Origin of the sequence: Pseudomonas sp. YuFO8, from assembly GCF_035065025.1 — a bacterium.
Taxonomy (GTDB): Bacteria; Pseudomonadota; Gammaproteobacteria; order Pseudomonadales; family Pseudomonadaceae; genus Aquipseudomonas; species Aquipseudomonas putida_AE.
Genome location: NZ_JAXDEQ010000001.1, coordinates 228655 through 342389, shown reverse-complemented (window position 1 = coordinate 342389; position 113735 = coordinate 228655). Strand labels below are relative to the sequence as shown.

Here is a 113735-nt window from a genome sequence, read left to right as displayed (position 1 = left end):
TCGGGGTGCTTTTTTTATGCCCGCAATTCACCCCCAAAAACACCACAACCCCACTGTAGGAGCGAGCTTGCTCGCGAAGGTCGTCAACGATAACGCGTGAATTCTGGATGAACGCGGCGCCTGTGGTTTTTTCGCGAGCAAGCTCGCTCCTACAAGGGGAATGCGGTGATGCTTAAATTGCGGGCACAAAAAAAGCACCCCGAAGGGTGCTTTTTTAACTCGTTACCAGCAGATCATTGACCCTGCTGATTCTCCGACAGAACCAACTTGCCTTCCTTATCCACAGGAATCTGATTCCCCGGATCACGATCCATCCGCACCTTGCCTTCCTTGCCATCCAGCGAATAACGCACGTCGTAACCCACGACCTTGTCACTGATGTCATTCACCGTATTACAACGGGTCTGGGTCGTGGTGTAGGTGTCACGCTCCTGCATGCCCTCCTGGACCTTGTTACCGGCATAACCACCACCGACAGCGCCTGCAACCGTGGCAATCTTCTTGCCGGTGCCGCCGCCGATCTGGTTACCCAACAGACCGCCCGCCAGTGCACCTACCACGGTACCGGCGATCTGGTGTTGATCTTTCACCGGCGCCTGCCGGGTCACAGCTACATCCTTGCACACTTCACGTGGAGTCTTGATTTGTGTCTTGACCGGCTCAACGGCGAGTACTTGCGCGTACTCGGGACCGTTATCTTTAACCAGGCTGTAGGTGGCCACAGCGCCTCCGGCAGTTACACCGACAGCACCCAATACCGCACCAACCAGCATCGACTTGTTCACATGAACCTCCTGACCATCACATGCGGCACTTGTCCGCGCTTCTCCCAGCCTTGGAGCATAAAAAAAGGCGCGAGTTCAACTCGCGCCTTTTTTGGACTACATCGCTGAAGGAAATGCCCTTCAAGGACGGTCGTCGATTTCCTTCTCGGTGTTGGCAGCAGGAATCAGGTCCTCGGAACTCAGGTTCAGCCAGATCAGCACCACGTTGGCGATGTAGATCGACGAATAAGTACCCGCCAGCACCCCGATGAACAGGGCGATGGAGAAGCCGAACAGGTTGTCGCCACCGAAGAACAACAGGGCCGCGATCGCCAGCAAGGTGGAGATCGAAGTGGCCATGGTGCGCAGCAGGGTTTGCGTGGTCGAGATGTTGATGTTCTCGATCAGGCTGGCCTTGCGCAGTACCCGGAAGTTCTCACGAACCCGGTCGAATACCACGATGGTGTCGTTGAGCGAGTAACCGATGATCGCCAGTACCGCCGCCAGCACCGTCAGGTCGAAGGTGATCTGGAAGAACGACAGGATACCGATGGTCACGATCACGTCGTGGATCAGGGACACGATCGCACCGACCGCGAACTTCCACTGGAAGCGGAAAGCCAGGTAGATCAGGATGCCGCCCAGCGCCATCAGCATGCCGAGGCCGCCCTGGTCGCGCAGCTCTTCACCTACCTGCGGGCCGACGAACTCGACGCGCTTAACGGTTGCCGGGTTTTCGCCGCCTACCTTCTGCAAGGCCTCGGCCACCTGGTGACCCAGTTGCGGGTCTTCGCCAGGCATGCGCACCAGCAGATCGGTGGTGGCACCGAAGTTCTGCACGATGGCTTCGTGATAACCCGATTTGACCAGTTGCTCACGCACCTGGGTGACGTCGGCCGGACGCTCGTAGGTCAGCTCGATGAGCGTACCGCCGGTGAAGTCCAGGCCCCAGTTCATGCCCTTGGTGGCGACACTGAACAGTGCCAGCACGGTAAGGAACAATGTGACGCCGAACGCAAAGTTGCGGACGCCCATGAAGTTGATTGTACGTAACATGGCAGCCCCTTAAATCCACAACTTCTTGAAGTCACGTCCGCCGAAGATCAGGTTGACCATCGCGCGGGTCACCATGATGGCCGTGAACATCGAGGTAAAGATCCCGAGGGACATGGTCACTGCGAAGCCCTTGACCGGGCCGGTGCCCATGGCAAAGAGAATCCCGCCGACCAGCAAAGTAGTCAGGTTGGCGTCGAGAATCGCGGTGAATGCCCGGCCGAAGCCTTCGTTGATTGCACGCTGCACGGTCATGCCCGCGGCAATCTCTTCACGAATACGCGAGAAGATCAGCACGTTGGCGTCGACCGCCATACCCATGGTCAACACGATACCGGCGATACCCGGCAGGGTCAGCGTTGCCCCCAGCAGCGACATCAGGGCCAGCAGCATCACCATGTTCACCGCCAGTGCGACGGTGGCGATGATGCCGAAGAAGCGGTAGATGGCGATGATGAACAGCGAGACGAACAGCATGCCCCACAGCGATGCATCGATACCCTTGGTGATGTTGTCCGCACCCAGGCTCGGGCCGATGGTGCGCTCTTCAGCGAAGTACATCGGAGCGGCCAGGCCACCGGCACGCAGCAGCAGCGCCAGTTCGGACGACTCGCCCTGGCCATTCAGGCCGGTGATACGGAACTGCGCACCCAGCGGCGACTGGATGGTCGCCAGGCTGATGATCTTCTTCTCTTCTTTAAACGTCTGAACCGCTACGTCTTTCTCGACGCCATCAACCACTTGCTTGGTGTAAGTGGTGACCGGACGCTGCTCGATGAAGATCACCGCCATGCTGCGACCGACGTTCGAACGGGTCGCGCGGCTCATCAGCTCGCCACCATGGCCATCCAGGCGGATGTTCACTTCTGGCGTGCCGTGCTCGCCGAAACCAGCCTTGGCGTCAGTTACCTGGTCACCGGTGATGATCAGGCCACGCTCGATCTGTGCTGGCGGACGGTTGCCTTCACGGAACTCAAAGGATTCGGAAGTGGCTTTCGAAGCGCCAGGCTCAGCCGCCAGACGGAACTCGAGGTTGGCCGTCTTGCCGAGGATACGCTTGGCTTCCGCGGTGTCCTGCACGCCCGGCAGCTCAACCACGATGCGATTGGCGCCCTGACGCTGGACGATCGGTTCGGCAACACCCAGCTCGTTGACGCGGTTACGTACCGTGGTCAAGTTCTGCTTGATGGAGTATTCGCGGATTTCCGCCAGCTTGGCCGGGGTCATCGCCAGACGCAGCACCGGTTGACCGTTGAGGTCGGCCGGAACAATGTCGAAATCGTTGAAGTTCTTGCGGATCAGGCTGCGGGCCTGTTCACGGCTGTCTTCATCGGAGAAGCCCAGCTGGATGGCACCATTGAGTTGCGGCAGGCTGCGATAGCGCAGTTTCTCTTTACGCAACAGGCTCTTCACATCGCCTTCGTACACTTTCAAGCGTGCGTCGAGGGCCTTGTCCATGTCCACTTCGAGCAGGAAGTGCACACCACCGGACAAGTCCAGACCCAGCTTCATCGGATGCGCGCCCAGGCTGCGCAGCCATTGCGGGGTGGTTTGCGCCAGGTTCAGTGCAACGACGTAGTCATCACCCAAAGCCTTGCGCACGACGTCTTTGGCCGGCAGCTGGTCTTCAGCCTTGGTCAGGCGAATCAAGCCGCCCTTGCCGTTGGCAGCCAGGGTGGCAGCCTTGACGTTGATCCCGGATTCCTTGAGCGCTGCGCTCACGCGATCCAGATCAGCCTGATTGACCTGCAGCGCAGTGCTTGCGCCGCTGACCTGAATGGCCGGGTCATCAGGATATAGATTGGGAGCGGAATAAATCAGACCGATCGCCAGCACCGCCAGGATCAGAATGTATTTCCACAGAGGGTATTTGTTCAGCATCACGCCGCCCGCTTATGACGCGGGGCGCCTTGCGCGCCCCGTCGATTGAGTAGAAGTTGAAACTTAGATCGCTTTGAGCGTGCCTTTTGGCAGCGTGGCGGCGATGGCGCCTTTCTGGAACTTCATTTCGACGGTGTCGGAAACTTCCAGAACCACGAAATCGTCAGCCACTTTGGTGATCTTGCCAGCGATGCCGCCGGTGGTCACAACTTCGTCACCTTTTTGCAGGCTGCTCAGCAGGTTCTTCTGCTCTTTGGCGCGCTTGGCCTGTGGACGCCAGATCATCAGGTAGAAGATGACCAGGAAGCCGACCAGGAAAATCCACTCAAAACCGCCACCCATTGGGCTGGCAGCAGCAGGTGCAGCAGCGTCAGCCATGGCATTAGAGATAAAAAAGCTCATTTAGCACTCCAGTTGCAAATGTTGAATCTTGGGGTCAGAAAACTCAGTCCAAAGGCGGCACGGGTAGCCCGCGTTTGGCGTAGAAGGCATCGACAAAGGCGGCCAATGTACCCTGTTGAATAGCCTCGCGCAAACCAGCCATAAGCACTTGATAATGACGCAAGTTATGGATGGTATTGAGCATGCTTCCCAGCATTTCGCCGCACTTGTCCAGGTGATGCAGGTAAGCGCGGGAGAAGTTCTGGCAGGTATAGCAATCGCAGGTCGGATCGAGCGGCGAATCATCATGGCGATGGAACGCGTTTCGGATCTTCAGCACGCCGGTATCGATGAACAGATGCCCATTGCGGGCATTACGGGTTGGCATCACGCAATCGAACATGTCCACACCGCGGCGCACACCCTCCACGAGATCTTCCGGTTTGCCAACGCCCATAAGGTAACGAGGTTTGTCAGCCGGCATCATGCCCGGCAGGTAATCCAGCACCTTGATCATCTCGTGCTTGGGCTCGCCCACCGACAGACCGCCGATGGCCAGGCCGTCGAAGCCGATCTTGTCCAGGCCTTCCAGGGAGCGCATGCGCAGGTCCTGGTGCATGCCGCCCTGGACGATACCGAACAGCGCCGCCGTGTTCTCGCCATGGGCGTTTTTCGAGCGCTGGGCCCAACGCAGGGACAATTCCATGGAAATACGGGCGACGTCTTCATCAGCCGGGTACGGCGTGCATTCGTCGAAAATCATCACGATGTCCGAGCCCAGGTCACGCTGGACCTGCATCGACTCTTCCGGGCCCATGAACACCTTGGCGCCGTCGACCGGGGAAGCGAAGGTCACGCCCTCCTCCTTGATCTTGCGCATGGCCCCCAGGCTGAACACCTGAAAACCGCCGGAGTCGGTCAGGATCGGGCCTTTCCACTGCATGAAATCGTGCAGGTCGCCGTGCTTCTTGATCACTTCCGTACCCGGGCGCAGCCACAGGTGGAAGGTGTTGCCCAGAATAATTTCAGCGCCGGTCGCCTCGATATCCCGTGGCAGCATGCCCTTGACCGTGCCGTACGTGCCCACCGGCATGAAGGCCGGGGTCTCGACGGTACCGCGCGGGAAGGTCAAACGACCGCGACGAGCCTTGCCATCAGTGGCCAGCAGCTCGAAAGACATACGACAGGTGCGACTCATACAGTTTCCTCTGGGCCCGATTCTTTAGGGGCAGTCGGCGCAGGATTACGTGTGATGAACATCGCATCACCGTAACTGAAAAAGCGGTAACCGTTGTCGACCGCGGCCTTGTAGGCAGCCATGGTCTCGGGATAACCGGCGAACGCCGAAACCAGCATCAACAGCGTGGATTCAGGCAAATGAAAGTTGGTGACCAAGGCATCGACCACATGAAACGGCCGGCCCGGGAAAATGAAAATGTCGGTGTCGCCACTGAATGGCTTGAGCACGCCATCGCGCGCAGCACTTTCCAGGGACCGCACACTCGTGGTGCCCACGGCCACCACACGACCACCGCGAGCGCGGCACGCAGCCACTGCATCCACCACATCCTGGCCGACTTCCAGCCATTCACTGTGCATGTGGTGGTCTTCGAGCTTCTCCACGCGCACCGGCTGGAAAGTGCCGGCGCCAACGTGCAGGGTCACGAACGCGGTCTCGACGCCCTTGGCGGCAATCGCCTCCATCAGCACCTGATCGAAATGCAGCCCCGCCGTCGGCGCCGCCACCGCGCCCAGACGCTGGGCGTACACGGTCTGGTAACGCTCGCGGTCCGAGCCCTCGTCCGGGCGGTCTATATAAGGAGGCAGCGGCATGTGCCCGACGCGATCGAGCAGCGGCAACACCTCCTCGGCAAAGCCCAGCTCGAACAACGCGTCATGACGCGCCAGCATCTCGGCCTCGCCACCGCCGTCGATCAGGATCTTCGACCCCGGCTTGGGCGACTTGCTGGAGCGCACATGGGCCAGCACGCGATGACTGTCGAGCACCCGCTCCACCAGGATTTCCAGCTTGCCGCCGGAAGCCTTCTGGCCAAACAGTCGTGCCGGAATCACCCGGGTATTGTTGAACACCATCAAGTCGCCGGGACGCAAATGCTCCAGCAAATCAGTGAATTGACGGTGTGCCAGGGCGCCGCTGACCCCATCCAGGGTCAACAGGCGACTGTTGCGACGCTCGGCCAAAGGGTGGCGAGCGATCAGCGAATCAGGGAGCTCGAAAGTAAAGTCAGCAACGCGCATGATGGGGTTCGTCTAGCAGGGCCGGGAAGTCTAGCGGAATTATCAAAAATTCTCCATGTACCTGATTGACCAGCGGTTATCTCATCTCTATACTCCGCGGCCATTGCCCTGATGGCGGAATTGGTAGACGCGGCGGATTCAAAATCCGTTTTCGAAAGGAGTGGGAGTTCGAGTCTCCCTCGGGGCACCAAAATTAAGAAAGGTCTTGCTTAGCAAGGCCTTTTTTTTCGCCCGCGATAAAGCCTCTGACACCCCACACACCCTGTGGGAGCCAGCCTGCTGGCGATGCTTTCGCCCCTTGCCCTTCCACGCCACCCGCACCGCCGGAACATTTCACAAGGATTCCCCCCATGGAATTACACCTGGAAACCGTCGCCCTCTTCTCCCTCAAGCTGGTTTACGAATCGGAAGATTCAAGCCCGATTTTGCGTGACGATCTGGTCATGGGTGATTACCAGCGGGATGTGTTTGAGCTGCTGGTGCGGCGAGGGGATGTTGAGGGGATTCAGGTGAAGGTGGGGGAGTGTGTGGGGTTGGCGTTGGAGGCGGTTGGGGGTGTGGATAAGCCGTTGGGGCGGGAGTTGGGGAGGTTGGCAGGTGAATTTGGCAGCATTCAGACGATGGAGCAGCTTGATGCCCCCCTCATCGAGCTCAAGGATTATCTGAAAGACATTCAATGAATGAAGGCGCACGACCTAAAAAGCGGGAAGCGACAGATAGCTGGGCCGGCGCTGGTCGCCACGTCTTCCAATAATGATCCTGCCCCCTTTCCCCCGGATCGAACTTCTCTCTGCACATCGCGGGAGGACCTTGCAATTTAACGCTATCGAAACAAAAAAGCCGACAACAGTCGGCTTTTTTAGCTAAATCACTTAAACGAATTCCCTAGCCATCGACAGGTTATTCCTTATTAGTAGCCGAGCTAGGCAGCTCCGCAGCAACATCACGAAAAGCGAGTAGCGCCGCTTCTAAGTGATCAATTATTTCAAGCTGCAATACATCTGGCGCAGGTAAATTATCATAGCTATCCAACGACTCATCCTTTAACCAGAATAAGTCCAAACTGGTTTTTTCACGAACAATAAGATCCTCATAGCTGTAATATCGAAAACGATCAGTTTCAGTTCGATCGCCACGATTATCTGGCCTGAAGCAATTTACAAAGTCGCGAAGATCTAAAAACTTTAACGGCCTAGTCTTAAGCGTAAAATGCTGATTTGTCCGTAGGTCATAAAACCAAATTCCCTTAGTTTGCGTATTGCCATCGTTAGGCTTAGCGTCAAAAAACACCACATTCGCCTTTACACCATTCGCATAGAAAATCCCTGTAGGCAAGCGCAATATAGTATGCACATCACACGTTTCCAGAAGCTGCTTCCTGATTTTTTCACCAGCCCCTCCTTCATATAAAACGTTATCGGGCAATACTACTGCGGCTTTTCCGTCGACCTTTAGCAAGGAAACTATATGCTGCAAAAAATTTAACTGTTTGTTAGCTGTAGTTTCCCAAAAATCGGGACGCTCATACATTAAAGCATTTTTATCCTCATCACCTTCTTCATTGGTGATAGTCATACTGCTTTTTTTCCCAAAAGGTGGATTAGCCAAAACATAATCAACACGCATTTTTGGTTCAGAAATTAACGCATCTGAACGATCAACGGATGGCTCGCCTACGAGCTCCCCTATATCATGTAGAAATAGATTCATTAGACACAATCGTCGTGTATTGGGAACTATTTCATTACCATGAAAAGTTTCCTCGCGCGATAGGGAACTATCTTGCAAACACGCTGATTCAAAAGTCCAGGTTTTGCACCCCAAAATGCCGAATTAAAGTCCCCATCCATTCCTACAAGCAAATCACCCGAGCGCACGACAAAATTTTCATCGTATTCTCCAGTATAAAATGTGGATGTACTTCCCAGCATAATGTCGCGAATACGTATTAAAGGAAATCCGGTTGTCGTACTAAATAAACTCGAACTAAAAGGAGCACCATTCAATACAAACGCAACCTTCGACAAAGAAACCCTCTGCCAGGAGCGATGTTTAGCTAACAGCCCCGTCTTATCGCTGGCAATTATCTCTGAAATACTCATAGTAAATGCCATTAAGCAACCAACCTCTCTTCACTTTTATTCGATAGGGGCTTCAAATAATTATCGAGCTTGCCCCCCACACCGTACAGCCTTTCGGAAAAATCGTTATGAAACATTTCAAAAAAATTGGGCAACGCTGCGACTAAAAAAACTAACCGCGCATTAGATCTTCTGGTAAGTCGTTGCGATCTAGTTTCAAAACTCATTTTTTTAATCGCACCTATTTAACGGACCAATACCTACTTGATTACATTTAGTATTGATGCCCATTACTCCAGCACCACGAGAAACTTGGTAACCAACGCCACTGGTTCGATTTCTCGCATATTTCTGTTTAGTTTTACTAAGCCATAACCTGCCATCATTCTGAGCGTACGGGAAAGGTTTGGCACCTTACGACCAGTAATCTCAGCAAGCTCCGTCAACGACCTAGGACGATGATGTTGGATGGTTCGTAACAAAGCGCGATTATCATCAGACAGCACAGCGGCAAGTGAAGCCATCGAGCTGAACCAAACGGTAGGCAGATCACGCTCATCATGCTCATTTTGAGTACGAGTCGGTTCACCTGGCCGGCGGACGCCAGCGATGCATCGATTCATCGAAGTCACTCAGAACGCCTAAAATATGGAGAATTGTATCAGTGCCTCATAAGCATCGTCGAGACGATCACCGCGATGTGTCAGCTTCAAACAAAGGGGATGGACCACATTACTTCACAACGTTGATTTAGAACCGTTTCATTCCAAGGTTGCGAGAAAATGGTCTGCACGATACCCTCCCACCGTCGCTGCCAATTCAGCGACCGGGTGTGGTAACCCGAGTTATTCAAGGCGCTACAGCGCCCCAATCACGTCATCAGGCGCTTTTTTTATGCCTGCGGCGTGAGTTATGGCGGCTGTGCGTGGGACGCCCTCGGGCGTGCCGGTTTCCTTGATACCCGGTTTACCACCCTGCGCACAGCTGTCACCCATTCGTGTGGTAACGAACGTGGCAGCTCCTCATATCAAGGAGTTGGATAATGCGCAGTATCAATCCGTTTGAAATTTGGCTTTCCCCTCTACGCAATTCCCAATCGCGTGACGCCCTCCCCCATTGCCTCTCCATCCTCGGAGGTGGCCAATGACTGAACAAACTGAACTCAAAACCATCGGCCTGACGCCCGCGATCTACTGCGCGGATCAAGCGCTGTTTCATGTCACTCGCGGCGTTCCTCTTGGCGATGCGTTGTCCATGGCCTCCGACTTTCTGTTCCTGGCCAAGACACTCACTGAAGATGCCGCTTATGCCAGGGACACTGATCGTCATGCCTGGGCTGCGCATTATCTGACTTCGATGAGCAAGGCGTTGGTGGATGATGCGGTGAAGGTGCTTACTCGGGATCGGACTTGTTCGCCGGTATCCAAGCGGGCGGGGGCGAAGGCTGAGGGTTAGTGGTTGAGGCCTGTGGGGTGTGGGTGGTTTGGGATGGTGTTGGTTGATTCGGCATTTGTGTTGGATGGGCTGGCGCTTTCGCGGGCAAGCCCGCTCCCACAGGGGTTGTGGTGGGCTGACGGGCATTGTTTGGCCCCTTTGGGTGAGTGGGCTGTGATTGCGATGCACCATCAGCATTGATGGTCGCTGAGCAGGCACGTTTGCGAGCAGGCTGGCGCAGGGGTGTATCTGTCTGGTGGGTAATAGCCCGAGTTTTTCGGAGTTAGTACCGAAGTCAGTTAGATCCCGAACAGTTTTCGAGGAAAGCCAGTTTCATCTGGAAACCCCATCGCTTTGAAAGTGCAGCCGGGCATAGCAGGCTTGCGATCGATCAGATCCGCAACGTCGTTGATCCAGGTCGAAGCGGGGGCGATCTTCTGTAGTAGAAACCATGTGACCGCAATTAACCCGTACAGCCGCTTCAGCGCATGCTGATCCAGCCCCAATACCTGGAAATACGGCTCCAAGGGGACCGATAACGGGTTACCCGAAGCCTGATTCCAGATGCGGGTATGGTGAGCACAGCGGTTGCGCAAATGGCTGATCTGCTGCATCCACCGGCTGAGCATCTTGGCGTTGTTCAAACCGAGGCGTGCGAGTATTAGATTCTGATATTTGCTGGTGAGCAGCTCGAAGAACTCCGAAAGATCCCCGAAGTCCCAAGCTTCCACGGCGACCCAAACAGGAATGGACTTACCGGCTCGCAAGTGCCACTGAATGCAGTCTTCCTTGCTCCGCGCAATATGCGACTGCTGTTTCAGACTCCACTCTGTCCACTTGTTCCGCGCTTTACCACGGCTGTCCGTGTATGGCTGGGTCCATTTGTACAGAATGAATTTCACATTGGTGTAGGCCATCGGGTCGTGATACCCAACCTCGTGAGCCGTTATGGTCTTGAGGTGGACCTCCAGGCGCTCGACCGCATCCAGCATGAGCATTCGCAATCGTTTATCGAACTGGTAAAGGTCTACGATCGCATCGAAAGAGGTGGCCGCTTGGAAAGTGTCCAGACGAAGAGGCTTGCCCGCGACCGGGCAGACTTCTTGCTGAAGGCCGTTCATTTTGAATTCCCGCGCCGGGTACCAGAATCCGCTGAGGCGGTAATACCCTAGCTGCGCGAGTTTGCGTTCTGCACGTGACGGGTCATCGATTTGCACCCCCCTGCTGGTCAGGAGCGCAACCATGTCAGGATACGTAAGGAAAGGCTTCGGAGGGGCTGGATTAGGCAACGTCCATGTTCCATAAACAAGAAGGCCCGAACGTAATGCCGGACTGAGCCAGCACCAGAGGATCGGGCGCGATTGGGATCCATGCTGCCGTAGCCTAATGACTATGTCAATGTCGACATCACATTAAACGCGGCAAACGTCAGGGTTCATTCGTGATTCGGCGGTTTGTTACAGGTTATATCCACCTCTTACAGCGGCCTGAACAGAGCACTGCGGTTGTTGTCAGGCCATTGCGAAAAAGCAGGGGGCTGCTGATTGTTTGAAGGCGATGATTGAGGCGCTGTTTGATGATGCTATGAAGTGCTGACGCGGGCTCGGACTTCTGCGTCGACCTCCAAGCGGGGGCATTCAACAAGGAAAGTGGATACCTTGCGTTATTCGCGAGCAAGCTCGCTCCTACAAAGGACAGCGTAGTGGATCAACGCATCTGCTCCCTGAAAATACCTACGGTTCTGATACTTCTTCTCCCCTGCAATGCTTGCTATATATCAGCCATCGACAAGCCCTCCGGGCATTAGGCCAGTGCGTGAACGCCCCGTGCACCACTCATCTAGACTTAATGGATAGTCGTAGGCAGAACCGAGCACGTCGCTTTGGTGCAGGTCGATCAATAGCGGCGTGGCAAGCTGCCCTTTATGCCCAGTAGAGGTGCGGCGAAGACCGTGCCGGGCACAACAAGATGCCCGCTCAGGGTGCCCTGGCCTACGGCCTGAAATTGCCACGATGCCGTGACGTGGTGTGAGTGCCGCAGCCGACACTTTCGGACGACCGACAACCATCTGGTTTGTCCGTGACCGTGAGGATTGCTGAATGCCTGATGTTGAGTTGCACTTGTCTTTGGTCAACAGCCTGCTGGAGCGCCACAAGGGCTCTGCGGGTGCGCTGTTGCCCATTCTTCATGATATTCAGGAGCGCATTGGGTACATCCCCGATGCCGCCGTCCCCGAGATTGCCCATGCGCTGAACCAGAGTCAGGCCGAGGTTCGTGGGGTGATCAGTTTTTACCACGATTTCCGTACCGCGCCGCCCGCGCGACATATCCTGCGGCTGTGCCGGGCCGAGTCGTGCAAGAGTCGTGGTGCCGAGCAGTTGGCTGCGCAGTTGCGCGAGCGTCTGCAACTGGATGATCACGGCAGCAGCGCCGATGGCAGCATCAGTTTGCGGCCGGTGTATTGCCTGGGCGCTTGCGCCTGTTCGCCGGCGCTGGAGCTGGATGGCCGGGTGCATGCGCGGCTGAGTGCCGAGCGGCTGGATGCATTGCTCGATGCTTGCCGGGAGGACGCATAATGCCCGCTTTCTATGTGTCTCGTGATTCGGTAGCCCGTGCCGTGGGTGCCGAAGAGGTTGTGGAGGCCCTTATCATCCATGGCCGGGGGCGCGTCGTGCCGCTGGTGATAAACCGCACCAGCTCGCGTGGCCTGTACTGGCTGGAACCATTGCTGGAAGTGGACACGCCGCAAGGTCGTTTCGGCTTCGGCCCACTGACTGCTGACGATGTACCGTCAGTGCTCGAAGCCCTGAAAGGCGAGCCGTCTGCTCATCCTTTGGCCCTGGGTCTGGTGGAAGAGTTGCCCTATCTGAAGACTCAACAACGCCTGCTGTTTGCCCGCGCCGGCATCACACAGCCGCTGTACATCGACGATTACCTGGATCATGGCGGTTTCGAGGGTTTGAAAAGAGCCGTCATCCTCGGTGGCGAACGGACTGCGACTGAAGTGTTCGACTCAGGCCTGCGTGGCCGTGGCGGCGCGGCCTTCCCCGCCGGGATCAAATGGCGCACGGTGCGCGCGACCGAAGCGGCGCAAAAGTACATTGTGTGCAACGCCGACGAAGGCGACTCCGGCACCTTTGCCGATCGCATGCTGATGGAAGGCGACCCCTTCCTGCTGATCGAAGGCATGGCCATTGCCGGCCTGTGCGTCGGCGCCACCTACGGCTACATCTATGTGCGCTCGGAATATCCGGATGCCGTGGCCATCCTGCGCAACGCGCTGGAGATTGCCCGGAAGAATGGTTACCTCGGCGCCAATGTCGGCGGCAGCGGTCAGGCCTTCGATATGGAAGTGCGGGTCGGTGCCGGTGCCTACATCTGCGGTGAAGAAACCGCGCTGCTGGACTCTCTTGAAGGCAAGCGCGGCATCGTCCGCGCCAAGCCGCCGATCCCCGCCTTGAAGGGCCTGTTCGGCCAGCCGACTCTTGTGCACAACGTGCTGACACTCGCTTCGGTACCGCTGATTCTGGCCAAGGGCGCGCAGTTTTATCGCGATTACGGCATGGGCCGTTCCCTAGGCACCATGCCCTTCCAGTTGGCGGGCAATGTGCGTCGCGGCGGGCTGGTGGAGCGGGCCTTTGGCCTGACCCTGCGCGAACTGGTGGAAGACTACGGCGGAGGCACCGCCAGTGGCAGGCCGCTGAAGGCTGCGCAGGTGGGTGGCCCGCTCGGCGCCTGGGTGCCGCCGTCGCAATTCGATACGCCGCTGGATTACGAGGCCTTTGCCGGCATCGGCGCGATGCTCGGTCACGGCGGTGTGGTGGTGGCGGACGACACGCTGGACATGGCTCACATGGCGCGCTTCGCCATGGAGTTCTGCGCCGAGGAGTCCTGTGGCAAATGCACGCCGTGCCGCATCGGCTCGACCCGGGGCGTGGAGGTGATCGACCGCTTGCTGGCCGCGCAAGACCCGAGCGGTCGCGATGAGCAAGTGATCATCCTCAAGGACCTGTGCGACACCCTGCAATACGGTTCGCTGTGTGCGTTGGGCGGCATGGTGTCCTTTCCGGTCGCCAGCGCCCTCAAGCACTTCCCCGCCGACTTCGGCTTGTTGCCCTCGGAGGCCGATCAATGATCACTCTCTTCGACCCGAACACCGACATTGACCTGGGTACTCCTGCCCGCGACAGCCAGGTGCAGGTCACCCTGAACATCGACGGCCGCAGCATCAGCGTGCCAGAAGGCACTTCGGTGATGCGTGCCGCCGCGCTGCTCGGCACCACCATTCCCAAACTCTGTGCCACCGACAGCCTGGAAGCCTTCGGTTCCTGCCGCATGTGCCTGGTGGAGATCGACGGCATGCGCGGTTATCCGGCGTCCTGCACCACGCCGGTTACTGAAGGCATGAGCGTGCACACCCAGACGCCCAAGCTTGCGACCCTGCGGCGCAATGTCATGGAGTTGTACATCTCCGATCACCCGCTGGACTGCCTGACCTGCTCGGCCAACGGCAACTGCGAGCTGCAAACCGTGGCCGGTCAGGTCGGCCTTCGGGAGGTGCGTTACGGCTATGAAGGCGACAACCATCTGGCCGATGTGAAGGACACTTCCAACCCCTACTTCGACTACGACCCGAGCAAGTGCATCGTCTGCAACCGCTGTGTGCGCGCTTGCGAGGAAACCCAAGGCACCTTTGCCCTGACCATTACCGGGCGCGGTTTTGAATCCCGGGTGGCGGCTGCGGGTGGGGATAACTTCCTCGATTCGGAATGCGTGTCCTGCGGCGCCTGTGTGCAGGCCTGCCCTACTGCGACGCTGATGGAAAAAAGCGTGGTCGAACTGGGCCAGCCCGAGCGCAGTGTGATCACCACCTGCGCCTATTGCGGCGTGGGTTGCTCGTTCCGCGCCGAGATGAAAGGCGACCAGCTGGTGCGCATGGTTCCGGACAAGAACGGCCAGGCCAACCATGGCCACTCCTGCGTCAAGGGGCGCTTTGCCTGGGGCTACGCCACCCACCCGGATCGAATCACCAAACCGATGATCCGTAAGCACATCAACGACCCTTGGCAGGAAGTGAGCTGGGATGAGGCGGTGACCTACGCCGCCAGCGAATTCCGCCGGTTGCAGCAGAAATATGGTCGCGATTCCATTGGCGGCATCACCTCCAGCCGCTGCACCAACGAAGAAACTTACCTGGTGCAAAAACTGGTGCGCGCCGCGTTCGGCAACAACAACGTCGACACCTGTGCGCGGGTCTGCCACTCGCCCACCGGCTATGGTTTGAAACAGACCCTGGGCGAGTCAGCCGGCACCCAGAGCTTCGACTCGGTGATGCAGGCCGACGTGATCCTGGTGATGGGCGCCAACCCCAGCGACGCGCACCCGGTGTTCGCTTCCCAGCTCAAGCGCCGCTTGCGGGAAGGTGCGCGGCTGATCGTCATCGATCCACGCCGCATCGATCTGGTGGATTCGGTGCACGCCCGCGCTGAATATCACCTGGCGCTGCGCCCCGGCACCAACGTCGCCATGCTCAACGCCCTGGCCCATGTGATCGTCACCGAAGGGCTGCTCAACCAGGCCTTTATCGACGCCCGTTGCGAGGGCGGCGATTTCGCCAACTGGAGTGAGTTTGTCAGCCGGCCGGAAAACTCGCCGGAAGTGCTTGGCGCGATCTGCGGCGTGCCCGCTGCCGACATTCGTGCCGCCGCGCGCCTGTATGCCACTGGCGGCAATGCGGCGATTTACTATGGCCTGGGTGTCACCGAGCACAGCCAAGGCAGCACCGCCGTCATGGGCATCGCCAACCTGGCCATGGCCACCGGCAACATCGGCCGCGAAGGCGTGGGCGTGAACCCGCTGCGGGGGCAGAACAACGTTCAGGGTTCCTGTGACATGGGGTCGTTTCCGCACGAGTTGCCAGGCTACCGGCACATCTCCAACGAGGTGGTGCGGGCGCAGTTCGAACAGGCGTGGAACGTCACCCTGCAACCCGACCCGGGCCTGCGTATTCCCAACATGTTCGAGTCGGCCCTGGCCGGCAGTTTCAAGGGCCTGTATTGCCAGGGCGAGGACATCGCCCAGAGCGATCCGAATACCCAGCACGTCACTGCGGCGCTGTCGGCCATGGAGTGCGTGGTGGTACAGGATATTTTCCTCAACGAAACCGCCAAGTTCGCCCATGTATTTTTGCCGGGCAGTTCGTTCCTGGAGAAGGACGGTACTTTTACCAACGCCGAGCGGCGTATCTCCCGGGTGCGCAAGGTCATGGACCCTCTGGGCGGCAAGGCTGACTGGGAAGGTACGGTGGCGCTGGCCAACGCCCTGGGTTATCCGATGAACTACAAACACCCATCGGAAATCATGGATGAAATCGCCAGCCTGACGCCGACCTTTACCAACGTCAGCTACGCCGAACTCGATCGCCACGGCAGCCTGCAATGGCCGTGCAACGCCGCGGCACCGGATGGCACGCCGACCATGCACATCGAGGAATTCGTGCGCGGCAAGGGGCGTTTCATGCTCACCGGCTATGTGCCGACCGAGGAGAAGGTCAACACCCGTTATCCGCTGCTGCTGACCACCGGGCGCATCCTCAGTCAGTACAACGTCGGCGCGCAAACCCGGCGTACAGAGAACGTCGCCTGGCATGACGAGGACCGCCTGGAAATCCACCCAACCGACGCCGAAAGCCGAGGCATCAACGAAAATGACTGGGTCGGCATCGGCAGCCGTGCCGGGCAGACCGTGCTGCGCGCGCGGATCACTGAACGGGTCGCGCCGGGCGTGGTGTACACCACCTTCCACTTCCCTGAATCAGGCGCCAACGTGATCACCACCGACAACTCCGACTGGGCCACCAACTGTCCGGAGTACAAGGTCACGGCGGTGGAAGTCAGCCGCGTGTATCACCCTTCGGAGTGGCAAAAGCGCTTCCAGGAGTTCAGCGAAGAACAGGACCGCTTGCTCAAGGATCGCCGCCACGCCCGTGGTGATAAGGCGGAGGTGCGCCGATGAGCACGGAAAACCTGATCAAGATGGCCAACCAGATCGCCCAGTACTTCGCCAGCCAACCGGACCAGCAACAGGCGGTGCTCAGCGTGCGCAATCACTTGCAGATGTTCTGGGCGCCGAGCATGCGCAAGGAATTGCTGGCCTGGCAGACGGAGCATCAGGGGGCGGATTTACATCCGTTGGTGCAAGAGGCGGTGAGTGGCGCAGGTTGGTAGCGACTGGAAAAACGCTATCCCAGTAGGAGCCGGCTTGCTGGCGATCGCGGTTCGTCAGGCGACATGTGTGTCGTCTGGATGTCCGCCATCGCCAGCAAGCCGGCTCCTACAGGGTTATGTATCAATTTTGAATGCGGCTTTCACTTTTCAGGTAGAGCGACAACTCATGTTGCCGCTGACAGCCAAGCAACAGCCAAAGCAGAACCCTGGCTTTACGCGGACATAGAAATCCCGCCATCGATGCACCCTTGCGAATCAGATCCATCTCACCGCCATTAAAACCATAGCTGGCTTGCGCAGTAGAGCCGGAACCGGTGCGGGTCGCGATGATGACCGGGATTCTTTCGGCGATGTGCTCAATCACCGTCGCCCAGCTCTGCGAGACATGTCCGGCGCCGAAACCGGCGATCACCAGCCCGTCATAACCAAGCGCAAGGATGTTTTCCAGAAGCAGCGTGTCAGCCGAGAGGGTTGCCTCCCACATCGCAACCTTCTGCGTTGTCTGGTGCGGCAGGGGCAAAACCCTACGCTGAACCGGCGCGCGCAGGTAGTGAACGCGGTCTTCCATTATCAGGCCTGCAGGCCCCACGACCGGAGAGGTAAACGCCTGCAACGCCATCGAATCAGTTTTACGCACGCTGCTCGCTTGATGAATCTCCCCGTTCATCACCACCTGAACACCACGCTTTCGGCTGGTCCCGGCCAGGGCGACGTGACATGCATCCAGCAGATTCGCCGGTCCCTCGGCCCCTGGCTGTGCTGCCGAGCGCATCGCACCGGTCAGCACCAGTGGTGCGTCGTGGGGCCAAAGGTAATCGAAAAACGTTGCCGTTTCTTCGAGTGTGTCGGTGCCTTGGGTCAACACGACACCCACGGCGCCTTGCTTGATTTGAAGTTGCGCCCACGACAATACAGTCAGTAAAAATCCGAAATCCAATGAAGCGCTGGGCAGCAGTCCAAGGGTTTCAACGGTCACCCGGGCAAACGTCGCCAAATGCGGTACGGACGCCAGTTGAGTCTCGCCGCTGACGGTCGGGATAACGCCTTCGCCGGCATTCCTGGCTTGCATGCTCACCGTGCCGCCGAGTGCCGCGATGGCGAGTTTGGGCAGTTCCATGTGATACCTCATGTGTTCGGAAAGAGAGGTGGCTGTACCCGGTTCAGGATGGGGTACAGCCCAAAGGTCGGTGGCATTTACCCCGCGATAAGGACGCCGATCAGCGGCACGATCAGCAACGTGCTGATGGCCATGGACAGGACATTGCCGATGTAGGCATGCATGTCGGCCGGCAAACGCTTGGCAATCGCACAGGCCAGGGGCGGTGCGATCAATGCCCCCAGCAATGCACTCGAACCGATCACCAGCCAACTGCCGCCATGGGTCAGAATCGCCGCGGGCACCACCGACACCAGAGGCACGTAAGTGGGGTACCAGCCGCGCAACATCCATTGCCGACGCCAGATCACCACCCCGATGGCCGAGGTCAGCGCCTGTGCAGCGATGATGTGCAGCAGCAGACCTGAACCGTACGCCGGGCTCATCGGGTTCATGCTGTAGGCGAGCAATACCCCGAGTAACAAGCCGAGGCTGGCCAGTTCATTGCCGAAGAACGGTGCTTCGGAAAAGTCAGCCAGGACCCGGCGCAGGCTCCAGACAACCCCGTAGTCTGGCGCCTTGGTGACGGGCGCGGGAGGCTTGGCGGGTGGTGTCGCGGATTGATCGGACGTCATCAGGCTGGGCCGGTAGCGGCACAGCAGAAAGGCCACGACACTGGCGACCGCCATGCCCAGGACATTGCCGATCACCGCCGGCAATCCCAACGGGTTACACAGGTAATTGACGATCAGCAGGCACATGGGCGTGACGAGTACGGCGCCCATGATCGCGCCGTTGATCGTGACCTTCCAGCCACCGCCAAACATCAGCACCATCGCCGCTGGCAGCGAAACGAACGCGGCAAATGTCGGTTGCCAGCTGGTGGCGGTCACCGTCCAACCCCACAGCACGTTACTCAGCAGCAGCCCGAGCAGCGAACTGGTGATCAGCCACGGCCATAGCCCGGTGCCATAAGAAATGCTGAAGCCTTGCCAGGATCTCCCCGTTCGATTCGCCCAGTAGGCGAGATAGGCCCCCGCCAACAGTCCGATCGATGCGAACTCGTGTTTGTAGAACGCCACCTCGCTGATGTCGCCGAGCAGCCAACGTAACCAGGCACTCGGCTGGGGAAGGCTCGACACCATGTCGCTGTAACTCGGCCAATGGGCGGACCAGAACGAACGATTGGTGAATGAAAGCCAGACAATCAGCAGTGTCGCGCCGATCATCAGCACGATGACCGCCACATCAAAAGACGATCTGGGGGCAAGCCGGTTTTTATCGGTTGTGGTTTCCATGGGTCAGGTCCCCCTTATCAACGTGGGAGACATGGGTGCTGGGTGTAGCCGAGCATTTGATCGTAGAGATCGGCTCGACGATCACGATGCAGATCGTTCAGGTTGTTCCAGATGAGGGCGCTGCGGGAGCTGGTCAGGTCGATATCGGCAAACAGGATTTCCTGCTGGTCTGCCGATGCTACGGCGCCAATCGGCCAGCCATTGGTCCCGGCAATCAGCGAGCATCCGAGGTAGCGGGCACCTCGCTCCTCACCAATCCGGCTGGCAGCGGCGATAAACACATTGTTGACGTGTGCCGCCGTCATCGTCAGGTACGACGCCATGCACTTGCCGGCCTCATCGAACAGCGGCGGAGGCGTCCAGACCCAGTTATTGACGCTGCAAATGATGTCGGCGCCTTGCTGACTCAGGATGCGCGGTACCTCCGGGAACCAGATGTCCCAGCAAATCAACATCCCGATGCGGCCAATAGGCGTATCAAAAACCGGAAAACCAAGATCGCCCGGTGTGAACCAGAGTTTCTCCAGATTCCACAAATGGGCTTTTCGATACTTGCCGATGAAACCGTCAGGGCCAACAAGTATTGAGGTGTTGAAGAGCCGCATGCCGTCGCGCTCGGCCAGGCCGGCCACGATGTAGACGCTGTGTTTGGAGGCAAAGTCGATCCAGAGTTGCGCGCTTGGCCCGCCGGGTATCAACTGCGCATGTTCAAAAGCATCCTGCCGATTGCTGAAGAAATAACCGGTGCTGCATAGCTCAGGCAGCACAATAAGGTTCGCAACGCCGGTGACCGCCTCCAGCGCCAGTTCCAGGCTACGACACAGGTTTGCATCGCAATTTTCGATGCCGACTTGTGGATCGAATTGCACGACTGCTACACGCACAGGGCTTGTTGGCTCGCTCATTTCGGGTGACCTCTTTTTATTGTTTTTCACGCTGTTTCAGTGCGTGTTTATGAGAGTCGAAATGCCAGTGGGTGTAAGTCAGATGCTTCCTTGAGTGCTGTAGTCTTTGTCCGAAGATGTATGTTCGAAAAAGTAAAAAGGGCCTGCATTTGCAGACCCTTTTTGTGGGACGTAATGGTAGCGACTGGAGAAACGCAATTCCTGTAGGAGCCGGCTTGCTGGCGATCGCGGTTCGTCAGGCGACATCTGTGTCGACTGTACGTCCGCGATCGTCGGAACTCCGCCCGCAGCAAGCCGGCTCCTACAGGGTGCGCACCTCGTTATTTTTGGTGCGTGCCCTGTTCAGCTCAAAGCAGATGCTGAGAAATCAGTTTGGAAATTGCCACCATCGACGTCCTGCCGGTGAATTCGAACTTCACCCTCCCCAACGACGAAAAATAAATCTCCAGTTCGGAATCCAGATCAAACGTCCCCGACGTTTCCACCGAATACGCCACGATGTTTTTGTACGGCAACGAGGTGAAGTCTTTTTTGCTGCCGGTGATGCCCTGCACGTTCACCGCGATGATGCGTTTGTTGGTGAAGACCACGCCGTCGCGCATGGATTTGTACGAGTCGATGACCTGTTCCCCGTCGAGCAAAAGGTCGACTACCCGTTCGGCGTATTCGTCGTTCTGCTTGAGCTTGAAGAATCCCTTGTTGTTGAAATCAATCATTTACCGCTCCTGTCTGGGGCTCGAGTTGCTTGCGGTATTTGTCGTTGATGGCGTACGCCGGGGATTGCGCGGTCAGCAGGATAACCAGCGCTGGCAGGATGATTCTGTTCATGTTTACCCTCTTCTTCGCGAATGCCTGCATATAGCATGAATGACTCACTTTAGCCTGCGCACGCATTTGAGTCTGTCAGTACACAAGGGCAGCAGCGCCCACCTGCGTTATCATCGCTGCCCTGTTTCCCCAAGAGCCCTGCCCCCGGATGTCCGATACTCTGCCATTGCCTGAAGACCCTCAATCGCTGCCACCGGTGCTGGCGGGCCCGCTGTTGCGGCGCCTGGAACCGACGCGGCTGGTGCTGTGGCTGGTGGGTTCGCGGGCGCTGGATTTGACGCTGCGCTTGCAGGGCGTGGGCGATATTCGCCTCGATGCCGGGCAATGCACGGTCGTTGCGGTGGGTACCCATGCGTTTGTGCACCTGATCGATGTGGCGCTGGACGCTGCCCTGCCCTGCGATGAGGTGATCGAGTACGACCTGTTGATCGATGACGGCACGGGCATCGCCACCTGGGCGCCGCATCTGTTGTACGGCGATGCGGCTGCGCCGAACTTCGTCCTGCATGCGCGCATCGAGCAGTTGCTGCACGGTTCCTGCCGCAAACCCCATCACCCGGCGGCCGACGGCCTGCTGTGCGTCGATCAGCTGTTGGCGCAAGAGCACCTGGCCAGCGAGCGTCCGGCGCTGCTGATGATGAGCGGCGATCAGGTCTATGCCGACGATGTCGCCGGGCCGACCCTGCGGGCGATCCATGCCTTGATCGAACGGCTGGGGCTTTTCGGTGAGCATCTGGCTGGCGCCATCGTCAGCGACAGCGCCGAGCTGTACGGGCACGCCGCCTGTTATTACCACCGCGCGGATCTGCTGCCGGCGCTGCAAAGCAACGAAACCCTGCGCGAGCGGTTTTTCGGGGGTGCGCGCAAGCCGATTTTCACCAGCAGCAGTGCCGACAACCACCTGGTGACCTTCGCCGAAGTCATGGCCATGTACCTGCTGGTCTGGTCGCCGACGCCCTGGACCTTGATCGCGCCAAAACCGCCGAAACTGATCAAGGAACGCCGCGAGCGTTATGCCCTGGAGCAGACGCGCATCGACGCGTTCAAGGCTGGCCTGGACAAGGTCGCGCGAGCGCTGGCACACGTGCCGACGCTGATGATCTTCGATGACCACGACATCACCGACGACTGGAATCTTTCCGCGCAATGGGAGGAAACGGCCTACGGCCATCCGTTTTCCCGGCGCATCATCGGCAATGCGCTGCTGGCCTACATGCTGTGCCAGGGCTGGGGCAACAACCCGGATGCGTTCGTTGAAGTGCTGGAAAAAACCCGTTCACTCAGCGCCACCGGCGATGACCATTACCTGGACAGCGATGTCCAGGACGCGCTGATCGATGAGCTGCTGCGCTTCCAGCACTGGCACTACGTGCTGCCCACCACGCCGGCCATGGTGGTGCTCGATACCCGCACGCGGCGCTGGCGCAGCGAGATGAACCTCAAGCAACCGTCGGGCCTGCTGGACTGGGAAGCCCTCAGCGAACTGCAGCAGGAACTGCTCGATCACCCTTCGGCGATCATCGTTTCGCCGGCGCCGATCTTCGGCGTCAAGCTGATCGAAACCGTGCAACGGGTGTTCAGCTGGCTGGGTTATCCACTGCTGGTGGACGCCGAGAACTGGATGGCCCATCGCGGCGCGGCCCAGGTGATCCTGAACATTTTCCGCCACTCGCGCACGCCGGGTAACTACGTGGTGCTGTCCGGCGATGTGCATTATTCCTTCGTCTACGAAGTGCTGATCCGCCACCGCAAGGCCGGCCCGCGCATCTGGCAGATCACCAGCAGCGGCATCAAGAACGAGTTCCCGCCGGCCCTGCTGGAGTGGTTCGACCGCCTCAATCGCTGGCTGTATTCCCCGCGTTCGCCGCTGAACTGGCTGACCAAGCGTCGGCGCATGCGCATCGTGCCTCACGTTCCAGAGCATGCTGAAGCAGGTGAACGGCTGTGGAATTCAGCGGGGATCGGCCAGGTGTACTTCAATGAACAAGGGCAGCCACGGGATATTTTCCAGCACAACGCCAATGGCTCGCCGAAGACGCGGATGGTGGCGCCTGAAGGTGATATCTGAAGGGCTGGACTGAGAACCTGTGGGAGCGGGCTTGCTCGCGAATGCGGTCTACCAGTCCCTATTGGGGTGTCTGTCAGACCGCATTCGCGAGCAAGCCCGCTCCCACAGTTTGATCGGTGTCGCTCATGGATTTAACCCGAACCCTGATCATCGGCAACTCCGGCTCCGGCAAGAGCTGGCTGGCGCAGCGGCTGGCTGAGCGTTTGCAGGTGCCCTGGACCGATCTCGACCGCGTTCACTGGCTGTCCGACGAACACAGCATCGCCCGTCCCCGCGCCGAAGCCTTGGCCATGGCGCGAATCGCGGCCGAGCAGGAGCGCTGGGTGATCGAAGGCGTGTATGGCTGGATCGCCAGCGAACTCCTGCCCCGCACGACTGGGCTGATCTGGTTGAGCATTGCCGACGAGGTATGCGTCGCCAATATTCGTCAGCGTGAAGTCAATGACGATGAACGTCTGATCGCGTTGCTGGAGTGGGCGGGCAGTTATCGTCAGCGTGACGGTTCCAGCGGATACACGGCCCATCAGCGGCTATTCGACGGGTTTACCGGTTGCAGAATTCAATTGATGGACCGGACTGAAATCGCAGATTTCGCCTTTATCAGATAAGGACTACAGCGTTCTCGGAAACGTCCCGAGGAGCTTTCGGCGATACTCGGAAGACACGTTGATGCGCTCATTGCGCAATGACCATTCGGAGATATCGCCTTGTCGACCTGTACTCATTTCTGTACAGTCCTTGCATCGAGCGAGGATTTCACCATGCACACCATCAATTACACCACCGCACGCGCGCACTTGGCCGAGACCATGGATCGCGTCAATGAAGACCGCACCCCGCTGCTGGTCACGCGCCAGAAAGGCGAGCCGGTGGTGATGATGTCGCTAGCCGAATACAACGCCCTCGAAGAGACCGCCTACCTGCTCCGCTCCCCCGCCAATGCCGAACGCTTGATCAAATCGATCGGCAACCTGCGCGCCGGGAAAACCAAGTCACGGCAACTCATTGAAGAATGAACATCGAGTTCACTCCTGAAGCTTGGGATGACTACCTGTGGTTTCAGCAAAACGACAAGGCGGGACTCAAGCGCATCAACCTGCTGATCAAAGCCATCCAGCGTGAACCTTTCGAGGGCCTCGGAAAACCGGAACCGCTCAAACACAATTTAAGCGGCTTCTGGTCGCGCCGGATCACGGCTGAACATCGCTTGGTCTACACCATCGAAGACGGTGAGTTACGCGTTGTGATGTGCAGATACCACTACTGAACTCACCCCCCTGACAATCATCTCCACCTCCCGCTCATCAATCGTCAAAGGCGGCAACAAGCGAATGGTCTGCCCCCGCGTCACGTTGATCAGCAACGCATGATCCCGCGCGGCGATCAGGCTCAGGTCGCGGATCGGTTGCTTGAGTTCGATGCCGATCATCAGGCCCTGGCCGCGGATGGCCAGGACGTTTGGATTGTCGGCCAATTCCATGCGCAACCTGGCCAACAGGCGTTCGCCCTGGCGCCGGGCGTTTTCCAGCAGGCCTTGTTCCTCGATGATGTCCAGCACCGTACAACCGACCCGACAGGCCAACGGGTTGCCGCCGAACGTGCTGCCGTGGCTGCCGGGGGTGAAGAGTTCGGCGGCTTTGCCACGGGCCAGGCAGGCGCCGATGGGCACGCCGTTGCCCAGGCCTTTGGCCAGGGTCATGACGTCCGGGACGATGCCTTCGTGCTGGAACGCGAACCACTGCCCGGTACGGCCGATGCCGGTCTGGATTTCGTCGAGCATCAACAACCAGGCGCGCTGGTTGCACAGTTCGCGCACGGCTTTCAGGTAACCGGGTGGCGCCAGTTGCACGCCGCCTTCGCCCTGGATCGGCTCCATCAGGATCGCCACGATGCGCGAGCCGTGTTCCTGCTGCACCTTGTCCAGCGCCTTGAGGTCGCCGAAGGGCACCTTGACGAAATCCCCCGGCAACTTGTTGAAGCCCAGGCGCACCGCCGGGCCATCGCTGGCGGACAGGGTGCCGAGGGTGCGGCCATGGAAAGCGTTGTGCATGACCACCACCAAGGGTTGCTCGATGCCTTTGCTCCAGCCATGCAGCCGGGCGATTTTCAATGCCGTTTCATTGGCCTCGGCACCGGAGTTGTTGAAGAACGCCCGGTCCATGCCGGCCAGCCCGGTCAGCTTGCGCGCCAGCTGTTGCTGCCAGTCGATGCTGTAGAGGTTGGAGGTATGCAGCAAAAGGCCGGCCTGTTCGCTGATGGCCGCGACGATTTTCGGGTGCGAGTGGCCGACGTTGGTCACCGCCACCCCGGCCACCGCGTCCAGGTACTCACGACCGGCCTGGTCCCACAGGCGCGTGCCCAGGCCCTTGTTGAAACTCAGGGCCAAGGGTTGGTAAGTGCTCATCAGGCAGGCGGCGGTCATGGCATCAGGCTCCATCAAGGGTCGGTGTTTTTGCAGTATGGTTAGCCACCTGAGCTGGATAAATACTGCAATACTTCAATCATTTCAAAGTCGAGCTTGATAATGGACCTGTTCCAGGCAATGACCGTGTACGTCAAGGTGGTGGAATCCGGCAGCATGACCGGCGCCGCTGCGCAGTGCAAAATGTCCACCACCATGGTCGGCAATCACCTCAAGGCCCTCGAGCAGCGCCTCGGTGTGCGCTTGCTCAACCGCACGACCCGGCGCCAGCGGCTGACCGAATTCGGCACCGCGTATTACCAGCGCTGCCTCGAAGTGTTGGGGCTGGTGGCAGACTCTGAACGCCTGGCCGAGCAAGCGGTCGATGAGCCCAGTGGCACCCTGCGCATCTCGGCGCCCCTGACCTTCGGCACGGAAAAACTGGCGCCGGCCCTGAGCGAATTTGCCCTGCTCTACCCGCGGGTAAAACTCGACGTGATGCTCACCAACCGCCGCCCGGACATGCTCGAACACGGCCTGGACGTGGCCTTTCGCCTGGGTGCCTTGGAGTCGACCACCCTGATTGCCCGCCCGCTCATCAACTACACCCTGACCATGTGCGCCTCCCCGGCGTACGTGGCCCGGCGCGGCGCGCCGCTGAAACCGGAAGACCTGCGCCACCACGACTGCCTGTCGTTCGCTTATCCGGCCGGGGATGACTGGCACTCGGTGGAAAAGGAATGGCGCCTGGCCGGCCCCGAAGGTGAAGTCTCGGTGGCGGTCAGCGGCCCGATGCTGATCAACAGCTCGGCCGGGCTGCATCAGGCCGCGCGCACCGGCATGGGCATCGTGATGTTGCCCGATGTCCTGGTCGAGCGGGACATCCAGGACGGCAAGCTGCTGGGCTTGATGCCCGGCTTCACCCCGCCGAGCCGGCCGATGAACCTGATGTATGCCCAGGACCGCTACCGCCTGCCGAAATTGCGACGCTTCGTCGACTTCGCCCTGCAGATGTGGGGCAAGCACTAGCAGGTCCACCGGGCCTTGAACTACTCTCCCTGACTAGGCAGGACATTTGCTATCAGGCAGGCGTCAGGGAGAGCAGCGATGGGAGAGGCATCGAGTATCGAGCCCTTGAAGTTCAATGTCTCTGACATGAACGAAGGCATGCTGCACACCATCATGGAGTTGGTCAGCGACGGCATCTGGGACTGGAATGCCAACACCGGCTTCGTCTACCGCAACAGCCGCTGGTACGAAATGCTCGGCTACACGCCACACTCCCTGGACAACAACGCATTGACCTGGGAAAACATCATCCACCCCGATGATTTCCCGCAGGTCATGGCCCTGTTCGATGACTACCTGAAACAGCACACGCCGGTGTATCAGGCCGAGTACCGCTGCCGCGCCCACGACGGCAGTTATATCTGGATCGAAGACCGCGGCCACGTCCTGGCCCGCAATGCCGACGGTTCGGTGGCGCGGATGGTCGGCGCCCACCGCAGCATCGAAGACAGGAAACGCCTGCTCGAAGCGCTCGAACGGCGCAATCTGTCCCTTGAAGCCATCGTCGAAGAACGCACCCGTGAGCTGTCCAGGGTCAATCAGCAACTGCAGGTACAACTCGAAGAAAACCGCAAGCTGGCGCAAACCGATGCCCTGACGTCGATCGCCAATCGCTATCGCCTGGAACAGACCCTGCCCCAGGAATGTGAGCGGGCCCAGCGCTTTCGACAGCCGCTGTCGTTGATCGCCATGGACATCGACGACTTCAAGACCATCAACGATCACTACGGCCATGCCCTGGGCGACGCCGCCTTGGTGCAGGTGGTCGAACGTGTGCTGCGCTTTGTGCGTGACGGTGACCTGCTGGCCCGTTGGGGCGGCGACGAATTCATCGTGATCCTGCCCGACACCCCGCTGGCCGAGGCCATAACCCTGGCCGAAAAAATCCGCGAGGGCCTGGCGGACTTGCCCGCCGTAGGCGACTTTCGGGTGACCATGAGTTTCGGCGTGGTCCAGCGCTTTGAGGAAGAGCAAAAGACCGGCCTGATGGCCAGGGCCGATCAGGCACTGTATCGGTCGAAAATCGCCGGCAAGAATGTGATCAGCGGATAACCGCCGTCACATCCCCGCCTTCACCAGCACCGGTTTGTCCTGGTAACGATCCGGGTACAGCTGCTTGAGCTGCGCCACCTTCGGCAAGTCGTTGATCACGATGTAGGGATAGGTCGGGTGCTCGGTCAAAAAATCCTGGTGTTCCTCTTCCGCCGGGTAAAAACCGTTGAAGCTTTCCAGCTTGGTCACGATCGGCTTGTCGAACGCACGCGCGGCGTCGAGCTGGGCGATGTAGGCCTGGGCGACCCGTTGCTGTTCGCCGCTCTTGGTAAAAATCGCCGAACGATACTGGGTGCCGGTGTCCGGACCCTGGCGGTTGAGTTCGGTGGGGTTGTGCGCCACGGAAAAGTAGATCTGCAGCAAGGTGCCGTAGCTGACCTGGCTCGGGTCGAAGGTCACTTCCACCGATTCCGCATGCCCGGTATCGCCACCGCTGACGCGGTCGTACTGGGCGGTATTGGCTGCACCACCGGCGTAACCGGACACGGCATTTTTTACGCCTTTGACATGCTGGAACACCCCTTGGACGCCCCAGAAGCAGCCCCCGGCGAATACCGCGGTTTCGCTGCGGGCCTGGGTGGTTTCGTCGATGGCCGGTGGCGGCAGCAGTACCCCTTCTTCAGCCCCACCGAGGGAAAACGCCGAGCATTGGCCGATGATGCCGGCAGCGGCCAGCCCCAACAGGGTACGGCGCCAGGTGAACAGGCTTTTCATGTCACAGACTCCAGAAGGATGCAGATAAATTCAGACGGTGCCGGGCTCGAACTTCAGCGCCAGGCCGTTCATGCAGTAGCGCAGGCCGGTGGGTTTCGGCCCGTCGTCGAAGACATGGCCCAGATGCCCGCCGCAACGCCGGCAGTGCACCTCTTCGCGCAGCACCCCGTAGGAACGGTCCTGGCGGGTGGCCACGGCCTTGTCCAGCGGCGCCCAGAAACTCGGCCAGCCGGTGTGGCTGTCGAACTTGGTCGCCGAGGAGAACAGCGGCAATTGGCAACCGGCACAGGCGAACGTGCCGTCGCGGTGCTCGTTGTTCAGTGGGCTGCTGTAGGCGCGTTCGGTGCCTTCTTCGCGGAGGATTTCGTACTGTTCGTCGCTGAGGATGGCGTGCCATTCGCTGTCGCTGTGGGTCACTTCGAAGGCCTCGGCGGCGCTGGCATCGCTGATCAAGGCCGTGCCTGTGGAAAACTTCGGCAACAGGCCGATTGCCAGGGCTGCCACCCCCAGCCCGCCGCTCGTTAGCAGAAATTGCCGTCGTGAAAACATGCTCGCCTCCAGAAATCCAGGGGTGTTTCATGGAACACAGCCTAGGCTTTGGGTGATCGCCAAATCCTCACGGGAAGTTAAACAATTCGTGATAACTCGGGCGCCGAAAAAACCGCACAATGGGCCCTTGACGGACTTCACTGACTTGACTGATTTAACTGTAGGAGCTGCCGCAGGCTGCGATCCTTTGATCTTGATCTTTAAAAACAAGATCAAAAGATCGCAGCCTTCGGCAGCTCCTACAGTGAGTGGCATTACGCACCCTGCGCAGAAGGATTGAGCTGGATGGAACAGACCAAACGCATCCTCGTGGTCGAGGATGACCTGCATATCGCCGACCTCATCTGCCTGCACCTGCGGGACGAGCAGTTCGAGGTGGTGCACAGCGCCGATGGCACTGAAGGCATGCGCCTGCTGCAACAGGGCAACTGGGATGCGCTGATCCTCGACCTGATGCTGCCCGGTGTCGACGGCCTGGAAATCTGCCGGCGCGCCCGCGCCATGGCCCGCTATACACCGATCATCATCACCAGTGCGCGCTCCAGCGAAGTGCACCGGATTCTCGGCCTGGAACTGGGTGCCGACGACTACCTGGCCAAGCCGTTTTCCATGCTCGAACTGGTGGCCCGGGTCAAGGCGTTGCTGCGTCGGGTGGAGGCCATGGCGCGCAACCTGAAGATGGACGCCGGCAGCCTGCTCATCGACGGCCTGGCCATCGACCCGATCACCCGCGAAGTGGCCCTCGACGGCCGGCGCCTGGACCTCACGCCCCGGGAGTTCGACCTGCTGTACTTTTTCGCCCGCCAGCCGGGCAAGGTATTTTCGCGCATGGACCTGCTCAATGCCGTGTGGGGCTACAGCCACGAAGGCTACGAGCACACCGTCAACACCCACATCAATCGCCTGCGCGCCAAGATCGAGGCCGACCCGGCGCAACCGGTACGCATCCTCACGGTCTGGGGTCGCGGTTACAAATTCGCCACCGGTGAGGAGCCGCAGCCATGAGGCTGACCCTGACGCAGCGCCTGTCCCTGGTGTTCGCCGTGCTGCTGCTGGTGTGCTGCGGCACCTCGGCGTGGCTGCAGGTGCGTTCCAACCAGATGCATGAACAGGAAGTGGTGCAAGGCTTGTCCCGGGACCTGGCGCAGCACATCGCCAGTGACACGGTGCTGATGGACACCCAGGGCCTGATGCCCAATGCCGTGCGCGATCTGTTCAGCAAGCTGATGCAGGTCAACCCCAGCGTCGAGGTTTACCTGCTGGACACCGAGGGCAAGATCGTCGGCAGCGCCGCGCCCGAAGGCCGGATCCGCCGTGAGCGCGTCGACCTGGCGCCGATCCAGCGCCTGCTGCGGGGCGATGCCTTGCCGATTGCCGGTGATGACCCGCGCAGTGTCGATGGGCGCAAGGTGTTCAGCGCCGCACCGTTGAAGGTCGACGGCAAGCCGGTCGGTTATCTCTACGTGGTGCTGTTGGGTGAAGACCACGATCGCCTGGCCGAGCGCGGCGCCACCAGTGCGGCGCTCAATACCGCCCTGCTGTCCATCGGCCTGGTCGCGCTGCTGTGCCTGATTGCCGGCCTCACTGCGTTTGCGTTGATCACCCGACCCTTGCGCCGTCTCACCGACACCGTCAGCCAGTTCGACATCGACGGCGTCCCGGTCTCGCCGGCCCTGCCCGTCACTGTGGACAAAACCGCCAGCCATGACGAGATCGCCATACTCGACGCCACGTTCCGGCAGATGCAGGCGCGCCTGGGCGAACAATGGCGCTCCCTGACCCGCCAGGACCAGGAGCGCCGCGAACTGGTGGCGAACATCTCCCACGACCTGCGCACGCCGCTGGCGTCGCTGCATGGCTACCTGGAAACCCTGTCGCTCAAGGACGCCACGCTGTCACCCGACGACCGTCGTCGCTATCTCGGCATCGCCCTGGATCAAAGTCGCAAGGTTGGCGGTCTGGCGCAGTCGCTGCTTGAGCTGGTGCGGCTGGAGCATGGCTTCGTGCAGCCGGTGCTGGAGCGGTTTTCCCTGACCGACCTGGCCCAGGACATCTTCCAGAAATTCGAATTGACCGCCGAGGCGCGCCAGGTCGAATTGAAGGCCACGTTCGCCCCCAACGTGTCTGCGGCCTGTGCGGACCTGGGATTGATCGAGCGGGTGTTGACCAACCTGTTCGACAACGCCTTGCGCCATACGCCGCCAGGGGGCGAGATTGAACTGGGGTTGCGTCCGCAGGGGTCGTTCATTGAAGTGACGGTCAGCGATACCGGGCCGGGTATTGCTCCGGAGTTGCGCGAAGGGCTGTTTTTGCGGCCGTTCAATATCGGTGGGGCACGGCGTGATGGTGGGTTGGGGTTGCGGATTGTGCATCGCATCCTGCAATTGCATGGGCTTGAGATTCAGTTGGTCGACAGGCCGGGGCGTGGGGCGACGTTTCGGTTTTCATTGCCGATCGATGATCAGACCGCGGCGGCACTGGCGGTGCGATCCATGAACCTGAATACACCGGGGCAGGCCTGACAGACTGTGGTGACTGCATCGCCAGCAGGCTGGCTCCCACAGTGTTTTGGGTCGGCCACAGATTTAGCGTACACCCAATTCCCCTGTAGGAGCCGGCTTGCCGGCGAAGGCGCCCGAAAGACAGGGGCAATGTTCAAGGACGCCTTCGCTGGCAAGCCAGCTCCTACAGGGTGTGTGTGTCGTGATTTTGTCCGTTGGCCTGTTGGGCCGTGACAACGCCGCCCCGGTCCAATAGATTAGGCGGCCTGAAAAGCCCTCGGGCTTTCTCGCCCCTATTCAAGTTCAAAGAAGTAGTGAAATTTCAATGTCAGATTCCAACACCGCTGAATCCGTAGTCACCCTGTCGTCCAAAGCGGAATACGAAAACTCCATCAATCTTTCACAGCACGTATCCCAGGCCAAGACCATCAGCGAGATGGTCCTGGACGCGTTTCAATCCACCCGCGAAAGCGAGCAGATCCGCGAGCTGCGCGCCGCGATCCGCCAGGCCCACGACAGCTTCGACGACGACAAGGCCTACGAATTGATGGGTCAGCTCAAGCAGCTCAAGGACGACGAGGCCGCCGACATCGCCGCCCTCGAAGACCTGAGCAGCAAGTTCCCGATCAGCCGCATCCTGTCCAGCTTCAAGGACGATCCGGCGTTCCAGGAAATCGTCTACGGCCTGGCCCTCAAGGTGCTGAACCAGACCCACCAGGCCATCAGCAACCCGAGCGGCGGCAAGAGCAAGGCCGCCAAGGCGAAAAAAGAAGTCGAAGTGTTCACCATCAGCAAGGACGGCATCAGCGTCACCTTGCCGCTGCGCACCCCGCGCTCGCGCCTGAGCGTCGACCGTGAAGCCCTGGAATTCCTCGGTTTCACCTTCGTCGGCGAAGGCGACGAGGCCGAGCTGCAAAGCGAGACGTTCCTGGACAACCAGGGCGCCGAACAAGCGGTCAACCGCAAGAACATCATCACCGCCCTGCAACAGCAGACCGCCTTCGACGGCTACAGCATCGCCGCCCAGTAACACCCGCCAGCGCTTCACCAGAGCCCCGCCACCGTGCGGGGCTTTTTATTGCCCGCGATTCCAGCGAAACCGCGTTTAGTGTTCCAGTATCAAGGCCAGAAAAACACTTCCCTTCACCCATCTGCACCACGGGTCCGCCTGCAGGGAGCGTCAACTCACTTTCCAGCCCAGACCTCAGTGGTGCGACTGCTGAGGTCATCATGAACACGCTTCCCTTGTACCGCCAGTTGGCCAACCACTACCTGGACGCGATCCGCAGCGGCACCCTGAAAACCGGCGAGCGCCTGCCGTCGATTCGCCTGATGATGGAAAAACACGCCGTCAGCCTGTCCACCGCCGTGCAGGTCTGCCGCGAGCTCGAGGACTATGGCGTACTGGAAGCCCGACCGCGCTCGGGCAATTACATCCGCCAGCCCGACACGCCGGGCAAAGCCGTCGCGATCAGCCTGCCGCCGCCACTGGATACGGGCGTCTATGTCGGCATCCATGAGCAAGTGTCAGCGGTGCTCAAGGCCAGCCAGCGCGCGACGGTCAAGGTCAACTTCGCCAGTGCCTACTGCGCTCCGCCGCTCTATCCGCTGAAGGTCTTGCAGGACAACATGATCAAGGCCTTGCGCCAGGACCAGCATCTGCTCGATACCAGCAGTTCGACCAGCGGCCACAGTGACCTGCGCAACGTCCTGGCCCGGCGGATGCTGACCGCCAAGACTCACCTGAGCGCCGAACGCATCGTGATCACCCACGGCGCCACCGAGGCGATCAACCTGGCCTTGCGCGCCGTAACCCGCCCCGGCGATACCGTGGCCGTGGAGTCGCCGACCTTCTACGGCCTGTTGCAGATTCTCGAAAGCCTCAACCTGCGGGTGCTGGAAGTCCCGGCCTCGACCCCTGCGGGGATTCACCTGCCGGCCCTGGAACAGCTGCTGCAAGGGCCGCAGCCGATCAAGGCGCTGATCGTAATGCCCAACCTGCACAATCCACTGGGCAGCATCATGCCCGACGCTCACAAGGCGCGGCTGGTGAAACTCTGTGCCGAGCACGATACGGTGCTGATCGAGGACGATACCTACGGCGACCTGGTGGACACCGAGCAACCGCTGTCCACCCTCAAGCACTGGGACCGCACCGACAGCGTGATCTATTGCGCTTCGCTTAACAAAACCCTGGCCCCGGGCCTGCGCCTGGGCTGGATCAGCGCCGGCAAATGGCACGACCGCGTGGAAATGCTCAAGCACACCCAGACCCGTGGCTGCGAGAAGTTGTCGCAGCTGGCGGTCAGTGCGTTCATGGCCACGCCTTCCTATGAACGCTACCTGCGGCGCCTGCGCAAAACCCTGACCCAGCAGCGCCAGCAGATGAGCGCGGCGATATTGCGCTACTTTCCCGAGGGCACACGGGTGACCAATCCCCGGGGTGGGACGTTGCTGTGGGTAGAGTTGCCTGCGCAGTATTCGTCCATGATGCTTTTTCATGACGCGTTGAACGTTGGCATCCAGATTTCACCTGGGGATATCTTTTCCAACACCCGGCGTTTCCATCACTTTATGCGCATAGGTTGCGGAGCGCCGTATTCGCCAAGGATTGATGAGGCGCTGCAAACCCTGGCCCGCCTCCTCAAAAACCAGGGCTAAACACATCCCCCTGTAGGAGCTGGCTTGCCAGCGAAAGCGTCAGCACATCCAGCATCGAGGTGCCTGACACCCCGCCTTCGCTGGCAAGCCAGCTCCTACAGGTTTGCGGTGTGTCAGCACATCCAGCATTGATGTGCCTGACACACCGCCTTCGCTGGCAAGCCAGCTCCTACAGGGGTTGCGTGTTATTGGGGGTTTTGGTGTAGGCAGATGATATGCGGGTCATCATTCCAATGCGGGAAGCGCTCGGCGATCAGCGGGTCGTGGCCGGGGATGACGTGGTCTTCGCTGTCGGCCAGGCGATTGATCTCGCTGAACGCCTCAAGGCTTTGCGCCAGGTCATCGATGATTGGAAACGGGCTGCGCTGGCGAATATTGACCCACAGGTGCGCCGCGTCCGACGCCAGCACGATCCAGCCCCGCTCGGTGTGCACCCGCACCACCTGGCTACCCGGTGTGTGTCCGCCCACCGCGTGCAGCGTCACGCCGAGCAGCACCTCCACCGTGCCGTTGTGCAAACGCATGCGCCCCTCGAACAGCGGCGGCAGCGCCGACATCACGTCCTCCACCTCGTAGGTCTTGTTCACGGTGTGATGGGCCATCTTCGGCCCGGTGCAGAAGCGCAGTTCCGCTTCCTGCAGATGCACCGTGGCCTTGGGAAACAACCCCAGGTTGCCGGCATGATCCCAGTGCAGGTGCGTGAGGATCAGGTGCTCGACCTGCGCCGGATCGATGTCCAGTTGCCGCAGGGAATCCTCCGGCAGGCGATACATCTGACGGTTGCGGCGGTCCGCCGTGGCCGGTTGAAAACAGGTGTCGACCACAATCACCTGATGCTCGTTGCGAATCACCCAGAAGTAGTAATCCAGGGGCATCGGCGCATTGGGGTCGCCGCAGCAGGCATCGTAGAGAAAGTTCTCCCGGGCGGTGCGCTGCGCGTTGGCGCCGACCCGGATGGCGAACACTTCGTACAGGGGAACGGACATGATCACCTCCGGGTTCAGGCGGCTGCGGTGGCTTTGAGGGTCGGACGGAAATCGAAATCGATCTGCTCGCTGATGCCCAGGTCCTGCGCCAGCTTATGCAGGCCACTGTAGTCGCGCATGATCGTGGCGTTTTTGTTGCTCTCGCGAGTGTCGGCGATGATCGACCCGGCATCCGTGACCCCAAGCTGCGTGAGGATCGCCTCCCACATCGAGTAGTCCTGGGCGATGAATGCACTCAGCGCCACCGAAAGGTGACGGGCGAAAAACTCCCGCTGTTCGGGCTGCATGTTGGCGTACATCACCTTGGCGACTTCGGCCAGCACCTTGCTGTGGGCGTATTCGTCGCGGTTGTGCAGTTCGGCCACGCGGCGGTTCTGCGGCTGGATGGTCTGGTCGTCCGCCAGCAGGTCGAGGTAGGCATTGACGCTGATCTCGGCCACCACCGCGAAGGTGATCGCCGCCAGGTCGCGCTGCCATTGTTCGGGCAGTTCCTCACGCAGGGCCTTGAGGCGCAGGTAGGTCACCGAGGGCGGCAAATCCAGGTCCTGGTCGAGGGCGCGATCGAGCTTGGTCCGCTCGATGGCGCGCAGGTGCATGAGCGTGTGGTAGTGCTCGTCGATCAGGGTCTGCTGCATCGCCTCGCGAAAATGCCAGTCGTCCTTGCCCAGGTACTGCTGGGCGATGACGCTCAGCGCCGGGTTCACCACGTGCTCCTCGGCGGTGACGGTGCGCAGGTTGTAGCCGATCCAGCCCCAGGTCATCACCTTGCTCTTGAGCTCGTCGCTCAAGGCCTGGAATGTCGGGTGATGGAAAAACGGCACCATGCACTCCGGGTAATCCGGGCGTGCCGGGTCGAACACTTCGTTGACCTGGCCCCTGTCCGGCGCACAGACCCCGGCGCGTTTGGTCCAGGCCTGATTGAGCCGCACGATCAGTTGGTGATCGACCTGGGCAATCTCGATTGCTGTTTGCATGACGCAATACCTGTAGAACGCGTACCCGTCAGGGGTACGCGGAAAAAAGAAGGGCGACGGAAAAATCAGGCCAGCCAGTAGCGGGTCAGGTTGCGCGCCGGGTCAGTGTATCGACTGCGGGCATGGATCATCCGCCAGTTGTCCCAAATCAGCAGGCACCCGTCGGGAATCAGCACCGGGATGTTGTGCTCGACAAAGTACGCTTCGCCCAGCGCGGCAAATCTTGCCAGCGGCGCCGTGCTGTTGGCCACCTGCGATTGCTGCAACGCCTCCTTCGACGGATTCACATCGCCGTAGTGAAACTGGTTGTAGCTGAAGCGAAAGATGTCGCCGTCCTCGGTGGGGGTCAGGATGTATTCCCTGACACGGGTTTGCGCCGGTTCGCCGGGCTTGGCGGTGGCGACGAATTCCACCGGCGTGTCATCGAGCCACTCGCGCAGTTCCGGCTCGGTTTGCTCGAGCGACTTGAGGAATTCGTAGCCGTCCACCAGCCCCGTATGCCCGCCACCGCAAGTCGCCTGTGTATGGCAATGCAGCGCCAGGTAACGTGGCGGCGGGCCGTACACCGGCGCTTCGGTGTGCGGGCCGATGCCGTTCATGCTCTGGGAGTACGGCAAGTCCTCGTAGCCCGGCTTGCGGGTGATGGCGAACGCCACCTGGCCATTGAACTGCGGAATGATCGGGCCGAACTCATGCAGTGTTCCCGTAACGTCGTGGGCGAATTCCCCTGGGGTGAGCACCGTCCAGCCACGACTCGACAATTCTTCGTGGCGATGGCCCAGTGAAACATAAGGTGTGCACGCAACAATCCCTTGGTCTGACATGGTGAGTTTCCTGGCGGTTTATCAGGCGTTGACGGTTGAGGTGTAAGCGGCAATCAATGCACTGCAGGCGTTGCCCGGTCGGTAGCGCTGTTCATCGATGCTCTGTACCGGGGTGATTTCGGCGGCGGTGCCGGTGAGAAAACACTCGTCGAAGTCGCCCAGTTCCGTGGGCAGGATCGTGCGTTCGATCACCTGGTAATCCAGCGCCCGAGCCAGCTCGATGACGGTCTGGCGGGTAATGCCGTCGAGGAAGCAATCCGGCACTGGCGTATGCAAGGTCCGCCCTTTGGCGAAGAACACATTGGCGCTGGTGGCTTCGGCGACGTGGCCGCGCCAGTCGAGCATCAAGGCATCGTGATAGCCGTGGTTTTCGGCGTCGTGCTTGCTCAAGGTGGCGATCTGGTAATGCCCCGACGCCTTGGCTTCGAAGGGGTTGCTGCTGGGCGGTGGACGGCGCCACGTGGCGGTCTTCAGGCGGATGCCGGCCATGCGCGCCGCCGGGTCGAAATAGCTCGGCCATTGCCAGCAGGCGATCGCCACATGCACACGATTGAAACGCGCCGAGGTGGAAATCATCTCGCTGCCGCGCCAGGCCACCGGGCGCAGATAGCCGTCGCCCACCTGGTTGCGTTGCAGCAATTGATGGCTGGCCGCTTCCAGCTCGGCGGGTTCGAAGGGAATGGCAAAGTCCATCAGCTGCGCCGAGCGATACAGCCGCTCAGTGTGTTCGCGCAGCTTGAAGACCTTGCCGTTGTACACGCGCTCGCCCTCGTACACCGTGCTTGCGTAATGCAGGCCGTGGCTCAGCACATGCAAGCGCGCCTGGGACCACTCGACGAACTCGCCATCGAGCCAGATCCATCCTTCGCGTTGATCAAACGGGATACCGCTCATGTCCTTGTCTCCCCAGTAATTAAGCGTCGGCTTACGCCGTTTGCAGCAGGACCGGTATCAACTGCGGCGCAGGCGCCAGCAACAACTCGGCCTCGGTCTGAAAGAAAAAAGCCCGTTCGCCGAAAGCCGGGCGCAGCTCGTCGAACCAGGTCGCCTGCGGATCGAAGCGCGCATAGAAGGTGCGCAGTACCCACAACGGGTCCCGGGCCTGGAGGAACTGCAACACGAAGACCTTTTCCCCGGCGACGGTCTCGATGCCGTTGATCAGGACCTTGCCGTAGAAGGTGCTCATCGACGGCCCGCGCACCGTACGTGCCAGCCCCGACACTGTGCGATAGGCCGCCTGGAAGATCTCGAACGCCCGTGCCAGCGGCATCGCGAAGTAGTGGCTGGGGCCGGTGTCGCGCTCGACGAACATGTAATAGGGCACCGCCCCGAGCCGTACGCCTTCGGTCCAGAGATGGGCCCAATCGGCGGGATTTTCGTTGATATGGCGGATCACCGGTGCCTGCATGCGCAGGGTCGCCCCCGTGGAACGAATGCACTCGATGGCCTGCCGGGCGATGGCCGGGCGGATCTCCACCGGGTGGTTGTAGTGGCCCATGATCGAGAGGTTTTTCCCCGCCGCGACGATCCGCCGAAACAGCGCCAGCAACTCGGGCGCATCCTTGTCGCTGACGAACCGCTGCGGCCAGTACGCCACCGACTTGGTGCCGATGCGGATGTTCTGGATGTGCGGCAGATCCAGGAGCGGCTCGATGTACCCTGCCAGCGAGCGGGTGTTCATGATCATCGGGTCGCCCCCGGTAATCAGCACATCCGTGACGTCGGTGTGTACCTTGAGGTAGCTGACCAGCTCCTGGGATTCCCGTGCGTTGAACTTGAGCTCTTCCTCACCGATGAACTGCGCCCAGCGAAAACAGAAGGTGCAGTAGGCGTGACAGGTCTGCCCTGCACCGGGGAAAAACAACACGGTCTCGCGGTACTTGTGCTGGATGCCCGGCAGGACTTTGCCGTCGAGGGTCACGCCGTTGTGCGTCAGCTGCCCGGCCGGATGGGGGTTCATGCGCAGCCAGATCGCCTCGATCCGCCGCTTGATCGCGGCGGCGTCATCCTGTTCGATCAGTTGCTTGAGCGAGGCATACTCCTCCGCCAACAACATGTCCTTGTGGGGAAAGGTCATGCGGAAAATCGGATCGTCCGGGATGTTGTTCCAGTCGATCAGCGTGCCCAGCACGTATTCATTGGTTCGAAACGGCATGACCCGGGCCACGACCGTCATGGCTTCCTGCAACGCAGGCGTCAGCTTGTGCCAATAGGGTGTGTCGCGAATGGTGCGGGCGTTATAGGGTTTGTAGCGTTCGTGCTCCGACAGTCCTTGCATGGCAGCGCTCCTGGTGATTGCCCTGACAGTCGCCTCAAACAACAGCGGGTGCGATGGCCGGCGCTTTGCGCTCGATGTCCATCCATGCCCGAACGCTGTCGCGATCCCACTGGCGGCGGACATAGGCCGCGAGCCGCGCCGGGACTTGATCGCCATGGGCGACCAGCCGGTTGAGCATGATCGCCAGGTCGGTGTCGGCGATGCTCCAGTCGCCGAAGAGGTGCTCGGCGCCCTCCTCCAGCAAGCGGTCGGCGACGAAAAACAGGCGTTCGACCGCGGCCTTGGCATCGTCGGAGAGCGGCGCGAGTTGCTTGCCGAAGTACACCAGGTCAAACGGGCGCTCCTTGCGAACCACCAGCAAATCGCTGCGCAGCCAGGCCTGAAGTTGGCGGGCCCGGGCGCGCTGCTGGATGTCTTGCGGGAAGAGTCTGGTATGTCCCGGGGCGAGTTCCTCCAGGTACTCGGCGATGGCGGAAGACTCCGACAGCGCAAAACCTGCGTGAACTAAGGTGGGAATCTTGCAGGTCAGGGAAATATCACGATACTTATCCTGATAGTTCTCGCGCGCTTTTAAATCCAGCGTGACAAACTCAAATGAAAGTTGCTTTTCCTTGAGCGCCACAAACGCCGACATGGCAAAAGCACTGACAAAATCCGCACCCACATAGAGTTTAAGCTTGTTGCTTTCCATAGAACGCTCCCTTGAACTAAACACATAAATCCGTTGCATTCCAGGCGATCGTAGTAAGTTGACCGGGCGCTGAATAGATACAGAAATTGTCCGTTTGCATCGATACAGATGGCAAATTGCCACGGGGCAACGCGGGTACAGCAGAAATGAAAAAGGGAGTCGGCGAATGCGGACTCCCTGGTGGGCAACGGAGGGGGAAATTACAGCGAGCGGGGGATCAGGCCAACGTTGTCGTTGTGGTTGGCGAGCAGCAGCGCCTGGGGCATGTTGCTGATGTTGAGCATGGCCAGCGGCTCGGTGGCGCTGGTGTTGACGAAGCCGTGGCGGGTCCAGGCCGGCACCAGCAGCACGTCTCCACTGCCAACGCCCACGGCCTCGGCATCGCCCAGGGTCAAGGTGCCGTTGCCGCTCTGGATGATGAACAGGTGCCACCAGGCATGAACATGGCCGATGAGTTCCGCGCCCGGTATCAACCATTGCATGGACACGGCCATTCCGGGGGTCAGCGAGCAGCCGTCGAGGCTGCCGTCGTGGGCCAGCGCGACAATATCGACATCGCTCGCCTCAAGGCTTTTGCGCATATCCGTTAGTTCAACATCCTTCCACACCCGTGGTTTTAGCGGTTGTTGAACCAGACTTTGGCGAAAGTCCTTATATGAAAAGAACGCACCTTGAACGCTGTTCATGTTCGGGTTCCAACTTATTCTGCCGACTTGAGTTATCCGACCTTAGGCGAACATTTAATCGCTGTAAAGCCGAACAACTCAGACTTATAACGCAGAAGGTCGCAACGCCACGATCATGTCCACTTCCACTGCCGCGTTTTTTGGCAACTGATAAACGCCGACGGTCGTGCGAGTATGTTTGCCAGCATCGCCCAGTACATGACTGAAAACATCCGAGGCGCCGTTGGCCACTTCGCTGAGGTCTACAAAATCCGCCGTGGATTTCACATACACCGAGACCCTGATCAGCGATTTGATCTTGTCCAGCGAACCGATGGCATCGACAATCAACGCCAACCCGCGCATCGCGCAGAGGCTGGCGGCCGCTTGCGCATCCGCCATGTCGAGGTCCAGGCCGACCCGGCCGGGGTATTGGATCTTGCCGTTCACCCGCGGCACCATGCCGCTGATATGCAACTCGTCGTGGTGACGAATCAGCGGAGCGTAATGCCCGCCCACGCTGTTTTCGCCGTAGATGTCGTAGTCGAATTCCTTCGCCAGCGCGATGAAGCGCTCATCACAGGTCATGTGCTCAATCATTTAACAAACCTCTTGATCAGTACTGCAAAAAACATTGATCCCTGATGCTCAACACAGCATCCGTGCAGGTGGCGCCAGGCTGTTGATCCCGATGCTCGACTCAACGGCCTCGGCCAGGCGCAGCAGGTCATTGCTGAGCTGTGTGTAGTCTTCGTTGAACAACACGATGTGGCCGATGAACGAGAAGTTGTCTTTCACCAGCGCGCTGACCGCATCGCCAATGCGCTTGGTTACCACCGCCTCCACCAGGTCGATGTCCAGCGAGCGGGCCAGGGCCTGGATGTCCGGTACATCGCGCAGGATGCCGCCCGTGCTCGCCCGCAGCAGGCGTATGCCGCAGTAGCCGCGCGGCACCGGTTCCCGGTTATCGACCTGGCCTTCCACGGCCCAGCGCACCCAGCGCTCCCACGGGTCGAAATCGACGAATGCCTGACGCGCCAGGTCCCAGATGTGCATGCCCCCGGGGCGCATGTTGGTTTCAACGGCCGAGGTGCGATGGTTGGCCCGGTAGAACACCTCGTTGTGCCAGGCACCGTTGTCCTGGGAAACCAACCCCGCCATGTGCTGGCCGGCAGCCTTCAGTCGAGCCTGTACCTCAGGCGCCAACGGAGCGGGCACCACTTGCTGGATCTCGGCGCGGTAGGCGCCTTCGGTGGTGGTTTTTTCGGTGATCCAGGTACTTCCGGCGACATAATCCCAGCTGTATTCCCGGGCGTTCTGGATCAACTCTTCGAGTACGATTCCGCCCTCGCGATAAGGCTTGAGTGCCTGCCACGCGTCGTCGCATTCGGACGGGTGTCGGATGACCCGGCAGCCTCGGCTGGCACCTTCGCAGGCGGGCTTGATGAACGCCTTGCCGCCCAGCTCGATCACGCGCTGACGCAGGTCCGGCAGGCTCTCGATACGGCTGGAAGCCACCGGCCGGTAATCTTCGGGAGCCGTGCTGGCGCAAGCTTCGAGCTGGCGGAAAATCTGTTTGTCCAACCCCGCTCGGGCCTCGGCGGGAGAAATACCGGGCAAGCCGAAATGACTGGCCAGCGCCGCACCGAGCAGCACGCCACGGTCGGAAAACGGCAGCACGCCGATCAGCTTCCAGCGATCGGCGTTCAGGCACCCCACCACCAGCTCGAGGGAGGCCGCTACGTCCTGCTCGGCCAGCGAAGTGCTGCAGACATGGTCCGCCACCTGATCGTCATAGGGCTGGATCTGCTCGACCAGCAGGATCAGCCTGGCGTTGTACAGCGACTTGCACAGATCGCGCAGCTTCTGGATATCGTGAACCCGACTGCCGTTGTACCCCACCACTACTACGCATGAAGTCGTATTCATAAAGCCCCCGACTTGCAAAGTGAAAACCGAAACAGCGATGACTCAGTCGTGCAACGACGCGATGGATTGCCGGTTGAGCCAGTACCAGACCAGGATCCCGCCAGCGCCGATGGCAGCCAGCACCAACGCGTTATAGGGCGGTGGCGCGACCCGCATGATCAACACGGTCAACCCGGCGCCGACGCCCAGGGACACTTCCTTGACGAACATGTTGTTCTGCTTGACCGAGAAATAATCGAGGTGGCTGAAGGCGCATTCGGCGATGGACAGCAGCGCCACCCAGATCAGCGCGCCGACCAGGGTGTCGACGTGGAACGCGGCAGGCGACGACAGCACGGCAAAACCGCCGACAATGATGCCGATCACCGTCAGCACCTTGAAGCGCCCGGTGCTCTCGATCAGCTTCATGACCGGCACTTGCGCGAAGACCACCACGGCGCTGTTGAGGATCAGCATCAGCCCATACCAGGCCGGCAGCTCGCCGGTCTTGAGCAGGATCGCCTGTGGCAGGATCGAGAACACGCCGAACAGCTTTATGCCCATGATGACGCCGGCGATGACCCAAGGCAGTTTGTTGCGCCAGCCGCTGCCGTCCTGGCTGGCGGGACGGGCCACCACGGGGTCACAGGTGAAGGTCGCGCCCATGGCGATCGGCAGGCACAACAGGACGAAACCGGCGGCGCCCAGGAAGAACAGGGTCGGGGTCAGCAGCGGCGACAGCAGGATCAGCCCTGCCAGCAGGCTGCCCATGTTCATGGCGACACGGTTGTAGGCGGCGCCCTCCTTGGTCTGCGCCGCTTCGCTCTTGATCAGGTAACCGGCAATCGCAATGCCATAGGCGAACAACGCCGCGGCAAACATGACCACGCCCTGGTTGCTCGTGATCGCCAGCAGCACCAGCCCCATGGCGGCGCACAGCAGCGTAACGCTCAAGGAGCGGCGGCCGAGTACCAGCAGGGTCAACGGCAACAGCAGCAACAAGGCCCGATACCCCAGGGCCAGGATGCTGTTGGTGGCGGTATCGAGCCAGACGTTTGCCTTGCCCAGCACCGCAAACAGCGACACGGCGGTGATGATCCGGATGGTGAACAAGCGCAGGTTGATGACCGGCTTGGCCGCGACGACCGTTGTTTCGACACTCATGCAACACCTCACGAACCTGGCATCGATCAACCGGCATAGGTCGACCCTCCAGAAACTCTGTAAGGCGATGGTAGAAAGAGATGCTTGTCTTGGTCAGAGCAAGTTCGTATAGAATCAAACGAACTTTACTGCCAGAGAGACCAGTAAAATGCAGGCTCAGCGCGCAGTGATCGCCGCTATCGAGTTCCAGCCGGGTGTGCCGCTGGTGCAGCAGATCGTCGATCAGTTGTCGGTGGCAATCACCAAGGGCGGCCTGCCCCACGGCTCAAGGCTGCCACCGATCCGCGAACTCTCCGACCTGATGCATGTGGGCAAGTCCACGGTGGTCGACGCCCTCGACCGCTTGCGCGCCAAGGGCCTGGTGGTGTCACGCCAGGGCTCGGGGCATTACGTGCACCGTTCCAGCACCACCCTCCAGGCCAGCGCCGGCCCCGACCTGCTGCCCCAGGACACCCTCAGCGTAGTGCGTCGCGCGGTGCTGCTGGACAATGGCGCGCTGCGCCCGGGGGCCGGTTTCCTGCCGTCCTCCTGGTTGCCTGCCGAAGAATTGCTCAAAGCCGTGCGCGGCACCCTTCGCGCCACCACGCTGCGCATGGGTGAATACGGTAATGCCAGCGGTTACCTGCCACTGCGCCAGGCCTTGCGGGTGAAGATGGCGACCCTGGGCATCGAAGCGCCGGTGGAGCAGATCATCACCACCGCCAACACCGTACAAGCCATCGACATGCTGATGCGCCTGCTGGTCAAACCCGGCGACACGGTGCTGCTCGATGACCCCTGTTACTTCACGATGCACACCAATCTGGCCTGGCACGGCGCCAAGGTCATCACCATCCGCCGCGATTGCGACGGTATGGACCTTGATGCCCTCGAGCAGTTGCTGATCGCCCACCGCCCCGTGCTGTACATGACCAACAATGCCCTGCACAACCCGACCGGGCACTCGTTCACCTCGGCGCAGGTCTACCGCTTGCTGGAGTTGAGCCATCGCTACAATTTCCACATCCTCGAAGACGATTTGTACTGCGACATGCAGCAACGCCGCACGCCGCGCCTGGCCGCGAGCGGGCTGGACAACGTGTCCTACGTCTCGGGGTTCTCCAAGACCCTGACCGCCAACAGCCGCGTCAGCTTCGCGGTGCTGTCCCCGCAACTGGCAGCGCGGATGGTGACCCTGAAAATGGCCTGCGGCGGCATGACCTCGGAAATGGCCGAGCAGATCATCTGCACCATGCTCAGCGATGGCAGCTACGCCAAGCACATGCGCCGCACGGTGGACCGGCTCTACGAGTCGAACAGCCGGGTGGCGGCGTGGCTGGGCGAAGCCGGGTGTTCGGTGTCGTCGCTGCCAGGGGAAGGGTTGTACATCTGGACACGATTGCCCAATGGGTTCGATGCCGAAACCCTGGCCAGAAAGGGCCTGGAAATCGACCTGGTGCTGGCGCCGGGGACCATGCTCAGCAAGGCGGCGGATGGCAATCAGTTTCTGCGCTTCAATGTGGCGCACAGTGACCACGTGCAGGTGCGGGAGCGGTTTTTCCGCTTGCTGGACAAATCACACAAATAACCGACCACCACCCATCCCTGTGGGAGCGGGCTTCCCCGCGATGGGGCCGTCACATCCAGCATCAATGTCGCCTGACACACCGCCATCGCGGGCAAGCCCGCTCCCACAGGGGTTTGCGGTGCCCAATCCCATCCCCGCAAGCACAAGGCCACGATTGTGCATTCCGATATCCACACGCTAACTTCGACCCGTCGCTGCCAATTCAGCGACCGGGCCTGATAACCCGGGTAAGATACGGGCGCACAAGCGCCACCAATCACGATTGCCGGCGCTTTTTTGTGTCTGCACATTCGTGTAATGGCGGCTGTGCGTGGGAGACCTTCGGGTCTGCCGGGTTCCTGTATCTCCGGTTTATCAGCCTGCGCACAGCTGCCACCCACTCGCCTGATAACGAACGTGGTAGCTCTCAACTCGATATGGGAGCTTTACTCATAATGCTATTGGTCTGTCCGCTTCAAACGTCATTCACCACCTACCAACCAGCAGGAGGTGAAGCCCAATGACCATTCCCCAAGATCTGAAAACCATCGGCCTCACCCCCTTCTCCTATCACGCCAACGAACCACTGTTTCGCATCAACGCCGGTGTCCCGGTCATCTCTGCCCTCTCCCACGCCTCCGACCTGCTCCACCTCGCCAAACTGCTTGCCTCAGACGCCGCCATGGTCCGCGACTCCGACCGACATGCCTGGGCCTCGCACTTTCTGCAGGACATGAGCAAGGCAATCATCGATGACGTGGTGAAAGTGCTCGATGCACCGTGCAGCAACCGCGCATAAATGAAAAAGCCCCGGGTTTCTTTCGAAACTCGGGGCTTTTCAAGTGTTCGCTAAGCTCGATCAAACCACTGCCAGTCGATCAACCATATCCGGGAATTTCTCCACCAATCTGATCAACAAGGCTGCCTGTGCATTAGGCTTCGACTTTTCCTGTTCCCAGTTTCTCAAAGTACTGGGGCTGGTTCGAATCCGCTTGGCAAAAACGGCCTGGGACATGTGTAACTTTTCCCGTAACGCGACGATTTCTTGCGCCCCTACCTCGGGGGCCGGAATATCCTCCACCGTCGTATTGCGCAACGTAATCTTGCCTTCGCGTTGAGCCGCCATCTCATCAACGCCCTGCATCAACTCTGCAAACAGGTCGCGTTTTTTCATGGGGTACCTCGTTTTTTCAACTCTGCTTCTATGGCTTTCTTGAGCGCCTTCTCTTGCTCGGCAGTCAAATTCTCAAGCTCATCTTTGTCATAAATTGCAAACATCCAGAACTGACCATCATTCATAAGCCAATAATAGATAACCCGCAAGCCACCTCGCTTGCCTTTACCTCGACGCCCATCCGCCCAACGCAGTTTCCGGAAACCGCCTGTTCGAGGCATCACGTCCCCCGCTTGCGGATAGAGCTGCATATGGGTTTGCAGCGCTCGATACTCATCGTCCGTCAGATAGTTTCCAACGGTCGCTGTGAAGGATGTGGTTTCGAAGAATACGGTTCGCATGCGCAAACTATAGGCAAGTTGCCTATAGTCAGGCAAGCAGCGGATCATCTTCCTGACGAACCGTCTTTTCGAATCCCTATTCCCAGATCCAACAAAAAGCCCCGCTCTTCTCTCGAAGGCGGGGCTTTTCGGTGCAGCTCTGAATCTTAAGGCGCGTACGTCAGCAGCAGCTCGGTCGGCACTTTGAAGTCCAGGGACATCATCACGCTCAACGCGGTAATGGTGAAGATCGAGAACACGAACAGCTTGCGTGCCCAGACCGTGTCATCCACTGCCTTGTAGCCGGTCCAGGCCATGTACAACCAGTACATGCCCATGGCCGCGGCCACGGCGAGGTAGCTCATGCCGGCGTAGCCGCTGAAGGTCAGCATCAAGGTCGCCACGAGGAAGGCCAGGATGTAGAGCAGGATGTGCTTCTTGGCCACCTGGATGCCGCGCTTCACTGGCAGCACCGGAATCGATGCGGCCAAGTAATCGTTGAAGCGGAAGATCGCGATGGCGTAGGAATGCGGCATCTGCCACAGGCTGAACATCACCAGCAGGGTCAGCGCGGCCATGTCGAAGGTGTTGCTGACTGCGACATAGCCGATCACCGGCGGCATGGCGCCCGACAGACTGCCCACCAGCGTGCCGTGAACCGACTTGCGCTTGAGGTACAGGCTGTAGAAGCCGACGTAGATCACGAAGCCGATCACGGCGAACAAAGCGGCCAACGGGTTGGCCACCTTGTACAACAACGCAACGCCGAGAACACCCAGGACGGTCGCATAGATCAGAGCCAGTTTCAGGGAGATGAGGCCCTGGACCAGCACCCGGTTCTTGGTGCGTTCCATCTTGATGTCGATGTCGCGGTCGATGCAGTTGTTGAACACGCAACCGGAGGCGACGACCAGGGAAGTGCCGATCATGGCTGCCAGAAACACGGCCAGATCGACATGCCCTTTCGAGGCCAGGAAGAACCCGCCTGCCACAGAAAGCACGTTACCGAAAATGATCCCCGGTTTGGTGATTTGGATAAAGTGCTTGAGCGACATCGGGTCTACCTCACTTCGCCATCATGTACGTGTGGATGCTGAACATGATCCACAGCGACAGGCCAACCAGCAGCACGATCACGATGGCCGTAAAGACGAAAGCGATCACGTTGTTACGCTGAGCGATGGAACGGTCCAGGTGCAGGAAGTAATACAGGTGAACGATCACCTGGATCACTGCGAACAGCAGAACGATTGCCAGCGTGGTGGCCTTCGGCAGGCTCGGGTACATCACCAGACCGAACGGGATGACGGTCAGGATCACCGACAGGATGAAGCCGATGGCGTACGACTTTACGCTGCCGTGGCCAGCATCATGGCTGTCATGGGAGTGTGCATTAGCCATTACAGGGTCCCCATCAGGTAGACAACGGTGAAGACGCAGATCCAGACCACGTCCAGGAAGTGCCAGAACAGGCTCAGGCAACTCAGGCGAGTCTTGTTGGTCGACGTCAGGCCCTTTTTCTGCACCTGATACATCATGATCGCCATCCAGATCAAACCGGCGGACACGTGCAGACCGTGAGTACCGACCAGGGTAAAGAACGCGGACAGGAAGCCTGAACGGCTAGGGCCGTAGCCTTCGGAGATCAAGATGTGGAACTCGTTGATCTCCATCGCGATAAAGCCTGCGCCCAACAGGAAGGTCATGCCCAGCCAGGTCAGCACCGCCTTCTTGTTGCCCTTGTACAACGCCAGCATGGCGAAGCCGTAGGTGATCGAACTGAACAGCAGCAGAGCTGTTTCGCCCAGTACGTATGGCAGTTCGAAGATGTCGTGGCCCGACGGGCCACCCGCTACGTTGTTAACCAGTACCGCGTATACCGCGAAGATCGACGCAAACAGAATGCAGTCGGTCATCAGGTAGAGCCAGAAACCGTATACGGTCATCTCGCCCGAGTCGTGGTGGTGGTCATCGTGCCCATGGTCACCATGGGCGTGTCCAACATTGGTCACTAAGTTCGACATGGTTTAAGCCTGTTCCAACGAGGTTTCAACACGGGTGGCGGTGGCCGGGATTTTCCCTGCCGCTACCAGACGCTTGTGCTGCTCGGCTTCGATGCGCTCGATCGTTTCAACCGGGACCATATAGCCCTGGTCGTCACGTGCAGCGTGGATCACGAAGTAGGCGACAGTGCCTACCAGGCTCGCGATTGCCAGCCACCAGATGTGCCAGATCATCGCGAAACCGAACACGGTCAGCAGAGCGCCCATGACCACACCGGTAGCGGTGTTGTTTGGCATGTGGATCGGCTCGTACCTGGCCGGAGCCTTGTACGCGGTGCCGTTTTCCTTGGCTTCGGTGAACGGGTCGATGCAGTCAGCCTTGGGCAGCACGGCAAAGTTGTAGAACGGAGGTGGCGACGAGGTCGACCATTCCAGAGTGTGGGCATTCCACGGGTCACCGTGTTCGCACATGTTCTCTGGCTTGTTGCGGTCACGCACACTGACGTACAGCTGGATCAGTTGGCAGGCGATACCGAAGGCGATCATCACCGCACCGAACATGGCGACGTACAGGTACGGCACCCACTCAGGGTTGGTGGTGGCGTTCAGACGACGGGTCATGCCCATGAAACCCAGTGCATAGAGCGGCATGAACGCGACGAAGAAGCCCGAGATCCAGAACCAGAACGCTGCTTTACCCCAGCCTTCGTGCAGCTTGAAGCCGAACGCTTTCGGGAAGTAGAACGCGAAACCTGCGATGTAGCCGAATACCGCGCCGCCGATGATCACGTTGTGGAAGTGCGCGATCACGAACAGGCTGTTGTGCAGGACGAAGTCAGCACCCGGGATGGCCAGCAGTACGCCGGTCATGCCGCCGATGGCGAAGGTCACCATGAAGCCCAGGGTCCACAGCACCTGGCTGGTGAAACGCAGACGACCCTGGTAGATGGTGAACAGCCAGTTGAACAGTTTCACACCCGTCGGGATGGAAATCAGCATCGTCGCCAGACCGAAGAAGGCGTTGACGCTGGCACCCGAACCCATGGTGAAGAAGTGGTGCAGCCAAACCATGAAGCCCAGTACCGAGATCGCGCCCGAGGCGTAGATCATCGAGTGGTGGCCGAACAGTTTCTTGCCGGTGAACGCCGAGATCACTTCCGAGAAGATGCCGAATGCCGGCAGGATCAGGATGTAAACCTCAGGGTGGCCCCAGGCCCAGAACAGGTTGACGTACATCATTGGATTGCCACCAAGTTCATTGGTGAAAATGTGGAAATCCATGTAACGGTCGAGGGTCAGCAGTGCCAGGGTAGCGGTCAGGATCGGGAACGAAGCCACGATCAGCACGTTTGCCCAGGTGCAGGTCCAGGTGAAGATCGGCATGTCCATCAGCTTCATGCCAGGGGTACGCATTTTCAGCACGGTGGCGAGGAAGTTAACCCCCGTCAGCGTCGTACCTAACCCGGATAGCTGTAGCGCCCAGATGTAGTAGTCCATCCCCACGCCAGGGCTGTACTGCAGGCCCGACAGCGGCGGATAGGCAACCCAACCGGTCTTGGCGAATTCGCCGACGCCCAGGGACAGGTTGATCAGCACCACGCCGGAAACCAGCAGCCAGAAGCTCAGGGAGTTCAGGAACGGGAAGGCAACGTCACGCGCGCCGATCTGCAGCGGCACTGCAAGGTTCATCAGGCCGGTGAAGAATGGCATCGCCATGAAGATGATCATGATCACACCGTGGGCGGTGAAGATCTGGTCATAGTGTTCAGGTGGCAGGTAGCCAGGCGAACCCTCGGTGGCCATGGCCAGCTGGGTACGCATCATGATGGCGTCGGCAAAGCCGCGCAGCAGCATGACCATGGCGACGATGATGTACATCACGCCGATTTTCTTGTGGTCGACCGAAGTCAGCCACTCGGTCCACAGATAGGTCCACTTCTTGAAATAAGTGATACCCGCGAACAGTGCCAGACCACCGAGCGCGATCATGGCGATGGTCACCATCACGATCGGCTCGTGGAACGGCACCGCTTCCCAACTTAATTTACCAAACATCGTTTACTCCTCTGCCCCGGCAGCTGAATGCGAGTTCATGTCCGTAGCGGCCACTTCTTTCTCTTTCTTCTCGTGCTTGACCTTAGGACCAGGTTTCATGCCTTCGTACTTGTCGACGATGATCTGGAACAGGTTCGGCGTCACCGAGGAGTAGAGCTCGACTGGGTTGTTCTGGCTCTGCTTGGAAAGGGCTGCGTATTCAGCTTGTTCAAGCTGTTTAGGTGCCTTTTTGACTTCACTTACCCAGGCGTCGAAATCTTCCTGGGAAGTTGCGATCGCTTTGAATTTCATACCGGTGAAACCGGCACCGCTGTAGTTGGCAGAGATGCCGTCCATTTCAGCGTTGCGGTCGGCGATCAGGTGCATTCTGGTCTGCATGCCCGCCATCGCGTAGATCTGGCCGCCCAGGCCCGGGATGAAGAACGAGTTCATCACGGCGTCGGAGGTGATCTTGAAGTTGATTGGCGTGTGCGCCGGGAACACGATCTTGTTGACCGTGGCAATGCCTTGTTCCGGGTAGATGAACAGCCACTTCCAGTCCAGCGCGACCACTTCGATGGTCACAGGCTTCACGTCGGATTCGATCGGACGGTACGGGTCCAGCTCGTGGGTCGACTTGTAGGTGATGTAACCCAGGGCAATGATGATCAACACCGGAACAGTCCACACCGCGATCTCGATCTTGGTGGAGTGGTTCCATTTAGGCGTGTAGGTCGCCTTGGTGTTGGACGCGCGGTATTTCCAGGCGAACAGGAAGGTCATCACGATGACCGGCACCACGACCAACAGCATCAGCAGCGTGGCGGTGATGATCAGGTTTCGCTGTTCCAGGCCAACCTGGCCCGTGGGATTGAGCAAGGTCATGTTGCAGCCTCCCAGCAACAACGTGCCGAGCAGCGGCAATAAGCCTAGTAGTCTGGGGTACCTGTTTTTACTCATCTCACGACCTCTAAAGCAGCTTGCGCAATGCAGTTGGGTTTTGATCGCCAACACTTCACCCTGCCAAGGGTTGGCATTTTTCTTGGATTGAATAAGGGCTTGCCCGTCGAGCGTCAGAGGCGTTTCGACAAATCCTGGGCCAGCGGTGAGTTCTTATTCGAATTCGTGGTCAAAGGCCTTGTTACAGCCCAATTCCATTTGGTGCGGATAGTTGGAGGCACCGACACCTGGGCGTCACATGAGGCCAAAAGGCCTCTCGACACCCTCGTGCCACTCATGCACCAGAGCCTGGGTGAGCAGTGCCGGGAATTCAGTGCGGGCGATTGTAGATATGTAGCGTTTTATAAACCATGTCTTATCCCGAAATAATTTTTATCCCTGACCGCAACAATCCTGACTCAATTGTGTAAAAGTGGCGCATCTTATCGAAATTGATTCTCAACAAAAACACCAAAAATAGTAGGGCTACCACCCTCGATTCAGACAGCCTTAGAGGCTCGAACACGGTGCCAAACCCAGCCCTAGCCCCGGTATGACAAGGGCTCTGGCAAATCGCCACAACCTGTTAAAACTGTCTGTTCCCGATTGACCCCGCAAATATCAGGCGACGCTCAAACACGCCAATTTCATTGCAGGACGCCACACCAATCCAACCCTCGAAAGCGCCGTGCGACACTCGCGATGTGACAACATGTCGCACATTTGTCGCACCCCTCGTTGCCGCTCGTCACGGTCTTTTCACCAGACCCCGGAAATGCAAAAACGCCCCGGCCCTCTCATCGAGGACCGGGGCGTTTCGGGTCTATCAGCGCAGCGACTTGCGATTGCGCAGCGTCAACAACGGCACCAGTACCACCACCAGCACGAAGGCCACCAGCGCCCACTGCGCCAGGGACAAGCCCAGGATCGGCGGGTACGGCGTGGAGCAGAAACCGTCGACCTGGAAGCCCAGCGGGAAGATCTTCGCCAGCGGCAAGCCATCGACTATCGGTTGCAGCACATCGATGCCACAACTGACGGCCGGATAGAACTGCGTATAGACGTGATGGCCCGCCACCCCGACGCCGGCCAGGGCACAAATGACCACCAGGGTTTCCAGCACCGTGATGCTGCGACGGGTGCGCATGGCCGCACCGATGAACGCGAAGAGCGCGATCAACAACAGTGCATAACGCTGCAGGATGCACAACGGGCACGGCGCCTCGCCCAACACCACCTGCATGTACAGCGCACCGCCGATCAGCGCCAGGCAGATGATGCCCAACAGCACCAGGTAGCGCCGTTCACGGCCCAGACGCATCGTTTCCTCGCTCATCGTGTTTCCCTTTTGACTATCGATTGCCCGCCAGTTTACACGCTGGCCTTGACCTTTGAGAGGGCTGGAGCGCACTGGCGGATTGTGGGGAAATAGACGACAGGCCGGTTAAGACGGGATTAACCCTGACGACCCCGGCCCCTCGAACTCGGCCTGCAACAACTTCACAAAGGCCTCGCGAGCCGGGTGCCGGCCCGCGCTTTCGTGCCAGTAAAAGAGGTTGTCGATGCTCGTCAGTTCCGGGAACTCATAGCCCTGGCAACCTGCGCTAAGACCATACTGCTCGTAGATTCCCCGGGGCACCAGCGCGACGCCGGCACCAGCGCTGACACAGCCAACGATGGTGCCGTAGCTGGCGATGCTGACAATCGGCTGCACCTGGTCATGGCGCAACAGCCACTGTTCCAGCGCGAAGCGGTACGGGCAACCCGGGGGCCACATGAAAATCGCCTTGCCCTGCAGGTCCGCCGCCTTGCGCAAAGGCCCATGGGAGGCGGATGCGATGAGAATCAGGTCTTCGCGGTACATCACTTCCCGCTGCAGTCCCGGGCGATCAACGTTGACCGCCACGAACGCCCCATCCAGCCGACGATGCTGGGTGTCGTCGAGTAATTGAGCCCAGGTTCCGGTGCTCAACTCCAGCATCACCTGTGGATAAAGCTCGTGGTACTTGGCCAGTAACCTGGGCAATCGCCCCGTGGCACTGGATTCGATGGCACCAATGCGCAGAGGACCGCTAGGCGCACTGCCGGGTGCCAACGCCCTGCGCGCCTCTTCGGCTAGGCCAAGAATTTTCGTCGTGTACTCAAGAAACACCTCCCCGGCGGGGGTGATTCGCAATCCTCGGCCGTCGCGAGAAAACAGCGGCGTACCGAGTTCACGCTCCAGGGACTTGAGGCGCGCGGTGATATTGGACGGCACACAGTGCAGCGCCTCGGCCGCGCGCGCGATGCTGCCCAGGTGATGAACCGTGTTGAACATGCGCAGTTGGGACAGTTCCATAGCTCAGCCAAAGTGAATACTTAAGTCAGTTTAAGTCACTTGTAGTGAATTCATAGGGTTTTGATAATTCGAGTGTCGGCATTGCATTACGCCTTTTTCCGCCGGACACAGAGGAAGCCTTATGGATTTTGTTCTACGCCGCCTCGCCGAAAGGCCTGGCGTAAAAATCGCCCTGGCGACGGTTTTCGTGATCCTCTGCTGGGCCTACTCCCCCATTGGCATCCGCATCGGGTTAGGGGCTTACGAGCCGGGTCATCTGGCGCTGATCCGCTTTCTCATCGCCTCGACGTTCATGGCCGGGGTGGCGTTAGTAAAGGGTATTTCCCTGCCTCGCCTGAAAGATCTGCCACTGTTGGTTTTGCTGGGATTTTTTGCTGTCAGCCTGCACCACATCGCCCTCAACTTCGGCCAACGAGGCGTCAGCGCCGGCGCGGCCAGTGTGCTTGCGCAATCCACGCCGCTGTTCAGCACGATACTGGCGCATTTCGTGTTCAAGGACCGGGTCAACAGCTGGCAGTGGATCTGTGTGCTGTGCGGCCTGCTCGGTGCGGGGGTGGTGGTGACGGGTGATCGTGGCTTTGGAGAACTGGATGCGCACGGCTTGCTGATCCTGCTGGCGGCCTTGTCCTGGAGTCTCTATTTCGCCCTGCAAAAACGCCATTCCCATCGCTACGACGGGCTGACGATGGTGTGTTACACCATCTGGTCGGGCACCACATTATTACTGGTGTATGCACCGGGCTTGTGGAGCGAAGTGCAGAACGCCTCGGTGTCGGCCAACCTGGCGGTGCTTATCCTGGGTATTTTCCCCAGTGCCCTTGCGTACCTCGCCTGGGCCTACGTACTGACTCACAGTAACGTGAGTCGCGCTTCAATTTCGCTTTACCTGATACCGCCCACGGCCATGCTGATGGCCTCGGTGGTTCTGGCTGAGCGCCCGTCGATCATGGTCATCAGTGGGATGGTCATCGTGCTGGCGAGCGTACTGGCGCTCAATCTGCAGCCATCGAGAAGCTGCAATGCAGTGGGGCCTTCGCGAGAAAGCCCCGAGAACAATTGATCACTCGCCGTAGATATCAGACTTGAAGTACTGCTGCGAAATCTTCTGGTACTCGCCGCTGGCGCGTATGCCGTCGATCGCGGTGTTCAGCTCCGAGACCAGCTCGGTGTTGCCCTTGCGGACCGCAATCCCGGCGCCCTCGCCCACGTATTTCGGGTCCTTGAGCTCTGGGCCGACAAAGGCGTAGCCCTTGCCACGGGGCATCGACAGGAAGTCGTTGAGGGGAATGGTGTCGGCGAAGATGGCATCGAGGCGGCCCGCCGCCAGGTCCATGTAGATCTCTTCGTTGTTGCTGTAGCGCTTGACGTTGACGCCCATGGGTTCGAAGACTTCGGTCGCGTAGCGGTCGGTGGTGGTCGCCCGTTGCACGCCCACGGTCTTGCCCTTGAGGCTGGCGTATTGGTCATCTACGACCGCGCCTTCCTTCATGACCAGGCGCGACGAGGTGAAGTAATATTTGTGGGTGAAATCCACCGACTTCTTGCGGTCTTCGTTGATGGTCATCGACGACAGGGCCATGTCGATCTTCTTCACCTTAAGGGAAGGAATCAGGCCGTCGAACTCGCCCTCGACCCACACACACTTGACCTTCATCTGCGCGCACAGGGCATTGCCGATGTCGTAGTCGAAGCCCGCGATCTCGCCTTTGTCGGTCTTGGAGGCGAATGGTGGGTAGGCCGCTTCGATACCGATGCGCAGGGTTTTCTCGGCGGCAAACAGGGTGCTGCACGCCAACAGGCTCAGGGCCAGACCGGTGATGAGGGGGAGTTTCTTCATGTTCGTTCTCTCGCGGGTTGTTGTTGGTTTGGCAAGACGAAGAAGAGCAGTTCCAAGCTTGAAGCTCGGAGCTTGAAGCTGTTTTTATACTTGGAATTCCATACTGGACTTTTATGTATTTGGCGTCAATCGGGTAAATGGGTGGCGTGCCGGCCGATGGTCGGGTGGTCAATCAAGCGGTTCTTGGGTGAAGCGGATGGCCTCTTCGCGAGCAAGCCCGCTCCCACAGGGGTCTGTGTCGTACACAGAGTTTGTGTTCACTGAAGATCACTGTGGGAGCGGGCTTGCTCGCGAAGACTGACTAAAAAACGCCGCAGGAATTACCGCTTCCAGCGATCCGCCGCCGCATGATCACTATCGCGCCCCTCGACCCAACGCGGCCCATCGCTGGTGTTTTCCTTTTTCCAGAACGGGGCGCGGGTTTTCAGGTAGTCCATGACAAAGGCGCAGGCGTCGAAGGCCGCCTGGCGGTGGGCGCTGGCGGCGCCGACGAAGACGATGGGCTCGCCGGGCTCCAGGGCCCCGATGCGATGCAGCACTTCCAGCTTGAGCAAGGGCCAGCGCTGCTCGGCCTCGGTGGCGATCTTGCCGAGGGCTTTTTCGGTCATGCCCGGATAATGTTCGAGGAACATCCCGGCGACATCCAGGCCGTCATTGAAGTCGCGAACGTAGCCGACGAAACTCACCACCGCGCCGACGCCGACATTGGCATCGTGCATGGCGTTGACTTCGGTACCAGGGTCGAACGCGGTCGATTGCACGCGAATGGCCATGGCTCAGCCCCCGGTCACGGTGGGGAAAAACGCCACTTCATCGCCATCGCTGACCGGTTCGTCGAGCTGGCACAGGTCTTCGTTGCGCGCGCACATCAGGTTCTGCTCGCTCAAGACTTCGGCGCCGTCGCGCTGGGCCAGCAATGCGCGTACGTCGTCGACGGTGGCGAAGTCGCCCTCGACCTTTACCGCATCGACGCCCAGCGCTTCGCGGTAACGGGCAAAAAATTTCACGGTGACGTTCATGGCTGCTCCGCCTGGAAATGCCCGCTCTTGCCGCCGACCTTCTCCAGCAGGCGCACGCTTTCGATGGTCATGCCGCGATCCACGGCCTTGCACATGTCATAGATGGTCAGGGCGGCGACGCTGGCGGCGGTCAGGGCCTCCATCTCGACACCGGTCTGCCCGGACAACTTGCAGCACGCGACGATGCGCACGCTGTCCTCGCCTTCGGCACTGAGTTCGACCTTGACCCCGGTCAGCATCAACGGATGGCACAGCGGAATCAGGTCGCTGGTCTTTTTCGCCGCCTGGATGCCGGCAATGCGGGCCACGGCGAACACGTCGCCCTTGGGGTGACCGCCACTGACGATCATTTGCAAGGTTTCGGGCAGCATGCGCACCAGCGCCTGGGCCGTGGCCTCACGGAAGGTCACGTCTTTTTCGGTGACGTCGACCATGTTGGCGCGGCCTTGGGAATCGAGATGAGTCAGCACGGGGTTACTCCTGATCAGGAGTTTCGATTGTAAACCTGTGGGTCAGATTTCCGCACGCCAGATTATCGGATGGCCGCATTCCTGTAGGAGCTGGCTTGCCAGCGATGAGGGCCTTGAATTCAATGCAAGCTTCAAGGCCCCCTTCGCTGGCAAGCCAGCTCCTACAAGGTTTTTGTCGGCCATAAAAAACCGGGCGGCTTTGGGGCCGCCCGGTTTTGGGTGAAGGTTACAGATGCGATTCGGCGTATTCGGCCAGGATCGAACGTGGCACCCCTTGCAGGGTGATGTGCACCCCGTTCGGGAAGTCCTTGAAGCGTTCAGTCAGATAGGTCAGCCCGGAGCTGGTCGCGGACAGGTAAGGGGTGTCGATCTGTGCCAGGTTGCCCAGGCACACTACTTTTGAACCGGCGCCGGCACGGGTGATGATGGTTTTCATCTGGTGCGGCGTGAGGTTCTGGCATTCGTCGATCAGGATCAGGCTCTGTTGGAAGCTGCGGCCCCGGATGTAGTTGAGGGATTTGAACTGCAACGGCACTTTGCTGAGGATGTAGTCGACGCTGCCATGGGTGCTTTCGTCATCCATGTGCAAGGCTTCGAGGTTGTCGGTGATGGCGCCCAGCCAAGGCTCCATTTTTTCCGCTTCGGTGCCGGGCAGGAAACCGATCTCCTGGTCCAGGCCTTGCACGCTGCGGGTGGCGATGATGCGGCGGTAGCGCTTGCTGACCATCGTCTGTTCAATGGCCGCGGCCAGCGCGAGGATGGTTTTACCCGAGCCTGCGGCACCGGACAGGTTGACCAGGTGGATGTCCGGATCGAGCAAGGCATACAGCGCCAGGCTCTGATAGATGTCCCGCGGCTTGAGGCCCCAGGCTTCCTGGTGCAGCAGCGGTTCCTGGTGCAGGTCCAGGATCAGCAGCTTGTCCTCCTCGATCTCCTTGATCCAGCCAACGAACCCCTGCTCGTCGATGATGAACTCGTTGATATGCACTGCGGGCAGATTGTCGATCAGCTGTACCTGATGCCAGGTGCGGCCGTGGTCCTGGCGGGTTTCGACCTTGCTCACGCGGTCCCAGAAGGAGCCGGTCATGTTGTGGTAGCCATTAGGCAGCAGCGATACGTCGTCGACCAGTTGGTCGGTGCTGTAGTCCTCGGCCGCGATCCCGCAGGCGCGGGCCTTGAGACGCATGTTGATGTCTTTGGTGACCAGCACCACGGGCTTCTGTGGGTCCCGCGCGTGCAGGTCGATCAATTGGTTGATGATTTTGTTGTCGTTCAGGTGCTCGGGCAGAATCAGGTTCGGCTCGGCGTGCTTGCTCATCAGAATTGACAGCAAGCCCTTGGGTCCGCTCTTGCCCCGCTGGATCGGCACACCCTGCTCGACGTCCTCGGGTGAGGCATCGCCCAGGGTCTTGTCGATCAGCCGGATGGCCTGGCGGCATTCGGCGGCAACGCTGTGATGCCCGCTCTTGAGCTTGTCGAGTTCCTCAAGCACGGTCATCGGGATCGCGACGTGGTGTTCTTCGAAGTTAAGCAGCGCGTTTGGATCGTGAATCAATACGTTGGTATCGAGTACATAAAGGATTGGCTGGTTGGAAGAAGAGCTACGTCCGTGATCATCCATACTCGGTCACCTTTGTGGGAGCCAGTCGACGCAATACCTTGGCGGTGCTGCGCCTCGAAGTGACTACCGAATACACCTGCGGGGACTCAAGTGTTCTGCATACATGCGGGTCTTGGGAGACGCCACCTGTGTTGCAGGTTTCGGCGGTCTGTCTTCGTAATACTCCAAAACCCATGACAGAAAAAAGTACTTTGACGCTTTTTTGAAGTTTATTTTTCAGAATGACCAATAACACTTGGCGGACTGCCATCACCCGTTTACAGTCGGAAGTCAACCTGCAGCAAAATCACCTCTAAAATCGCCTTTCACCCAATGTTTACGGGCTTTGGCGGTTTTCAGCGAAATCCCTCCTGACAGTCTTCCCACCCGATCCCGCTTTGCGCCGTTTGTGTGATCAGCCAGGGCAACGCCGTTTTCACCCCCTCCTGCTTCACATTGAAATTGATCACCCCGTGGCGCCATAGCAGCATCAGGGTCAGCACCCGTTGCGCACTCTGGCTGCCCTTGAGCTTGCCCGCACCGTCCTGGGCATCGATATCCCACAGGGCGACCTGCAAGCCCTGGGCCTTGAAGAAAGCGGCGGCGTCGGCGCGGCGCTGGCCATCGGGCGGGCGAAACAGCGGCACGAAGTTCTCCGGCAGCTTGCTTTTGGCCAGCTCGACGCTGCGGCGTACCGAGTCCTGCCAGTCCTGCCAGTGGCTGTGGGAGCGAAATTCCCAGCCCTGCACGCCGATGCACTGGGTTGACCAGGTCGACTGCAGGCTGGCCACCGAGCGCTCGTTTAAACGGGCCTGGAGGTCCTTGCCGAGCACGAAGAAGGTGCCACTGAGGTTGGCCTTGCGCAGGTACTCGGCAATCCAGTCGGTATTGTCCGGCGTGGCATTGGCGGCGCTGTCGAAGGTCATTAGAAACAGCCGATCATGCATGCCGTCGCCATTGCGTTCATAGTCGCCAAAACGATCGACTTCGCTGCTGGTTTGCGGGAACAGCGCCGCCTTGCGCAGTTGCTCATCCAGGTACTGGGTGTGGAACAGGCGACTCGGCTCGGACCATCGGGTGTAGTAGCTGTCCTCGCTGAGCTGGAACTTGCCGGCCTGCTCGCGCAAGGTGGCCATGTCCTCGACCAGGAAACAGAAGGAGGCGTCCTGGTCGCAACTCTGCTGAGCGAAGTTGTAGTTGGCCAGCAGGCGTTGCCACAGGCGCTGGCGAACCCGATTGACCGACTCCAGGTTGATGGTGCGCAAGCCAAGGCGTTGCGCCAGCGCCGCCTCGTCCAGGGCTTCACTGGCCAGCAGCACCCGGGCGAACATGAGGATTTCGGCCCGCGAGGCGACATCGAACAGGGTCGGGTTGTCGAGTTTTTCCGGCCAGGTGCTGCGATCCAGCGTTGCTACTTCACCGGGTGCCGCGATGGCGCCGAAGCTAAATAGCCAGATCGAGATGAGAAAAACGATGCGCAATGGGAAGTCTCCATAACCGGGCCCGGGCGGCACTATATCGCGGGGAGATCAAAAGATCGCAGCCTCGCTCCGCGAGACAGCTCCTACAGGGGGGGCTGTTCCGAGTTCAAGCCAACCCGCTCCCGGGTACGGTCCATTTTCAAGCCAACCCGGTCCCGTAGGAGCTGTCTCGCGAAGCGAGGCTGCGATCTTGTCCCATGACGCCACCGATCACCTATCGCACCGATAGCTGGAGTCAACACGGTCAACCCCCTAGAATCGCCGCCACGATTAAAGGAGACGACTTCATGCTGACGGTGATTTCCCCCGCCAAGACCCTCGATTACGAAACGCCGCCGGCGACCCAGCGCTTTACCCAGCCGCAATACCTCGACCATTCCCAGGAGCTGATCCTGCAGCTGCGCGAGCTGACCCCGGCGCAGATCAGCGAACTGATGCACGTTTCCGACAAGATCGGCGGGCTCAACGCCGCCCGCTTCGGCAGCTGGACACCCGCCTTCACCCCGGCCAACGCCAAGCAGGCCTTGCTGGCGTTCAAGGGCGACGTCTACACCGGGCTCAATGCGCAAACTTTCAGCGAAGCCGACTTCGACTACGCCCAGCAACATCTGCGCATGCTCTCCGGCCTGTATGGCCTGCTGCGTCCCCTCGACCTGATGCAGCCGTACCGTCTGGAAATGGGCACCAAACTGGCCAATGCCCGGGGCAAGGACCTGTATGCCTTCTGGGGTACGCGGATCAGCGAATGGCTGAACGAAGCCCTGGCCGACCAGGGCGATGACGTGCTGCTCAACCTGGCGTCCAACGAGTATTTCTCGGCGGTCAAGCGCAGCGCCTTGAACGCACGCATCATCAACACCGAGTTCAAGGACCTGAAGAACGGTCAGTACAAGATCATCAGCTTCTACGCGAAAAAGGCCCGGGGCATGATGAGCCGCTTCGTCATCGAAGAACGCATCAACGACCCGCAAGCCCTCAAGCAGTTCGATGTTCAGGGCTATCGCTACAGCGCCGAACAGTCTAAACCGGACAACCTGGTGTTCCTGCGCGACCACGCACCAGAGTAAATCAACGGGTCGGCGCACGACCTTCCAACTCCCCTCGTGCGCCCCCACTGATCCCCTCGAAATCCCTCGCTTTTTTCGTCATTTTTATGACGCCAAAATACCACCTGTCAATTTTCTAACTTTAGTTTCACTCGACTTCGATCATTTTTTTCAGTAGTGGCACCGAAAAAAATTATCGATAGTGGCAAAAAACTATCCCCTCCAATAATCCGCCTATATATAAAGGGCGAAACGGCAAGTGCTATCAATTTGAGAGCAGTGCCATCTTTGACAATATTTCAAGAAATTTCAGATTTCGTGATGAGCGGGCCGGAACTATGTCCAGATGCACCGCTCATACCACCGGTAACGATTCTCGCCGTGGATGTACGAGATAACTTACGCAGATCAGGGAACCATGTAGTGAAGTTGCAATACTAACTTCCACTGACTAACCCCCTGATTTGGGCAACACCAGAACGCACAGGAGATACGCACCATTAATATCCCCTGCAAGGCCAAGGCCGCGTCCCTATAAACGTGCCCACCCGGGCACCAAAACGCTTGATCTACGGGCTTTCGGCCTGACATCGAGCGTGCAGGAACATTGCACGAACTTCTTCTGAACAGAGGACGCGCTGCATAACAGGGCAAGTCATAACAACAAGGCCTAGTTGCGCACACCTTGAGTGCACTTATTTAGACACTCGGAACTTTTATGCCAGCACGCGGTATTGTCGCGCCTGCCAGGCGTAACTTCCGCGTGCACTATAACCGCTGAACACCATTAACTCCGGCCATCTAATGGCTTGATCAACACTGAGGTAAATGCGATGCGCATCAGCATATTTGGTTTGGGTTACGTAGGCGCTGTCTGTGCCGGCTGCCTGTCTGCACGGGGCCATGACGTCGTTGGCGTCGATGTTGCCAAAGACAAGATCGATATGATCAATGCCGGCAAATCGCCGATTGTTGAACCAGGCCTGGGCGAACTTCTGGCCCAGGGTATCCAGACCGGTCGCCTGCGTGGCACCACCAACTTCGCCGAGGCCATTCGCGACACCGACCTGTCGATGATCTGCGTCGGTACGCCGAGCAAGAAGAACGGCGATCTGGAACTGAACTACATCGAAGCCGTGTGCCGCGAGATCGGTTTTGTCCTGCGTGACAAGACCACCCGCCACACCATCGTGGTTCGCAGCACCGTGCTGCCAGGTACCGTGGCCAACGTGGTGATCCCGATTCTCGAAGACTGCTCCGGCAAGAAGGCCGGCGTCGATTTCGGTGTTGCCGTGAACCCTGAGTTCCTGCGCGAAAGCACCGCCATCGCCGACTACGACCAGCCGCCAATGACCGTCATCGGCGAGTTCGACAAGGCCTCGGGCGACGTTCTGCAATCGCTGTACGAAGAACTCGACGCACCGATCATCCGCAAGGACATCGCCGTTGCCGAAATGATCAAGTACACCTGCAACGTGTGGCACGCCACCAAGGTGACCTTCGCCAACGAGATCGGCAACATCGCCAAGGCCGTCGGCGTCGATGGTCGTGAAGTGATGGACGTGGTCTGCCAGGACAAGACCCTGAACCTGTCCCAGTACTACATGCGCCCGGGCTTCGCCTTCGGCGGCTCGTGCCTGCCCAAAGACGTGCGCGCCCTGACCTACCGCGCCGGGTCCCTGGATGTGGAAGCACCGCTGCTCAACTCGCTGATGCGCAGTAACGAGTCCCAGGTGCAGAACGCCTTCGACATCGTTTCCAGCCACGACAAACGCAAAGTCGCCCTGCTGGGCCTGAGCTTCAAGGCCGGCACCGACGACCTGCGCGAAAGCCCGCTGGTGGATCTGGCGGAAATGCTGATCGGCAAGGGCTACGACCTGAGCATCTACGACAGCAACGTCGAATACGCCCGCGTTCACGGCGCGAACAAGGACTACATCGAGTCGAAGATCCCCCACGTCTCGTCCTTGCTCAACGCCGACTTCGACGAAGTGATCAACAACTCCGACGTGATCATCCTCGGCAACCGTGACGAGAAATTCCGCGCCCTGGTGCAGAACGTTCCACACGGCAAGCAGGTGATCGACCTGGTCGGCTTCATGTCCAAGGCCACCAGCGTGACTGGCCGGACTGAAGGCATCTGCTGGTAACGCGGTATCTGTAGGAGCTGCCGCAGGCTGCGATCTTTTGGCGCAGGCGATGGCTAAAGATCAAAAGATCGCAGGCTTCGCCAGCTCCTACAGGGACTCTGGCGTCATCCAGAACGGGTGCCGCCAGTTTTCACAAGCCTGCCTTAACCCCATCGGGCCACCCCACAGGCTCGCCCGAGATCGAGACGGATGCAGATTATGCACAGGCTAAAGCACGGCCTACTCCAGGCCGCCGGTTGGCTGTTCTACCTGAGTTTATTGATGGGCATCGCCATGGCGCTGCCTGTGTCCACGTTCGACTCCGAGTCGAAGGACTTCATTTTCCTGATCGGTATCGTCGGTATCTGGCGCTACTCGATGGGTGCCACGCACTTTCTGCGCGGCATGCTGTTCCTGTACGTGGTCTACCCGCACCTGCGGCGCAAAGTGCGCAAGCTGGGCAAGGCGGCGGACCCGTCCCATGTCTTTTTGATGGTCACCAGTTTTCGTATCGATGCGCTGACCACCGCGCAGGTCTACAGCTCGGTGATCCGCGAAGCGATCGACTGCGAGCTGCCAACCACCGTGGTCTGCTCCATCGTTGAAATGTCCGATGAACTGCTGGTCAAGAGCCTGTGGAACCGGATGAACCCGCCTGCCCGGGTCAAGCTCGACTTCGTGCGCATTCCCGGCACCGGCAAGCGCGACGGCCTGGCCTACGGTTTCCGCGCCATCTCCCGCCACCTGCCGGATGACCGCGCCGTGGTGGCCGTGATCGATGGCGACACCGTGCTCGGCGAGGGCACAGTGCGCAAGACCGTGCCGTGGTTCCAGCTGTTCGGCAACGTCGGCGGCCTGACCACCAACGAGTTCTGCGAAGTGCGCGGCGGCTACATCATGAGCGAATGGCACAAGCTGCGTTTCGCCCAGCGCCACATCAACATGTGCTCGATGGCTTTGTCCAAGCGCGTGCTGACCATGACCGGGCGCATGTCGGTGTTCCGTGCCACCGTGGTGACCAACCCGGAATTCATCGCCGACGTGGAAAGCGACTCGCTGCAACACTGGCGCCTGGGTCGTTTCAAATTTCTCACCGGCGACGACAAGTCGAGCTGGTTCAGCCTGATGCGCCTGGGCTACGACACCTTCTACGTGCCGGACGCGGCGATCAACACCGTCGAGCATCCGCCTGAGAAGAGCTTCATCAAGGCCAGCCGCAAGCTGATGTTCCGCTGGTACGGCAACAACCTGCGCCAGAACTCCCGGGCCCTCGGCCTTGGGGTCAAACGCCTCGGTGCGTTCACCTCGGTGGTGCTGTTCGATCAGCGCGTGTCGATGTGGACCTCCCTGCTGGGCTTGACGGTGGCGCTGATCGCCAGCTTCAAGTACGGCACCGCGTTCATCCTGGTGTACCTGCTGTGGATCGGCATCACCCGCCTGATCCTGACCCTGTTGCTGTCCTGCTCCGGCCACCGGATCGGCCCGGCATACCCGGCGATTCTCTATTACAACCAGATCGTCGGCGCGCTGGTGAAGATCTACGTGTTCTTCCGCCTCGACCAACAGTCCTGGACTCGCCAGCCCACTTCCCTGACCCGTGATCTCGCCAGCTTTCAACGTTGGTTCAACACCTGGTCGTCTCGGACCATGACCTTCTCCGCCGGCAGCATTTTTGTCGCCGTGCTGCTGATGATGGTCTGACCGCCCCCTTATTGAATTAACCAGGAAATCGCCCATATGAATACCGCCGTCAACGCCAACGTAGTGCATGAATCCGAAGCCCAGCGCCAACACGCCCGAGTGAAAATCCCGGCCAAGCTGCGTTTCTTCGGCCCTGACCGTACGCCGGTCGAAGCGCGAGTGATCGACCTGTCCGCCGGTGGCCTGGCCTTCAATGCCGGGCAACTGCCACTGAAGATCGGCGACAAGTACAAGGCCCGCCTGCAATTCGTCATCGACAACCTCGGCCTGGCCATGGACGTGGAATTGCAGGTGCGCTCCCATGATCGCGAGACCGGTCGTACCGGCTGCCAGTTCCAGAACCTGGAACCGCAGGACATCTCGACCTTGCGCCACCTGATCACTTCGCACCTGGCGGGCGACATCGTCACCATCGGCGAAGTGCTGGCGACCCTGCAGCGCGACAACTTCACCAAGGCGCGCAAGATCAAGGACGGCGGCCACGGCATGAGCGCGTTCGGGCGCATGAAAGCAGTGACACTCAGCCTGGGGGTTTTCGTCGTCGGCCTGGCGGCGTTCGGCTTCATCTTCAAGTCGGTGTACGGCATGTACTTCGTCAGCCACGCCCAGGCCGGCCTGGTCAGCGTGCCGGGCGTGAACATCACCATGCCCCGCGACGGCACCGTGCAGAGCCTGGTGAAAGGCGATGGCGTTGCAGCCAAAGGCGCACCGCTGGCGACCTTCAGCACCAGCATGCTCGACGTGCTCAAGGGTCACCTGGAAGACGATCAACTGGCCCCGGCCAAGGTTGAAGAGCTGTTCGGCAAGCAGATGACCGGCACCCTGACCTCGCCGTGCGATTGCACCGTGGCCCAGCAAATGGTCGCCGACGGTCAGTACGCCAGCAAAGGCGACGTGATCTTCCAACTGGTGCCACGCAATACCGAAGCCAATGTCGAGGCGCGCTTCTCCTATCGCCAGTTCGGCGACGTTCTGCCAGGCACCCCGGTGCGCTTCCAGATCGCCGGCGAAGACAAGACCCGCACCGGCAAGATCGTCAGCAGCACCAGCCTGAAAAGCGCCGACCTGTCATCCGACATCCGCGTCCTGATCCAGCCTGACGAAGCCCTGGACAGCAGCCTCGCCGGCCGTCCGGTGGAAGTGAACAGCGACCGTGGCCCGAACCTGAACTGGCTGATCGACAAAGCCATGGCTGCTGGTCTGTAACCGGAGGACATGCACGTGACGACGCCACCAATTCCAAGAACACCGCAGTCCCTGTGGGAGCTGGCCTGCCAGCGATTGGATCAATGCGGTACCGCTGGAACACCGAGTCGAATGCATCGCCAGCAGGCTGGCTCCCACATAGGATTGATGGTGTGCTCGCTGGCATTGGCAGTCAGCCTCGCCGGTTGCGCCGGCCTGCCCGACCAGCGCCTGGCCAACGAAGCGCTCAAGCGCGGCGATACCGCCACTGCCGCGGCGAACTACCAGCAACTGGCAGACCTGGGCTACAGCGAAGCCCAGGTTGGCCTGGCCGATCTTCAGGTCGACAGCCGCGACCCGGCGCAGATGAAACAGGCCGAAGCGACTTACCGCGCCGCGGCCAGCGTTTCACCGCGGGCCCAGGCACGCCTGGGTCGCCTGCTGGTGGCCAAGCCCGGCTCCACCGAAGCCGAACAGCACGAAGCCGAAGGCCTGTTGAAAAAAGCCTCGGCCGCCGGCGAAGGCAACACCCTGATCCCGTTGGCGATGCTGTACCTGCAATACCCGCACAGCTTCCCCAACGTCGACGCCCAGCAGCAGATCAGCCAATGGCGCGCCGAAGGCAAGCCGGAAGCGGGCCTGGCGCAAGTGCTGCTGTATCGCACCCAGGGCACCTACGACCAGCACCTCGACGAAGTGGAAAAGGTCTGCAAGGCGGCGCTCAACACCACCGACATCTGCTACGTCGAACTGGCCACGGTCTACCAGAAACAGGCCAAGCCGGAGCAACAGGCCGAGCTGATCAAGCAGATGCAGGCCGCTCACAGTCGCGGCGCCGTTTCCGCTCAGCGTGTCGACAGCGTCGCCCGCGTGCTCGCCGATCGGACCCTGGGCACGCCCGACGAAAAAACCGCGCAGTCGCTGCTTGAACCCATCGCTCCAGGCTACCCGGCCTCGTGGGTCACCCTCGCGCAACTGATCTACGACTTCCCGGAACTCGGCGATGTCGACCAGATGATGAAGTACCTGGACAACGGCCGCGCCGCCGACCAACCGCGCGCCGAGCTGTTGCTGGGCAAGCTCTACTACGAAGGCAAGATGGTCCCGGCCGACGCCAAGGTCGCCGAGGAACACTTCCAGAAAGCCGTCGGCCGTGAAGTCGCCGCCGATTACTACCTTGGCCAGATCTATCGCCGTGGCTACCTGGGCAAGGTCTATCCGCAGAAGGCCCTGGATCATCTGCTGACCGCTGCGCGTAACGGCCAGAACAGCGCCGACTTCGCCATCGCCCAACTGTTTTCCCAAGGCAAAGGCACCAAGCCTGACCCGCTCAATGCATACGTCTTCAGCCAGTTGGCCAAGACCCAGAACACCCCGCAAGCCACCGAGCTTGCGCAAACCCTCGAAGCCCAACTGCCGCCTGCGCAGCTGGCCGAGGCCCAGCGCCTGTTGAAACAGGAACAGGCGGTTCGCGGCAACTTGAGCCAGAACACGCTGCAACTGCACGCCCTGCAAGAAGAAGACGGCGAGGAATCCCTATGAAGTTGAATCCATTCATGAAGGCCGGAATCGGCCTGACATTCGCGCTGATCTGGTCGTGCCCGACACTGGCGGCGATGACTGAAGAAACCAAGAACTACGGCCTGGACGTGAAAATCACCGGCCAGTCCGAAGACGACCGAGACCTGGGCACCCAGAGTGGCGGCGACGTCAATGGCCTGGGCCTCGACCTGCGCCCGTGGGTGTATGGCGAGAGCGGCGCGTGGAGCGCGTATGCAATGGGTCAAGCCGTGACGTCCACCGACATCATCGAGACCGATACCCTGCAGCAATCCGAAGGCACCGAAAACACCGTCAACAATGACCGCAAGACCAAGAAGAACTACCTGGCGATGCGCGAGTTCTGGGTCGGCTACAGCGGCTTCACGCCCTACCCTGGCGAAATCCTGAAATTCGGCCGCCAGCGTCTGCACAACGACGACGGTCAATGGCGCGACACCAACATCGAAGCCCTGAACTGGACCTTCGACACCACCCTGTTGCGCGCCAACGCCGGTATCGCCGAACGCTTCAGCGAGTACCGCACTGACCTGAAGGAACTGGCGCCGAAGGACAAGGATCGCCTGCACGCCTACGCCGATGCCGAATACCAATGGACACCGGGCCACTGGGCCGGCATTCGCGGTCATCACACCCACGATGACGGCAAGCTCGATTATCCAGAGCCGGGTGTGGCCGGCGATTCGCTGGACAAGAAACAGAACGGCGATATCAGCTGGCTGGGCCTGCAGGCCAACAGCGACGCCTACAACTGGCGCAACACCAACACGGTCAACTACTGGGGCAGCATCACCGGCATGAGCGGCGACCGCGACACGGTCAACCCGCTGAACGCCGATGGCACCGCACCGGCGCAAGCCAAGCACAGCGGCGATGTCGATGGCTGGGCCACCGACCTGGGCGTACGTCTGCGCCTCGATCCGCAATGGCAAGTCGGTGCGGCCTACGCCCGTGCCAGCGCCGATTACGAACAGAACGGCCTGGAAAGCAACCGCTCGAGCTACACCGGTACCCGCTCGCGTGTGCACCGTTTCGGCGAAGCCTTCCGTGGCGAAATGAACAACATGCAATCGGCCACCCTGTTCGGTTCGTGGATGCTCAACGACGAGTACGACGCCAGCCTGATCTACCACAAGTTCTGGCGCGTCGACGGCAACAAGCCGATCACCAGCAACGGCATCGACGCCGTGCAGAACAACACCGACGACGTCACCGGCGCGGTGCTGTCCAGCACGTCCCTGCCACTGAACGATGGTGATAAAGACCTCGGCCAGGAAATGGATCTGGTGGTCACCAAGTACTTCAAGCAAGGCCTGCTGCCGGCGGCATTGAGCCAGAAGATCGATGAGCCTTCGGCCCTGGTGCGCTTCCGTGGCGGTGTGTTCAAGCCGGGCGACGCCTACGGCAAGGAAGTCGATTCGTACATGCACCGCGCGTTCGTCGACGTGATCTGGCGCTTCTGATGCACATTGCGAAGGGAGTCCCCGACATGAACAGTGCCAAGAAAGGGTCCTTGACCTTGCTCGCCGGCGCCCTGCTGCTGGCCAGCGCGACTGCCTTCGCCAATGTGGAGCCGGCCGCCAAGCCGGCCACCATGGCCAAGGAACTGCAACAGGCCAAGACCTATACCGTCAGCAGCGCACCGACCGCGCCGCTGGAGCTGGCCACGCCGAAACTGCCGGACACCTCGGGCTACACCGCCGAAGCCATCGCCGCAAAAGTCGTGCGCAGCAAGGCCGGCAAGATCAGCGTGCGCCGCATGATGCAGGAAGACGCCCTGAAGGACTTCATCGGCGGCGACAACAAGATGGCCGAGTGGGTCGTGCGCCAGCACGGCATCCCCCAGGCGATCTTCGTTGACGACGGCTACATGAACCTCAAGGACCTGGCGAAGAAGCTGCCCAAGCAGTACTTCAGCGAAACCTCGCCGGGCGTATTCCTGGCCAAGTTGCCGATCGTGGTGGGCAACAAGGGCATCCTGGAAATCGACAAGCAGACCCAGGAACTGCGCCTGTCCCAGGAGGCCGGCTCGTTCCTGGTCAACGACGGCCAGTTGTTCGTGCGTGATACCAAAATCACTGGCTGGAGTGAGAAGGCCAACGGCCCGGCGGCCTTCAAGTCGCCCAAGGAATTCCGTCCGTTCCTGCTGTCCTGGGGCGGCACCGAGACCTACATCGCCAACAGCAAGATCGCCAGTTTCGGCTACGCCAACAGTAAGTCCTACGGCGTGAGTATTTCCCAGTACACGCCGAACATGGCCAAGGTACTCAAGCGTCCTGAGCCGACCGGCTGGATCGTCGGTTCCGAGTTCTCGGACATGTGGTACGGCTTCTACTGCTACGAAACCCGCGACTTCGTGGTCAAGGGCAACACCTACAAAGACAACATCGTCTACGGCATCGACCCCCACGACCGTTCCCACGGCCTGATCATTGCCGACAACACGGTGTTCGGGACCAAGAAGAAGCACGGGATCATCATTTCCCGTGAGGTCAACGACAGCTTCATCTTCAACAACCGCAGCTACGACAACAAGTTGTCGGGCCTGGTGATCGACCGTAACAGCGTGAACAACCTGATCGCCCATAACGAGATCTACCAGAACCACACCGACGGCATCACCCTCTACGAGAGTGCCGACAACCTGCTGTGGGGCAACAAGGTGATCAGCAACCGTCGTCACGGCATCCGCATTCGTAACAGCGTGAACATTCGCCTGTACGAAAACGTCGCCATGGCCAACGGCCTGACCGGCGTCTACGGCCACATCAAGGACCTGACCAACACCGACCGTGACATCAAGCTCGACCCGTTCGACGCCCAGGTGTCGCTGATCGTGGTCGGCGGTGAACTGGCGGCCAATGGCAGTGGCCCACTGTCCATCGACTCGCCGCTGAGCGTCGAGTTGTATCGCGTGTCCATGCTCGCCCCGACCAAATCCAGCGGCATCAGCTTCTCGGGGATTCTCGGCGAGCGCCAGGATGAAATTCTCGACCTGCTGGTGCGCCAGCAGAAAGCCGTGCTGATCGACCCTGTCGAACGCCAGACCGAAATGCGGGACTGAGGATAATTTTATGCACCCACACTTGATCAAATTACTCAGCCTGTCGGCCCTGACCGCCGGCATTCTCGCCGCCAGCGGTGGTGTTCGCGCCGATGAAGTGCAAGCACCGAAATTCAGCGCCGAGCCGTGCTGCAGCCTGTGCCCCGCCGCCCACGACGCGAAGAACTACACCACGCGTTACCAGCAGAACTTCACCACGCTGGTACAGGCCCAGGGCGACTGGTTGTTCCGTACGCAAGAAGACTTGCGCACCGAATTCGACACCACACCTGCCGGCTACAAGCGCATGAAGCAACTGCACGATGCGTTCAAGAGCAAAGGCGTGGAGCTGGTGGTGGTTTACCAGCCGACCCGTGGCCTGGTGAACCGCAACAAGTTGAACCCGGCAGAAAAAGCCAGCTTCGATTTCGACAAGGCGCTGAAGAACTACAAGACCATGCTCGGCCGTTTCGCGCAGATGGGTTACGTGGTACCGGACCTGTCGCCGCTGACCAACGAGTCGCTGCCCGACACCCTGCCCGCCCACGATTTCTACTTCCGTGGCGACCAGCACTGGACGCCATACGGCGCCCAGCGCACGGCAAAAATCGTGGCGGAAAAGGTCAAGCAGATCCCGGCCTTCGCCGACATTCCCAAGCGTGAATTCGAGACCCACAAGTCGGGTCGCATGGGCAAGACCGGAACATTGCACAACATGGCTGGTCAACTCTGTGGCACCAGCTACGCGATCCAGTACATGGATCAATTCACCACCGAGCCGAAAGGCGAAGCAGGCGATGGCGATCTGTTCGGCGATTCCGGCAATCCGGAAATCACCCTGGTCGGCACCAGCCACAGTGGCAAGAACTACAACTTCGCCGGTTTCCTCGAAGAGGCCATCGGCGCCGACATTCTCAACGTGGCGTTCCCCGGCGGTGGCCTGGAAGGTTCGATGCTGCAGTACCTGGGCAGCGAAGAGTTCCAGAAGAACCCGCCGAAGATTCTCATCTGGGAATTCTCGCCGCTCTATCGCCTCGACCAGGAAACCATCTACCGCCAGATGATGGCGCTGCTGGACAACGGTTGCGAAGGCAAGGATGCACAGATGTCGGCCAGCACCACGCTGAAGCCGGGCAAGAACGAGCTTATGGTCAACAGCAAAAACCTGAACCTGCAAAACAGCAGTCACCAGGTCGACATCCGCTTCGCCGACACCTCGGTGAAAACCTTGCAAGCCACCCTCTGGTACATGAACGGGCGCCACGAGGACATCAAGATCGACAAACCGGAAACCTCCGACACTGACGGACGTTTCGCCTTCGAGTTGCGCACGGACGAAGACTGGGCCTCGCAGAACCTGCTGGCCGTCGAAATCCAGGGCCCTGAAAAAGCGGGCACCGCGCCACAGAAAGTCGAAGCGAAAATCTGCAAACGCAACGTATTCCCGAACGCTGAGCAACGTACTGCTTCAGCCGGGCAATGAGGTCTGCTATGCGAAATCCGAAACTTGCAACACTGACGCTGTTGAGCCTGGCGATGTTCGCCGGTGCGACCCAGGCCGCGGCGCCACTGCGCCCGCCACAGGGCTATTTTGCGCCGATCGAGAAAGTCAAAACCGGCGACAAGAGCGAAGGCTGCGATGCCATGCCGACGCCCTACACCGGCTCGCTGCAATTTCGCAGCAAGTACGAAGGTTCGGACAAGGCCCGTTCAACACTGAACGTGCAGTCGGAAAAAGCCTTCCGCGACAGCACCGCCGACATCACCAAGCTCGAGCGCGGCACCAGCAAGCGCGTCATGCAGTTCATGCGTGACGGTCGCCCGGAACAGCTGGAGTGCACCCTGAACTGGTTGACGGCGTGGGCCAAGGCCGATGCGTTGATGTCCAAGGACTTCAACCACACCGGCAAGTCGATGCGCAAATGGGCGCTGGGCAGCATGGCGTCGTCCTACATTCGCCTGAAGTTTTCCGACTCCCACCCGCTGGCCAACCATCAGCAGGAGTCGCAGTTGATCGAAGCCTGGTTCAACCGTATGGCCGACCAGGTGGTCAGCGACTGGGACAACCTGCCGCTGGAAAAAACCAACAACCACTCGTACTGGGCCGCCTGGTCGGTGATGGCGACCTCGGTCGCCACCAACCGCCGCGACCTGTTCGACTGGGCCGTGAAGGAATACAAGGTCGGCGCCAATCAGGTTGATGCGGACGGTTATCTGCCGAACGAACTCAAGCGCCAGCAACGCGCCCTCGCCTATCACAACTATGCCCTGCCGCCGCTGGCGATGATCGCCAGTTTCGCCCAGGTCAATGGTGTGGATTTGCGCCAGGAAAACAACGGCGCATTGAAACGCCTGGGTGATCGCGTACTCGCCGGGGTAGAAGACCCGGATGAGTTCGAGGAAAAAAACGGCAAGAAACAGGACATGACCGACCTGAAAGTCGACTCGAAATTCGCCTGGCTCGAACCGTTCTGCACCCTCTACACCTGCGCGCCGGAGGTGCTGGAGAAGAAGCATGACATGCAACCGTTCAAGACCTTCCGCCTGGGCGGGGATTTGACCAAGGTCTACGACCCGGCCAACGAAAAGGGCAAGGGTTCCTAGAACGACGCATTCCCCCTGTAGGAGCTGGCTTGCCAGCGATGCGGTGTGTCAGTCGACATCAATGTTGGATGTCAGACCGAATCGCTGGCAAGCCAGCTCCTACAGGGATCGCGGTGGTTTTTGAATGCAATGTGCCCCCGGTTTTTCGTGGGGGGTTTGGGGGGGCCGTTGGCCCTTGAATGTAGCTTCAAACAAGGAGAGATCGGGATGGTTTTTTCGTCCAACGTGTTCCTGTTTTTGTTCTTGCCGATCTTTCTCGGCTTGTACTACTTGAGCGGGCAACGCTATCGCAATCTGCTGCTGCTGATCGCCAGCTACGTGTTCTACGCCTGGTGGCGTGTGGACTTCCTCGCACTGTTCGCGGCGGTCACGCTGTGGAACTACTGGATCGGCCTGAAAGTCGGCGCCGCAGGCGTTCGGACCAAACCGGCGCAGCGCTGGCTGCTGCTCGGCGTGGCGGTCGACCTGTGCATCCTCGGCTACTTCAAGTACGCCAACTTCGGCGTCGACAGCATCAACGCCATGATGACCTCGGTGGGCCTGGAGCCGTTTATCCTGACCCATGTGCTGCTGCCGATCGGCATCTCGTTCTACATCTTCGAGTCCATCAGCTACATCATCGACGTCTACCGTGGCGATACCCCGGCGACCCGCAACCTGATCGACTTCGCGGCGTTCGTGGCGATCTTCCCGCACCTGATCGCAGGTCCCGTGTTGCGTTTTCGCGACCTCGCCGACCAGTTCAACAACCGCACCCACACCCTCGACAAGTTCTCCGAGGGCTGCACGCGGTTCATGCAGGGTTTCATCAAGAAGGTGTTCATCGCCGACACCCTCGCGGTAGTGGCCGATCATTGCTTCGCCCTGCAAAACCCGACCACGGGTGACGCCTGGCTCGGCGCCCTGGCGTACACCGCGCAGCTGTACTTCGACTTCTCCGGCTACAGCGACATGGCCATCGGCCTGGGCTTGATGATGGGTTTCCGCTTCATGGAAAACTTCAAGCAGCCGTACATCAGCCAGTCGATCACCGAGTTCTGGCGCCGCTGGCACATCAGCCTGTCGACCTGGCTGCGTGACTACCTGTACATCACCCTGGGCGGTAACCGCAAAGGCACCCTGACCACCTATCGCAACCTGTTCCTGACCATGCTGCTCGGTGGCCTGTGGCACGGTGCGAACATCACCTACATCGTTTGGGGTGCATGGCACGGCATGTGGCTGGCGATCGAGAAAGCCCTCGGCCTGAACACTTCGCCACGCAGCTTCAACCCGATTCGCTGGGCACTGACCTTCCTGCTGGTAGTGATGGGCTGGGTGATCTTCCGTGCGGAAAACCTGCACGTGGCCGGTCGCATGTACGGCGCGATGTTCAGCTTCGGCGAGTGGTCGCTGTCGGAACTCAACCAGGCCAGCCTCACCGGCCTGCAAATCGCAACCCTGGTGGTGGCCTACGTGACCCTGGCGTTCTTCGGCCTGCGTGATTTCTACAGCAACCAGCCGCCAGTGAAGACCAAGCCTGAAGTGAATGTCGATGCCGATGGCCCTGCCGCCAGCGAACCCGGCCTGATCAAGGCCGCGCCTGGTGATAACCCGGCGAGCATCCACCAGCCTGGCTACACCGTCGGCGTCGATGCCCAGGTGCAACCGGCCTACTGGACCGCTGACTGGTCGCGCTACGCAATGCGCGCATTGGTACTGCTGCTGTTCATCGCCTCGATTCTCAAACTCTCGGCGCAAAGCTTCTCGCCGTTCCTTTACTTCCAGTTCTGAGGGATCTGACCATGACCCGCTCATTACGCATCTTCTACATCGCCCTGTTCCTGGTGACGCTGCTGGCCCTGGGCCTGTGGTCGGTCCGCAGCTTCCTCGGCTTCAGCACCAACGCCGATGCGACGGTGCTCAATGGCCGCTGGACCAAGGCCGTGGAGACGCACTACGACGACGAGTTCCCGATCAAGCGCCTGGGCACCAACCTCTGGGCCGCGCTGGACTTCAAGCTGTTCAACGAGGGTCGTCCGGGCGTCGTGCTCGGTCGCGACCAGTGGCTGTACAGCGATGAAGAATTCCATCCGACGGTCAACGAAGAGCTGAACCTGCAAGGCAACTACGCGCTGGTCGAAGGCGTGCGCCAGACCCTGAAAGACAAGGGTGTGAAACTGGTGATGGCGGTGGTTCCGGCCAAGGTGCGCCTGTACCCGGAACACCTCGGTGAGGTGAAACCGGCCAGCATCCACGCCAACCTCTACCAGGACTTCCACAAGCGTCTGGCCGCCGACCACATCCTTGCCCCTGATTTGCTGGGCCCGCTGCAAGCGGCCAAGCGCGACGGCAAGCAAGTGTTCCTGCGCACCGACACCCACTGGACTCCGGAAGGCGCCGAGATCGCCGCCAACCGCCTGGCCAGGACCATTGCCGACAAGTACCCGCTGAGCGGCGAACCGCAAAACTTCGTCACCGAGCCTGCGGAGAAAATCACCCACAAGGGCGACCTGCGTCTGTTCCTGCCACTGGACCCGCTGTTCGAAAACCTGATGCCGGCGCAAGAGCCTCTGCAGAAGCGCAACACCGTTGCCGCTGATGACCAGCCAGCCGCTGAAGACGCCCTGTTCGCCAACACCGAAGTGCCCGTGGCACTGATCGGCACCAGCTACAGCGCCAACCCTAACTGGAACTTCGTCGGCGCGTTGAAACAAGCGCTGCGCAGCGACGTGGTCAATTACGCCGAAGACGGCCACGGCCCGATCCTGCCGATGCTCAGCTACCTCAAAAGCGACGCTTTCAAGAACAGCCCGCCACAAGTGCTGATCTGGGAGTTTCCTGAACGCTATCTGCCTGTGAACAACGAAATCGGCGACGCCGACCCGCAGTGGGTCGCAGAGCTTAAACAAGCCGGCGCCCGCCAACAAAACGTAGCCATCAACACTAAATCCGAGACGCCCGACCGGGCGCAAAACTGAAAGAGAGAGGTACTACCATGACTTTCAAGACTACTCCTCGTCGTCTCGCCAAGACCTTTGCACTGGTTGCTGGTATGAGTGTGCTTTCGATGCAGGCCTTCGCCGGTGGCGATGCCGCACTGTACGGCCCGACCGCACCGAAAGGCTCGTCCTTCGTGCGGATCTACAACGCCAGCAACGCAGAAGTCAGCGCCACTGTCGGCAGCACCAACCTGAGCGATGTCGCGCCGCTGTCGAGCAGCGACTTCAGCTTCATGCCGGGCGGTGACTACAGCGCCAAGGTCGGCAGCCAGACCCTGCCGGTGAAACTGGCCGGCGACCACTATTACACCCTGGTCAACAACGCCAGCGGCGCACCGCAACTGATCGAAGAGCCGCCGTTCAAGAACAAGCAGAAATCCCTGGTGCGCGTGCAGAACCTCAGCGACAAGGCGCTGACCCTGAAAACCGCCGACGGCAAGACCGACGTGGTCCCGAACGTGGCCGCCAAGGGCCGTGGCGAGCGTGAAATCAACCCGGTCAAAGTCAGCCTGGCGCTATACGATGGCGCAACGAAAGTCGGCGACGTGAAACCGGTCGCCCTGGAACGCGGTGAAGCCGCCGTGCTGTACGTCACCGGCAGCGGCAGCAGCCTGTCGCCGGTCTGGGTAAAACGCCCGGTATCGACGCGCTAATCATTTTCCCGAATTGACCCGGCTCCGTGGGAGCCGGCCTGCCGGCGATGCAGGCCACTCGGTTTTGTCGATGTACCGAGGTGATGCCATCGCCAGCAGGCTGGCTCCCACAAAAGCCTAACCAAACGATTTTCAAGGAGTAACAACATGATTCCGGTGATCTTGTCAGGTGGTAGCGGCTCACGTCTTTGGCCGCTTTCCCGTAAGCAGTTCCCTAAACAGTTCCTGGCCCTGACCGGCGAGCACACCCTGTTCCAGCAAACCCTGGAACGCCTGGTGTTCGACGGCATGGACACGCCGATCGTGGTCTGCAACAAGGACCACCGTTTCATCGTCAACGAGCAGTTGGCCGCGCGCAAACTCGAAACCCAGCGCATCCTGATGGAACCGTTCGGCCGCAACACCGCGCCGGCCGTGGCCCTGACCGCGATGATGCTGGTCAACGAAGGTCGTGACGAACTGATGCTGGTCCTGCCGGCCGACCACGTGCTGGAAGACCAGAAAGCCCTGCAACGTGCCCTGGCCCTGGCCACCGTCGCCGCCGAAAACGGCGAAATGGTGCTGTTCGGCGTCCCGGCCACCAAACCGGAAACCGGCTACGGCTACATCAAGTCGACCAACGATTCACTGCTGCCCGAAGGCGTCAGCCGCGTTTCGCACTTCGTCGAAAAACCGGACGTGAAACGCGCCACCGAGTACGTCCAGTCCGGCGGTTACTTCTGGAACAGCGGCATGTTCCTGTTCCGCGCCAGCCGCTTCCTCGAAGAGCTGAAAAAGCACGATCCGGACATCTACGACACCTGCCTGCTGACCCTCGAGCGCAGCGCCCAGGACGCCGACACCGTGAGCATCGACGAAGCCACTTTCGCCTGCTGCCCGGACAACTCCATCGACTACTCGGTCATGGAAAAAACCCAGCGCGCCTGCGTCGTACCGCTGACTGCGGGCTGGAGCGATGTCGGCTGCTGGTCGTCGTTGTGGGAAGTGAATGCGAAAGATGCCAATGGCAACGTCACCAAAGGCGACGTGGTGATCCAGGACAGCAAGAACTGCATGATCCACGGCAACGGCAAACTGGTGTCGGTGATCGGCCTGGAAAACATCGTGGTGGTCGAAACCAAGGACGCCATGATGATCGCGCACAAGGACAAGGTCCAGGGCGTGAAGCAGATGGTCAACACCCTCAACGAACAGGGCCGCAGCGAAACCCAGAACCACTGCGAAGTCTATCGTCCGTGGGGCTCCTACGACTCGGTCGACATGGGCGGGCGTTTCCAGGTCAAGCACATCTCGGTGAAACCGGGCGCGTGCCTGTCGCTGCAAATGCACCACCACCGCGCCGAGCACTGGATCGTGGTCAGCGGCACGGCTGAAGTGACCTGCGACGAGAACGTGTTCCTGCTGACTGAAAACCAGTCGACTTACATTCCGATTGCTTCGGTGCACCGCCTGCGCAACCCGGGCAAGATTCCACTCGAGATCATCGAAGTGCAATCGGGCAGTTATCTGGGTGAGGACGATATCGAGCGGTTCGAAGATATCTACGGGCGCTCGACCCCGATTGAGCGCGGCGTGTCGGTGAAAACCATCGCGCAGTAAGCATTGTTTACCTTAAGCCCCCGCTCAACCCGCTGCGTCCCCTATCCGCAGCGGGTTGAGCGGGGCTTTTTTTGTCCGGGTTTTGTGTTGCCCAGGCTTGCTCGCGAATAGGCCAGCACATCCGCCACAAAATCTCGCCCATCGCCACCTCCCCTACGCTTAGGTAGGATGGTCTCTCCATCCCCCAAGGTTTTCACGTCATGTTCATCGGTGTCCTGCTGGTCATCACCTGGCTGATCCTGCTCCTGCGCTATCCGACCAAAGCCTTGCCCGTGTCCATGGCCGCCGCCGTAGGGCTGGGCATCGTCGCCACCTGGGTCATCTGGATGGACCACCGCGAACTCAAACAGCTTGAACGCCTGGAACTGCGCATCAGCTACGCACCGCAACATTGCCCTGCCGACCGGCCGCTGCAATTGACCATGAGCAACGGCAACGACGTGCCGCTGACCGAGTTGCGCTGGCGCGTCGCCGCTTATGCGCCGGGCGACACCGTCAACCTGGCCGACAATCAGTACACCGCCCCTCGCTATCGCGGGCCTGGCGAATTGCAGGCTGGGGGTAGCTGGGAAGATTGCCTGCCCATGCCGCCGTTGCGCCCCGGCTATCGCCCGGAAACCCTGGAGTTTCGCGCCGAGCGTTTGCACGGCACTTTCTCCGACTGACCTCTCCCCCACTTTTTTGCACAAGGACCGCGCCATGCCCGTTGCGTTGATTACCGGATGTTCCAGTGGCATCGGCCGCGCCCTGGCCAATGCCTTCAAATCTGCTGGTTATACCGTCTGGGCCAGTGCCCGCAAGACTGAAGATGTCGCAGCGCTGACCACTGCCGGTTTTATTGCCGTGCAACTGGACGTCAACGATGGCCCGGCACTCGAACAATTGAGCGAACGGATCAACCAGCAACACGGCAGCCTCGATGTGCTGATCAACAATGCCGGCTACGGTGCGATGGGGCCTTTGCTCGATGGCGGCGTGCAGGCGATGCAGCGCCAGTTTGAAACCAACGTGTTCGCCATCGTCGGCGTGACCCGGGCGATGTTTGGTGTGTTGCGTCGGGCCAAAGGGATTGTCGTCAATATCGGTAGCGTTTCCGGGGTTCTGGTCACGCCGTTCGCAGGGGCATATTGCGCCTCGAAAGCCGCGGTGCATGCCTTGAGCGATGCCTTGCGCATGGAACTGGCGCCGTTTGGCGTGCGGGTGATGGAGGTGCAGCCGGGGGCGATCGCTTCCAGTTTTGCCAGGAATGCCGGGCATGAGGCGGAGCAATTGATCACCGAACAATCGCCGTGGTTTCCGTTGCGCGAAGGTATTCGGGCACGGGCCAAGGCGTCCCAGGACAATCCGACGCCGGCCAGTGAGTTTGCCGCGGGGTTGCTCAAGGCCGTGCAGCAAAGCAAACCGCCGCGGCTGATTCGTCTTGGCAATGGCAGCCGGGCGTTGCCGTTGATGGCGGGGTTGTTGCCCAAGGGCTTGCTGGAGTCGGCGTTGATGAGGCGATTCGGGTTGCGTGGGCAGCTCTGAGACCCAGTCGACGCCTTCGCGAGCAAGCTCGCTCCTACAGTGCGTTGACCACTACCGTGCAGGTAATCCCCGCCGCCAGTAGCACCCCCTCCGGCACTTCATCGATGTGAATACGCACCGGTACCCGTTGCGCCAGGCGCACCCAGTTGAAGGTCGGGTTCACGTCGGCGATAAGCTCCCGACTCTCCGGATTGTCGCGGTCGTAGATGCCGCGGGAGATGCTTTCCACGTGGCCCTTGAGCACTTCGCCGCTCATCAGTTGCATGTCGGCCTTATCGCCGACCCGCACGTGGGGCAGCTTGGTTTCTTCGAAGAAGCCGTAGACCCAGAACGAGTTCATGTCGACGACGGCCATTTTCGCTTCGCCGATGCGCGCGTAGTCGCCGCGATGGACATTCAGGTTGGTCACGTAGCCATCCACCGCCGCACGCACTTCGGTGCGCTTGAGGTTCAGTTCGGCGGCTTCAAGTTGCGCCTGGGCCTGCTGGTAATCGGCCAGGGCCGAGTCGGCGAGGTTGCTGGCGTCGTCGCGGTTTTCCCGGGAGATCACCAGGTTGTCCATGTCGGCACGGCGATGGGCGTTGACCTTGCGCATCTCCCAGGTCGCCTTGCGTGACGCCACCAGCGACTGCGCCTGTTTCACCGCGAGGCGGTAGTGCTCGGGGTCGATGCGCATCAGCAGGTCGCCCTTCTTCACCAATTGGTTGTCGCGCACCGGCACGTCCACCACTTCGCCGGTGACGTCCGCAGCAACGTTGATGATGTCGGCGCGCACCCGGCCGTCGCGGGTCCACGGGGTCTGCATGTAATGCACCCAGAGTGTGCGGCCGATCCATATCGCCAGGGCCAGAACCAGCAGGGTGGCGAGCAGGCTGAAGAGCTTTTTCATCAGAGAATTCTCAACGATAAACAGTCAGCGCCATGGCGCCGAACAGACAGGTAAACAGGCTCAGGCGCAGCAGCGCCGGGTGCCAGAAGAAGCGGTACAGGTCGAACCCGGACAGGAAGCGGTCCAGTGCCCAGGCCAACGCCGCCGCAATGAAAAACATCAGGGTCATGGTCGGCATGTAAACGCCGTGGAAGGCGATTTCACGGGGCATGGTCAAGTCCTTGGGGCTTGGTGTTCGTGTACGAGGCGAGCGGCGATTGCGGGTCGAGTAGCGAGGTGCGGATAAAGTGCAGGTAGCTCTTCACCCGGCGCAGCGCCGAGGTGTCGAAGTGCGGGGCGAAGGGTTCGTCGGTGGCTTGCACGCGGCTGATCGCATGATCGACGGCGATCAACGCGCGCTCCAGATTGCTCTGGCCCGGTTGCAGGAACAGCCGCACCAGCGCACGCCCCATCACGCGGATGGACTGGCGCCACGGCTGGGACTCGGCATAGGCCGGATGCACCGGCAGGATCGCCTGCTCCTTGCGCAATTCGATGATCGCGTGCCCGACTTCCAGCACAACGAACATCCAGCGCAACAGCTGCCGCTGCACCTGCGGCTGGCCCGTCGCGAAACCGTAGGCCTGATGCACCAGGTCGCGGGTGCGGCTTTCGAAACTCGACGCCAGGCCCTTGAGCTTGCCGCTGATGGCGTAGACCACCTGGCTGCGCAGGTCCTGCTCCAGGCGCTGCCACAACCAGCGGCTGTTCGGCGGCAGGATGATCGCCCCCGCCGCCGCACACACCAGCATGCCAAGCACCATGGCGATGTAGTCGTTGATGAAGGCGTAAGGGTTGTAGACGGTGAGGTTGTCCGGCACCGAACCGGTGCTGAAGAAGATCAGCAAGCCGAGGCCGACGCCGGCGTACTGCGGGCGCGAGGCCAGGAATGAACCGAGCACGATCACCGGCGCGAGCATCACGCACAGCAAGGGGAAACCGTCGATCCACGGGAAGATGAAAAACATCTCGACGAAGCCGATCAGCGCGCCGAGAAACGTCCCGCAGGCCATCTGGAATGCCATGCGTTTCGGGTTCGGCGTGGCGGCGGACAGGCCCACGGTGGCCGCCGCAATGAGCGTCATGGTCGCCCCGCTCGGCCACGCCGTTGCCACCCAATAACTGCCCAGCACCACCAGAATGAACGCAGCGCGAATCCCTGAGGCTGCCGACACCAGCCAGTTGGTTTGCGGGGTGAAGGGCTCGTCCCAGCGTTCGCGCTCGTGGCTGTGATCGGCCAATGAAGCGTGGGTCTGTGCATAACTGTGCAAGTCGTCAACGAAGCGATAGAGCAATTCGTAGGCGGTGTGGAAATCCAGCAGCTCGGCATCGCTCGGCTCGCTCTCCTGGAACACCGCCCGCAGGCTGCGCACCCGTGCTGGCAAACCGGCCTTGTAGGCGGTCAGCGCCGAGACCAGACGCGCCGCATCGGCACTGGTCAGCGCGCGGCCGCTGAAGCCGTCGAGCAATTCGGCGAGGTCCTGCAAACCGGGCTTGATGGCTGCCACGGCGTGATCGGTGTCATTGCTGCGCAGGCGTTCGAGCAACTGGTGCAAGGCGTTGAAACGCGTGGTGATGCCCATGAACTCGCTGTTCAGGCGACTGAGCCGACCGTTGCGTCGACGCATGTGCGGGTCTTCGAACACGGTGACGCTGCGCAGCCCCTCCAGGCCCACCGCTTCGGCAATGAAGCGCACGTTGCCGGCCTCGAAAGCCTCACGCTGGCTGCGCCCGCGCAAGCCGTCGGTGACAAACAAGGCGAAGACTCCGAAGCGCTGATACAGGGCATTGCGCATCGCGGCACTGGCGGTTTGCGGCAGGATCGCGGCGCTGACCAGGGTCGCGCAGAGAATCCCCAGGGAGATTTCCAGCACCCGCCAGACCGCCGCCATGAACGCGCCGTCCGGATGGGCCAGCGCGGGCAACCCGACCATCGCGGCGGTGTAGCCGGCCAGGACAAAACCGTAGGCGCGGAAGTTGCGGCAACGCGCCGCGCCGGCCGAGCAGATACCAACCCAGATCGCCAGCGCGCCGAGGAACAGTTCGGTGTTCTGCGCAAACAGGGCGATCAACGCCACCATCACTGCCGAGCCGGTCAGGGTGCCCAGAAAGCGGTAGAAACTCTTGGCGAACACCTGGCCGCTTTGCGGCTGCATGACGATGAACACGGTGATCATCGCCGTGCGCGGCTGCGGCAATTCCAGGCGCATGGCCAGCCACAGGGTCAGGAACGCGGCGAACAGCACCTTGAAAATGTAGACCCAGGTCACGCCATCGCTGCGTGCCCAGTCGAAGAAGCCCCGGCGCCATTCAAGGGAGTACAGCCAGCGCAAGGGTGCGGGCAAGGGGGTCATGGATTCCTGCTCTGTGAAACCTGTGGGAGCCAGCCTGCTGGCGATAACGGAGTATCAGTTGACATCAATGTTGAATGTGCTGCCCTCATCGCCAGCAGGCTGGCTCCCACAGGTATTGTGTTCAACGCAAAAGGCTCGGGGTTTTCGGTGCCTGGGTCTGGCTGTCTTTCGGTACATCGTTGCCGGCACCCAGCCCACCGCCCAACGCCGTTACCAGTTCGGCATGCGCACTCAATCGCGCCGCCTGCACCTGCTGCTGCACCTGCTGCTGTTTGAACAACAGCGTCTGCGCGTTAAGCACATTGAGGTAATCGGTCAGCCCGCGCTGGTAGGCGATCATCGCGATGTCGTAGGTCTTCTGCGCGGTGGCCACCGACTCGGCGGCGAAGGTTTGCTGCTTGTCCATGGACTCGCGGCGGATCAACTGGTCGGAGATGTTTTTCAGCGCGTTGACCAGCGTCTGGTTGTATTTGGCCACGGCGATGTCATAACCGGCCGAAGCTTCACCCAGCTCCGAGCGCAAGCGCCCGCCGTCAAAGATCGGCAGCGAGATGGCCGGGCCGACGCTGTAGTTGAGCTTCTTGCCGGTCAGGAACTCCAGGGCGCCGCCACCGGTGGCCATGTAGCCCAGGCTGCCGACCAGGTCGACGTTGGGGTAGAAACCGGCATGCGCCACGTCAATGCCCCGCGCCTGCGCCGCCACTTGCCAGCGACTGGCAACCACGTCCGGGCGTTGACCGAGCAATTGCGCCGGCAGCGTCGACGGCAGTTTGAGTGCGGCGCCCAGCGCCAGTGTCGGCCGCTGCAACTGTGCGCCCTCCCCCGGCCCCTTGCCTGCCAGCGCGGCCAGTTGATTTCGACTGAGGGCGATTTCTTCGTCCAGGGCGTCGATCTGACGGTGGGTTTCCGGCAGCGGCGTCTGGGCCTGGCTGACTTCGAAATGGGTGCCGATGCCGCCGTTCAAGCGCTTCTGCGCCAGCTCGAGGATCTGCTCTTGCTGCTGCAATGTCGCTTCGACGATGTCCCGTTGCGCGTAGTGCAACGAGAGTTCGATGTAGACGCGCACGATGTTGTTCTGCAATTCGAGCTGCGCCTGGCGCGCTTCGGCGACCGTCATGTGGGCCATGTCCACGGCGCGCTCGGTGGCATTGCTTTCGCGGCCCCAGAGGTCGAGGGCATAACTGAAGCCCAGTGCGGCGTTATTGTCCCAGGTGGTGCTGTTGGCCAGCTCACCGGGACCGTAGAACTGATCGGTGGGCCAGTTGTGGCGCTTGAGGGTGGACTCGCCATTGATCTGCAACGACTCCGCCGCTTCGGCAACACCGGCCATGGACCTGGCCTGGCGCACCCGCGCCGCCGCCATGGCCATGGTCGGGCTGCCTTGCACGGCGAGGTCGATCCAGCGATTCAGTTGCGGATCGCCATAGGCCTGCCACCATTGAGCGGTGGGCCAGTGCGCGTCCTGGGCGGCGCTCTGGATCGCTTCGTCCGTGGCCAGTGAATTGGCCTCCAGTGCCTTGCCCTGTGGGGCAATACCTCCGGTTCCGATGCAGCCGCTGATTGCCAGGGTTAAAACCAAAACACTGAGCGGCTGAAGCGCTCTGCTGATGCGACGCGGCACTGCTGCGATTTCCTGAATTTGGGAGGAGGCATACGGGTCCCGTGGGACCGGGGCAATTCTATGGGGCGGTCTGGATGGCGATAAGCTGGGATTCCTGTGAATCTTTGTTACCGTTAACGCGATAATCCCTTGGTCGGGGTCTCAGACCCTGAAACTTCGTGTCACAATTTGCCATCGAACCCGAGAGCACCCCATGGACACATTGCAAAACATGCGCGCCTTCAGCTACGTGGCCGAGGCCGGCAGCTTCACCGCCGCCGCCGTGCAACTGGACACCACCACGGCCAACGTCTCGCGCGCGGTCTCCAACCTGGAAGCCCACCTGCAAACCCGTCTGCTCAACCGAACCACGCGCCGCATCGCCCTGACCGAAGCCGGCAAGCGCTATTTACTGCGTTGCGAGCAGATCCTGAACTACGTCGAAGAAGCCGAAGCCGAGGCCAGTGACGCCCACGCGCGCCCGGCCGGGCAGCTCAAGGTGCACACCATGACCGGCATCGGCCAGCACTTCGTGATCGACGCCATCGCCCGCTATCGCAAGACCCACCCGGACGTGACCTTCGACCTGACCCTGGCCAACCGCGTGCCGGACCTGCTGGACGAGGGCTACGACGTGTCCATCGTGCTCGCCAGCGAACTGCCGGACTCGGGTTTCGTCTCCCAGCGCCTGGGGATTACCTACAGCATCGTTTGCGCCTCGCCCGCCTATGTCAAAGCCAACGGCTGCGCGCAAAAACCCGGCGACCTGCTCAACCACGCCTGCCTGCGCCTGGTGAGCCCGGTCATCCCCCTGGATAAATGGGCCTTCGACGGGCCTGACGGCCAGGAAATGGTCACCATCAACAGCTCGCCGTTCCTGGTGAACTCGGCCGATGCGATGAAAACCGCGATCACCAGCGGCATGGGCGTCGGTGTCCTGCCGCTATACGCCGCGATCGACGGGCTGCGCAACGGTACGCTGGTGCGGGTGATGCCCAATTACCGCTCCCAGGAGCTGAACCTATACGCGATCTACCCGTCGCGGCAGTACCTGGATGCAAAGATCAAGACCTGGGTGGAATACCTGCGCGGGTCATTGCCGGAGTTGCTGGCGGCGCACCAGGCGGAACTGGCCGCGTATGAATTGAGCGGCAGCCTCGCCGGGGCACGGATGGCGACCTGAGACATAGCTGAACGACAGGTAAAAAAAAACCCGGACACCATGTCCGGGTTTTTTCATCGCCTGGGTTCGATCAATGCAGGATCTGACTCAGGAACAGCTTGGTGCGGTCGTTCTGCGGGTTGTCGAAGAAGTCGTTCGGCGCGGCCTGTTCGACGATTTCGCCCTTGTCCATGAAGATCACGCGGTTGGCCACTGTACGGGCGAAGCCCATTTCGTGGGTCACGCAGAGCATGGTCATGCCGTCTTCAGCCAGGCCGATCATGGTGTCCAGTACCTCTTTCACCATCTCGGGGTCGAGTGCCGAAGTCGGTTCGTCGAACAACATGATTTTCGGCTTCATGCACAGCGCCCGGGCAATCGCCACACGCTGTTGCTGGCCACCGGACAGTTGCCCCGGGAATTTATGCGCCTGCTCCGGAATGCGTACGCGTTCCAGGTAGTGCATGGCGATTTCCTCGGCCTTGCGCTTGGGCATCTTGCGCACCCACATCGGCGCCAGCGTGCAGTTCTGCAGGATGGTCAGGTGCGGGAACAGGTTGAAGTGCTGGAACACCATGCCGACTTCGCGGCGGATCGCTTCGATCTGCTTGAGGTCGTTGGTCAGCTCCACGCCGTCGACCACGATGCGGCCCTGCTGGTGTTCTTCCAGGCGATTGAGGCAGCGGATGGTGGTGGACTTGCCGGAACCAGACGGGCCGCACAGGACGATACGCTCGCCCTGCTTGACGTTGAGGTTGATGTCTTTGAGTACGTGGAACTGGCCGTACCACTTGTTGACGCCCTGCATCTGAATAATGCCTTCAGGGCTCACAGGCTGTTTGATTGCTTCGCTCATTTGAAGAGAACTCCTAACGCTTGTGGCCAGTGTCGAGCTTGCGTTCCAGATGCATGGAATAGCGCGACATACCAAAACAGAAAATCCAGAACACCAGGGCGGCGAACACATAGCCTTCGGTGGCCATGCCCAGCCATTTCGGGTCGGCGGCGGCTTGCTTGACGCTGTTGAGCAGGTCGAACAGGCCGATGATGATCACCAGGCTGGTGTCCTTGAACAGCGCGATGAAGGTGTTGACGATGCCAGGGATCACCAGCTTCAGGGCTTGCGGCAGAATCACCAGGCCCATGCTGCGCCAGTAGCCGAGGCCCATCGCTGCGGCGGCTTCGTACTGACCCTTGGGAATCGCCTGCAGACCGCCACGTACCACTTCAGCCACGTAGGCCGACTGGAACAGGATCACGCCGATCAGCGCCCGCAGCAGCTTGTCGAAGTTCATGCCTTCGGGCAGGAACAACGGCAGCATCACCGATGACATGAACAGCACCGTGATCAACGGCACGCCGCGCCAGAATTCGATGAAGGTCACGCAGACCACCCGAATCGCCGGCATGTTCGAACGACGCCCCAACGCCAGGACAATCCCCAGCGGCAAGGCACCGGCAATACCGACGGTGGCGATCACCAGGGTCAGCATCAGGCCGCCCCATTGGCTGGTCGCCACTTGGGTCAGGCCGAAGACGCCGCCGTGCAGCAGGCACCAGGCAATGATCGGGTACAGCACCAGGAAGCTCAGGCCATACACCGCTTTATGGTGAAAGCGCGAGATGAACAAAGGTGCCACGCCGATGACCGCCAGCCACACCGTCAGGTCCACGCGCCAGCGCAGTTCCGGCGGGTAGTAGCCGTACATGAACTGGCCGAAGCGCTGCTGGATGAACACCCAGCAGGCGCCCTCCTTGGTGCAGTCGGCCTGGCTGGTGCCCACCCAGTTGGCATCGAGGATCGCCCACTGCAGGATCGGCGGTACCACCAGGTAAATCAGGTAGAACGCGAACAGGGTCAGCAGGGTGTTGAGCCAGCTGGAGAACATGTTCGCGCGCATCCACGCCACTACGCCGATGCTGCGACTCGGTGGCGGCATGTCAGGTTTGAAAGTATGAGTGCTCATGCGCTTTTCCTTACCGCTCGATCAGCGCAATGCGCTTGTTGTACCAGTTCATCAGCAGGGAAATGCTGATACTGATCGCCAGGTACACGCTCATGGTGATCGCAATCACCTCGATCGCCTGGCCGGTCTGGTTCAGCACCGTGCCTGCGAACAGCGAGACCATCTCCGGATAACCGATACCGGCCGCCAGCGAGGAGTTCTTCGCCAGGTTCAGGTATTGGCTGGTCAGCGGTGGAATGATCACGCGCAGGGCTTGCGGGATGATCACCTTGCGCAGGGTCGGCCCGTTGCGCAGGCCCAACGAGTGCGCCGCCTCGGTCTGGCCGTGGCTGACCGACTTGATGCCCGAACGCACGATCTCGGCGATGAACGCCGCGGTGTACACCGTCAGCGCCAGGGTCAAGGCCAGCAGTTCCGGGATCAGCACCCAGCCGCCGACGAAGTTGAAGCCCTTGAGCTGCGGCATTTCCCAATGCACGGGCGCGCCAAAAATCAGTGCGCACAGCGCCGGGATGACCAGTAACAAGGCCAGGCCGACCCAGAACTTGTGGAACGGAACGCCGGTGGCTTCGAAGCGTTTGTTGGCCCAGCGGCACATCAGCACGATGGCGACGATGGCCACCACGACACTGATCACGAACGCCCAGAAACCATCGGCCATCAGCGCCGCCGGCATGTTCAGGCCGCGGCTGCTGACAAAGAAGGTGTCGCCGAAGTTGTGGCTGTTGCGCGGTCCCGGCATGGTCAGGAACACCGCGAAGTACCAGAACAGGATCTGCAGCAGCGGCGGAATGTTACGGAAGACTTCCACGTACACCGTCGCCACTTTGGCGATGATCCAGTTCTTCGACAGCCGTGCCACACCGACGATGAAGCCGAGGATCGTCGCCAGGATCACGCCGATGAAGGTCACCAGCAAGGTGTTGAGCAGGCCGATGACAAACACCCGGGCGTAGCTGTCCGCTTCGGTGTAGTCGATCAGGTGCTGGGCGATGCCGAAGCCGGCACTGCGCTCGAGAAAGTCGAAACCGGAGGTGATGCCCCGGTGTTGCAGGTTGGTTTGCGTGTTGTCGAACAGAAACCAGCCTAGCGAGACCACACCGATAATGGTGATGATCTGGAATACCCACGCACGCACTCGTGGATCGCTGAGGCTGAGCCTCTGCTTTGGTGCGCCGATTGAATTTTGCATGAAGTGCCCCGCAAAGAATGGAACAGAACATCACCCGGCGGTTGGCCCGCCGGGTGATAGAACCATCAGCGCACTGGTGGTGCGTATTGAATGCCGCCAGCGTTCCACAGGGCGTTCAGCCCGCGGTCGATTTCCAGTGGAGTGCTCTTGCCGAGGTTTTTCTCGAACACTTCGCCGTAGTTACCCACTTGCTTGACGACCTGCACGACCCAGTCTTTCTTCACTTTCAGGTCTTTGCCGTATTCGCCGTCGGTACCCAGCAGACGGGCAACGTCAGGGTTCTTGGTGCCCTTGGCTTCGGCTTCGACGTTCTTCGAAGTGATGCCGGCTTCTTCAGCGTTGAGCATGGCGTAGCCAACCCAGCGCACGATGGCCAGCCACTCGTCGTCGCCATTACGCACGACCGGGCCCAGAGGTTCCTTGGAAATGGTTTCCGGCAGAACCACATAGTCCGCAGGCGTTGCCAGCTTGCTGCGCTGGGCGAACAGTTGGGACTTGTCGGAGGTCAGTACGTCACAACGACCGGATTCCAGCGACTTGGCGCTCTCGTCGGAGGTGTCGAAAGTGATCGGGGTGTATTTCAGGCCGTTGCCGCGGAAGTAGTCGGAAACGTTCAGCTCGGTGGTGGTACCGGCCTGGATGCAGATGGTTGCACCGTCCAGTTCCTTGGCGCTCTTGACGCCGAGCTTATTGTTGACCAGGAAGCCGATGCCGTCGTAGTAGGTAATGAAACCCGGGAATTTCAGGCCCATGCCCGCGTCACGGGAGCTGGTCATGGTGGTGTTGCGCGACAGGATGTCGATTTCGCCGGACTGCAGCGCGGTGAAGCGCTCCTTGGCGTTCAACTGACTGAACTTGACCTTGGTCGCGTCGCCGAACACGGCAGCGGCCACGGCACGGCAGTAATCAGCGTCGATGCCGACGATCTTGCCGGTAGCATCCGGAACCGAGAAGCCAGGCAGGCCATCGCTGACGCCGCACTGTACGAAACCTTTTTTCTGCACTGCATCCAGGGTCGCGCCCGCCTGAGCGAACCCACTGACACCGAGTACCGCGGCTGCAGTCACGACTGCCAGGGTGGATTTCAACATCTTCATTCAAACCTCCAGTTTTGCTCTTGTTGTGTCGGAGCGTGAGTCCAGTCGCACCCTTTTGAGGCGGTGGTGACCCGTGTTGGCTTTTTTTAGGGTCAACCGACGTAGGACCGTAGCCATGAGTCTAGTAGGAGAAAATCCACATAATGGACAACTCACTTCTCACCAATCGGCCGAACGGGCTGTAGCCCTTTCTCGTTCGCGAAGCCCGTAGCGGCCACTGGCGAACATCCATTACCGGATTTTTGCTATCCCGCGGCCAGTCGTACACTGATAGTGTTACCGCCAGGCGCGAGATGAGTTGCACCGCTTCCCCATAGCAAAGCCCGTACCACACCGGCTGCTAAAGCGGTTAAGCGACAGGTCAATAGCAAAACTTGTAACCTTGCGACATCTTCGTAACTGATCAACCAGAGGCGCCCTCAGACCTCGCACTCAATGAGAGCGTCCGCACAAAATTGGAGCAACCATGACCGAGCCCTTGATTCTTGAACCTATCAAGCCCGCAGATGCCTGCGTCATCTGGCTCCACGGCCTTGGTGCCGACCGCTACGACTTCCTGCCGGTGGCCGAAGCGTTGCAGGAAAACCTGCTGACCACGCGCTTCGTTTTCCCTCAGGCACCGACCTGTGCCGTCACCATCAATGGTGGCTACGAGATGCCGAGCTGGTACGACATATTGGCCATGAGCCCGGCGCGCGCGATCAATCGCGAACAGCTGGAAGAGTCCTCGCAGAGGATCGTTAATTTGATCGACGTGCAGCGAGCCATCGGAATAGACGCCTCGCGAATTTTCCTGGCCGGCTTTTCCCAGGGCGGCGCCGTGGTTCTACACACCGCGTTTCTGAACTGGCAGGGCCCCCTGGGTGGCGTACTTGCCCTCTCCACCTATGCACCGACCTTCAGCGATGAGCTGGAACTGTCCGCCAGCCAGCAGCGCATTCCGGTGCTGTCGTTGCATGGCCAGTACGATGACGTGGTGCAGAACTCGATGGGCCGTAGCGCCTACGAGCATCTGAAGCAGCGTGGTGTCACCGTGACATGGCAGGAATACCCAATGGGGCACGAAGTGTTACCCGAGGAGATTCGCGACATCGGCGTGTGGCTGACCGAGCGTTTGCGCTAAACATCGATGTTTAAAAACGCCCTTTGATCCATCCCTCTACGCCGCGCCCGATTCTTGCATTACACTGGCCGGCGTACATTCCTTAACCAATTGATGAGATGACCGTGCTCAAAGCACTCAAGAAAATGTTCGGTAAAAGCGAGACTGAGCAACTCGCGCCAGTCCCCAGCGCTCCGTCTCACACATCCAGCCACCGCACCGACGGTCATCAGTCTGGTCGGGCCGCCCCGGTAGCGGCACCGAAACACGAGCCAAAGAGCGCAGCGGTCGCCGAGCCCGTTGTGCAAACCGCCGCCGAGCAACCGCGCAGCGAAGCGCCAAAACCCGCCAAACCACGCCGCGAACCCAAGCCCAAGGCGCCGGTGATTCCCTGGAAACTCGAAGACTTCGTCGTCGAACCCCAGGAAGGCAAGACCCGCTTCCACGACTTCAAACTCGCCCCCGAACTGATGCACGCCATCCAGGACCTGGGCTTCCCGTATTGCACGCCGATCCAGGCCCAGGTGCTGGGCTTCACCCTCGCCGGCAAAGACGCCATCGGCCGGGCGCAGACCGGTACCGGCAAGACCGCGGCGTTCCTGATCTCGATCATCACCCAGCTGCTGCAGACCCCGCCGCCGAAAGAGCGCTACATGGGTGAGCCGCGCGCACTGATCATCGCCCCGACTCGCGAACTGGTGGTGCAGATCGCCAAGGACGCCGCTGACCTGACCAAGTACACCGGCCTCAACGTCATGACGTTCGTCGGCGGCATGGACTTCGACAAGCAACTCAAGCACCTCGAAGCCCGCCACTGCGACATCCTCGTGGCCACGCCGGGCCGCCTGCTGGATTTCAACCAGCGCGGCGACGTGCACCTGGACATGGTCGAAGTCATGGTGCTGGACGAAGCCGACCGCATGCTCGACATGGGCTTCATCCCGCAGGTACGCCAGATCATTCGCCAGACGCCGCCGAAGAACGAGCGTCAAACCCTGCTGTTCTCGGCGACCTTCACCGAAGACGTGATGAACCTGGCCAAGCAATGGACCACCGACCCGGCCATCGTCGAGATCGAGTCGCAGAACGTGGCCAGCGAAAACGTCGAACAGCACATCTACGCCGTAGCCGGTGCCGACAAATACAAACTGCTCTACAACCTGGTCAGCGACAACGGCTGGGAGCGGGTCATCGTCTTCGCCAACCGCAAGGATGAAGTGCGGCGCATCGAAGAACGCCTGGTGCGCGATGGCGTCAACGCCGCGCAGCTGTCCGGCGACGTGCCGCAGCACAAGCGCATCAAGACCCTGGAAGGCTTTCGTGAAGGCAAGATCCGCGTACTGGTGGCCACCGACGTGGCCGGTCGCGGCATCCACATCGACGGCATCAGCCACGTGATCAACTTCACGTTGCCGGAAGTCCCGGACGACTACGTGCACCGCATCGGCCGTACCGGTCGCGCTGGCGCCGATGGAGTGTCCATCAGTTTTGCCGGTGAAGACGACTCCTACCAGCTGCCGGCCATCGAAGAAAAACTCGGTCGCAAGATCAGCTGTGAAACCCCACCGACGCATCTATTGCGGGCGGTTGAGCGCAAGCGGCCGTAACGGGCGACTTGCAGGAAAAGGCGCAGCCGGAAACGGACTGCGCTTTTTTTTCGTCTGGTTTTTTCAACAGGCGCTTGCTCGCGATAACTAAAAGTCCATAATGGACAAAATAGTTTACTCGCCACTCACGGAGCCACCATGGCCAGCACCCCCTACGTGATCAACCAATCCCAGGCCCGCGAGTTGCTGGCCCAGGTCGACGTGCCGCAGATCCTGCGCAAACTGTTCCGCGACCTGGCTGCCGGGCAAGCCGTGCAACCGGCACAGCAACTGGTGGAATTTCCCCGGGGTGCCGGCGACTTCATCAACTACCTGGGCGTGCTGGCCGAAGAGGGCGTGTACGGGGTCAAGACCTCGCCCTACATCGTGGGCGAGCAAGGGCCGCTGGTGACCGCGTGGACCTTGCTGATGTCGATGCAGACCGGCCAGCCGCTGTTGTTGTGTGATGCTGGCGAACTGACCACTGCCCGTACGGCCGCGACCACGGCGGTGGCGGTCGATGCCCTCGCGCCGCTCACAGCGAGTCGCCTGGCAATCATCGGCAGCGGCAAAGTGGCCCAGGCGCACCTGCATTACGTTAAAGGTCTGCGCGAATGGCAGAACATCAGCCTGTACTCGCCAAGCCTGAGCGAAGATGCTGAAACGGTGAGCCTGCTGAAAAACATCGAGCCACGCCTGAACATCGTCGACAATCGCGAGACTGCCGTTCAGGACGCCGACGTGATCATGCTGTGCACCTCGTCCGCAGGGCCCGTGATCGATCCGTCGAGCTTGCGCAAACCGGCGCTGATCACCTCGATCAGCACCAACGCCCCGCGCGCCCACGAAGTACCGCCGCTGAGCCTCAACGACATGCAGGTATTCTGCGACTACCGTGTGACCACCCCGGGCTCGGCGGGTGAAATGCTGATTGCCGGCGAACAGCATGGCTGGGATAACAAGGCGATTGTCGGCGACTTGCCCGACCTGCTCAGCGAGAAAGTGCAGCGCCCCGGCTACGACCGTCATGTGTTTTTCCGCTCCATCGGCCTGGGCCTGGAAGACATTGCGCTGGCCAATGCCATCTACCGCCTGCACCCCTGACACCACACATCCCTGTAGGAGCCGGCTTGCTGGCGATCGCATCACCTCGGTTTTCCTGACAGACCGCGGCGCCTGCATCGCCAGCAAGCCGGCTCCTACAGGGATCATCGAACCTTCGGCATTTGTGTTTCACAGGAGACATTCATGAGCCAGGCAGACTTCATCATCATCGGCGGCGGGATAGCCGGCGCTTCCACCGGTTTCTGGCTGTCGCAGCACGCACGCGTCATCGTGCTCGAACGCGAATCCCATCCGGCCTATCACTCCACCGGCCGTTCGGCGGCGCTGTACACCGCCGCCTACGGCACCCCGCAAGTGCGGGCGTTGACCCAGGCCAGCCGGGATTTCTTCGACGCCCCTCCGACCGGTTTCTGCGAACACCCGCTGCTGACCCCGCGCGGCGAAATGACCGTGGACTTGACCGGTGACCCGGCCGAACTGAACAACCAGTACCTGAGCGCCAAAGCCACTGTGCCGCAAATGCAGTTGCTCAGCGCCGACGAAGCCTGCGCGCTCGTGCCGATCCTGCGCCGGGAAAAAGTCCACGGCGCGATCTACGATCCGACCGCCAGCGACATCGACACCGATGCCCTGCATCAGGGTTACCTGCGGGGAATCCGCCGTAACCAGGGCGAAGTCCATACCGACAGCGAAGTCCTGAGCCTGACCCGTGATGGCGCAGGCCTGTGGCAGGTGCAAACCAAGGACCAGACCTTCAGCGCGCCGGTCATCATCAACGCCGCAGGCGCCTGGGCCGACAAGATCGGCGAAATGGCCGGCGCCCGGCCGCTGGGCCTGCAACCCAAGCGCCGCGCGGCCTTCATCTTTGCCGGACCCGAAGGCGTGGACATCCACCATTGGCCGATGCTGGTCAGCCTCGACGAATCCTTCTACATGAAACCCGACGCCGGGATGTTCCTCGGCTCGCCGGCCAACGCCGACCCGGTGGAACCCCACGACGTGCAGCCCGAAGAACTGGACATCGCCATGGGCATCTATCAGATCGAGGAAGCCACCACCCTGACCATCCGCCGCCCGACCCGAACCTGGGCCGGCCTGCGCAGTTTCGTCAGCGACGGCGACTTGCTGTCCGGTTTCGATCCGCAGGTGCCGGGGCTGTTCTGGGTGGCGGCACAAGGCGGATACGGCATCCAGACCTCGCCGGCCATGGGCCAGGCCAGTGCTGCGCTCGTGCGCGGTGAAGCCCTGCCCGAAACCCTCAGCCGTTTCGGTCTGAACGCCGGCATGCTGTCCCCTGCCCGCCTGGGCTGACTATTGTCCTCAGGTGACGCGCCGACTCGATTGCGGCACACTTTCAGCGTCCTGAATCACGGGGCGCTGAAGCTGCCCCGGAGCCCCATTGTATGAACGCACCTGAACAAGATCCTGCCCTGAACGACACGTCCCTGGATAACTTCCGGGCGATTGCCGATGCCATCGCCACGCTGTTTTTTCCCCACGCCGAAGTAGTGCTACACGACCTGCGCACGCAAAAGGTCGACTACATCGCCAACAACCTGTCGAAACGGGAAATCGGTGACGATTCGGCGCTGGATGACATGCTCGGCGACGATGTCGGCGAACGCAACATCGGGCCGTACGAAAAGCTCAATTGGGATGGTCAGAAGATCCGCAGTCTCAGCACCGTGCTGCGCGACCGTGAGGAACTCCCGCTGGCAGTGCTGTGCATCAACCTGAATATTTCGCTGTTCGAGAATGCCAAGGCCGCGCTGGACCTGTTCCTGTCGCCGACCAAGCTGATTCCTCAGCCGGATTCACTATTCCGCGATGACTGGCAGGAGCGGATCAATACCTTCCTCCACGCCTGGCTGCGCGAACGCCAGCTGAGCCTGAACCTGTTGACCCGCGATCACAAACGCGAACTGGTGCTAGCCCTGCACGCCGAAGGCGCCTTCAAGGGCAAAAGCGCCTCCAACTATGTGGCCAATGTGCTGAACATGGGGCGGGCGACGGTGTACAAGCACCTGAAGGAACTCAAAGGCTGAAACCATACCGTACGATCACATCACCACGGTCGTCCTGACAGTCCGCGGTGCCCGCATCGCCTGTAGGAGCCGGCTTGCTGGCGATCGCATCACCACGGTTCCTGACAGTCCGCGGTGCCTGCATCGCCAGCAAGCCGGCTCCTACAGAGCGATGTTTACTCCAAGGCGGAAGCCGGGCCGAAGAACTCGTAACGGCTCTGCTTCTCTGGCACACCCAACGCCTTGAGGTGACGCTTGACCGCCGCCATGAAGCCCTTCGGCCCGAGGAAGTAAGCGTCCAGGTCGCGCTCTTCGGGCAACCAGGCGGCCAGTTGTTCCTGGCTCAACATCCCGACCTTGTGCGCCGCCGGGCTGACGCCGTCATCCTCGGCATAGCAGTAGAAACGCTTGAGTTGCGGATGACGCTCGGCCAGCCCGTCGATCCAGTCGCGGAAGGCGTGGACGCTGCCATTGCGCGCGCAGTGGATAAAGTGCACCGGCCGCTCGGTTTGCAACGCTGCTTCCAGCATCGCCAGGGTCGGGGTGATGCCGACACCGCCGCTGATCAGCACCAGCGGCTTGTCGCTGGCGCTCAGGGTGAACTCGCCCGATGGCGGGAACAACTGGATGCTCGCCCCTACCTGCAGTTGATCGTGCAAATGATTGGAGGCCCGACCACCGGTTTCACGCTTGACGCTGATGCGGTACTGGCCCTTGTTCGCCAAGGCCGACAACGAATAGTTGCGACGGATCTCTTCGCTATCGAGGATCAGCTTCATGCCGATGTACTGGCCTGGCTCGGCGGCCAGAATCGGCCCCTTGTCGGCCGGTTCGAAATAGAAGGAGGTGATTTCCGCACTCTCCTCAACCTTGGCCACCACGATGAATTCCCGCGCCCCGCGCCAGCCGCCCGGAGCCTGCTCTTTCTGGTCGTAGATGCTTTTTTCGGCACCGATCAGAATGTCCGCCAGTTGCCCGTAGGCCGCCGCCCATGCCGCGATCACCTCCGGGGTGGCGATCTCTTCGCCCAGCACTTCGGCGATTGCACGCAACAGGCACTTGCCGACAATCGGGTAGTGTTCCGGCAGAATCTGCAGGGCCACGTGCTTGTTGATGATCTTGGCCACCAGGTCGCCCAGCTGGTCGAGCTGATCGATGTGGCGGGCGTACATCAACACACCATTGGCCAGGGCGCGCGGCTGGTCGCCGGAAGCCTGGTGGGCCTGGTTGAACAACGGACGCACTTCTGGATACTCGGACAACATCATGCGATAGAAGTGGGTGATCAACGCTTCACCACCGCTTTCCAGCAGCGGCACAGTGGATTTGACGATGGCACGGTCTTGAACGCTGAGCATAGAGTGACTCCTGGGCAACGAGGGTTTCTTAACAGTTGCCCTATGCTTATCAGTTTCCGTGCCAAGAATTAAAACTATATAAATCAATGAGTTAATAACACAGTAGTCATATCGACACAGCGTGATCTATAGTCACATCGACTACATGGAGTCACTATGACTGCAAAATCCCTGTTAACCGCCCTGCTGCCCCTGGTCTCCGACCTGTCCCGTGAACTCCCCGAAGGCGAGCGCTATCGGCGCCTGCTGGAAGCCATGCGTGCCCTGCTCCCTTGCGACGCGGCCGCCCTGCTGCGCCTCGATGGCGAATGGCTGGTGCCGCTGGCCGTCGACGGGTTGAGCACCGACACCCTCGGTCGGCGCTTCAAAGTCAGCGAGCACCCGCGTTTCCAGGCCTTGCTCAGTAGCACCGGCCCCACGCGCTTTGCTGCCGACAGCGATATGCCCGACCCCTATGACGGCCTGGTCGATGGTCTCGACGATCACCTGGAAGTCCACGATTGCATGGGCTGCCCGCTGTTCATCGACGAGCGGCCGTGGGGCCTGCTGACCCTCGACGCGCTCAATCCGGAACAGTTCGAACCGGTCGAGCTGGATGCCCTGGAAGCCTTCGCCAGCCTCGCCGCGGCCACCGTCAACGCCGCCGAACGCATCGAGCGGTTGAACAACCGAGTCGAAGACGAACACCAGCGCGCCGAGGTCTACCGCCAGGCCAGCGGCCAGCAACACCGCGAGATGATCGGCCAGAGCAAGGCGCACAAACGCCTGGTGGAAGAGATCGACCTGGTGGGCGGTAGCGATCTGACGGTGCTGATCACCGGGGAAACCGGGGTCGGCAAGGAGCTGGTGGCCCAGGCCATCCATGCCGCCTCGCCTCGCGCCGACAAACCGATCATCAGCCTCAACTGCGCGGCGTTGCCCGATACGCTGGTGGAGAGCGAACTGTTCGGGCATGTCCGCGGCGCCTTTACCGGGGCGCTGAACGATCGCCGTGGCAAGTTTGAACTGGCCAACGGCGGCACGCTGTTTCTCGATGAAGTCGGCGAACTGTCGCTGACGGTGCAGGCCAAACTGCTGCGCGTGCTGCAAAGCGGCCAGCTGCAGCGACTGGGTTCGGACAAGGAACATCAGGTCGACGTGCGACTGATCGCGGCGACCAACCGCGACCTGGCCGAGGAAGTGCGCAGTGGCCGTTACCGCGCCGACTTCTATCACCGCCTCAGTGTCTATCCCCTGCTGGTCCCGGCGCTGCGGGATCGCGGGCGGGATGTGTTGCTGCTCAGCGGTTTTTTCCTCGAGCAGAACCGCTCGCGCATGGGCCTCAACAGCCTGCGCCTGAGCATCGACGCCCAGGCGGCGTTGCTGGCCTACGACTGGCCCGGCAATGTGCGCGAGCTGGAACACCTGATCGGCCGCAGTGCATTGAAGGCGTTGGGTAACTGCAAGGATCGCCCGAAGATCCTCAGTTTGAGTGCCGCCGACCTCGACCTGCCCCATGCCCGTGTCGAAGCCGGCGTCGAAGTCAGCGCCGAGCAACCCGCTGTTGTCGACGTCGAATCGGTGACGGGAGATTTGCGCGAAGCCACCGAGCGTTACCAGCGCCAATTGATCGGCGCCTGCCTGGAGCGCCACCATCACAACTGGGCGAGTGCTGCCCGGGAGCTGGGCCTGGACCGGGCCAATCTCGGGCGGATGGCCAAGCGCCTGGGGATGAAATAGCACCGTGGCGCATAACTTGCTTCCACAGCAACCTTCGCGGCGACATTCCGACGCCGCTGACTGCCCTCGGATGCGACTGACCGCTCAATGAATACGACGTTTTCCTGTGTAGGCTGTGGCAAATGCTGCAATGACCACCACGTACCCCTGACCCTGCCCGAAGCCCGGATGTGGGCGGCTGACGGTGGCCAGGTGATCGTGCTGGTGGAAGCCTTCCTGAGTAATGGCCTGGGCCTGTCGGCGCAGCAACGCGAGCATGCCGAAGCGCGCTCGGCGCTGGTGCGCAGCGGCGCCTGCGAGGTTTACGTTGCCATCACTTTTGCCGCCTATAGCACCGGTGCCTGCCGCCATCTGGACCAGGACAACCTGTGCCGCATCTATGAGCGCCGGCCGCTGGTGTGCCGCATCTATCCGATGGAGATCAATCCGCACATTCCCCTGAACATCGCCGCCAAGGAATGCCCGCCGCAATCGTGGGAAACAGGGCCGCAGCTGATTGTGGGTGGCCAACTGGTGGACCCGGAACTGGCGCAACTTATCCAGCGCTCCCGCCAGGCGGATCGCGACGACATCCACATCAAGGATGCGATTTGCGCGTTATTGGGGATTCGTACGACGGCCCTCAAGGGCGACGGGTTTACCGCTTACCTGCCGGACATGACCGAGTTTGCAACGATCATCGACGAATTGGCCGGGCAGACGTTACCGGTCTGGGAAAGTGAGTGGCAGTTTCATGTGTCGGGGGACGATATCGCGGGGCGCGTAATGGCGGCGGGTGCGCAGGTGGTGACTGAGCCACCCGCCGACTACGCGTTTATTTCATTGCGGGCGGCTTGATGCCACGAAGGCCCGCTGGATAAACCTGAAACCTAACGCTTGCCCATCGAACGGCGTGTACCCGGAGGCGCCATCCCCGGCGTCTTGGTGTGGCCATTCTTGGCGCCATTCTTGTACCACGGCTGGCTGGCGTCCTTGTTGGCCTGCAGCTCACCCGGCTTGAATGGGAACTTGAACGCCGGGATAGCGGGTTTGGTCTCGCTGTCAGCGCTGGAGTCGACGCTGCCTGGCAGCTCTGCCTGTTCGGCGCCCAAGGCGTCGGCTACCGGCGGTTGTTTCGGGGAAGTCATGAAAAGCTCCGGGTGATGCACACTGTGTCGGGCCCGGTCAGCGGGCCGCGAAAGACGACAGTATAGCGGAATGGCAGCTGCAAGCTCCAAGCTGCAAGCGTCAAGTTAAAAGCGCTGCGGGTAGCTTTTAACTTGCGGCCTGGCGCTTGAAGCTTGTAGCTTTCCACCCATTCTCCTGCGCCCGAAGAGCCCTTTGCCCATGAAAAAGACCGTCCTCGCCTTCAGCCGCGTCACGCCAGAAATGGTTGAACGCCTGCAACAAGACTTCGACGTCATCGTGCCGAACCCGAAAAAGGGCGACATCAACGCCCAGTTCAACGAAGCCCTGCCCCATGCCCACGGCTTGATCGGGGTCGGTCGCAAGCTGGGTCGCGCACAACTGGAAAACGCCGCCCGGCTGGAAGTCGTGTCCAGCGTCTCGGTGGGCTATGACAATTATGACGTGGCCTATTTCAACGAGCGCGGGATCATGCTCACCAACACGCCGGACGTGCTCACTGAAAGCACCGCCGACCTGGCCTTCGCCTTGTTGATGAGCAGTGCGCGCCGCGTCGCCGAACTCGACGCCTGGACCAAGGCAGGTCAATGGCAAGCCAGCGTCGGTACCCCGCTGTTCGGCTGCGACGTCCACGGCAAGACCCTGGGCATCGTCGGCATGGGCAATATCGGCGCGGCCATCGCGCGCCGGGGTCGCCTGGGCTTCAACATGCCGGTCATCTACAGCGGCAACAGCCGCAAGACTTCGCTGGAACAGGAGCTCGGCGCGCAGATGCGCAGCCTGGACGAGCTGTTGGCTGAAGCCGACTTCGTCGTCCTGGTGGTCCCGCTCAGCGAGAAAACCAGGCACCTCATCAGCCATCGCGAACTGGCCCTGATGAAGCCGAGCGCGATCCTGGTGAACATTGCCCGTGGTCCGGTGGTAGATGAACCGGCACTGATCGAGGCGCTGCAAAACAACCGCATCCGCGGCGCCGGGCTGGATGTGTATGAAAAAGAACCGCTGGCCGAATCACCACTGTTTCAACTGAAAAACGCCGTGACCTTGCCGCATATCGGTTCGGCCACCCATGAAACCCGCGACGCCATGGCCAACCGTGCCCTGGCGAACCTGCGCAGTGCCTTGCTGGGCGAGCGCCCACAAGATCTGGTCAACCCGCAGGTTTGGAAAGGCTGATTGAACGATGGCACGTCTCTGGCTGGACGTGCCACTTTGCGCAACATTAAAAAACGCTGAATTGCTATTGAAAGACGACATAACTTGCAATGCAGTCTCCGGCCGAACTTGTCTGAACAGTTATAAACTCCGAGCGATTAAAAGAGCACCAAACGTGCACTCGGAGAATACCCCCATGAATAAACTAACCACCATCTGTGTGATAAGGCGGAGCAAAATACTGATTGTTTTGACAGCGGCATTGTTCGGACTGATGACGCTCATCAACAATGTCACCGACTATGCGGCATACGCCGACTATATCGGGCACATCATCAGCATGAGCAATACCGAGGGCAACGATTCCCGACGCTACAGGGCAATCACCTCCAACATGTTTCATCATCGATTTTACTGGGCGATCATTTCGCTGGAGACCATTTTCACTTTCAGCTGCATGGCGGGAACTTATCAGCTTTACCGAAAAGTCGATGCTCCACGCCAAGAGTTTCACGAAGCAAAAAAATTCGCGATCGCTGGCCTCGTGACAGGCATCATTGTTTACCAACTTCTATACGTCACCATACTCAATGAGTGGTTTGACCTGGAGTACTCTACTCAACGTAATGCCAATGATTGGGCACAAAGAAACATTGAATACATGTTTCTTGCCCTGATTTATCTCACCGCCGTAAAAGACAATTGAACAGCCTGCTCAAGCCAGCTTTCCCGGCACGGCGCTGGCGCTCGCCCTGGGCTTGCGAAACACCAGCACGTTGCCCAGCATGACCATCATCAGGCCCACGAGCGCCGGAGGGGTCCATTGGTAGCCTTCGGCAAACGCCGAGACATTCAGCGCCACCACCGGAAACAGTACGGTGCAATAGGCGGCGCGCTCGGGGCCCATGCGCCCGACCAGGGTCAGGTAAGCGGTGAACCCAATGACCGAACCGGGGATCACCAGGTACAACAGCGAGCCGATGTAGCGTGCGTTCCATTCCATGTCGAAGGCAATGCCCTTGGCCAGGCACCAGGCACACAACATCGCCGCGCCGTAGGCCATGCCCCAGGCATTGGTCGTCAGCGGCTTGAGCCCGGCTTTTTGCTGCAGGCTCGACAGCATGTTCCCCGCCGAGAAACACAAGGTGCCGCACAGGGCCAGGCCCAGGCCGAGCAAGGTTTGCGGGCTGGCCGTGTGCCCGACCAGCTCGGGCCAGAACAACAGGCCCAGGCCGAGCAAGCCCAAGGCGCCGCCCATCAGCACATTGCGGGCGATTTTCTGGCCGAAGAACACCCGTGCATTCAGCGCATTCCACAGCGTAGCCGTGGAAAACACCACGGCGACCAGGCCGCTGGGGATCCACTGGCTGGCGGTGAGGAAACACATGAAGTTGACACAGAACAGGCACAACCCCTGCGCCAGGCAAATCAGATGCCCGCGGCGGTTCATCACTTGCAGGCGGCGGCTGAGCAACAGGATCACGAACAGCACCAGCGCCGCCAAACCAAAGCGATAGACAATGGACACGGGAATCGCCACCACGCCCAGTTGCCATTTCAGGGCAATCCAGGTGGTGCCCCAGATCAACACAGTCAGCAGGTACAACGAAAGGTTCATGACAAAGGCTCCTCGGCTAGGTGCCCAGTGTCCTGCGCCACGATGCGCCGCACTTGCATAATCTTGCGCTTTTGTCCGGCGACGGGCTGGCAGGCGAACGCTTACGGAGTAGGATGCAAGGCGTTGGAGAGAACGATCATGCCCGCACTGGAAACCCTGCAAGTCTTTCAAGCCCTCAACCGCTCGCCCAATGCTCGCCTGGAGCACAGCGCCGAGCTCGGTGACGGCATGGCTGCGGCCCTGTGGAGCAACCATCACGACGCCCAGGACTACGCAGCGCCGAGTCACCACACCTTGTCCTGCTACATCGCCGGCGGCACCGGCACCTTCCGCCGTGACCAGCCCGGCACCAAGGGCGGCCCGGACAAACTGTGCATCCTGCCGGCCGAGCATCAGTCAGGCTGGGTGATCAACGGCGACATTCGCCTGGCACACCTGTATTTCAGCCCCGAGCAATTTGCCCTGGGCTGCGTCACCCTGCTCGATCGCGAGCCCCGGCAAATGCAGTTGCGCGAGCAAACCTTTCTCGATGACCCGCAGCAGGCGGCGCGCTTTCGACGGTTGATCACCCTCAATTGGCACGAACCGGGCGAACGCCTGCTCACCAGCAGCCTGGCCCACGAGATGCTCGCCCATGCGCTGCTCAGCCAGGTCGGTACTCGTCAAGGTTTGCGCCTCAAGGGCGGATTGGCTGCGCATCAGCGCCGGCAGTTGGTGGAGTTCATCGACAGTCAGTTGGCCGAGGCCATCAGCCTGGGGCAGTTGGCTGCGTTGTGTGCGCTGTCGGAGTATCACTTTGCGCGGATGTTTCGTGAGAGCTTTGGGTTGCCGCCGCATCAGTATGTGCTCGCGCGGCGACTGAGCCGGGCGCGGGAATTGTTGCGCTCAACTTCGCAGCCGTTGGGGGAGATTGCGTTGGCGTGCGGGTTTGCCAGCGCTAGTCACTTCACCAATCGATTTCGGCAGGTATTGGGGGGAACGCCTGGAGAGTATCGACAGGCTTTTTTACAATAAATCGAAACCTCATATTCATCCCCAACACAATAACTAATTGTTTATTTCGAAACACTATTGAATACGATTAAATACTAGTATTTCTGACAGTATCCATCCACACCCGGATAGATAACACTCCCCACTCAACCCAAGGAGTTCTATCCCATGCCCAAAACTAAAGAAGAAATCGTTAGCAGCGAATCAAATACCATGAAGATTCGCCTTGAAAGTTTTCCTGAGATCTTTATCCTTTCCAACGCCAACATGAAATATTTAAGCCCGGACCTAATTACAATGCGGGCCACCATGCCTGACAATAGTTACGACATGTGGCTTAGGTTTCACAACTCTATCAAAGAGGGCGATATCCATTTCTCGGAAGTAGACAAGTTTTGGTTCCGGGAAGCATATGATGGGGGACACAAGGTTTATTCACTCGTCCACAGCGACGATTTCCGGATTACCATCAAGTCAATTGATAAAGTAAAGCATAGTTGCGACATTTACTTCCAAGGTCACTTACAAAGCGGATCCAGCGCTCCAAAATTGTGGGCGACCGGAAAAATCAACATTCAAGGCGAATAACGTCTGCTCAATTCACTACCCTTGCCGATAACACGGCAAGGGTAGTGCCAACCCTCATCAAAACTCCAACGTACTCGACAACGTCACCTGCCGCGAATCCCCCATCGACACGAAGAACCGGCTCGCCGCCGAGGTGTAGTAGGTGCGGTCAAACAGGTTCTTCACGTTGAGCTGAAACTTGACCCGCTGCCCATCGAGCTGGGTGTCGTACGTGGCGAACGCATCGGCGACGGTATAGCTCGGCAGGTCGAAATCATTCACGGCATTACCCGCTCGCTCCCCGACATAACGCGCGCCTGCGCCCACCCGCAGCTGATCGCCACCGATGAGGCTGCCAAAGTCGTACACCGCCGACAGCGAGCCGCTGTTCCTGGCCACGTTCTGCAGCTGCTTGCCTTTGTAGACCGGGTCTTCGGTCACTTCGGCATCGGTGTAGGCATAGCTGCCGATCATGCTCCAACGGTCGCTGAGCTGGCCGCTCAAATCCACTTCCAGGCCGCGGGAACGCACTTCGCCCGCCGCGCTGTAGAGGGTCACCGGGCCTTCGGAATTGGCCACCAGGACGTTGCGTTTGTTGATGTCGAACAGCGCGATGTTGCCCGTTACGCGGCCCGGCATTTCCAGCCTGGCCCCGACTTCCCAGGACTTGGCTTCTTCCGGCGCAATGCTGCCATCGAGCACTGTGCTGCTGCCGCTCAACGGCGCGATGGTCGAGTTGGGCTTGAACGATTCGGTGTAGCTACCATAGAACGACAGCTCATCGGTGTAGCGGTAGACCAGACCGGCGCGCGGCACCCATTTCTGCCCGTTGCTGTCGGTGTTGGCCTTGAATGGCACGCCTTTGCCGGCGTACTGGTCGTACTCCTGGAAGCGTGCGCCCGCCACCAGGATCCATTGGTCGGTGAGGTGGATCGAGTCCTGCATGAACACCGAATCGCTGCGCAGTTTGTCGGTCTGGGCACTGTCGGCCGGGCTGACCGTGGTGCCTGGCACTTCACGGCCGTACACCGGGTCGAGGTAGCTGAAGGTGGTCAGGCTTTTCTGGCGGATCAGGTCGGCGCGGTAGATCTTGCGGTATTCGTCATCGATCCCGAACACCAGGTCGTGTTGCATGCCCGCGACATTGACCTTGCCTTCGAGGCTGGCGGTGGTGAAACGGTCGGTGCTGATTGCATTCTGCGTGCCGTCCATGCTGCGTGTCAGCGTGCCCTTGTTGGTGTCGATGGCGGTCACGCGCACCTGGCTGGCGTCATAGGTTTCGCGGTTCCAGCTGTAGCCGAAATGGGCTGTCCAGTTGTCGTTGAGTTCGTGATCGGCCTGGAAGTGATACAGGTCAGAGCGCCCTTCCATGTTGTTGAAGGGTTCGTCGAGCCGGCGATCCCGGGGGATGTCCAGCGGATGGTTGTCCCGGGGATCGATCACCGTGCCACGGTCGAACGGGGTCAGGAACTCCCGGTGTTCATAGGCGAACAACAGCTTGGTGCTTTCCCCGAACCAGGCCAGCGACGGCGCCACCAGGGTCTCGCGGTGCACGCCGTAGTTGCGCCAGTAATCTTCGTCTTCGTGGTCCAGCACCATGCGGTAGGCGAAGCCGGAATCGCCCAGGGCGCCCGTGCTGTCAAAGGTGCCACCACTGCCGTTCTTGCCTTCACCATAGGTCGAGCCCCGCAAGGTCAGGGCGTTGTACGGATCAAGCTGCGGCTGCTTGCTGACCATGTTGACCACCCCGCCGGGATCCTGGATGCCGTAGAGCAACGAGGCCGGGCCCTTGAGCACTTCAACCCGGTCCACCGTGGCGTTCATGCCCCGCCCCTGCACCAGCGGCATGCCGTCGCGCATGATCGAGCCGTTGCGGTTATCGCCGAAACCGCGGGTCATCACCGAATCCTGGGTGCTGCCCAGCGTGTTGCCCTGGGTGATGCCGCTGACGTTCGCCAGCGCGTCATCGAGGTTGCGCGGCGCCTGGTCGCGAATGACCTGGGCCGGGACGATGTTGACCGTCTGGGGAGTTTCCTGAAGCGGCGTCGAGGTGCGCATCACCGAACTGGTGGGTGGCGGCTGGTAGCTGGTGGACTGATCCATCACCGAGGTAATGGTGGTGGCACCCAGGTTCAGCGCGCCCTCGGTCGGTAGCGGCTCCAGGGCCATGGTGTGGCCATCGATGCGGCGGAAGGTCAGGCCAGAACCGCTGAGCAAACGCTGCAGGGCCTGTTCGGCACTCAACTGGCCGTTGAGCGCCGGGGCATTGAGGGCGTAAGGCGCTTCATCGGTGTAGACCACGCTGATGCCGGTGACCTGGCTGAAGTCGCTCAAGGCCTGGGGCAGTGGTTTGGCGGCCATCGAAAAGCTGAACAGCGAACTTTGCCGGGCGTTGGCCTGCGCGGCCATCACCCCATTCAACGGCAGCAGCGCCAACGCCGCGAAGCTCAACGCAGACACACCCAACCACTGTTTGACCGAACCCGATATTGCCCTGGACTTCATGACTCATGACCTGTGTAGAACCGCAACGGATGCGAATGACTCGCAGTTTCAATCACTACACGGATGGCATTCGGGTTTACCTCAGCAGAAAGTTGAAATATTTTTTTTTGGACGTTGAGGTGTTTGATCTGACGCCTTCGCTGGCAAGCCAGCTCCTACAGGGGACCGCGTTCAACCTGTAGAAGCTGGCTTGCCAGCGAAAGGGCCAGTGGCCTCACCGCAAAATGATCAGACGCCCCAGAACCTGATGCTGCTCAAACCCCAACACCCCCTGCAAGGAACTCAAAACCGCCTGCGGATTCTTGCTCGGAAAACTGCCACTAACCGTTCGCTTGGCCAGCTCATCATTGAGCAACACGATCCGCCCGGGGTAATACCGCTGCAAATCCTCAACCACATCGGCCAGCGTCGCCTTGTAGTAATTGAGCCAACCTTGGCGCCACGCCAACTGAGCCTCGCTGTCCACCGCGTGGAGCTTCTGCGCCGAACCTTCGCCATAGACCACCTGCTGGCCAGCCGTCAGGATCTGCTGCTCCGCGTTCCTGTCCGCCGTCACGCCAACCCGACCCGACAACACTGTCACCTGCGCCCTCTTGGGTTGCAGGCGCACCTCGAACTCTGTGCCAAGCACCCGCGCCTGCCCCTTCTCGGCGTCGACCACAAAGGGCTCTCCGGTGTGGACCACGCTGAAAAATCCGGCGCCGCGCCGCACCTGCACATGCCGCTCGCCACCGCTGAAATCCACGGCAATCGCACTGTCGGCATCGAGAGTGACTTGCGAATGGTCGGCCAGGGTGACGGTGCGGATTTGCCCCGGTGCCGAGACATAATCGGCGCCCAGGTCATCGATCCAGCGCAACGGCTGCCAACCGCTGCCAAGGCTGATCATCAGCAGCAGGCAAGCCGCCATGGCCAGCGCACCCGACCAACGCCGGACGCTGCTGCGGCGTGAGCGATTCATCGCGTTGAGGTAACCCTGCAAGGCCAGCGCATCCTCATCGGCAAGCGTGCGCGCCGGCACTTCACTCAACTGCCACAGCACTTGGGCACGGGCATACGCCTCGGCATGGGCCGGGTCGGCCTGCAACCACTGGCTGAAGGTGACCTGATCACCACTGCTGGGCTGGTCATGCAACAGACTCAGCCAGGCCAGCGCTTGCTGTTCCTGAGCGGGCGTCGGCATGACGCGTTCGATGCTATTCACGGTGCTTTCCCTGGCGTGCGCGGGTCGGGCTCCCGCAGGCTGGCCTTGCAGGCCTCGAGCGCGCGCATCATATGTTTTTCCACGGCACTTTGGGACAGGCCCATGGCCTTGGCGATCTCGGCGTACTTGCGGCCATGGATGCGGTTGAGCAGGAAGATCTGCCGCGTGCGCTCGGGCAACGCGCGTAATGCCGCTTCGACATGGCGCAGATCGTTGCCCGCCTCCAGCGCCGCTTGCGGTTCGCCGCCCACGCTGTCCGACGGTTGCGCCATCAAGCCTTCGTTGGCCCGCACCCGCGTGCCTTCACTGCGCAAATGGTCGATGGCGATGTTGCCGGCGCAGCGCAACAGGTAGGTACTGAGCTCTTCAACCTGCACCAGGGGGCGGCGCCAGAAACGGACGAACAGGTCCTGCACCAGGTCCGCCGCCGTTGCCCGGCAACCGACGCGACGATTCACCAGCGCTTCCATTTGCGAACGCTGGGAGAGAAACACCTGGAGAAAATGCGCACGGGCGCAGCGTGGTTCGGCGTGCTCGATCTCAGGGGATTCGGGGGGCGTCATCGATTCAGTACTGCGCCATGGCGGCCATCGGGCTGGCCAACAGGCTCAGTCCGGCCAGCGCCAACGCCAGGCGCGGGCGATACGGCAGCAGCAACACCAGCAGCAAGGCACTGAGCATCAGCACCGCGAACCACTCCACCAGCCCCAACGCCCAGCCTGGGACCGACACCGCGATCCAGAGCGACAGCACAAGCAACAGCCCGCCAGCCAGCTTCAATCCCAGGCATAAGCGCTGCGACGGTTTGCGCCCCAGCAAGTCGGCATGGTGCCGATCCATGGACAAACACAGTGCCGTGAAACCGGCGTAGCAGAGCAACGAGACCAGCAACATTCAGTTCGCCTCTTGCTCAAGATGGGTCGATCGGGCGCGTTGCTGTCCACGGGCTTTTGCCCGCTCTGCGCGCTGCATTTTCCAGGCGGCCCATCCGAGGAGCAGGCCGCTGGCCAGGCACGCCAGATCGAAACCGGCCATGGCCCAATCACCCTCAACAAGCGAGACGCCCAGGTGCCAGGGCGTGGTCAAGGCGTTGAGCAACGGCACCGCGGCAAACAGCGCCGCCGCCAGCGTCAACTGCTCCACCCACGCGGCGCGACCCCGGCGGACCAGGGCATGCAGCAGGCTCAAGCCCCACACGATAAAGAAGCTGTCGACCTCCCAATCCGCTCGCCCGACCATGCCGACCGGCAGCAGCCGGTTGGCCCAGAAGTATACGGCGACGGCGACCAGCAACCCCGACATGCTGGCGATGTTAAGGACCTCCACCAGCCGCAATTCAAATGGCAGCACGCCGCTTTTGACATGCTTGAGCTGACGCTTGCCGAGCCAGATCACCAGCCCGGTGCCGATCATTGCCGTGCCCGCCAGTCCGCAGATGAAATACAGCCAGCGCAACAGCGGGCCGGCGAAGTGCCCCATGTGCAAGCCATAGAATCCGCCGGCTATCGCCATGGGCAGGGTTCGTGGTGGTGTCGAGTCGAGCAGTTCACCGGTCACGCCATTGAAGGTCACGGCGCTGCCATAGTCGTAGACCACCCGGTCCGCGCTTTCCCGGGCCAGGATCACCGAGGCATTCGCATCGCCAGGATTGCTCACCGTCACGCGTGCGGCCCGACCGCCCGACCACTGCCCGCGAGCCTGCTCCAGCAAGGGCGCCAACGCCACCAACGGCGCAGGTTTGCCAGCCGATGGCGGCGTATTGGCCGCCGGAAAAACTTCGCTGTAAAACGCCTGGGCATCGCCCTTATAGGCGGCAACGATGCTCGCCGGCATCACCATCGCCATGAAAATCACCAGGCTGCTATAGGTGATCATCAGGTGGAACGGCAACACCAGCACACCCACCGCGTTATGCCCGTCGAGCCAGGAACGCTGGCCCTTGCGCGGACGGAAGGTGAAGAAGTCCTTGAAGATTTTCTTGTGGGTGATGATGCCGCTGATCAGCGCGACAAACATCACCATGGCCGCAAGGGTCGACAACCAGCGGCCCCACGGATAAGGCATTTGCAGTTGAAAGTGGAAGCGGTAGAAGAACTCGCCACCCCGAGTCTCGCGGCCCTGCACTTGGTTGCCGGTTTGCGGGTCGAGGAGTTTCTCCGTGAGCTGGCCGCGCTCGCCGGGCTTGGCCGGCGTCTGCTGCCAGCGCACCGACAGGCGGGGATCGCGGGCACTGGGTAAATCGATGATCCAGCGCGCAGCGCCCGGGGCGTGCTGCCCAAGATAGGCCTGGGCCAGCGCCAGGCTGGCCTCGGTGGACACTGGACGGGCGGGGATTTCCGGCTGCATCCAGTGGTTGGTCTCGTCCTTGAAATAAGCGAGGGTGCCGGTCAGGAAAATCGCAAACAGCAGCCAGCCGAAAATCAGGCCGGCCCAGGTGTGCAGCCAGGCCATGGCCTGGCGAAAGCCCTCTTTCATGACCGCTCCATCCAGTACCCCATCCCCGCTGCCGCTGCCAAAACCAGGCCCGTCACGATCAATCCGAACCAGGCCCGCCATGCTGAGCGACAGGCAAAACACCAGATCACCGCCAGCAGATAAACCACGAACGAGCTCATCATCCCGGTCACTACCGCTTCGGTGCGGGCCATGGGGGCCCAAAGCGTCAGGCACACGCTGGCCAACGTGGTCACCAGATAGCCGCCGAACACGGCAGCCAGCACCCGCGAAGTGACCGCCAGGCGATAGGAAACAGGGAGTGTCTTGGCTTTCATGTCGCGACCTTGAAACCGGGTGAGGCCCCATGAACGTCACGGGGCCAGCAAGGCGCTATATTAATGATAAATATTCTCATACGCAAAACTGTCGGATGAGATCAGGTTCCAGCAGGTACAAAAAACAAAACGGGCCTGCAATGCAGGCCCGTTTTCGGTGGGAAGGTAAAAAGTGAATCAGGCGTCAGGCGTTTTGCGCAGCCTGTTCGTTTTCAAGAAACTCTTCTTCCAGGAGCACATCAGCGCGAGCCCTCGGCTCGAACGGCACTACCGCGGCGCGTGGTTTGCCTCGCAATTTGCCGAACAGGTGTTCCAGCGCATGCTCGAGTTTCTCGGCGGCTCCGTCGATCGCCAGTTCCAGGCTGGCGGCTTTATGGGTGACAGAAATCGGTTGGTGGCCTTTTGGCCGCGCTTCCAGCTGGCAGCGCATATCGTGGGGACCAGGCTTGTCGCCGTTCTCGTCCCGCAGGTGGACCTCGACACGTGTCAGGTCCTCTTCGTAGCGTTCGAGCGTGCTCTCAATGGTAGTACGTACCCACTCCTCCAGTCGTTTACTGCCTTGAATATGGTTATCGCTATTGACTTGGATTTGCATAGTTCATCCCTTATTTCAGCTAGCTCGCGAGAGGCCGGTCAGCTAAGCCCTTGGGCGTCATCACCGTGACCTCTTGGTTACACAATCGGTCTGTACGATGAACATTTCAACCCCTAGAAAAAGATAAATATCTATTCGCAAAAAAAGCCGGACAACCGGTAAATGCGCTGTTAAGGTCGGGAGTTGGGTCGACCCGCTCCTTCGTCACGAATTCTCACATCTGCCCCTCCGACAGCGGGTGCAGGCCGCGAAAAATCCCCGCTTCCTCCACCAGCCAGTCGTGCACCGCCCGCACCCCCGGATGGCTCAGCGCCCCTGGCGCGTAGAGCACCATGTAGCGCTTGTGATTGGGCACCGCCAGGCCGAACGGTACGATCAATGCGCCCCGCTCCAGCTCGTCATTGAGCAGCGTGCGTCGGGCGATGGCCACGCCCATTCCGGCGATGGCCGCTTCGATGGTCAGGTGGTTGCGATTGAAGGTATGTCCGCGCCGCACATCCGCGCCTTCAAAGCCGATGGCATCCAGATAAAACTCCCATTCCGCATATTCGTAACTGCCGCGCCAGGCAGTGATGTCATGCAGCAACGGAAAATGCAGCAGGTCCGCCGGGCCATGCAACGGCGGACGCCCGCGCAACAGGCTCGGGGCGCAGACCGGGAAAATCTGCTCGTCGAGCAAGGCTGTGGATAACAGGCCCGGATAGCTGCCGTCGTTGAGGTCGATGGCCAGGTCGAAATCGCCTTCGTGCAACGGCACGCTGCTGTCTTCGGCCACCAGGCGCAACTGAATGTCCGGAAAGCGCTGCTGCAAGCGCGGCAGGCGCGGCGTCAGCCATTTGCTCAGGAAGGAAGGGATCGAACGCACCCGCAGCGTGCCGCTGATCATGCCCGCGTCCAGCCGGCGCAATTCCGCATCGATGCTGCCGTAGGCCTCGTTGACGGTTATGGCCAATCGCTGGCCTTCGGCGCTCAGTTCCACGCCCCGGGCACGCCGGTGAAACAGGCGAAAACCCAGGCGCTCCTCCAGTTGCCTGATCTGCTGGCTGACCGCCCCCGGCGTTATGTGCAGTTCTTCTGCGCAACGGGTGAACGACAAGTGCCGTGCGGCACAGGAAAACACCTGCAGCCAGACATAAGTCTGGGCGTGTAATTGACGGCTCATCGTTTAGTCCTGCTAAAGGCTCTCTTAGGAAGTTTCGTTGGTCACGTAGGACCTAGGGAGGCAGTATCGCTGAAATTGCGCTTGTCCTACAAAAATGGCAGCGATTCATCTCCCATTGCAGGAATAGGCTTTAGCATGGCTATCAGTGTTTTCGATCTCTTCAAAGTCGGCATCGGCCCGTCCAGTTCCCATACCGTCGGTCCGATGCGCGCCGCGGCGACCTTCGCCCAAGCGCTGGTCGACCAGGCGCTGCTGAACGATGTGCGGCGAGTGGAGATTCGCCTCTACGGCTCCTTGTCGGCCACCGGCGTCGGTCACGCCACCGACCGTGCCTGCGTAATGGGCCTGATGGGCGAATGGCCAGACCGTATCGATCCCACCACCATCGA

The 113735-nt window shown here is 60.3% G+C and carries 108 protein-coding genes and 1 tRNA gene (1 of these 109 running past the window's edge); 48 read left to right on the top strand and 61 right to left on the bottom strand.

Annotation, left to right across the window (positions count from 1 at the left end; genetic code table 11):
• Positions 1-233 precede the first annotated feature (233 nt).
• From SOP95_RS01585 to queA, 6 genes are all read right to left on the bottom strand, one after another.
• Entirely contained in the window at positions 234-785 is a 552-nt protein-coding gene (locus SOP95_RS01585; protein WP_323605688.1) for a glycine zipper 2TM domain-containing protein, read from the bottom strand.
• A gap of 120 nt (positions 786-905) precedes the next feature.
• The gene (gene secF, locus SOP95_RS01580) at positions 906-1820 is read right to left on the bottom strand and encodes a protein translocase subunit SecF (RefSeq protein WP_274077271.1); all 915 of its coding nucleotides are present in this window, start codon (positions 1818-1820) and stop codon (positions 906-908) included.
• 9 nt (positions 1821-1829) lie between these two features.
• Positions 1830-3698 (bottom strand): protein translocase subunit SecD, encoded by a 1869-nt coding sequence (gene secD / locus SOP95_RS01575; RefSeq protein ID WP_323605687.1) that lies wholly within the window; start codon positions 3696-3698, stop codon positions 1830-1832.
• Between the two features lie 63 nt (positions 3699-3761).
• A complete protein-coding gene (gene yajC, locus SOP95_RS01570) occupies positions 3762-4100 on the bottom strand; it encodes a preprotein translocase subunit YajC (protein ID WP_016773317.1) in 339 nt (112 codons plus the stop codon).
• A gap of 43 nt (positions 4101-4143) precedes the next feature.
• Positions 4144-5259 (bottom strand): tRNA guanosine(34) transglycosylase Tgt, encoded by a 1116-nt coding sequence (gene tgt, locus SOP95_RS01565; protein ID WP_274077280.1) that lies wholly within the window; start codon positions 5257-5259, stop codon positions 4144-4146.
• Positions 5260-5273: 14 nt separating this feature from the next.
• Positions 5274-6338, bottom strand: coding sequence for a tRNA preQ1(34) S-adenosylmethionine ribosyltransferase-isomerase QueA (gene queA / locus SOP95_RS01560; protein ID WP_323605679.1), 1065 nt, complete (start codon positions 6336-6338; stop codon positions 5274-5276).
• A 105-nt stretch (positions 6339-6443) separates the two neighbouring features.
• On the opposite strand from queA, the gene SOP95_RS01555 reads away from it, so the two are divergent.
• Positions 6444-6528 (top strand) — tRNA-Leu (locus SOP95_RS01555).
• A gap of 160 nt (positions 6529-6688) precedes the next feature.
• Complete coding sequence (locus SOP95_RS01550; RefSeq protein WP_323605677.1) at positions 6689-7018, top strand: hypothetical protein; 330 nt, start codon at positions 6689-6691, stop codon at positions 7016-7018.
• Positions 7019-7238: 220 nt separating this feature from the next.
• Here SOP95_RS01550 and SOP95_RS01545 read toward each other — a convergent pair whose 3' ends face one another.
• From SOP95_RS01545 to SOP95_RS01535, 3 genes are all read right to left on the bottom strand, one after another.
• Entirely contained in the window at positions 7239-8048 is an 810-nt protein-coding gene (locus SOP95_RS01545; RefSeq protein ID WP_323605676.1) for an HsdM family class I SAM-dependent methyltransferase, read from the bottom strand.
• A 26-nt stretch (positions 8049-8074) separates the two neighbouring features.
• Entirely contained in the window at positions 8075-8440 is a 366-nt protein-coding gene (locus tag SOP95_RS01540) for a hypothetical protein (protein ID WP_323605675.1), read from the bottom strand.
• 269 nt (positions 8441-8709) lie between these two features.
• Positions 8710-9042, bottom strand: a complete 333-nt coding sequence (locus SOP95_RS01535) for an HVO_A0114 family putative DNA-binding protein (protein ID WP_323605739.1) — start codon at positions 9040-9042, stop codon at positions 8710-8712.
• 520 nt (positions 9043-9562) lie between these two features.
• Here SOP95_RS01535 and SOP95_RS01530 point away from each other — a divergent pair.
• A complete protein-coding gene (locus SOP95_RS01530; protein WP_323605673.1) occupies positions 9563-9874 on the top strand; it encodes a DUF3077 domain-containing protein in 312 nt (103 codons plus the stop codon).
• Positions 9875-10152: 278 nt separating this feature from the next.
• Here SOP95_RS01530 and SOP95_RS01525 read toward each other — a convergent pair whose 3' ends face one another.
• Positions 10153-11097: an Abi family protein gene (locus tag SOP95_RS01525; protein WP_046820678.1), complete on the bottom strand. Its 945-nt coding sequence runs from the start codon at positions 11095-11097 to the stop codon at positions 10153-10155.
• A gap of 855 nt (positions 11098-11952) precedes the next feature.
• Here SOP95_RS01525 and SOP95_RS01520 point away from each other — a divergent pair.
• The 4 genes from SOP95_RS01520 to SOP95_RS01505 are packed head-to-tail and all read left to right on the top strand — an operon-like array spanning position 11953 to position 17079.
• Positions 11953-12429 carry a formate dehydrogenase subunit gamma gene (locus SOP95_RS01520; protein ID WP_274073882.1) on the top strand — a complete coding sequence of 159 codons (477 nt, stop codon included), beginning with the start codon at positions 11953-11955 and terminating at the stop codon, positions 12427-12429.
• On the top strand, positions 12429-13988 hold the full coding sequence (locus SOP95_RS01515) for a formate dehydrogenase beta subunit (protein ID WP_323605671.1): 1560 nt from the start codon (positions 12429-12431) through the stop codon (positions 13986-13988). Before SOP95_RS01520 ends, SOP95_RS01515 begins: the two co-directional genes overlap by 1 nt.
• Positions 13985-16867: a formate dehydrogenase subunit alpha gene (gene fdhF / locus SOP95_RS01510; RefSeq protein WP_323605669.1), complete on the top strand. Its 2883-nt coding sequence runs from the start codon at positions 13985-13987 to the stop codon at positions 16865-16867. The genes SOP95_RS01515 and fdhF overlap by 4 nt, the downstream gene beginning before the upstream one ends.
• Positions 16864-17079: a formate dehydrogenase subunit delta gene (locus tag SOP95_RS01505; protein WP_248687421.1), complete on the top strand. Its 216-nt coding sequence runs from the start codon at positions 16864-16866 to the stop codon at positions 17077-17079. The genes fdhF and SOP95_RS01505 overlap by 4 nt, the downstream gene beginning before the upstream one ends.
• A gap of 121 nt (positions 17080-17200) precedes the next feature.
• Here SOP95_RS01505 and SOP95_RS01500 read toward each other — a convergent pair whose 3' ends face one another.
• The 4 genes from SOP95_RS01500 to SOP95_RS01485 all read right to left on the bottom strand — a co-directional run bounded on the left by SOP95_RS01500 (position 17201) and on the right by SOP95_RS01485 (position 21094).
• On the bottom strand, positions 17201-18196 hold the full coding sequence (locus SOP95_RS01500; protein ID WP_323605668.1) for an asparaginase: 996 nt from the start codon (positions 18194-18196) through the stop codon (positions 17201-17203).
• 77 nt (positions 18197-18273) lie between these two features.
• On the bottom strand, positions 18274-19473 hold the full coding sequence (locus SOP95_RS01495) for a hypothetical protein (protein WP_323605665.1): 1200 nt from the start codon (positions 19471-19473) through the stop codon (positions 18274-18276).
• A 17-nt stretch (positions 19474-19490) separates the two neighbouring features.
• Positions 19491-20378: a nitrilase family protein gene (locus SOP95_RS01490; RefSeq protein ID WP_323605663.1), complete on the bottom strand. Its 888-nt coding sequence runs from the start codon at positions 20376-20378 to the stop codon at positions 19491-19493.
• A 347-nt stretch (positions 20379-20725) separates the two neighbouring features.
• On the bottom strand, positions 20726-21094 hold the full coding sequence (locus SOP95_RS01485) for a PH domain-containing protein (protein ID WP_323605662.1): 369 nt from the start codon (positions 21092-21094) through the stop codon (positions 20726-20728).
• A 260-nt stretch (positions 21095-21354) separates the two neighbouring features.
• Between SOP95_RS01485 and SOP95_RS01480 the strand changes: the two genes are divergently transcribed.
• The 4 genes from SOP95_RS01480 to SOP95_RS01465 all read left to right on the top strand — a co-directional run bounded on the left by SOP95_RS01480 (position 21355) and on the right by SOP95_RS01465 (position 24541).
• Positions 21355-23274, top strand: a complete 1920-nt coding sequence (locus SOP95_RS01480; RefSeq protein WP_323605661.1) for an alkaline phosphatase D family protein — start codon at positions 21355-21357, stop codon at positions 23272-23274.
• Between the two features lie 125 nt (positions 23275-23399).
• A complete protein-coding gene (locus SOP95_RS01475; protein WP_323605660.1) occupies positions 23400-23882 on the top strand; it encodes an adenylate kinase in 483 nt (160 codons plus the stop codon).
• A 153-nt stretch (positions 23883-24035) separates the two neighbouring features.
• Positions 24036-24290 carry a type II toxin-antitoxin system Phd/YefM family antitoxin gene (locus SOP95_RS01470; protein WP_020795569.1) on the top strand — a complete coding sequence of 85 codons (255 nt, stop codon included), beginning with the start codon at positions 24036-24038 and terminating at the stop codon, positions 24288-24290.
• On the top strand, positions 24287-24541 hold the full coding sequence (locus tag SOP95_RS01465) for a Txe/YoeB family addiction module toxin (protein ID WP_274073890.1): 255 nt from the start codon (positions 24287-24289) through the stop codon (positions 24539-24541). Before SOP95_RS01470 ends, SOP95_RS01465 begins: the two co-directional genes overlap by 4 nt.
• Here SOP95_RS01465 and SOP95_RS01460 read toward each other — a convergent pair.
• Positions 24509-25696, bottom strand: a complete 1188-nt coding sequence (locus SOP95_RS01460) for an aspartate aminotransferase family protein (protein ID WP_323605659.1) — start codon at positions 25694-25696, stop codon at positions 24509-24511. The genes SOP95_RS01465 and SOP95_RS01460 overlap by 33 nt on opposite strands.
• Positions 25697-25798: 102 nt before the next feature.
• On the opposite strand from SOP95_RS01460, the gene SOP95_RS01455 reads away from it, so the two are divergent.
• Together SOP95_RS01455 and SOP95_RS01450 are read left to right on the top strand one after the other, a co-directional pair.
• On the top strand, positions 25799-26704 hold the full coding sequence (locus SOP95_RS01455) for a LysR family transcriptional regulator (RefSeq protein WP_323605658.1): 906 nt from the start codon (positions 25799-25801) through the stop codon (positions 26702-26704).
• Between the two features lie 78 nt (positions 26705-26782).
• Positions 26783-27796, top strand: a complete 1014-nt coding sequence (locus SOP95_RS01450; protein ID WP_323605657.1) for a sensor domain-containing diguanylate cyclase — start codon at positions 26783-26785, stop codon at positions 27794-27796.
• 6 nt (positions 27797-27802) lie between these two features.
• Here SOP95_RS01450 and msrA read toward each other — a convergent pair whose 3' ends face one another.
• On the bottom strand, positions 27803-28510 hold the full coding sequence (gene msrA, locus SOP95_RS01445) for a peptide-methionine (S)-S-oxide reductase MsrA (RefSeq protein WP_274073894.1): 708 nt from the start codon (positions 28508-28510) through the stop codon (positions 27803-27805).
• Between the two features lie 30 nt (positions 28511-28540).
• Positions 28541-29059 carry a peptide-methionine (R)-S-oxide reductase MsrB gene (msrB, locus tag SOP95_RS01440; protein ID WP_274073895.1) on the bottom strand — a complete coding sequence of 173 codons (519 nt, stop codon included), beginning with the start codon at positions 29057-29059 and terminating at the stop codon, positions 28541-28543.
• 285 nt (positions 29060-29344) lie between these two features.
• Here msrB and SOP95_RS01435 point away from each other — a divergent pair, with 285 nt between their 5' ends.
• The 4 genes from SOP95_RS01435 to SOP95_RS01420 all read left to right on the top strand — a co-directional run bounded on the left by SOP95_RS01435 (position 29345) and on the right by SOP95_RS01420 (position 34221).
• Entirely contained in the window at positions 29345-30064 is a 720-nt protein-coding gene (locus SOP95_RS01435) for a response regulator transcription factor (RefSeq protein WP_274073896.1), read from the top strand.
• Complete coding sequence (locus SOP95_RS01430; protein ID WP_323605654.1) at positions 30061-31581, top strand: sensor histidine kinase; 1521 nt, start codon at positions 30061-30063, stop codon at positions 31579-31581. Before SOP95_RS01435 ends, SOP95_RS01430 begins: the two co-directional genes overlap by 4 nt.
• Positions 31582-31885: 304 nt before the next feature.
• The gene (locus SOP95_RS01425; protein ID WP_323605653.1) at positions 31886-32590 is read left to right on the top strand and encodes a hypothetical protein; all 705 of its coding nucleotides are present in this window, start codon (positions 31886-31888) and stop codon (positions 32588-32590) included.
• A 200-nt stretch (positions 32591-32790) separates the two neighbouring features.
• Entirely contained in the window at positions 32791-34221 is a 1431-nt protein-coding gene (locus tag SOP95_RS01420; RefSeq protein WP_323605651.1) for an aminotransferase-like domain-containing protein, read from the top strand.
• A 185-nt stretch (positions 34222-34406) separates the two neighbouring features.
• On the opposite strand, the gene SOP95_RS01415 is transcribed toward SOP95_RS01420, so the two are convergent.
• The 10 genes from SOP95_RS01415 to SOP95_RS01370 all read right to left on the bottom strand — a co-directional run bounded on the left by SOP95_RS01415 (position 34407) and on the right by SOP95_RS01370 (position 43711).
• The gene (locus tag SOP95_RS01415) at positions 34407-35207 is read right to left on the bottom strand and encodes an N-acyl homoserine lactonase family protein (protein WP_323605650.1); all 801 of its coding nucleotides are present in this window, start codon (positions 35205-35207) and stop codon (positions 34407-34409) included.
• Positions 35208-35221: 14 nt separating this feature from the next.
• Positions 35222-36181, bottom strand: coding sequence for a diiron oxygenase (locus SOP95_RS01410; protein ID WP_323605649.1), 960 nt, complete (start codon positions 36179-36181; stop codon positions 35222-35224).
• 65 nt (positions 36182-36246) lie between these two features.
• Positions 36247-37005, bottom strand: coding sequence for a TauD/TfdA family dioxygenase (locus SOP95_RS01405; protein ID WP_274073902.1), 759 nt, complete (start codon positions 37003-37005; stop codon positions 36247-36249).
• Positions 37006-37026: 21 nt separating this feature from the next.
• The gene (locus SOP95_RS01400) at positions 37027-37899 is read right to left on the bottom strand and encodes a branched-chain amino acid aminotransferase (RefSeq protein WP_323605647.1); all 873 of its coding nucleotides are present in this window, start codon (positions 37897-37899) and stop codon (positions 37027-37029) included.
• 31 nt (positions 37900-37930) lie between these two features.
• Complete coding sequence (locus tag SOP95_RS01395; RefSeq protein ID WP_323605645.1) at positions 37931-39283, bottom strand: KamA family radical SAM protein; 1353 nt, start codon at positions 39281-39283, stop codon at positions 37931-37933.
• 34 nt (positions 39284-39317) lie between these two features.
• Positions 39318-39974 carry a glutathione transferase gene (gene yfcF / locus SOP95_RS01390; protein ID WP_323605644.1) on the bottom strand — a complete coding sequence of 219 codons (657 nt, stop codon included), beginning with the start codon at positions 39972-39974 and terminating at the stop codon, positions 39318-39320.
• A gap of 200 nt (positions 39975-40174) precedes the next feature.
• Positions 40175-40660: a cupin domain-containing protein gene (locus tag SOP95_RS01385; protein WP_323605643.1), complete on the bottom strand. Its 486-nt coding sequence runs from the start codon at positions 40658-40660 to the stop codon at positions 40175-40177.
• An 84-nt stretch (positions 40661-40744) separates the two neighbouring features.
• The gene (locus SOP95_RS01380; protein ID WP_274073907.1) at positions 40745-41239 is read right to left on the bottom strand and encodes a RidA family protein; all 495 of its coding nucleotides are present in this window, start codon (positions 41237-41239) and stop codon (positions 40745-40747) included.
• Positions 41240-41287: 48 nt separating this feature from the next.
• On the bottom strand, positions 41288-42568 hold the full coding sequence (locus SOP95_RS01375) for an ATP-grasp domain-containing protein (RefSeq protein ID WP_274073908.1): 1281 nt from the start codon (positions 42566-42568) through the stop codon (positions 41288-41290).
• 42 nt (positions 42569-42610) lie between these two features.
• Positions 42611-43711, bottom strand: coding sequence for a hypothetical protein (locus SOP95_RS01370; protein ID WP_323605641.1), 1101 nt, complete (start codon positions 43709-43711; stop codon positions 42611-42613).
• 148 nt (positions 43712-43859) lie between these two features.
• On the opposite strand from SOP95_RS01370, the gene SOP95_RS01365 reads away from it, so the two are divergent.
• Both SOP95_RS01365 and SOP95_RS01360 read left to right on the top strand, forming a co-directional pair.
• Positions 43860-45278 carry an aminotransferase-like domain-containing protein gene (locus tag SOP95_RS01365; RefSeq protein WP_323605639.1) on the top strand — a complete coding sequence of 473 codons (1419 nt, stop codon included), beginning with the start codon at positions 43860-43862 and terminating at the stop codon, positions 45276-45278.
• 499 nt (positions 45279-45777) lie between these two features.
• A complete protein-coding gene (locus SOP95_RS01360; RefSeq protein ID WP_323605637.1) occupies positions 45778-46056 on the top strand; it encodes a DUF3077 domain-containing protein in 279 nt (92 codons plus the stop codon).
• 60 nt (positions 46057-46116) lie between these two features.
• Here the strand turns inward: SOP95_RS01360 and SOP95_RS01355 are convergent, their stop codons facing one another.
• The 9 genes from SOP95_RS01355 to SOP95_RS01315 all read right to left on the bottom strand — a co-directional run bounded on the left by SOP95_RS01355 (position 46117) and on the right by SOP95_RS01315 (position 54065).
• Positions 46117-46431, bottom strand: coding sequence for a helix-turn-helix domain-containing protein (locus SOP95_RS01355; RefSeq protein WP_008060552.1), 315 nt, complete (start codon positions 46429-46431; stop codon positions 46117-46119).
• The gene (locus SOP95_RS01350; RefSeq protein WP_323605635.1) at positions 46428-46772 is read right to left on the bottom strand and encodes a toxin; all 345 of its coding nucleotides are present in this window, start codon (positions 46770-46772) and stop codon (positions 46428-46430) included. Before SOP95_RS01350 ends, SOP95_RS01355 begins: the two co-directional genes overlap by 4 nt.
• 146 nt (positions 46773-46918) lie before the next feature.
• On the bottom strand, positions 46919-47806 hold the full coding sequence (cyoE, locus tag SOP95_RS01345; protein WP_274073912.1) for a heme o synthase: 888 nt from the start codon (positions 47804-47806) through the stop codon (positions 46919-46921).
• A gap of 10 nt (positions 47807-47816) precedes the next feature.
• Positions 47817-48152: a cytochrome o ubiquinol oxidase subunit IV gene (gene cyoD, locus SOP95_RS01340; protein WP_007916940.1), complete on the bottom strand. Its 336-nt coding sequence runs from the start codon at positions 48150-48152 to the stop codon at positions 47817-47819.
• Entirely contained in the window at positions 48152-48775 is a 624-nt protein-coding gene (locus SOP95_RS01335) for a cytochrome o ubiquinol oxidase subunit III (RefSeq protein ID WP_033038499.1), read from the bottom strand. The genes cyoD and SOP95_RS01335 overlap by 1 nt, the downstream gene beginning before the upstream one ends.
• A gap of 3 nt (positions 48776-48778) precedes the next feature.
• Positions 48779-50809, bottom strand: coding sequence for a cytochrome o ubiquinol oxidase subunit I (cyoB, locus tag SOP95_RS01330; RefSeq protein WP_274073913.1), 2031 nt, complete (start codon positions 50807-50809; stop codon positions 48779-48781).
• Between the two features lie 3 nt (positions 50810-50812).
• Positions 50813-51748: a ubiquinol oxidase subunit II gene (cyoA, locus tag SOP95_RS01325; RefSeq protein ID WP_046820452.1), complete on the bottom strand. Its 936-nt coding sequence runs from the start codon at positions 51746-51748 to the stop codon at positions 50813-50815.
• Positions 51749-52553: 805 nt separating this feature from the next.
• Entirely contained in the window at positions 52554-53063 is a 510-nt protein-coding gene (locus tag SOP95_RS01320) for a disulfide bond formation protein B (RefSeq protein ID WP_274073914.1), read from the bottom strand.
• 108 nt (positions 53064-53171) lie between these two features.
• Positions 53172-54065, bottom strand: a complete 894-nt coding sequence (locus SOP95_RS01315; RefSeq protein ID WP_323605631.1) for a LysR family transcriptional regulator — start codon at positions 54063-54065, stop codon at positions 53172-53174.
• 121 nt (positions 54066-54186) lie between these two features.
• Here SOP95_RS01315 and SOP95_RS01310 point away from each other — a divergent pair, with 121 nt between their 5' ends.
• The gene (locus SOP95_RS01310) at positions 54187-55125 is read left to right on the top strand and encodes a DMT family transporter (protein WP_323605629.1); all 939 of its coding nucleotides are present in this window, start codon (positions 54187-54189) and stop codon (positions 55123-55125) included.
• Here the strand turns inward: SOP95_RS01310 and SOP95_RS01305 are convergent, their stop codons facing one another.
• The 6 genes from SOP95_RS01305 to SOP95_RS01280 form a co-directional block, all read right to left on the bottom strand.
• Complete coding sequence (locus SOP95_RS01305; RefSeq protein WP_323605628.1) at positions 55126-55902, bottom strand: ABC transporter substrate-binding protein; 777 nt, start codon at positions 55900-55902, stop codon at positions 55126-55128.
• Positions 55903-56222: 320 nt separating this feature from the next.
• A complete protein-coding gene (gene moaE / locus SOP95_RS01300) occupies positions 56223-56675 on the bottom strand; it encodes a molybdopterin synthase catalytic subunit MoaE (protein ID WP_323605627.1) in 453 nt (150 codons plus the stop codon).
• 3 nt (positions 56676-56678) lie between these two features.
• Positions 56679-56921 (bottom strand): molybdopterin converting factor subunit 1, encoded by a 243-nt coding sequence (gene moaD, locus SOP95_RS01295; protein WP_046820459.1) that lies wholly within the window; start codon positions 56919-56921, stop codon positions 56679-56681.
• Entirely contained in the window at positions 56918-57391 is a 474-nt protein-coding gene (gene moaC, locus SOP95_RS01290; protein ID WP_323605626.1) for a cyclic pyranopterin monophosphate synthase MoaC, read from the bottom strand. Before moaC ends, moaD begins: the two co-directional genes overlap by 4 nt.
• Before the next feature lie 226 nt (positions 57392-57617).
• Positions 57618-59012: a PhoH family protein gene (locus SOP95_RS01285; RefSeq protein WP_046820461.1), complete on the bottom strand. Its 1395-nt coding sequence runs from the start codon at positions 59010-59012 to the stop codon at positions 57618-57620.
• A gap of 335 nt (positions 59013-59347) precedes the next feature.
• A complete protein-coding gene (locus SOP95_RS01280; RefSeq protein WP_274073920.1) occupies positions 59348-60472 on the bottom strand; it encodes a polysaccharide deacetylase family protein in 1125 nt (374 codons plus the stop codon).
• A 287-nt stretch (positions 60473-60759) separates the two neighbouring features.
• Here SOP95_RS01280 and yaaA point away from each other — a divergent pair, with 287 nt between their 5' ends.
• The 15 genes from yaaA (at position 60760) to SOP95_RS01205 (ending at position 80497) form a co-directional block, all read left to right on the top strand.
• Positions 60760-61539 (top strand): peroxide stress protein YaaA, encoded by a 780-nt coding sequence (gene yaaA / locus SOP95_RS01275; RefSeq protein ID WP_274073921.1) that lies wholly within the window; start codon positions 60760-60762, stop codon positions 61537-61539.
• Positions 61540-62351: 812 nt separating this feature from the next.
• Positions 62352-63668, top strand: a complete 1317-nt coding sequence (locus tag SOP95_RS01270) for a nucleotide sugar dehydrogenase (RefSeq protein ID WP_274073922.1) — start codon at positions 62352-62354, stop codon at positions 63666-63668.
• 198 nt (positions 63669-63866) lie between these two features.
• Positions 63867-65348, top strand: coding sequence for a mannuronan synthase (alg8, locus tag SOP95_RS01265; RefSeq protein ID WP_406592065.1), 1482 nt, complete (start codon positions 63867-63869; stop codon positions 65346-65348).
• Between the two features lie 36 nt (positions 65349-65384).
• Positions 65385-66554, top strand: a complete 1170-nt coding sequence (locus tag SOP95_RS01260) for an alginate biosynthesis protein Alg44 (protein WP_274073923.1) — start codon at positions 65385-65387, stop codon at positions 66552-66554.
• A 9-nt stretch (positions 66555-66563) separates the two neighbouring features.
• Positions 66564-68075 carry an alginate biosynthesis TPR repeat lipoprotein AlgK gene (gene algK / locus SOP95_RS01255; RefSeq protein ID WP_406592064.1) on the top strand — a complete coding sequence of 504 codons (1512 nt, stop codon included), beginning with the start codon at positions 66564-66566 and terminating at the stop codon, positions 68073-68075.
• On the top strand, positions 68072-69556 hold the full coding sequence (locus SOP95_RS01250) for an alginate export family protein (protein ID WP_274073925.1): 1485 nt from the start codon (positions 68072-68074) through the stop codon (positions 69554-69556). Before algK ends, SOP95_RS01250 begins: the two co-directional genes overlap by 4 nt.
• Positions 69557-69582: 26 nt before the next feature.
• On the top strand, positions 69583-71157 hold the full coding sequence (gene algG / locus SOP95_RS01245; RefSeq protein WP_274073926.1) for a mannuronan 5-epimerase AlgG: 1575 nt from the start codon (positions 69583-69585) through the stop codon (positions 71155-71157).
• A 10-nt stretch (positions 71158-71167) separates the two neighbouring features.
• On the top strand, positions 71168-72619 hold the full coding sequence (locus tag SOP95_RS01240) for an alginate O-acetyltransferase (protein WP_323605619.1): 1452 nt from the start codon (positions 71168-71170) through the stop codon (positions 72617-72619).
• A gap of 8 nt (positions 72620-72627) precedes the next feature.
• Positions 72628-73740 carry a mannuronate-specific alginate lyase gene (locus SOP95_RS01235; protein ID WP_274073928.1) on the top strand — a complete coding sequence of 371 codons (1113 nt, stop codon included), beginning with the start codon at positions 72628-72630 and terminating at the stop codon, positions 73738-73740.
• Between the two features lie 207 nt (positions 73741-73947).
• A complete protein-coding gene (locus tag SOP95_RS01230; RefSeq protein WP_274073929.1) occupies positions 73948-75513 on the top strand; it encodes an MBOAT family O-acyltransferase in 1566 nt (521 codons plus the stop codon).
• Between the two features lie 11 nt (positions 75514-75524).
• A complete protein-coding gene (locus SOP95_RS01225; RefSeq protein ID WP_274073930.1) occupies positions 75525-76700 on the top strand; it encodes an alginate O-acetyltransferase in 1176 nt (391 codons plus the stop codon).
• 17 nt (positions 76701-76717) lie between these two features.
• The gene (locus SOP95_RS01220; protein ID WP_274073931.1) at positions 76718-77374 is read left to right on the top strand and encodes an alginate O-acetyltransferase AlgF; all 657 of its coding nucleotides are present in this window, start codon (positions 76718-76720) and stop codon (positions 77372-77374) included.
• A 147-nt stretch (positions 77375-77521) separates the two neighbouring features.
• A complete protein-coding gene (locus SOP95_RS01215) occupies positions 77522-78973 on the top strand; it encodes a mannose-1-phosphate guanylyltransferase/mannose-6-phosphate isomerase (RefSeq protein WP_274073932.1) in 1452 nt (483 codons plus the stop codon).
• A gap of 200 nt (positions 78974-79173) precedes the next feature.
• Positions 79174-79638: a multidrug transporter gene (locus tag SOP95_RS01210; RefSeq protein WP_274073933.1), complete on the top strand. Its 465-nt coding sequence runs from the start codon at positions 79174-79176 to the stop codon at positions 79636-79638.
• 34 nt (positions 79639-79672) lie between these two features.
• A complete protein-coding gene (locus tag SOP95_RS01205; protein WP_323605617.1) occupies positions 79673-80497 on the top strand; it encodes an SDR family oxidoreductase in 825 nt (274 codons plus the stop codon).
• 34 nt (positions 80498-80531) lie between these two features.
• Here SOP95_RS01205 and SOP95_RS01200 read toward each other — a convergent pair whose 3' ends face one another.
• The 4 genes from SOP95_RS01200 to SOP95_RS01185 all read right to left on the bottom strand — a co-directional run bounded on the left by SOP95_RS01200 (position 80532) and on the right by SOP95_RS01185 (position 85400).
• On the bottom strand, positions 80532-81386 hold the full coding sequence (locus SOP95_RS01200) for an HlyD family secretion protein (protein WP_323605615.1): 855 nt from the start codon (positions 81384-81386) through the stop codon (positions 80532-80534).
• Between the two features lie 10 nt (positions 81387-81396).
• Positions 81397-81597, bottom strand: a complete 201-nt coding sequence (locus SOP95_RS01195) for a DUF1656 domain-containing protein (protein WP_015096751.1) — start codon at positions 81595-81597, stop codon at positions 81397-81399.
• Entirely contained in the window at positions 81587-83779 is a 2193-nt protein-coding gene (locus SOP95_RS01190) for an FUSC family protein (protein ID WP_323605612.1), read from the bottom strand. Before SOP95_RS01190 ends, SOP95_RS01195 begins: the two co-directional genes overlap by 11 nt.
• 121 nt (positions 83780-83900) lie before the next feature.
• On the bottom strand, positions 83901-85400 hold the full coding sequence (locus SOP95_RS01185) for an efflux transporter outer membrane subunit (protein WP_323605611.1): 1500 nt from the start codon (positions 85398-85400) through the stop codon (positions 83901-83903).
• A 193-nt stretch (positions 85401-85593) separates the two neighbouring features.
• On the opposite strand from SOP95_RS01185, the gene SOP95_RS01180 reads away from it, so the two are divergent.
• A complete protein-coding gene (locus tag SOP95_RS01180) occupies positions 85594-86562 on the top strand; it encodes a LysR family transcriptional regulator (RefSeq protein WP_274073938.1) in 969 nt (322 codons plus the stop codon).
• 70 nt (positions 86563-86632) lie between these two features.
• Here SOP95_RS01180 and SOP95_RS01175 read toward each other — a convergent pair whose 3' ends face one another.
• From SOP95_RS01175 to SOP95_RS01160, 4 genes are all read right to left on the bottom strand, one after another.
• Complete coding sequence (locus SOP95_RS01175; RefSeq protein WP_003171943.1) at positions 86633-87397, bottom strand: amino acid ABC transporter ATP-binding protein; 765 nt, start codon at positions 87395-87397, stop codon at positions 86633-86635.
• 13 nt (positions 87398-87410) lie between these two features.
• Positions 87411-88508, bottom strand: coding sequence for an amino acid ABC transporter permease (locus SOP95_RS01170; protein ID WP_274073939.1), 1098 nt, complete (start codon positions 88506-88508; stop codon positions 87411-87413).
• A gap of 10 nt (positions 88509-88518) precedes the next feature.
• Positions 88519-89700 (bottom strand): amino acid ABC transporter permease, encoded by a 1182-nt coding sequence (locus SOP95_RS01165; protein WP_274073940.1) that lies wholly within the window; start codon positions 89698-89700, stop codon positions 88519-88521.
• 65 nt (positions 89701-89765) lie between these two features.
• Positions 89766-90797: an amino acid ABC transporter substrate-binding protein gene (locus SOP95_RS01160; RefSeq protein WP_323605609.1), complete on the bottom strand. Its 1032-nt coding sequence runs from the start codon at positions 90795-90797 to the stop codon at positions 89766-89768.
• 466 nt (positions 90798-91263) lie between these two features.
• On the opposite strand from SOP95_RS01160, the gene SOP95_RS01155 reads away from it, so the two are divergent.
• From SOP95_RS01155 to SOP95_RS01135, 5 genes are all read left to right on the top strand, one after another.
• The gene (locus SOP95_RS01155) at positions 91264-91920 is read left to right on the top strand and encodes an alpha/beta hydrolase (RefSeq protein ID WP_274073942.1); all 657 of its coding nucleotides are present in this window, start codon (positions 91264-91266) and stop codon (positions 91918-91920) included.
• Positions 91921-92018: 98 nt separating this feature from the next.
• On the top strand, positions 92019-93506 hold the full coding sequence (gene rhlB / locus SOP95_RS01150; protein WP_274073943.1) for an ATP-dependent RNA helicase RhlB: 1488 nt from the start codon (positions 92019-92021) through the stop codon (positions 93504-93506).
• Positions 93507-93644: 138 nt separating this feature from the next.
• Positions 93645-94589 (top strand): ornithine cyclodeaminase family protein, encoded by a 945-nt coding sequence (locus SOP95_RS01145; protein ID WP_323605607.1) that lies wholly within the window; start codon positions 93645-93647, stop codon positions 94587-94589.
• Positions 94590-94733: 144 nt separating this feature from the next.
• The gene (locus tag SOP95_RS01140) at positions 94734-95861 is read left to right on the top strand and encodes an NAD(P)/FAD-dependent oxidoreductase (protein WP_274073945.1); all 1128 of its coding nucleotides are present in this window, start codon (positions 94734-94736) and stop codon (positions 95859-95861) included.
• A gap of 92 nt (positions 95862-95953) precedes the next feature.
• Complete coding sequence (locus SOP95_RS01135; RefSeq protein ID WP_323605606.1) at positions 95954-96595, top strand: helix-turn-helix transcriptional regulator; 642 nt, start codon at positions 95954-95956, stop codon at positions 96593-96595.
• A gap of 155 nt (positions 96596-96750) precedes the next feature.
• Here SOP95_RS01135 and hmpA read toward each other — a convergent pair whose 3' ends face one another.
• Positions 96751-97932, bottom strand: a complete 1182-nt coding sequence (gene hmpA / locus SOP95_RS01130; RefSeq protein ID WP_323605605.1) for an NO-inducible flavohemoprotein — start codon at positions 97930-97932, stop codon at positions 96751-96753.
• Positions 97933-98088: 156 nt separating this feature from the next.
• On the opposite strand from hmpA, the gene norR reads away from it, so the two are divergent.
• Positions 98089-99651: a nitric oxide reductase transcriptional regulator NorR gene (gene norR / locus SOP95_RS01125; RefSeq protein ID WP_323605604.1), complete on the top strand. Its 1563-nt coding sequence runs from the start codon at positions 98089-98091 to the stop codon at positions 99649-99651.
• Positions 99652-99738: 87 nt separating this feature from the next.
• Positions 99739-100488, top strand: coding sequence for a YkgJ family cysteine cluster protein (locus tag SOP95_RS01120; protein WP_323605603.1), 750 nt, complete (start codon positions 99739-99741; stop codon positions 100486-100488).
• A 32-nt stretch (positions 100489-100520) separates the two neighbouring features.
• Here SOP95_RS01120 and SOP95_RS01115 read toward each other — a convergent pair whose 3' ends face one another.
• A complete protein-coding gene (locus tag SOP95_RS01115) occupies positions 100521-100778 on the bottom strand; it encodes a hypothetical protein (RefSeq protein ID WP_274073950.1) in 258 nt (85 codons plus the stop codon).
• 199 nt (positions 100779-100977) lie between these two features.
• On the opposite strand from SOP95_RS01115, the gene SOP95_RS01110 reads away from it, so the two are divergent.
• Positions 100978-101952 carry a 2-hydroxyacid dehydrogenase gene (locus tag SOP95_RS01110; protein WP_323605602.1) on the top strand — a complete coding sequence of 325 codons (975 nt, stop codon included), beginning with the start codon at positions 100978-100980 and terminating at the stop codon, positions 101950-101952.
• 175 nt (positions 101953-102127) lie between these two features.
• Positions 102128-102637 carry a DUF2165 domain-containing protein gene (locus SOP95_RS01105; protein WP_274073952.1) on the top strand — a complete coding sequence of 170 codons (510 nt, stop codon included), beginning with the start codon at positions 102128-102130 and terminating at the stop codon, positions 102635-102637.
• A 9-nt stretch (positions 102638-102646) separates the two neighbouring features.
• Here SOP95_RS01105 and SOP95_RS01100 read toward each other — a convergent pair whose 3' ends face one another.
• Positions 102647-103549 carry a DMT family transporter gene (locus SOP95_RS01100; RefSeq protein ID WP_323605601.1) on the bottom strand — a complete coding sequence of 301 codons (903 nt, stop codon included), beginning with the start codon at positions 103547-103549 and terminating at the stop codon, positions 102647-102649.
• A 138-nt stretch (positions 103550-103687) separates the two neighbouring features.
• On the opposite strand from SOP95_RS01100, the gene SOP95_RS01095 reads away from it, so the two are divergent.
• Together SOP95_RS01095 and SOP95_RS01090 are read left to right on the top strand one after the other, a co-directional pair.
• A complete protein-coding gene (locus SOP95_RS01095) occupies positions 103688-104563 on the top strand; it encodes a helix-turn-helix domain-containing protein (RefSeq protein ID WP_274073954.1) in 876 nt (291 codons plus the stop codon).
• Positions 104564-104710: 147 nt separating this feature from the next.
• Positions 104711-105130, top strand: a complete 420-nt coding sequence (locus SOP95_RS01090; protein WP_323605600.1) for a hypothetical protein — start codon at positions 104711-104713, stop codon at positions 105128-105130.
• Between the two features lie 57 nt (positions 105131-105187).
• Here SOP95_RS01090 and SOP95_RS01085 read toward each other — a convergent pair whose 3' ends face one another.
• The 8 genes from SOP95_RS01085 to SOP95_RS01050 all read right to left on the bottom strand — a co-directional run bounded on the left by SOP95_RS01085 (position 105188) and on the right by SOP95_RS01050 (position 113346).
• The gene (locus SOP95_RS01085) at positions 105188-107614 is read right to left on the bottom strand and encodes a TonB-dependent siderophore receptor (RefSeq protein ID WP_323605599.1); all 2427 of its coding nucleotides are present in this window, start codon (positions 107612-107614) and stop codon (positions 105188-105190) included.
• Between the two features lie 214 nt (positions 107615-107828).
• A complete protein-coding gene (locus SOP95_RS01080) occupies positions 107829-108818 on the bottom strand; it encodes a FecR family protein (RefSeq protein WP_323605598.1) in 990 nt (329 codons plus the stop codon).
• A complete protein-coding gene (locus tag SOP95_RS01075; RefSeq protein ID WP_274073958.1) occupies positions 108815-109381 on the bottom strand; it encodes an RNA polymerase sigma factor in 567 nt (188 codons plus the stop codon). Before SOP95_RS01075 ends, SOP95_RS01080 begins: the two co-directional genes overlap by 4 nt.
• Positions 109382-109385: 4 nt before the next feature.
• Positions 109386-109712 carry a DUF3325 domain-containing protein gene (locus tag SOP95_RS01070; RefSeq protein WP_323605597.1) on the bottom strand — a complete coding sequence of 109 codons (327 nt, stop codon included), beginning with the start codon at positions 109710-109712 and terminating at the stop codon, positions 109386-109388.
• Positions 109713-111293: a PepSY-associated TM helix domain-containing protein gene (locus SOP95_RS01065; protein WP_323605596.1), complete on the bottom strand. Its 1581-nt coding sequence runs from the start codon at positions 111291-111293 to the stop codon at positions 109713-109715. It abuts the gene before it with no gap.
• Positions 111290-111589, bottom strand: coding sequence for a DUF3649 domain-containing protein (locus SOP95_RS01060; RefSeq protein WP_274073961.1), 300 nt, complete (start codon positions 111587-111589; stop codon positions 111290-111292). Before SOP95_RS01060 ends, SOP95_RS01065 begins: the two co-directional genes overlap by 4 nt.
• Before the next feature lie 184 nt (positions 111590-111773).
• On the bottom strand, positions 111774-112184 hold the full coding sequence (locus SOP95_RS01055) for an HPF/RaiA family ribosome-associated protein (RefSeq protein ID WP_274073962.1): 411 nt from the start codon (positions 112182-112184) through the stop codon (positions 111774-111776).
• Positions 112185-112398: 214 nt separating this feature from the next.
• Complete coding sequence (locus tag SOP95_RS01050; protein WP_274073963.1) at positions 112399-113346, bottom strand: LysR substrate-binding domain-containing protein; 948 nt, start codon at positions 113344-113346, stop codon at positions 112399-112401.
• A gap of 135 nt (positions 113347-113481) precedes the next feature.
• Between SOP95_RS01050 and SOP95_RS01045 the strand changes: the two genes are divergently transcribed.
• On the top strand, positions 113482-113735 hold the 5' end (the start) of the coding sequence (locus SOP95_RS01045) for an L-serine ammonia-lyase (RefSeq protein WP_274073964.1). 1123 nt of this gene lie beyond the right edge of the window; the window shows 254 of its 1377 coding nt (coding positions 1-254); it begins with the start codon at positions 113482-113484; its stop codon lies off the right edge, out of view.

Excerpts from the sequence above, each read along its gene's own strand:
- secF (WP_274077271.1), bottom strand. The coding sequence starts at position 1,820 with ATGTTACGTACAATCAACTTCATGGGCGTCCGCAACTTTGCGTTCGGC.
- secD (WP_323605687.1), bottom strand. The coding sequence starts at position 3,698 with ATGCTGAACAAATACCCTCTGTGGAAATACATTCTGATCCTGGCGGTG.
- yajC (WP_016773317.1), bottom strand. The coding sequence starts at position 4,100 with ATGAGCTTTTTTATCTCTAATGCCATGGCTGACGCTGCTGCACCTGCT.
- tgt (WP_274077280.1), bottom strand. The coding sequence starts at position 5,259 with ATGTCTTTCGAGCTGCTGGCCACTGATGGCAAGGCTCGTCGCGGTCGT.
- queA (WP_323605679.1), bottom strand. The coding sequence starts at position 6,338 with ATGCGCGTTGCTGACTTTACTTTCGAGCTCCCTGATTCGCTGATCGCT.
- SOP95_RS01550 (WP_323605677.1), top strand. The coding sequence starts at position 6,689 with ATGGAATTACACCTGGAAACCGTCGCCCTCTTCTCCCTCAAGCTGGTT.
- SOP95_RS01545 (WP_323605676.1), bottom strand. The coding sequence starts at position 8,048 with ATGAATCTATTTCTACATGATATAGGGGAGCTCGTAGGCGAGCCATCC.
- SOP95_RS01540 (WP_323605675.1), bottom strand. The coding sequence starts at position 8,440 with ATGAGTATTTCAGAGATAATTGCCAGCGATAAGACGGGGCTGTTAGCT.
- SOP95_RS01535 (WP_323605739.1), bottom strand. The coding sequence starts at position 9,042 with ATGAATCGATGCATCGCTGGCGTCCGCCGGCCAGGTGAACCGACTCGT.
- SOP95_RS01530 (WP_323605673.1), top strand. The coding sequence starts at position 9,563 with ATGACTGAACAAACTGAACTCAAAACCATCGGCCTGACGCCCGCGATC.
- SOP95_RS01525 (WP_046820678.1), bottom strand. The coding sequence starts at position 11,097 with ATGGTTGCGCTCCTGACCAGCAGGGGGGTGCAAATCGATGACCCGTCA.
- SOP95_RS01520 (WP_274073882.1), top strand. The coding sequence starts at position 11,953 with ATGCCTGATGTTGAGTTGCACTTGTCTTTGGTCAACAGCCTGCTGGAG.
- SOP95_RS01515 (WP_323605671.1), top strand. The coding sequence starts at position 12,429 with ATGCCCGCTTTCTATGTGTCTCGTGATTCGGTAGCCCGTGCCGTGGGT.
- fdhF (WP_323605669.1), top strand. The coding sequence starts at position 13,985 with ATGATCACTCTCTTCGACCCGAACACCGACATTGACCTGGGTACTCCT.
- SOP95_RS01505 (WP_248687421.1), top strand. The coding sequence starts at position 16,864 with ATGAGCACGGAAAACCTGATCAAGATGGCCAACCAGATCGCCCAGTAC.
- SOP95_RS01500 (WP_323605668.1), bottom strand. The coding sequence starts at position 18,196 with ATGGAACTGCCCAAACTCGCCATCGCGGCACTCGGCGGCACGGTGAGC.
- SOP95_RS01495 (WP_323605665.1), bottom strand. The coding sequence starts at position 19,473 with ATGGAAACCACAACCGATAAAAACCGGCTTGCCCCCAGATCGTCTTTT.
- SOP95_RS01490 (WP_323605663.1), bottom strand. The coding sequence starts at position 20,378 with ATGAGCGAGCCAACAAGCCCTGTGCGTGTAGCAGTCGTGCAATTCGAT.
- SOP95_RS01485 (WP_323605662.1), bottom strand. The coding sequence starts at position 21,094 with ATGATTGATTTCAACAACAAGGGATTCTTCAAGCTCAAGCAGAACGAC.
- SOP95_RS01480 (WP_323605661.1), top strand. The coding sequence starts at position 21,355 with ATGTCCGATACTCTGCCATTGCCTGAAGACCCTCAATCGCTGCCACCG.
- SOP95_RS01475 (WP_323605660.1), top strand. The coding sequence starts at position 23,400 with ATGGATTTAACCCGAACCCTGATCATCGGCAACTCCGGCTCCGGCAAG.
- SOP95_RS01470 (WP_020795569.1), top strand. The coding sequence starts at position 24,036 with ATGCACACCATCAATTACACCACCGCACGCGCGCACTTGGCCGAGACC.
- SOP95_RS01465 (WP_274073890.1), top strand. The coding sequence starts at position 24,287 with ATGAACATCGAGTTCACTCCTGAAGCTTGGGATGACTACCTGTGGTTT.
- SOP95_RS01460 (WP_323605659.1), bottom strand. The coding sequence starts at position 25,696 with ATGACCGCCGCCTGCCTGATGAGCACTTACCAACCCTTGGCCCTGAGT.
- SOP95_RS01455 (WP_323605658.1), top strand. The coding sequence starts at position 25,799 with ATGGACCTGTTCCAGGCAATGACCGTGTACGTCAAGGTGGTGGAATCC.
- SOP95_RS01450 (WP_323605657.1), top strand. The coding sequence starts at position 26,783 with ATGGGAGAGGCATCGAGTATCGAGCCCTTGAAGTTCAATGTCTCTGAC.
- msrA (WP_274073894.1), bottom strand. The coding sequence starts at position 28,510 with ATGAAAAGCCTGTTCACCTGGCGCCGTACCCTGTTGGGGCTGGCCGCT.
- msrB (WP_274073895.1), bottom strand. The coding sequence starts at position 29,059 with ATGTTTTCACGACGGCAATTTCTGCTAACGAGCGGCGGGCTGGGGGTG.
- SOP95_RS01435 (WP_274073896.1), top strand. The coding sequence starts at position 29,345 with ATGGAACAGACCAAACGCATCCTCGTGGTCGAGGATGACCTGCATATC.
- SOP95_RS01430 (WP_323605654.1), top strand. The coding sequence starts at position 30,061 with ATGAGGCTGACCCTGACGCAGCGCCTGTCCCTGGTGTTCGCCGTGCTG.
- SOP95_RS01425 (WP_323605653.1), top strand. The coding sequence starts at position 31,886 with ATGTCAGATTCCAACACCGCTGAATCCGTAGTCACCCTGTCGTCCAAA.
- SOP95_RS01420 (WP_323605651.1), top strand. The coding sequence starts at position 32,791 with ATGAACACGCTTCCCTTGTACCGCCAGTTGGCCAACCACTACCTGGAC.
- SOP95_RS01415 (WP_323605650.1), bottom strand. The coding sequence starts at position 35,207 with ATGTCCGTTCCCCTGTACGAAGTGTTCGCCATCCGGGTCGGCGCCAAC.
- SOP95_RS01410 (WP_323605649.1), bottom strand. The coding sequence starts at position 36,181 with ATGCAAACAGCAATCGAGATTGCCCAGGTCGATCACCAACTGATCGTG.
- SOP95_RS01405 (WP_274073902.1), bottom strand. The coding sequence starts at position 37,005 with ATGTCAGACCAAGGGATTGTTGCGTGCACACCTTATGTTTCACTGGGC.
- SOP95_RS01400 (WP_323605647.1), bottom strand. The coding sequence starts at position 37,899 with ATGAGCGGTATCCCGTTTGATCAACGCGAAGGATGGATCTGGCTCGAT.
- SOP95_RS01395 (WP_323605645.1), bottom strand. The coding sequence starts at position 39,283 with ATGCAAGGACTGTCGGAGCACGAACGCTACAAACCCTATAACGCCCGC.
- yfcF (WP_323605644.1), bottom strand. The coding sequence starts at position 39,974 with ATGGAAAGCAACAAGCTTAAACTCTATGTGGGTGCGGATTTTGTCAGT.
- SOP95_RS01385 (WP_323605643.1), bottom strand. The coding sequence starts at position 40,660 with ATGAACAGCGTTCAAGGTGCGTTCTTTTCATATAAGGACTTTCGCCAA.
- SOP95_RS01380 (WP_274073907.1), bottom strand. The coding sequence starts at position 41,239 with ATGATTGAGCACATGACCTGTGATGAGCGCTTCATCGCGCTGGCGAAG.
- SOP95_RS01375 (WP_274073908.1), bottom strand. The coding sequence starts at position 42,568 with ATGAATACGACTTCATGCGTAGTAGTGGTGGGGTACAACGGCAGTCGG.
- SOP95_RS01370 (WP_323605641.1), bottom strand. The coding sequence starts at position 43,711 with ATGAGTGTCGAAACAACGGTCGTCGCGGCCAAGCCGGTCATCAACCTG.
- SOP95_RS01365 (WP_323605639.1), top strand. The coding sequence starts at position 43,860 with ATGCAGGCTCAGCGCGCAGTGATCGCCGCTATCGAGTTCCAGCCGGGT.
- SOP95_RS01360 (WP_323605637.1), top strand. The coding sequence starts at position 45,778 with ATGACCATTCCCCAAGATCTGAAAACCATCGGCCTCACCCCCTTCTCC.
- SOP95_RS01355 (WP_008060552.1), bottom strand. The coding sequence starts at position 46,431 with ATGAAAAAACGCGACCTGTTTGCAGAGTTGATGCAGGGCGTTGATGAG.
- SOP95_RS01350 (WP_323605635.1), bottom strand. The coding sequence starts at position 46,772 with ATGCGAACCGTATTCTTCGAAACCACATCCTTCACAGCGACCGTTGGA.
- cyoE (WP_274073912.1), bottom strand. The coding sequence starts at position 47,806 with ATGTCGCTCAAGCACTTTATCCAAATCACCAAACCGGGGATCATTTTC.
- cyoD (WP_007916940.1), bottom strand. The coding sequence starts at position 48,152 with ATGGCTAATGCACACTCCCATGACAGCCATGATGCTGGCCACGGCAGC.
- SOP95_RS01335 (WP_033038499.1), bottom strand. The coding sequence starts at position 48,775 with ATGTCGAACTTAGTGACCAATGTTGGACACGCCCATGGTGACCATGGG.
- cyoB (WP_274073913.1), bottom strand. The coding sequence starts at position 50,809 with ATGTTTGGTAAATTAAGTTGGGAAGCGGTGCCGTTCCACGAGCCGATC.
- cyoA (WP_046820452.1), bottom strand. The coding sequence starts at position 51,748 with ATGAGTAAAAACAGGTACCCCAGACTACTAGGCTTATTGCCGCTGCTC.
- SOP95_RS01320 (WP_274073914.1), bottom strand. The coding sequence starts at position 53,063 with ATGAGCGAGGAAACGATGCGTCTGGGCCGTGAACGGCGCTACCTGGTG.
- SOP95_RS01315 (WP_323605631.1), bottom strand. The coding sequence starts at position 54,065 with ATGGAACTGTCCCAACTGCGCATGTTCAACACGGTTCATCACCTGGGC.
- SOP95_RS01310 (WP_323605629.1), top strand. The coding sequence starts at position 54,187 with ATGGATTTTGTTCTACGCCGCCTCGCCGAAAGGCCTGGCGTAAAAATC.
- SOP95_RS01305 (WP_323605628.1), bottom strand. The coding sequence starts at position 55,902 with ATGAAGAAACTCCCCCTCATCACCGGTCTGGCCCTGAGCCTGTTGGCG.
- moaE (WP_323605627.1), bottom strand. The coding sequence starts at position 56,675 with ATGGCCATTCGCGTGCAATCGACCGCGTTCGACCCTGGTACCGAAGTC.
- moaD (WP_046820459.1), bottom strand. The coding sequence starts at position 56,921 with ATGAACGTCACCGTGAAATTTTTTGCCCGTTACCGCGAAGCGCTGGGC.
- SOP95_RS01285 (WP_046820461.1), bottom strand. The coding sequence starts at position 59,012 with ATGGATGATCACGGACGTAGCTCTTCTTCCAACCAGCCAATCCTTTAT.
- yaaA (WP_274073921.1), top strand. The coding sequence starts at position 60,760 with ATGCTGACGGTGATTTCCCCCGCCAAGACCCTCGATTACGAAACGCCG.
- SOP95_RS01270 (WP_274073922.1), top strand. The coding sequence starts at position 62,352 with ATGCGCATCAGCATATTTGGTTTGGGTTACGTAGGCGCTGTCTGTGCC.
- alg8 (WP_406592065.1), top strand. The coding sequence starts at position 63,867 with ATGCACAGGCTAAAGCACGGCCTACTCCAGGCCGCCGGTTGGCTGTTC.
- SOP95_RS01260 (WP_274073923.1), top strand. The coding sequence starts at position 65,385 with ATGAATACCGCCGTCAACGCCAACGTAGTGCATGAATCCGAAGCCCAG.
- algK (WP_406592064.1), top strand. The coding sequence starts at position 66,564 with ATGCACGTGACGACGCCACCAATTCCAAGAACACCGCAGTCCCTGTGG.
- SOP95_RS01250 (WP_274073925.1), top strand. The coding sequence starts at position 68,072 with ATGAAGTTGAATCCATTCATGAAGGCCGGAATCGGCCTGACATTCGCG.
- algG (WP_274073926.1), top strand. The coding sequence starts at position 69,583 with ATGAACAGTGCCAAGAAAGGGTCCTTGACCTTGCTCGCCGGCGCCCTG.
- SOP95_RS01240 (WP_323605619.1), top strand. The coding sequence starts at position 71,168 with ATGCACCCACACTTGATCAAATTACTCAGCCTGTCGGCCCTGACCGCC.
- SOP95_RS01235 (WP_274073928.1), top strand. The coding sequence starts at position 72,628 with ATGCGAAATCCGAAACTTGCAACACTGACGCTGTTGAGCCTGGCGATG.
- SOP95_RS01230 (WP_274073929.1), top strand. The coding sequence starts at position 73,948 with ATGGTTTTTTCGTCCAACGTGTTCCTGTTTTTGTTCTTGCCGATCTTT.
- SOP95_RS01225 (WP_274073930.1), top strand. The coding sequence starts at position 75,525 with ATGACCCGCTCATTACGCATCTTCTACATCGCCCTGTTCCTGGTGACG.
- SOP95_RS01220 (WP_274073931.1), top strand. The coding sequence starts at position 76,718 with ATGACTTTCAAGACTACTCCTCGTCGTCTCGCCAAGACCTTTGCACTG.
- SOP95_RS01215 (WP_274073932.1), top strand. The coding sequence starts at position 77,522 with ATGATTCCGGTGATCTTGTCAGGTGGTAGCGGCTCACGTCTTTGGCCG.
- SOP95_RS01210 (WP_274073933.1), top strand. The coding sequence starts at position 79,174 with ATGTTCATCGGTGTCCTGCTGGTCATCACCTGGCTGATCCTGCTCCTG.
- SOP95_RS01205 (WP_323605617.1), top strand. The coding sequence starts at position 79,673 with ATGCCCGTTGCGTTGATTACCGGATGTTCCAGTGGCATCGGCCGCGCC.
- SOP95_RS01200 (WP_323605615.1), bottom strand. The coding sequence starts at position 81,386 with ATGAAAAAGCTCTTCAGCCTGCTCGCCACCCTGCTGGTTCTGGCCCTG.
- SOP95_RS01195 (WP_015096751.1), bottom strand. The coding sequence starts at position 81,597 with ATGCCCCGTGAAATCGCCTTCCACGGCGTTTACATGCCGACCATGACC.
- SOP95_RS01190 (WP_323605612.1), bottom strand. The coding sequence starts at position 83,779 with ATGACCCCCTTGCCCGCACCCTTGCGCTGGCTGTACTCCCTTGAATGG.
- SOP95_RS01180 (WP_274073938.1), top strand. The coding sequence starts at position 85,594 with ATGGACACATTGCAAAACATGCGCGCCTTCAGCTACGTGGCCGAGGCC.
- SOP95_RS01175 (WP_003171943.1), bottom strand. The coding sequence starts at position 87,397 with ATGAGCGAAGCAATCAAACAGCCTGTGAGCCCTGAAGGCATTATTCAG.
- SOP95_RS01170 (WP_274073939.1), bottom strand. The coding sequence starts at position 88,508 with ATGAGCACTCATACTTTCAAACCTGACATGCCGCCACCGAGTCGCAGC.
- SOP95_RS01165 (WP_274073940.1), bottom strand. The coding sequence starts at position 89,700 with ATGCAAAATTCAATCGGCGCACCAAAGCAGAGGCTCAGCCTCAGCGAT.
- SOP95_RS01160 (WP_323605609.1), bottom strand. The coding sequence starts at position 90,797 with ATGAAGATGTTGAAATCCACCCTGGCAGTCGTGACTGCAGCCGCGGTA.
- SOP95_RS01155 (WP_274073942.1), top strand. The coding sequence starts at position 91,264 with ATGACCGAGCCCTTGATTCTTGAACCTATCAAGCCCGCAGATGCCTGC.
- rhlB (WP_274073943.1), top strand. The coding sequence starts at position 92,019 with ATGACCGTGCTCAAAGCACTCAAGAAAATGTTCGGTAAAAGCGAGACT.
- SOP95_RS01145 (WP_323605607.1), top strand. The coding sequence starts at position 93,645 with ATGGCCAGCACCCCCTACGTGATCAACCAATCCCAGGCCCGCGAGTTG.
- SOP95_RS01140 (WP_274073945.1), top strand. The coding sequence starts at position 94,734 with ATGAGCCAGGCAGACTTCATCATCATCGGCGGCGGGATAGCCGGCGCT.
- SOP95_RS01135 (WP_323605606.1), top strand. The coding sequence starts at position 95,954 with ATGAACGCACCTGAACAAGATCCTGCCCTGAACGACACGTCCCTGGAT.
- hmpA (WP_323605605.1), bottom strand. The coding sequence starts at position 97,932 with ATGCTCAGCGTTCAAGACCGTGCCATCGTCAAATCCACTGTGCCGCTG.
- norR (WP_323605604.1), top strand. The coding sequence starts at position 98,089 with ATGACTGCAAAATCCCTGTTAACCGCCCTGCTGCCCCTGGTCTCCGAC.
- SOP95_RS01120 (WP_323605603.1), top strand. The coding sequence starts at position 99,739 with ATGAATACGACGTTTTCCTGTGTAGGCTGTGGCAAATGCTGCAATGAC.
- SOP95_RS01115 (WP_274073950.1), bottom strand. The coding sequence starts at position 100,778 with ATGACTTCCCCGAAACAACCGCCGGTAGCCGACGCCTTGGGCGCCGAA.
- SOP95_RS01110 (WP_323605602.1), top strand. The coding sequence starts at position 100,978 with ATGAAAAAGACCGTCCTCGCCTTCAGCCGCGTCACGCCAGAAATGGTT.
- SOP95_RS01105 (WP_274073952.1), top strand. The coding sequence starts at position 102,128 with ATGAATAAACTAACCACCATCTGTGTGATAAGGCGGAGCAAAATACTG.
- SOP95_RS01100 (WP_323605601.1), bottom strand. The coding sequence starts at position 103,549 with ATGAACCTTTCGTTGTACCTGCTGACTGTGTTGATCTGGGGCACCACC.
- SOP95_RS01095 (WP_274073954.1), top strand. The coding sequence starts at position 103,688 with ATGCCCGCACTGGAAACCCTGCAAGTCTTTCAAGCCCTCAACCGCTCG.
- SOP95_RS01090 (WP_323605600.1), top strand. The coding sequence starts at position 104,711 with ATGCCCAAAACTAAAGAAGAAATCGTTAGCAGCGAATCAAATACCATG.
- SOP95_RS01085 (WP_323605599.1), bottom strand. The coding sequence starts at position 107,614 with ATGAAGTCCAGGGCAATATCGGGTTCGGTCAAACAGTGGTTGGGTGTG.
- SOP95_RS01075 (WP_274073958.1), bottom strand. The coding sequence starts at position 109,381 with ATGACGCCCCCCGAATCCCCTGAGATCGAGCACGCCGAACCACGCTGC.
- SOP95_RS01070 (WP_323605597.1), bottom strand. The coding sequence starts at position 109,712 with ATGTTGCTGGTCTCGTTGCTCTGCTACGCCGGTTTCACGGCACTGTGT.
- SOP95_RS01065 (WP_323605596.1), bottom strand. The coding sequence starts at position 111,293 with ATGAAAGAGGGCTTTCGCCAGGCCATGGCCTGGCTGCACACCTGGGCC.
- SOP95_RS01060 (WP_274073961.1), bottom strand. The coding sequence starts at position 111,589 with ATGAAAGCCAAGACACTCCCTGTTTCCTATCGCCTGGCGGTCACTTCG.
- SOP95_RS01055 (WP_274073962.1), bottom strand. The coding sequence starts at position 112,184 with ATGCAAATCCAAGTCAATAGCGATAACCATATTCAAGGCAGTAAACGA.
- SOP95_RS01050 (WP_274073963.1), bottom strand. The coding sequence starts at position 113,346 with ATGAGCCGTCAATTACACGCCCAGACTTATGTCTGGCTGCAGGTGTTT.